The sequence below is a fragment of the Exiguobacterium sp. E4787 genome (genome assembly GCF_018618375.1).
GTDB classification, from domain to species: Bacteria; Bacillota; Bacilli; order Exiguobacteriales; family Exiguobacteriaceae; genus Exiguobacterium; species Exiguobacterium chiriqhucha.
On record NZ_JACSLY010000007.1, the window covers coordinates 1 to 112,570 of the forward strand.

At 53.2% G+C, this 112,570-nt stretch carries 120 protein-coding genes and 1 pseudogene (1 of these 121 cut by a window edge); 84 read left to right on the forward strand and 37 right to left on the reverse strand.

Annotation, left to right across the window (positions count from 1 at the left end; all coding sequences use genetic code 11):
• Positions 1–143 precede the first annotated feature (143 nt).
• Positions 144–896 carry a homing endonuclease associated repeat-containing protein gene (locus tag KNP80_RS09030; protein WP_214719271.1) on the reverse strand — a complete coding sequence of 251 codons (753 nt, stop codon included), beginning with the start codon at positions 894–896 and terminating at the stop codon, positions 144–146.
• A gap of 420 nt (positions 897–1,316) precedes the next feature.
• On the opposite strand from KNP80_RS09030, the gene KNP80_RS09035 reads away from it, so the two are divergent.
• Genes KNP80_RS09035 through KNP80_RS09060 form a run of 6 tightly spaced genes read left to right on the forward strand, consistent with a single transcriptional unit; the run spans position 1,317 to position 7,554 of the window.
• Positions 1,317–3,236: a polysaccharide biosynthesis protein gene (locus tag KNP80_RS09035; protein WP_214719276.1), complete on the forward strand. Its 1,920-nt coding sequence runs from the start codon at positions 1,317–1,319 to the stop codon at positions 3,234–3,236.
• A gap of 29 nt (positions 3,237–3,265) precedes the next feature.
• Positions 3,266–4,108, forward strand: a complete 843-nt coding sequence (locus tag KNP80_RS09040; protein ID WP_214834584.1) for an NAD-dependent epimerase/dehydratase family protein — start codon at positions 3,266–3,268, stop codon at positions 4,106–4,108.
• Entirely contained in the window at positions 4,105–5,247 is a 1,143-nt protein-coding gene (locus KNP80_RS09045; protein WP_214719282.1) for a DegT/DnrJ/EryC1/StrS family aminotransferase, read from the forward strand. Before KNP80_RS09040 ends, KNP80_RS09045 begins: the two co-directional genes overlap by 4 nt.
• Before the next feature lie 12 nt (positions 5,248–5,259).
• Positions 5,260–5,844 (forward strand): hypothetical protein, encoded by a 585-nt coding sequence (locus KNP80_RS09050; protein ID WP_021066075.1) that lies wholly within the window; start codon positions 5,260–5,262, stop codon positions 5,842–5,844.
• 19 nt (positions 5,845–5,863) lie between these two features.
• Positions 5,864–6,865, forward strand: a complete 1,002-nt coding sequence (locus KNP80_RS09055; protein ID WP_214719288.1) for a polysaccharide deacetylase family protein — start codon at positions 5,864–5,866, stop codon at positions 6,863–6,865.
• A gap of 35 nt (positions 6,866–6,900) precedes the next feature.
• Positions 6,901–7,554 carry a hypothetical protein gene (locus tag KNP80_RS09060; RefSeq protein ID WP_214719290.1) on the forward strand — a complete coding sequence of 218 codons (654 nt, stop codon included), beginning with the start codon at positions 6,901–6,903 and terminating at the stop codon, positions 7,552–7,554.
• A 26-nt stretch (positions 7,555–7,580) separates the two neighbouring features.
• Here the strand turns inward: KNP80_RS09060 and KNP80_RS09065 are convergent, their stop codons facing one another.
• Positions 7,581–8,345, reverse strand: a complete 765-nt coding sequence (locus KNP80_RS09065; protein ID WP_214719292.1) for a MerR family transcriptional regulator — start codon at positions 8,343–8,345, stop codon at positions 7,581–7,583.
• Positions 8,346–8,392: 47 nt separating this feature from the next.
• The gene (locus KNP80_RS09070; RefSeq protein ID WP_214719294.1) at positions 8,393–8,857 is read right to left on the reverse strand and encodes a GNAT family N-acetyltransferase; all 465 of its coding nucleotides are present in this window, start codon (positions 8,855–8,857) and stop codon (positions 8,393–8,395) included.
• Between the two features lie 213 nt (positions 8,858–9,070).
• Here KNP80_RS09070 and KNP80_RS09075 point away from each other — a divergent pair, with 213 nt between their 5' ends.
• From KNP80_RS09075 to KNP80_RS09105, 7 genes are all read left to right on the forward strand, one after another.
• Complete coding sequence (locus tag KNP80_RS09075) at positions 9,071–10,780, forward strand: glycoside hydrolase family 13 protein (RefSeq protein ID WP_285800917.1); 1,710 nt, start codon at positions 9,071–9,073, stop codon at positions 10,778–10,780.
• A 95-nt stretch (positions 10,781–10,875) separates the two neighbouring features.
• Positions 10,876–11,535, forward strand: a complete 660-nt coding sequence (locus KNP80_RS09080; protein WP_214834587.1) for a Type 1 glutamine amidotransferase-like domain-containing protein — start codon at positions 10,876–10,878, stop codon at positions 11,533–11,535.
• A gap of 186 nt (positions 11,536–11,721) precedes the next feature.
• The gene (locus KNP80_RS09085; protein ID WP_214719297.1) at positions 11,722–12,141 is read left to right on the forward strand and encodes a YwiB family protein; all 420 of its coding nucleotides are present in this window, start codon (positions 11,722–11,724) and stop codon (positions 12,139–12,141) included.
• Positions 12,138–12,566 (forward strand): hypothetical protein, encoded by a 429-nt coding sequence (locus tag KNP80_RS09090; RefSeq protein WP_214719299.1) that lies wholly within the window; start codon positions 12,138–12,140, stop codon positions 12,564–12,566. Before KNP80_RS09085 ends, KNP80_RS09090 begins: the two co-directional genes overlap by 4 nt.
• A 133-nt stretch (positions 12,567–12,699) precedes the next feature.
• Positions 12,700–13,215 (forward strand): GNAT family N-acetyltransferase, encoded by a 516-nt coding sequence (locus KNP80_RS09095; protein WP_214719301.1) that lies wholly within the window; start codon positions 12,700–12,702, stop codon positions 13,213–13,215.
• Positions 13,216–13,221: 6 nt separating this feature from the next.
• Positions 13,222–13,938, forward strand: coding sequence for a hypothetical protein (locus KNP80_RS09100; RefSeq protein WP_029594649.1), 717 nt, complete (start codon positions 13,222–13,224; stop codon positions 13,936–13,938).
• A 90-nt stretch (positions 13,939–14,028) separates the two neighbouring features.
• The gene (locus KNP80_RS09105) at positions 14,029–16,158 is read left to right on the forward strand and encodes a (Fe-S)-binding protein (RefSeq protein ID WP_021066085.1); all 2,130 of its coding nucleotides are present in this window, start codon (positions 14,029–14,031) and stop codon (positions 16,156–16,158) included.
• 38 nt (positions 16,159–16,196) lie between these two features.
• Here the strand turns inward: KNP80_RS09105 and KNP80_RS09110 are convergent, their stop codons facing one another.
• On the reverse strand, positions 16,197–17,495 hold the full coding sequence (locus KNP80_RS09110) for a methyl-accepting chemotaxis protein (protein ID WP_029594650.1): 1,299 nt from the start codon (positions 17,493–17,495) through the stop codon (positions 16,197–16,199).
• A 171-nt stretch (positions 17,496–17,666) separates the two neighbouring features.
• On the opposite strand from KNP80_RS09110, the gene KNP80_RS09115 reads away from it, so the two are divergent.
• From KNP80_RS09115 to KNP80_RS09135, 5 genes are all read left to right on the forward strand, one after another.
• Entirely contained in the window at positions 17,667–18,917 is a 1,251-nt protein-coding gene (locus tag KNP80_RS09115; RefSeq protein WP_214834589.1) for a hypothetical protein, read from the forward strand.
• 149 nt (positions 18,918–19,066) lie between these two features.
• Positions 19,067–19,546, forward strand: coding sequence for a DNA-directed RNA polymerase subunit delta (gene rpoE / locus KNP80_RS09120; protein WP_029594652.1), 480 nt, complete (start codon positions 19,067–19,069; stop codon positions 19,544–19,546).
• 236 nt (positions 19,547–19,782) lie between these two features.
• Entirely contained in the window at positions 19,783–21,378 is a 1,596-nt protein-coding gene (locus tag KNP80_RS09125) for a CTP synthase (RefSeq protein ID WP_021066089.1), read from the forward strand.
• A gap of 133 nt (positions 21,379–21,511) precedes the next feature.
• Positions 21,512–22,342: a TVP38/TMEM64 family protein gene (locus tag KNP80_RS09130; RefSeq protein ID WP_029594653.1), complete on the forward strand. Its 831-nt coding sequence runs from the start codon at positions 21,512–21,514 to the stop codon at positions 22,340–22,342.
• 43 nt (positions 22,343–22,385) lie between these two features.
• The gene (locus tag KNP80_RS09135) at positions 22,386–22,934 is read left to right on the forward strand and encodes a GNAT family N-acetyltransferase (protein ID WP_029594654.1); all 549 of its coding nucleotides are present in this window, start codon (positions 22,386–22,388) and stop codon (positions 22,932–22,934) included.
• A gap of 14 nt (positions 22,935–22,948) precedes the next feature.
• Here KNP80_RS09135 and KNP80_RS15980 read toward each other — a convergent pair whose 3' ends face one another.
• The 3 genes from KNP80_RS15980 to KNP80_RS09150 form a co-directional block, all read right to left on the reverse strand.
• Positions 22,949–23,692 (reverse strand): helix-turn-helix transcriptional regulator, encoded by a 744-nt coding sequence (locus KNP80_RS15980; RefSeq protein ID WP_029594655.1) that lies wholly within the window; start codon positions 23,690–23,692, stop codon positions 22,949–22,951.
• 39 nt (positions 23,693–23,731) lie between these two features.
• Complete coding sequence (locus tag KNP80_RS09145) at positions 23,732–23,944, reverse strand: hypothetical protein (RefSeq protein ID WP_029594656.1); 213 nt, start codon at positions 23,942–23,944, stop codon at positions 23,732–23,734.
• Between the two features lie 266 nt (positions 23,945–24,210).
• Complete coding sequence (locus tag KNP80_RS09150) at positions 24,211–25,326, reverse strand: NADH-dependent flavin oxidoreductase (protein ID WP_214719307.1); 1,116 nt, start codon at positions 25,324–25,326, stop codon at positions 24,211–24,213.
• A 262-nt stretch (positions 25,327–25,588) separates the two neighbouring features.
• On the opposite strand from KNP80_RS09150, the gene KNP80_RS09155 reads away from it, so the two are divergent.
• Positions 25,589–27,244, forward strand: a complete 1,656-nt coding sequence (locus tag KNP80_RS09155) for a glycerol-3-phosphate dehydrogenase/oxidase (protein ID WP_214719309.1) — start codon at positions 25,589–25,591, stop codon at positions 27,242–27,244.
• A 37-nt stretch (positions 27,245–27,281) separates the two neighbouring features.
• On the opposite strand, the gene KNP80_RS09160 is transcribed toward KNP80_RS09155, so the two are convergent.
• Positions 27,282–27,704 (reverse strand): hypothetical protein, encoded by a 423-nt coding sequence (locus tag KNP80_RS09160; RefSeq protein ID WP_214719311.1) that lies wholly within the window; start codon positions 27,702–27,704, stop codon positions 27,282–27,284.
• A 112-nt stretch (positions 27,705–27,816) separates the two neighbouring features.
• On the opposite strand from KNP80_RS09160, the gene KNP80_RS09165 reads away from it, so the two are divergent.
• The 9 genes from KNP80_RS09165 to KNP80_RS09205 all read left to right on the forward strand — a co-directional run bounded on the left by KNP80_RS09165 (position 27,817) and on the right by KNP80_RS09205 (position 35,334).
• Positions 27,817–28,167 (forward strand): YxeA family protein, encoded by a 351-nt coding sequence (locus tag KNP80_RS09165; RefSeq protein WP_029594660.1) that lies wholly within the window; start codon positions 27,817–27,819, stop codon positions 28,165–28,167.
• Positions 28,168–28,247: 80 nt separating this feature from the next.
• Positions 28,248–28,610, forward strand: a complete 363-nt coding sequence (locus tag KNP80_RS09170; protein ID WP_058764844.1) for a response regulator — start codon at positions 28,248–28,250, stop codon at positions 28,608–28,610.
• A 157-nt stretch (positions 28,611–28,767) separates the two neighbouring features.
• Positions 28,768–29,622, forward strand: coding sequence for a class II fructose-1,6-bisphosphate aldolase (gene fba, locus KNP80_RS09175; protein ID WP_214719312.1), 855 nt, complete (start codon positions 28,768–28,770; stop codon positions 29,620–29,622).
• A gap of 98 nt (positions 29,623–29,720) precedes the next feature.
• Positions 29,721–30,551 (forward strand): hypothetical protein, encoded by an 831-nt coding sequence (locus KNP80_RS09180; RefSeq protein WP_214719314.1) that lies wholly within the window; start codon positions 29,721–29,723, stop codon positions 30,549–30,551.
• 79 nt (positions 30,552–30,630) lie between these two features.
• Positions 30,631–31,281: a fructose-6-phosphate aldolase gene (fsa, locus tag KNP80_RS09185; protein ID WP_214719316.1), complete on the forward strand. Its 651-nt coding sequence runs from the start codon at positions 30,631–30,633 to the stop codon at positions 31,279–31,281.
• A 26-nt stretch (positions 31,282–31,307) separates the two neighbouring features.
• Positions 31,308–32,561 (forward strand): UDP-N-acetylglucosamine 1-carboxyvinyltransferase, encoded by a 1,254-nt coding sequence (murA, locus tag KNP80_RS09190; RefSeq protein ID WP_214719317.1) that lies wholly within the window; start codon positions 31,308–31,310, stop codon positions 32,559–32,561.
• Between the two features lie 16 nt (positions 32,562–32,577).
• Positions 32,578–33,546 carry a class II fructose-bisphosphatase gene (gene glpX, locus KNP80_RS09195; RefSeq protein WP_029594665.1) on the forward strand — a complete coding sequence of 323 codons (969 nt, stop codon included), beginning with the start codon at positions 32,578–32,580 and terminating at the stop codon, positions 33,544–33,546.
• A gap of 101 nt (positions 33,547–33,647) precedes the next feature.
• On the forward strand, positions 33,648–34,574 hold the full coding sequence (locus KNP80_RS09200; RefSeq protein ID WP_214719319.1) for an ATP-binding cassette domain-containing protein: 927 nt from the start codon (positions 33,648–33,650) through the stop codon (positions 34,572–34,574).
• Complete coding sequence (locus KNP80_RS09205) at positions 34,564–35,334, forward strand: ABC transporter permease (RefSeq protein WP_214719321.1); 771 nt, start codon at positions 34,564–34,566, stop codon at positions 35,332–35,334. The genes KNP80_RS09200 and KNP80_RS09205 overlap by 11 nt, the downstream gene beginning before the upstream one ends.
• A gap of 10 nt (positions 35,335–35,344) precedes the next feature.
• Here KNP80_RS09205 and KNP80_RS09210 read toward each other — a convergent pair whose 3' ends face one another.
• Both KNP80_RS09210 and KNP80_RS09215 read right to left on the reverse strand, forming a co-directional pair.
• Positions 35,345–35,743 carry a hypothetical protein gene (locus KNP80_RS09210; protein ID WP_131471447.1) on the reverse strand — a complete coding sequence of 133 codons (399 nt, stop codon included), beginning with the start codon at positions 35,741–35,743 and terminating at the stop codon, positions 35,345–35,347.
• A gap of 131 nt (positions 35,744–35,874) precedes the next feature.
• The gene (locus tag KNP80_RS09215) at positions 35,875–36,573 is read right to left on the reverse strand and encodes a C40 family peptidase (protein ID WP_214719323.1); all 699 of its coding nucleotides are present in this window, start codon (positions 36,571–36,573) and stop codon (positions 35,875–35,877) included.
• A gap of 378 nt (positions 36,574–36,951) precedes the next feature.
• Between KNP80_RS09215 and rho the strand changes: the two genes are divergently transcribed.
• From rho to KNP80_RS09260, 9 genes are all read left to right on the forward strand, one after another.
• The gene (gene rho, locus KNP80_RS09220; protein ID WP_021066108.1) at positions 36,952–38,292 is read left to right on the forward strand and encodes a transcription termination factor Rho; all 1,341 of its coding nucleotides are present in this window, start codon (positions 36,952–36,954) and stop codon (positions 38,290–38,292) included.
• 82 nt (positions 38,293–38,374) lie between these two features.
• Positions 38,375–38,617 carry a type B 50S ribosomal protein L31 gene (locus tag KNP80_RS09225; RefSeq protein ID WP_021066109.1) on the forward strand — a complete coding sequence of 81 codons (243 nt, stop codon included), beginning with the start codon at positions 38,375–38,377 and terminating at the stop codon, positions 38,615–38,617.
• 137 nt (positions 38,618–38,754) lie between these two features.
• Complete coding sequence (locus KNP80_RS09230) at positions 38,755–39,366, forward strand: thymidine kinase (RefSeq protein ID WP_214719325.1); 612 nt, start codon at positions 38,755–38,757, stop codon at positions 39,364–39,366.
• 79 nt (positions 39,367–39,445) lie between these two features.
• Complete coding sequence (prfA, locus tag KNP80_RS09235; RefSeq protein ID WP_214719327.1) at positions 39,446–40,516, forward strand: peptide chain release factor 1; 1,071 nt, start codon at positions 39,446–39,448, stop codon at positions 40,514–40,516.
• Positions 40,516–41,388 carry a peptide chain release factor N(5)-glutamine methyltransferase gene (gene prmC / locus KNP80_RS09240; RefSeq protein ID WP_214719386.1) on the forward strand — a complete coding sequence of 291 codons (873 nt, stop codon included), beginning with the start codon at positions 40,516–40,518 and terminating at the stop codon, positions 41,386–41,388. Before prfA ends, prmC begins: the two co-directional genes overlap by 1 nt.
• On the forward strand, positions 41,354–42,352 hold the full coding sequence (locus KNP80_RS09245) for an L-threonylcarbamoyladenylate synthase (protein ID WP_214719329.1): 999 nt from the start codon (positions 41,354–41,356) through the stop codon (positions 42,350–42,352). Before prmC ends, KNP80_RS09245 begins: the two co-directional genes overlap by 35 nt.
• Before the next feature lie 40 nt (positions 42,353–42,392).
• Positions 42,393–42,887: a low molecular weight protein arginine phosphatase gene (locus KNP80_RS09250; RefSeq protein WP_251128999.1), complete on the forward strand. Its 495-nt coding sequence runs from the start codon at positions 42,393–42,395 to the stop codon at positions 42,885–42,887.
• Between the two features lie 4 nt (positions 42,888–42,891).
• Positions 42,892–43,332, forward strand: a complete 441-nt coding sequence (rpiB, locus tag KNP80_RS09255) for a ribose 5-phosphate isomerase B (protein ID WP_021066115.1) — start codon at positions 42,892–42,894, stop codon at positions 43,330–43,332.
• Complete coding sequence (locus tag KNP80_RS09260; RefSeq protein WP_214719333.1) at positions 43,329–43,871, forward strand: TIGR01440 family protein; 543 nt, start codon at positions 43,329–43,331, stop codon at positions 43,869–43,871. Before rpiB ends, KNP80_RS09260 begins: the two co-directional genes overlap by 4 nt.
• Before the next feature lie 35 nt (positions 43,872–43,906).
• On the opposite strand, the gene KNP80_RS09265 is transcribed toward KNP80_RS09260, so the two are convergent.
• Positions 43,907–44,692: an alpha/beta hydrolase gene (locus tag KNP80_RS09265; RefSeq protein ID WP_214719335.1), complete on the reverse strand. Its 786-nt coding sequence runs from the start codon at positions 44,690–44,692 to the stop codon at positions 43,907–43,909.
• A 128-nt stretch (positions 44,693–44,820) separates the two neighbouring features.
• On the opposite strand from KNP80_RS09265, the gene glyA reads away from it, so the two are divergent.
• The 10 genes from glyA to KNP80_RS09315 all read left to right on the forward strand — a co-directional run bounded on the left by glyA (position 44,821) and on the right by KNP80_RS09315 (position 55,374).
• Positions 44,821–46,074, forward strand: coding sequence for a serine hydroxymethyltransferase (gene glyA, locus KNP80_RS09270; RefSeq protein WP_058764822.1), 1,254 nt, complete (start codon positions 44,821–44,823; stop codon positions 46,072–46,074).
• A 3-nt stretch (positions 46,075–46,077) separates the two neighbouring features.
• Entirely contained in the window at positions 46,078–47,004 is a 927-nt protein-coding gene (locus KNP80_RS09275) for a hypothetical protein (protein WP_214719337.1), read from the forward strand.
• A 108-nt stretch (positions 47,005–47,112) separates the two neighbouring features.
• Positions 47,113–47,382, forward strand: a complete 270-nt coding sequence (locus KNP80_RS09280; RefSeq protein WP_214719338.1) for a hypothetical protein — start codon at positions 47,113–47,115, stop codon at positions 47,380–47,382.
• Between the two features lie 72 nt (positions 47,383–47,454).
• Positions 47,455–48,132: a response regulator transcription factor gene (locus KNP80_RS09285; RefSeq protein ID WP_214719339.1), complete on the forward strand. Its 678-nt coding sequence runs from the start codon at positions 47,455–47,457 to the stop codon at positions 48,130–48,132.
• 1 nt (position 48,133) lies between these two features.
• Complete coding sequence (locus KNP80_RS09290; protein ID WP_214834591.1) at positions 48,134–49,372, forward strand: sensor histidine kinase; 1,239 nt, start codon at positions 48,134–48,136, stop codon at positions 49,370–49,372.
• A gap of 116 nt (positions 49,373–49,488) precedes the next feature.
• The gene (locus KNP80_RS09295; protein ID WP_251129001.1) at positions 49,489–50,217 is read left to right on the forward strand and encodes a hypothetical protein; all 729 of its coding nucleotides are present in this window, start codon (positions 49,489–49,491) and stop codon (positions 50,215–50,217) included.
• A gap of 128 nt (positions 50,218–50,345) precedes the next feature.
• Positions 50,346–51,575, forward strand: a complete 1,230-nt coding sequence (locus KNP80_RS09300) for a hypothetical protein (RefSeq protein WP_214833661.1) — start codon at positions 50,346–50,348, stop codon at positions 51,573–51,575.
• A 359-nt stretch (positions 51,576–51,934) separates the two neighbouring features.
• Positions 51,935–53,284, forward strand: coding sequence for a glycoside hydrolase family 191 protein (locus KNP80_RS09305; RefSeq protein WP_214834593.1), 1,350 nt, complete (start codon positions 51,935–51,937; stop codon positions 53,282–53,284).
• A gap of 143 nt (positions 53,285–53,427) precedes the next feature.
• Complete coding sequence (upp, locus tag KNP80_RS09310; RefSeq protein ID WP_021066126.1) at positions 53,428–54,057, forward strand: uracil phosphoribosyltransferase; 630 nt, start codon at positions 53,428–53,430, stop codon at positions 54,055–54,057.
• A gap of 156 nt (positions 54,058–54,213) precedes the next feature.
• The gene (locus KNP80_RS09315) at positions 54,214–55,374 is read left to right on the forward strand and encodes a GGDEF domain-containing protein (protein ID WP_251129002.1); all 1,161 of its coding nucleotides are present in this window, start codon (positions 54,214–54,216) and stop codon (positions 55,372–55,374) included.
• A gap of 63 nt (positions 55,375–55,437) precedes the next feature.
• Here the strand turns inward: KNP80_RS09315 and KNP80_RS09320 are convergent, their stop codons facing one another.
• The 4 genes from KNP80_RS09320 to KNP80_RS09335 form a co-directional block, all read right to left on the reverse strand.
• Complete coding sequence (locus tag KNP80_RS09320) at positions 55,438–57,024, reverse strand: ABC transporter permease/substrate-binding protein (RefSeq protein ID WP_214834595.1); 1,587 nt, start codon at positions 57,022–57,024, stop codon at positions 55,438–55,440.
• Complete coding sequence (locus KNP80_RS09325; protein ID WP_021066129.1) at positions 57,021–58,145, reverse strand: ABC transporter ATP-binding protein; 1,125 nt, start codon at positions 58,143–58,145, stop codon at positions 57,021–57,023. The genes KNP80_RS09320 and KNP80_RS09325 overlap by 4 nt, the downstream gene beginning before the upstream one ends.
• A 182-nt stretch (positions 58,146–58,327) precedes the next feature.
• On the reverse strand, positions 58,328–59,590 hold the full coding sequence (locus KNP80_RS09330; RefSeq protein ID WP_214719389.1) for a (Fe-S)-binding protein: 1,263 nt from the start codon (positions 59,588–59,590) through the stop codon (positions 58,328–58,330).
• A gap of 65 nt (positions 59,591–59,655) precedes the next feature.
• Complete coding sequence (locus KNP80_RS09335) at positions 59,656–61,056, reverse strand: FAD-binding oxidoreductase (protein WP_251132366.1); 1,401 nt, start codon at positions 61,054–61,056, stop codon at positions 59,656–59,658.
• 645 nt (positions 61,057–61,701) lie between these two features.
• On the opposite strand from KNP80_RS09335, the gene KNP80_RS09340 reads away from it, so the two are divergent.
• The 16 genes and pseudogenes from KNP80_RS09340 to KNP80_RS15790 all read left to right on the forward strand — a co-directional run bounded on the left by KNP80_RS09340 (position 61,702) and on the right by KNP80_RS15790 (position 74,523).
• Positions 61,702–61,929 (forward strand): hypothetical protein, encoded by a 228-nt coding sequence (locus KNP80_RS09340; RefSeq protein WP_021066132.1) that lies wholly within the window; start codon positions 61,702–61,704, stop codon positions 61,927–61,929.
• Positions 61,926–62,354 (forward strand): ATP synthase subunit I, encoded by a 429-nt coding sequence (locus KNP80_RS09345; RefSeq protein ID WP_214719346.1) that lies wholly within the window; start codon positions 61,926–61,928, stop codon positions 62,352–62,354. Before KNP80_RS09340 ends, KNP80_RS09345 begins: the two co-directional genes overlap by 4 nt.
• The gene (atpB, locus tag KNP80_RS09350) at positions 62,354–63,091 is read left to right on the forward strand and encodes a F0F1 ATP synthase subunit A (RefSeq protein WP_021066134.1); all 738 of its coding nucleotides are present in this window, start codon (positions 62,354–62,356) and stop codon (positions 63,089–63,091) included. Before KNP80_RS09345 ends, atpB begins: the two co-directional genes overlap by 1 nt.
• Positions 63,092–63,160: 69 nt before the next feature.
• A complete protein-coding gene (gene atpE / locus KNP80_RS09355; protein ID WP_012727360.1) occupies positions 63,161–63,382 on the forward strand; it encodes a F0F1 ATP synthase subunit C in 222 nt (73 codons plus the stop codon).
• Between the two features lie 71 nt (positions 63,383–63,453).
• Positions 63,454–63,981, forward strand: a complete 528-nt coding sequence (atpF, locus tag KNP80_RS09360) for a F0F1 ATP synthase subunit B (protein ID WP_021066136.1) — start codon at positions 63,454–63,456, stop codon at positions 63,979–63,981.
• Positions 63,981–64,514 carry a F0F1 ATP synthase subunit delta gene (locus tag KNP80_RS09365; RefSeq protein WP_214719347.1) on the forward strand — a complete coding sequence of 178 codons (534 nt, stop codon included), beginning with the start codon at positions 63,981–63,983 and terminating at the stop codon, positions 64,512–64,514. The genes atpF and KNP80_RS09365 overlap by 1 nt, the downstream gene beginning before the upstream one ends.
• A gap of 18 nt (positions 64,515–64,532) precedes the next feature.
• The gene (gene atpA / locus KNP80_RS09370; protein ID WP_114165153.1) at positions 64,533–66,041 is read left to right on the forward strand and encodes a F0F1 ATP synthase subunit alpha; all 1,509 of its coding nucleotides are present in this window, start codon (positions 64,533–64,535) and stop codon (positions 66,039–66,041) included.
• Positions 66,042–66,077: 36 nt separating this feature from the next.
• Complete coding sequence (gene atpG, locus KNP80_RS09375; RefSeq protein ID WP_214719348.1) at positions 66,078–66,935, forward strand: ATP synthase F1 subunit gamma; 858 nt, start codon at positions 66,078–66,080, stop codon at positions 66,933–66,935.
• 34 nt (positions 66,936–66,969) lie between these two features.
• Positions 66,970–68,388: a F0F1 ATP synthase subunit beta gene (gene atpD / locus KNP80_RS09380; protein WP_285222543.1), complete on the forward strand. Its 1,419-nt coding sequence runs from the start codon at positions 66,970–66,972 to the stop codon at positions 68,386–68,388.
• 28 nt (positions 68,389–68,416) lie between these two features.
• On the forward strand, positions 68,417–68,827 hold the full coding sequence (locus KNP80_RS09385; protein ID WP_128123479.1) for a F0F1 ATP synthase subunit epsilon: 411 nt from the start codon (positions 68,417–68,419) through the stop codon (positions 68,825–68,827).
• 172 nt (positions 68,828–68,999) lie between these two features.
• On the forward strand, positions 69,000–70,196 hold the full coding sequence (locus tag KNP80_RS09390; RefSeq protein ID WP_251129003.1) for an EAL and HDOD domain-containing protein: 1,197 nt from the start codon (positions 69,000–69,002) through the stop codon (positions 70,194–70,196).
• A 197-nt stretch (positions 70,197–70,393) separates the two neighbouring features.
• Positions 70,394–70,612: a DUF1146 family protein gene (locus tag KNP80_RS09395; RefSeq protein WP_214719349.1), complete on the forward strand. Its 219-nt coding sequence runs from the start codon at positions 70,394–70,396 to the stop codon at positions 70,610–70,612.
• 246 nt (positions 70,613–70,858) lie between these two features.
• Complete coding sequence (murA, locus tag KNP80_RS09400) at positions 70,859–72,160, forward strand: UDP-N-acetylglucosamine 1-carboxyvinyltransferase (protein ID WP_214719350.1); 1,302 nt, start codon at positions 70,859–70,861, stop codon at positions 72,158–72,160.
• Between the two features lie 77 nt (positions 72,161–72,237).
• Positions 72,238–73,224 carry a rod shape-determining protein gene (mreB, locus tag KNP80_RS09405; RefSeq protein WP_021066145.1) on the forward strand — a complete coding sequence of 329 codons (987 nt, stop codon included), beginning with the start codon at positions 72,238–72,240 and terminating at the stop codon, positions 73,222–73,224.
• A gap of 102 nt (positions 73,225–73,326) precedes the next feature.
• Positions 73,327–73,761 carry a DUF4275 family protein gene (locus tag KNP80_RS09410; protein WP_214719351.1) on the forward strand — a complete coding sequence of 145 codons (435 nt, stop codon included), beginning with the start codon at positions 73,327–73,329 and terminating at the stop codon, positions 73,759–73,761.
• Positions 73,762–74,523: pseudogene (locus KNP80_RS15790) on the forward strand (SDR family oxidoreductase).
• A 35-nt stretch (positions 74,524–74,558) separates the two neighbouring features.
• On the opposite strand, the gene KNP80_RS09425 reads toward KNP80_RS15790, so the two are convergent.
• From KNP80_RS09425 to KNP80_RS09435, 3 genes are read right to left on the reverse strand one after another with little or no spacing between them, the layout of a single operon-like run.
• The gene (locus KNP80_RS09425; protein WP_214833672.1) at positions 74,559–75,338 is read right to left on the reverse strand and encodes a response regulator; all 780 of its coding nucleotides are present in this window, start codon (positions 75,336–75,338) and stop codon (positions 74,559–74,561) included.
• Complete coding sequence (locus KNP80_RS09430; protein WP_214834599.1) at positions 75,319–76,416, reverse strand: sensor histidine kinase; 1,098 nt, start codon at positions 76,414–76,416, stop codon at positions 75,319–75,321. The genes KNP80_RS09425 and KNP80_RS09430 overlap by 20 nt, the downstream gene beginning before the upstream one ends.
• On the reverse strand, positions 76,394–77,128 hold the full coding sequence (locus KNP80_RS09435; RefSeq protein ID WP_214834601.1) for a hypothetical protein: 735 nt from the start codon (positions 77,126–77,128) through the stop codon (positions 76,394–76,396). The genes KNP80_RS09430 and KNP80_RS09435 overlap by 23 nt, the downstream gene beginning before the upstream one ends.
• Before the next feature lie 181 nt (positions 77,129–77,309).
• On the opposite strand from KNP80_RS09435, the gene KNP80_RS09440 reads away from it, so the two are divergent.
• The 4 genes from KNP80_RS09440 to KNP80_RS09455 all read left to right on the forward strand — a co-directional run bounded on the left by KNP80_RS09440 (position 77,310) and on the right by KNP80_RS09455 (position 82,088).
• Positions 77,310–79,241 carry a sensor histidine kinase gene (locus KNP80_RS09440; protein ID WP_214719360.1) on the forward strand — a complete coding sequence of 644 codons (1,932 nt, stop codon included), beginning with the start codon at positions 77,310–77,312 and terminating at the stop codon, positions 79,239–79,241.
• A 118-nt stretch (positions 79,242–79,359) separates the two neighbouring features.
• The gene (locus KNP80_RS09445) at positions 79,360–80,133 is read left to right on the forward strand and encodes a flagellar hook-basal body protein (RefSeq protein WP_021066151.1); all 774 of its coding nucleotides are present in this window, start codon (positions 79,360–79,362) and stop codon (positions 80,131–80,133) included.
• A gap of 11 nt (positions 80,134–80,144) precedes the next feature.
• Positions 80,145–80,924, forward strand: coding sequence for a flagellar hook-basal body protein (locus KNP80_RS09450; protein ID WP_214719361.1), 780 nt, complete (start codon positions 80,145–80,147; stop codon positions 80,922–80,924).
• A gap of 66 nt (positions 80,925–80,990) precedes the next feature.
• The gene (locus KNP80_RS09455; RefSeq protein ID WP_251130286.1) at positions 80,991–82,088 is read left to right on the forward strand and encodes a glycerate kinase family protein; all 1,098 of its coding nucleotides are present in this window, start codon (positions 80,991–80,993) and stop codon (positions 82,086–82,088) included.
• Positions 82,089–82,115: 27 nt separating this feature from the next.
• Here the strand turns inward: KNP80_RS09455 and mscL are convergent, their stop codons facing one another.
• Entirely contained in the window at positions 82,116–82,493 is a 378-nt protein-coding gene (mscL, locus tag KNP80_RS09460) for a large-conductance mechanosensitive channel protein MscL (protein WP_214719362.1), read from the reverse strand.
• A gap of 205 nt (positions 82,494–82,698) precedes the next feature.
• On the opposite strand from mscL, the gene KNP80_RS09465 reads away from it, so the two are divergent.
• The 5 genes from KNP80_RS09465 (at position 82,699) to KNP80_RS09485 (ending at position 86,798) form a co-directional block, all read left to right on the forward strand.
• Positions 82,699–82,950 (forward strand): DNA-directed RNA polymerase subunit beta, encoded by a 252-nt coding sequence (locus tag KNP80_RS09465; protein ID WP_029594701.1) that lies wholly within the window; start codon positions 82,699–82,701, stop codon positions 82,948–82,950.
• Positions 82,951–82,963: 13 nt separating this feature from the next.
• Positions 82,964–83,386, forward strand: a complete 423-nt coding sequence (fabZ, locus tag KNP80_RS09470; protein ID WP_214719363.1) for a 3-hydroxyacyl-ACP dehydratase FabZ — start codon at positions 82,964–82,966, stop codon at positions 83,384–83,386.
• 12 nt (positions 83,387–83,398) lie between these two features.
• On the forward strand, positions 83,399–83,848 hold the full coding sequence (locus KNP80_RS09475; protein WP_214719364.1) for a hypothetical protein: 450 nt from the start codon (positions 83,399–83,401) through the stop codon (positions 83,846–83,848).
• Positions 83,849–83,945: 97 nt separating this feature from the next.
• Positions 83,946–85,685 carry a methyl-accepting chemotaxis protein gene (locus KNP80_RS09480; RefSeq protein ID WP_214719365.1) on the forward strand — a complete coding sequence of 580 codons (1,740 nt, stop codon included), beginning with the start codon at positions 83,946–83,948 and terminating at the stop codon, positions 85,683–85,685.
• 63 nt (positions 85,686–85,748) lie between these two features.
• The gene (locus KNP80_RS09485) at positions 85,749–86,798 is read left to right on the forward strand and encodes a C45 family autoproteolytic acyltransferase/hydrolase (RefSeq protein WP_214719366.1); all 1,050 of its coding nucleotides are present in this window, start codon (positions 85,749–85,751) and stop codon (positions 86,796–86,798) included.
• Positions 86,799–86,815: 17 nt separating this feature from the next.
• On the opposite strand, the gene KNP80_RS09490 is transcribed toward KNP80_RS09485, so the two are convergent.
• Positions 86,816–87,286, reverse strand: a complete 471-nt coding sequence (locus tag KNP80_RS09490; protein ID WP_214719368.1) for a GNAT family N-acetyltransferase — start codon at positions 87,284–87,286, stop codon at positions 86,816–86,818.
• Between the two features lie 76 nt (positions 87,287–87,362).
• On the opposite strand from KNP80_RS09490, the gene KNP80_RS09495 reads away from it, so the two are divergent.
• A complete protein-coding gene (locus KNP80_RS09495) occupies positions 87,363–87,641 on the forward strand; it encodes a hypothetical protein (protein ID WP_214719369.1) in 279 nt (92 codons plus the stop codon).
• Positions 87,642–87,643: 2 nt separating this feature from the next.
• Here the strand turns inward: KNP80_RS09495 and KNP80_RS09500 are convergent, their stop codons facing one another.
• Entirely contained in the window at positions 87,644–88,270 is a 627-nt protein-coding gene (locus KNP80_RS09500) for a class I SAM-dependent methyltransferase (RefSeq protein ID WP_214719370.1), read from the reverse strand.
• Between the two features lie 74 nt (positions 88,271–88,344).
• Here KNP80_RS09500 and KNP80_RS09505 point away from each other — a divergent pair, with 74 nt between their 5' ends.
• From KNP80_RS09505 to KNP80_RS09535, 7 genes are all read left to right on the forward strand, one after another.
• Positions 88,345–89,832: a cryptochrome/photolyase family protein gene (locus KNP80_RS09505; protein WP_214719371.1), complete on the forward strand. Its 1,488-nt coding sequence runs from the start codon at positions 88,345–88,347 to the stop codon at positions 89,830–89,832.
• Between the two features lie 254 nt (positions 89,833–90,086).
• On the forward strand, positions 90,087–90,683 hold the full coding sequence (locus KNP80_RS09510) for a glycerol-3-phosphate responsive antiterminator (RefSeq protein WP_214719373.1): 597 nt from the start codon (positions 90,087–90,089) through the stop codon (positions 90,681–90,683).
• A complete protein-coding gene (locus KNP80_RS09515; protein WP_214719374.1) occupies positions 90,680–91,771 on the forward strand; it encodes an ABC transporter ATP-binding protein in 1,092 nt (363 codons plus the stop codon). The genes KNP80_RS09510 and KNP80_RS09515 overlap by 4 nt, the downstream gene beginning before the upstream one ends.
• Positions 91,768–92,673, forward strand: a complete 906-nt coding sequence (locus tag KNP80_RS09520) for a carbohydrate ABC transporter permease (protein WP_214719375.1) — start codon at positions 91,768–91,770, stop codon at positions 92,671–92,673. Before KNP80_RS09515 ends, KNP80_RS09520 begins: the two co-directional genes overlap by 4 nt.
• Positions 92,670–93,479: a carbohydrate ABC transporter permease gene (locus tag KNP80_RS09525; RefSeq protein ID WP_214719377.1), complete on the forward strand. Its 810-nt coding sequence runs from the start codon at positions 92,670–92,672 to the stop codon at positions 93,477–93,479. The genes KNP80_RS09520 and KNP80_RS09525 overlap by 4 nt, the downstream gene beginning before the upstream one ends.
• Before the next feature lie 15 nt (positions 93,480–93,494).
• The gene (locus tag KNP80_RS09530; RefSeq protein WP_214719378.1) at positions 93,495–94,805 is read left to right on the forward strand and encodes an ABC transporter substrate-binding protein; all 1,311 of its coding nucleotides are present in this window, start codon (positions 93,495–93,497) and stop codon (positions 94,803–94,805) included.
• A 1-nt stretch (position 94,806) separates the two neighbouring features.
• Positions 94,807–95,496 carry a glycerophosphodiester phosphodiesterase gene (locus KNP80_RS09535; RefSeq protein ID WP_214719380.1) on the forward strand — a complete coding sequence of 230 codons (690 nt, stop codon included), beginning with the start codon at positions 94,807–94,809 and terminating at the stop codon, positions 95,494–95,496.
• A gap of 98 nt (positions 95,497–95,594) precedes the next feature.
• Here KNP80_RS09535 and KNP80_RS09540 read toward each other — a convergent pair whose 3' ends face one another.
• The 7 genes from KNP80_RS09540 to KNP80_RS09570 form a co-directional block, all read right to left on the reverse strand.
• Positions 95,595–95,942: a hypothetical protein gene (locus tag KNP80_RS09540; RefSeq protein ID WP_214720344.1), complete on the reverse strand. Its 348-nt coding sequence runs from the start codon at positions 95,940–95,942 to the stop codon at positions 95,595–95,597.
• An 81-nt stretch (positions 95,943–96,023) separates the two neighbouring features.
• Positions 96,024–96,176 carry a hypothetical protein gene (locus tag KNP80_RS09545; protein ID WP_214720343.1) on the reverse strand — a complete coding sequence of 51 codons (153 nt, stop codon included), beginning with the start codon at positions 96,174–96,176 and terminating at the stop codon, positions 96,024–96,026.
• Positions 96,177–96,225: 49 nt separating this feature from the next.
• Positions 96,226–96,372, reverse strand: coding sequence for a hypothetical protein (locus tag KNP80_RS09550; RefSeq protein WP_021066172.1), 147 nt, complete (start codon positions 96,370–96,372; stop codon positions 96,226–96,228).
• 76 nt (positions 96,373–96,448) lie between these two features.
• Positions 96,449–97,615, reverse strand: a complete 1,167-nt coding sequence (locus KNP80_RS09555) for a sensor histidine kinase (RefSeq protein WP_251130363.1) — start codon at positions 97,613–97,615, stop codon at positions 96,449–96,451.
• Between the two features lie 203 nt (positions 97,616–97,818).
• Positions 97,819–98,520, reverse strand: coding sequence for a peptidoglycan DD-metalloendopeptidase family protein (locus KNP80_RS09560; protein ID WP_353047990.1), 702 nt, complete (start codon positions 98,518–98,520; stop codon positions 97,819–97,821).
• A gap of 452 nt (positions 98,521–98,972) precedes the next feature.
• On the reverse strand, positions 98,973–99,554 hold the full coding sequence (locus KNP80_RS09565; protein WP_214720342.1) for a YdhK family protein: 582 nt from the start codon (positions 99,552–99,554) through the stop codon (positions 98,973–98,975).
• A gap of 26 nt (positions 99,555–99,580) precedes the next feature.
• A complete protein-coding gene (locus KNP80_RS09570; RefSeq protein WP_251130362.1) occupies positions 99,581–101,080 on the reverse strand; it encodes a multicopper oxidase family protein in 1,500 nt (499 codons plus the stop codon).
• 282 nt (positions 101,081–101,362) lie between these two features.
• Here KNP80_RS09570 and KNP80_RS09575 point away from each other — a divergent pair, with 282 nt between their 5' ends.
• Together KNP80_RS09575 and KNP80_RS09580 are read left to right on the forward strand one after the other, a co-directional pair.
• On the forward strand, positions 101,363–103,219 hold the full coding sequence (locus KNP80_RS09575; protein WP_380081699.1) for a copper-translocating P-type ATPase: 1,857 nt from the start codon (positions 101,363–101,365) through the stop codon (positions 103,217–103,219).
• A gap of 59 nt (positions 103,220–103,278) precedes the next feature.
• Complete coding sequence (locus KNP80_RS09580) at positions 103,279–104,235, forward strand: F510_1955 family glycosylhydrolase (RefSeq protein WP_214720341.1); 957 nt, start codon at positions 103,279–103,281, stop codon at positions 104,233–104,235.
• A 37-nt stretch (positions 104,236–104,272) separates the two neighbouring features.
• Here the strand turns inward: KNP80_RS09580 and KNP80_RS09585 are convergent, their stop codons facing one another.
• The 3 genes from KNP80_RS09585 to KNP80_RS09595 all read right to left on the reverse strand — a co-directional run bounded on the left by KNP80_RS09585 (position 104,273) and on the right by KNP80_RS09595 (position 107,872).
• Positions 104,273–105,667, reverse strand: a complete 1,395-nt coding sequence (locus tag KNP80_RS09585; RefSeq protein WP_214720340.1) for a sensor histidine kinase — start codon at positions 105,665–105,667, stop codon at positions 104,273–104,275.
• A complete protein-coding gene (locus KNP80_RS09590) occupies positions 105,664–106,341 on the reverse strand; it encodes a response regulator transcription factor (protein ID WP_214720339.1) in 678 nt (225 codons plus the stop codon). The genes KNP80_RS09585 and KNP80_RS09590 overlap by 4 nt, the downstream gene beginning before the upstream one ends.
• 76 nt (positions 106,342–106,417) lie before the next feature.
• Complete coding sequence (locus KNP80_RS09595; RefSeq protein WP_214720338.1) at positions 106,418–107,872, reverse strand: UDP-N-acetylmuramoyl-L-alanyl-D-glutamate--2,6-diaminopimelate ligase; 1,455 nt, start codon at positions 107,870–107,872, stop codon at positions 106,418–106,420.
• Positions 107,873–108,044: 172 nt separating this feature from the next.
• On the opposite strand from KNP80_RS09595, the gene KNP80_RS09600 reads away from it, so the two are divergent.
• Positions 108,045–108,536 carry a DUF305 domain-containing protein gene (locus KNP80_RS09600; protein ID WP_214720337.1) on the forward strand — a complete coding sequence of 164 codons (492 nt, stop codon included), beginning with the start codon at positions 108,045–108,047 and terminating at the stop codon, positions 108,534–108,536.
• Between the two features lie 14 nt (positions 108,537–108,550).
• Here KNP80_RS09600 and KNP80_RS09605 read toward each other — a convergent pair whose 3' ends face one another.
• The 6 genes from KNP80_RS09605 to KNP80_RS09630 form a co-directional block, all read right to left on the reverse strand.
• The gene (locus KNP80_RS09605) at positions 108,551–108,754 is read right to left on the reverse strand and encodes a hypothetical protein (RefSeq protein WP_214720336.1); all 204 of its coding nucleotides are present in this window, start codon (positions 108,752–108,754) and stop codon (positions 108,551–108,553) included.
• Positions 108,755–108,815: 61 nt separating this feature from the next.
• Entirely contained in the window at positions 108,816–108,989 is a 174-nt protein-coding gene (locus KNP80_RS09610) for a hypothetical protein (protein ID WP_214720335.1), read from the reverse strand.
• Between the two features lie 90 nt (positions 108,990–109,079).
• The gene (locus tag KNP80_RS09615; RefSeq protein ID WP_214720334.1) at positions 109,080–109,997 is read right to left on the reverse strand and encodes a TerC family protein; all 918 of its coding nucleotides are present in this window, start codon (positions 109,995–109,997) and stop codon (positions 109,080–109,082) included.
• 129 nt (positions 109,998–110,126) lie between these two features.
• Entirely contained in the window at positions 110,127–110,750 is a 624-nt protein-coding gene (locus tag KNP80_RS09620; protein WP_214720333.1) for a DedA family protein, read from the reverse strand.
• Between the two features lie 89 nt (positions 110,751–110,839).
• Positions 110,840–111,820, reverse strand: a complete 981-nt coding sequence (locus tag KNP80_RS09625) for an aldo/keto reductase (protein WP_214720332.1) — start codon at positions 111,818–111,820, stop codon at positions 110,840–110,842.
• Between the two features lie 13 nt (positions 111,821–111,833).
• Positions 111,834–112,079, reverse strand: coding sequence for a hypothetical protein (locus KNP80_RS09630; protein ID WP_214714411.1), 246 nt, complete (start codon positions 112,077–112,079; stop codon positions 111,834–111,836).
• A 155-nt stretch (positions 112,080–112,234) separates the two neighbouring features.
• Between KNP80_RS09630 and KNP80_RS09635 the strand changes: the two genes are divergently transcribed.
• On the forward strand, positions 112,235–112,570 hold the start of the coding sequence (locus KNP80_RS09635) for an AraC family transcriptional regulator (RefSeq protein ID WP_021066189.1). It continues 546 nt past the right edge of the window; 336 of the gene's 882 nt are visible here — the first part of the coding sequence; the start codon lies at positions 112,235–112,237; its stop codon lies beyond the right edge, outside the window.

A 112,570-nucleotide genomic window follows, 5' to 3' on the forward strand; every position in this document is an offset into this window, starting at 1 on the left:
TATTTGACCTACTACAACGAAGAACGTATCCAAGAAAAATTAGGCTACCTTACACCGATAAAATACGGTGGGATGGCAGCCTAATCAAGGTGTTTTTATTAGTGTCTCATTTCGCTAGGTCAGTCTAGAGACCGGGCCTGTTTTTATTGATTCACTTTTTGTTCTTCCATACATTTTAACGCCGCCGTCCAACTGCCGAATAAGGCGTTGATGGTCGATGTGCTCGGCACGTTTCGTCCTTCGGCCCATTTCCGATAATGGAGGATGCTGAAGTGAGACAACTCTTGTCTAGCGACCCGAAGCGCCTCGATGACATCTTCTTCATCCCATTTCCGCTTCGGTGGGGCGATATCGAGGACGAACAAGGCGTAGCTCCATGACCCGTACTTCCGGGCGATGGTCGCGACCGTCGGATAGCCGCGCTCTTGGGCCCAGATGGCGTAATGCTGAGATGTGAGACGTTCGAGTTCCTCGGACGCTTCAATCAACGCTTGGATAATCCGTTCTTCATTGTTTTTCGCCGCGGTCGTCTGAAGTTTGGCTTCCCGGAGCGCGTTCGACCAAGAGCCGAACCGGCTGCTGATTAACGTCAGCGACGGGGAACGTGTCACTTTCGACCACTCCCGATACGTTTGGCTCGTGAAGAGCGAAAGTTCCTCAGCGGCTTGATTCAATGCCTGAAGGATATCCTCATCTGAATAGTAATGGAACGACATTTGAATTTGGGCGGCGACGAGTGCTTCGCGCCAAGACCCGAACTGGTGGATAACGGTGGAAAGGGACGGTACGTTTTTGGTTTGCGACCAAACGCTGTACCGTTTCGAATCGAGCTCGGCATGTTCTTGAGCAGCTAACTGCAACGCTTGTACGATTTGAGGGCGTGTCCATTTTTTCATCTTGGTGTCTCTCCTTTGGAGGGAGACGCAGCGAGCGTCTCGGAAGGTCTCTTGGTGTGAATGAACAGCTTGTATTGGTTGAAGAGTCAACGAGCTAGTCAAAAAGAATGCGTACGATCGATGTTTACCTCCTTACATGATGTTTTAGACGAAATTCAAGATAATGTAAACGATACCCAATTCGGGTTATGTATATTCCCATTTCCCGTTTGTCCGACAATTATTCATTATGTGAAAGAAATCATGATAATAATTTCGTGAACTCCTTTGTTGCCATCCGTGTCGTTCATGAGAAAAAGCTTGTTTTATCTTTAAATTTGTCGAGAAGAGTCGGGTAGTTTACTAGCATCGACGCATCTTTTGCGCATTCCAACCCACACCACGAACGAACAACTCAGACTCTTGGAGGTGCGAACTACCATGGCAACACTTGTGAACGTGTATCGGAAGAATCAACGGAATTTGCTGTTCTTATGTCTTGACATCTTGATCGTCTCATTTGTGCTCTATGCGACGTTTGAATTGCTGTTCTCGACGATTACGTCGTACGCGGCGCTCGAATCGAGCGAAATGTTGATGATGGTCGGTATCAAAATCATCAGCTTCAGTCTCGTCGGGACGGTGTTAAAAATCCATCGTATCGACTGGCGTTACGCCTCGGTCCATGAGATGAAACAAGTCGCTATCGCCTTACTGAGCAGTGACTTGGTGTTGTACGCCTACAACCAGTTCCACTTCGGGGCAGGGCTCGGCATGATCATCGCTGTCCAAGGGTTGCTCGCCTTCAACTTGATTTTGTTCACGCGATTCTTGGCCCGCAACCACGTATTCGATGTGTTCAAACCGCACTCCAATCATCCCGGACGAAAAGCGCTCATCATCGGGGCTGGTGATTCGGGCCAGTTGATCGTCCGTGAGTTGAAAGAACATCGGACGACCGTCCTCTGCGTCGTCGGTCTACTCGATGACAACCCGCACTTACAGTCGCTTTACGTGCACGGTGTTCCAGTGCTCGGGGTAACGGACGATTTAGAGCGCATCATCCAAGAGCACGGGATTGAAGTCGTGATTTTGGCCATCCCAAGCCTGTCCTATGCGCGACGACTTGCCTTGCTCAAGCGGATTGAGAAGACGGGTGCTGAGTCCCATGCGTTACCGATGATCTCGGAGCTCGCGACCGGGAAGGTCTCCATCAGTGAAATCCGCGAAGTGAAAATCGAAGACTTGCTAGGCCGAGAACCGGTCCAGTTGGACATATCTGGAATTTCTAGTCATGTGGAAGGAGCGACGGTACTCGTCACGGGTGCCGGCGGATCCATCGGTTCGGAACTGTGCCGTCAGCTCATCAAATTTGCCCCGGCTGAAATGATTCTCCTCGGTCACGGCGAGAACAGTATTTACTTGATTGAACGCGAGCTGCGCGAACTCGGGACGGACACGGTGCTTTATCCCGTCATCGGTGATGTGCAGGATGAGGCCCGGCTTGAAGAAGTGTTCCGGATGTATAAACCGGACATCGTCTATCACGCCGCCGCCCACAAACACGTTCCACTCATGGAAGACAATCCGCTCGAAGCCGTCAAAAACAACATTTACGGGACGAAACATATGGTCGACGTCGCGGCCCGGCACAAAGTGAATCGCTTCATCATGATCTCGACGGACAAGGCGGTCAATCCGACGAACGTGATGGGTTCGACAAAACGAATTGCCGAGATGGTCGTCCAAGAGAAAGCTCGTGTCAGTGATACGATTTTTGCGGTCGTCCGCTTCGGCAACGTCCTCGGCAGCCGTGGCTCGGTCGTCCCGCTGTTTAAAGAACAAATTTTACGCGGGGGTCCGGTCACCGTCACCGATCCCGAGATGACCCGTTACTTCATGACCATTCCGGAAGCGAGTCGCCTCGTCATTCAAGCGAGCGTCTTAGCGCGAGGTGGTGAAGTGTTCGTGCTCGATATGGGTGACCCGGTCAAAATCATCGATTTGGCGAAAAAGATGATCGAGTTGAGCGGATTCACGACCGATCAGATTGGAATCGAGGTCACTGGGATTCGTCCTGGTGAGAAGTTGTATGAAGAACTGTTGGCCGAAAGTGAGCTCGGTCCGGAAGCGAACGTCTTCCCAAAAATCTTCGTCGGTCGGACCCGGTCGTTCAAGACCGTCTCCTCTGTCTTGCATTTGATTGAAACGTTCCGCGATGACCGTGACGCGTTGATGTATCTGTTGCTGTTCATCGCCAACAGCGACGACCTCGATCGAGACGTCGAACGGCTGTTCACACACGGGGTGAAACGGATGCGTCCTCATATCGCCGCATCACGTCTCGCCGATGGGAACTGAACGCCACTACGAGCGAGGAGGGGAGAACGATGGTCGATCAAACAGTGATCATCGTCGGCGTCGCCAGCTTTCAAGGATTCCATCTGGCACGTCGACTGTTACAGGAAGGGTTTGACGTCGTCGGAATCGACGATGAAGGGCGGCACAAGACGAGAATTGCCAAACAACGTCTCTACGTCCTGACGCACCCGCAGTTTCAGTTGATTCGCACGACACTCGCGAACAAGACGGTCATGCGCAGCATCTTGAAGCGACATGAACCACGCCACATCATCCTATGTTCGACCCGTACCGTCGACGACCCGCTCGAACGATACGAGTTGATGAAGCGGTACATCGCGCTGCATACGACACGAGTCCCACTCGAGTCGTTCATCACGTTCGACCTCCCGGTAAAGGAAGTGAGCGAAGAAGATCCCGCCATCCACTTATTCACGGAAGACGTCTTCGGACCTTGGGATGACGCCTCGACACTCGTGTCCAAAGCGATTGTCGCCGTCGACCGCGGCGTCCGTCTTTCCGGTTATTATGCGACGGATATCATCAACGTCTCCTATATCGATGACGTCGTTGAGTCGGTCGTTCGACTATTGCGTTTGATTCAAACAGGGCTGTCGCCCGTCGGCTACTTTCAAATTCCAGCCTCGGACTACGTGATCGTTCAAACGTTACTGTCCGATATTGGGCACATCCTCAACAAATCGGCCAAGACGTCGTTGCCGATGCGCACATCCGTGCTCCGGCAGTCGGACATCCCGACGCTCGATACTTTGATTGGCTTTAGCCCGAGTACATCGCTGTTTGAAGGGCTCGAGCAAGTCGTCGACTGGTATATCTCGTATAAAAACATGATGAAGGAGGGCATCAAATGAACATCTTATTATCGAAGCCGCACATGTCCGGACGTGAGATGGCTTATATCGAAGAGGCGTTCGCGAGCAATTGGATCGCGCCGCTCGGCCCGAACGTCAATGCGTTTGAAGCGGAAGTGGCCGCATATGCGGATCATCCTCACGCCTTGGCGACAAGCTCAGGCACGGCCGCCCTCCATTTAGCGCTACTTACCCTCGGTGTCGGGACAAATGACACAGTCTTCTGTCAATCGCTCACGTTCGTGGCATCGGTCAACCCGATCCGTTATGTCGGGGCGATCCCGGTCTTTATCGATTCGGAAACGACGACGTGGAACATGTCGCCGGACGCGCTCCGGAAAGCGTTCGTCCAAGCGGCGACGAAAGGGAAACTTCCAAAAGCAGTCATCGTCGTGCATCTCTATGGCGTCGTCGCGAAAATAGGTGAGATTCGCCATATTTGCCGCGAGTATGGTGTCCCGTTGATTGAAGATGCGGCCGAATCACTAGGTTCGACATGGCACGGGCAGATGACGGGCACGATTGGCGACATCGGCTTCTATTCGTTCAACGGCAACAAAATCATCACGACCTCAGGCGGCGGCATGCTCATGGTGCCGAATGCGGAAACGAAACAGTTAGCGCTCAAGTTGGCCACGCAAGCCCGGGAAGATGCGCCGCATTATGAGCATGAACAAGTCGGTTACAACTATCGATTGAGCAATGTCTCGGCCGGCATTGGTCGGGGACAGCTCGAAGTGATTGAACAGCGCGTCCAAGCGAGACGTCGAGTCTTCGCCCGCTACGAGCGCATGTTCCGGCAACTTGGGACGACGTATCAACAAGAGGTCCCATATTCACGGGCCAACCGTTGGCTCACGGCCATGCAATTGGACCAAACCGAATTGCATCGTGACACATTGATGCAGCGGCTCGCCACGGCCGGGATTGAATCGCGTCCCGTCTGGAAGCCGATGCACTTACAGCCCGTTTACCGCGATGCAGAATACGTGTCGGTCGACGGAGAAGACGTCAGTCGCCGACTCTTCGAAAACGGCATCTGTCTTCCGTCGGGATCTGATTTGACGCTCGGAGAACAACAGCAAGTCATCCAGACGGTACTCGATACACGTACAATCGTGACCGAACAAAGTGTCTGAGGAGGACGAACGATGAACCGGGAAGCAGAGATTATCCAGTCGCTTCGAGCCGCTGCATCTCTGACTCCGACCCTCACTGTCAAACAATATCAGCTCTGGAGCCGAGACCGAGACGTCCCGACGTTCCTCGACGTTCTCAATTTTTATGGGTCATGGACCGGTGCGTTAAAAGCGGCCGGGCTCGTCGAATCCCGCAAACAGTATACCCAACAAGAACTCATCGCAGCGCTTCGGCTCGCACTTGAACAGGAAGGGAGATTGACGAGCACCCACTATCAACAATGGGCCAAAGGTCAAGTCGCCCCTTCCCTAGGTGATATTATTTCCCACTTCGGGTCTTGGAGTCTGGCCGTGAAAACGGTTGAGCGTTTAGAAGAACTCCATTTTACCGTCCAACCAGAACGTGAAAAAGCAGAAATCGTCCAATCGTTACTCGAAGCAAGCCGGGTCGTGGTCCCATTCAACGCCGTCACGTATCAGAAATGGGCCAAACAACATAAACGACCGAGTGTTGCCAAAATATCGCGGCGGTATGGCTCTTGGAAACGGGCACTCGCCGAGTTGGAGCTTCGTGAGTCGTGTGATGGAAAGAAGTGAACATGGAGGAGGAATCGCGATGAACGGAGCATTTGTCATCTCGTTAGATTTCGAATTGAACTGGGTCACGTTTGACGGCACGACGATCGAGGCGTATGGCGAGAATCTACTTGGAGTACGGCAAGTCGTTCCAAGCCTGCTCGAATTGTTCGCCGCGCATCAGATTCATGTGACGTGGGCGACCGTCGGCTTCCTGTTCTATGAGACGAAAGCGGAACTGTTGAAAGACTTGCCGACGATTCAGCCGGCGTACCGTCATCCCGAATATTCTTCGTACAACTGGATGCAGCACGTTGGGGCGGACGAGGCGACCGATCCGTATCACTTCGGGAAGTCACTCGTCGATCAAATCATCGCCACCCCTGGCCAAACGATTGGAACTCATACGTATTGCCATCTCTCTTGTCTCGAGGAAGGTGTGACCATCGAGGCGTTCAAGGCCGACCTTGAGGCGGCGAAGCGTGTGGCGGCACGGCGGGATGTCCCGATTCAAAGTATCGTCTATCCACGTAACCAATCGAGTCCGGCGCATTTCAAGGCAGCTCAAGAGGTCGGCATCGATGTCTATCGCGGCAATGAGACCCATTACATTTATCGGGCCGATGCGAGAGGGGATGAGGGGTTAGGCCGACGGGCCCTTCGACTGTTGGACGCCTACGTGAACTTGACCGGGCATCACACCGTCTCATGGGAATCCATTCGCCAGTCCTCTCCGTATAACGTACCTTCGAGCCGCTTCCTCCGTCCGTACGTGCCGCCGCTCCGCTTCCTCGACCGTCTCAAATTGCGTCGTATCAAGCGCAGCATGACGCATGCGGCCAAGACCGGACAAGTGTTCCATCTCTGGTGGCACCCGCATAACTTCGGGAAGCACTTATCGGAAAATATGGCGATGTTGAGCGAAATCGTCGCTCATTATGAGAAGCTCCACCAGACATACCAATTCGAAAGTTTATCGATGGAAGAAGTGGCTGACCGGTGCCGTCCGGTCGTCGTCTCGACGCAGGAGCGTCACGGATGAGCGTTGTGTTAGGAAAATGGAAGGAGGGAAACGCCATGGGTCGACCCATCGTGTTACTTATCGGGGAACATCGCACATCCGCCTACGTCTATCAGGCGATTCGCAACCTAGGGGTGACCCATGTGATTCGAGAAGATGGTCCGAGCGAGCATCGACCCGAATCGCTCAACCATTGGCTGACGCACGCCTATGTCCGGTCGATGTCGCCTCTCATGCGCGTATCCAGCCGGGCCCGGATTCGAGAATTGAAAGGTCGCTATCCGTTGAACGACGAGCCGATTCCGTTCCATCACATCCTGCGGGTCACTTCATTAAACGATGCGAAGACGACGATGTGGCTCGATCGTCTCGATCCACAACTGATCGTCACCCATGAAACGGGACCGATTGACCCGAGTGTCCTCGCCCGATTCGACTGTCCGGTGCTGACAGTCAAACCGACGATCGCCGAAGGGCAAATTGAGGCATACTGGGCGTTCCGGGCCAAACCGGACGTCTGTGAGGCACGAATCGAACAGTGGACCGAGCGGGGCTGGTCCGTGGTCGACCGGGCCGTGCTCTATATCGGCGGGACGGATAATTTTGCCACGTACCCGTATTTACAGCTCACGACCGTATTGCCCCTCCTGAGACGGCAAATCGAGTTGCTGTTAAAGGAAGATGTCTATGACCGCCGAACGGCGAAATAACGGCCAAAGCGTGATGCTTTGGCCGTTTAGCTTTGGGTGATGCAATAGTGTTGGATGGCGTCATTATAGTAGACGGCAAGTCCTGGGGCGTACTTGTCATAGAATGCGGTGAAACGCTCATCCATGACGTACATCTGTCCGAGTCCGCTGAACATGTCGAGCGAGCAGTCATAAAACTGGTCGTTGATGAACATGTGGTTCGCCTGGACGGCCGCTTGGACACGTGGGTCTTCGACCGGGACACCGGCCGTGAACAAGTCGACCAGCGGTTTGACGAGATCGACTTGCTGTTGACTGAGAGCTTCCCAGTCTTCTTTCGAGCGCTTGTCGGCGCGCGCACGTGACGTCTTGTACGCCTCGCTCTCGCCCCAACGTTCCACGACCTCGGGCTCGTGTTTCGCTTCGTGGGTTTTCAGTTCGTCAAACGACAGACCGTTGAACAACGATTTGTCTTCCATTGAAATTCCTCCTCTCAGTGAGGTGAGCGTCGATTCCGCCGTCTCGGCGAGTGTCGCGAAATAGGCGGCCTTTGCGCGCAGCGCGGTCACCTGCTCCTTGAGGGCACGGGTCCGATCGAACGGTTCGGCTTCGAGCAACGCCTGAATCGTCTCGAGTGGAAAGTCGAGCGAACGATACAGCAGAATCGACTGCAACCGCTCGGCGTCCTGTGACGAGTAACGGCGATACCCGTTGACGTCACGCTCGGCAACAAGCAGACCGACCGCATCATAGTGCCGTAGCGTCCGTGTGGTCGTGCCAGCGAGCGTGGCGAGCTGTTGAATCGTATACATGTCCTCACCTCCTTGGATTCAGCGTACACGTTGACGTCGCGTCAAGGTCAAGCCTCTTTTTCAAACAAAGAAAAACCATCCCGTTCGCCGATGTACCGGAAGCCGAAGCGGGGATAATAGGCGTTCAAAAAAGAGTTCGTGGCGACGCAGTCGAGGCGAATCCGGTCCGACGTTGCTGCGAGTGCATGACGCATCAGCTGTTCGCCGATTTGTTGGCCTTTCATTCGGTCGTCGACGACGAGCCGATGTAAATAGACGGCCCCCCGGGAATCGTCCCATAAATTCTCATCCCAAGCCGTCGGCGGAATCAAACTGACCGACCCGGTGATGGTTCCATTTGTTTCATATACATACACGGTCCCGTTCGTGACGTCATGAGTCACAAAATCGGTCCGGCTCGGTTCCAAATATTTCACCCATTGCGTTTTTCCGGCTGCCTGAAAAGCTTGGGCTTTCTTTAAAATTAGTTGATCGATTGCCGAAAGATCGGCCTGTGTGGCCAAACGAATCATATAAGTCGCCTCACTTTCATTTCATTTCAAATTCGTGTAGGGTACACGGTGAGTAAGCTGTTGAAACACTCTTTGTATTGATTTCGAATTTTTGTTAAGATAAACGTAGTGCATCGTGCAAACGATTGCGCTAATGCGATATAGAGAGAACAGCACTGATATTAGTATATAGGATGCGCAGTGAGTTTAGGGATAAGGGAGTATCATTGAGACATGCAACTTTTACAACGTGACCAACACACACAAACGAAAACACTGAAACGAAACTGGTGGAAAGAAGCCGTCGCTTATCAAATCTACCCGCGCAGCTTCTACGATGCGAACGGCGATGGAATCGGCGACATCCAAGGCATCATCGATAAGCTCGACTATTTGAAAGACCTCGGCGTCGACGTCATCTGGATTTGTCCGATGTATAAGTCGCCGAATGATGACAACGGCTATGACATTAGCGACTATCAGGACATCATGGACGAGTTCGGATCGATGGAAGATTTCGATCGACTGTTGACGGAAGTCCATGCACGCGGCATGAAGTTGTTGCTCGACCTCGTCGTCAACCATACGTCGGACGAGCACCCATGGTTCATCGAATCGAAGAGCTCGAAAGACAATCCGAAGCGTGACTGGTACATTTGGCGTGACGGCAAACCCGACGGCTCGAAACCGAACAACTGGGAGTCAATCTTTGGCGGGTCGGCCTGGGAGTTCGATGAGACGACGGAGCAATATTTCTTGCACGTCTTCTCGAAGAAACAACCGGACCTGAACTGGGAGAACGCCGAGATGCGCCAGACGATCTATAACATGATCAACTGGTGGCTCGACAAAGGCATCGACGGCTTCCGTGTCGATGCAATCAGCCACATCCGCAAACATCCATCGTTCGGCGATTTGCCGAACCCAGAAGGCCTCGACTTCGTGCCATCGTTCGAGATGCACATGAACGTCGATGGGATTCACGGTTATTTGGAAGAGCTTCGCGACGAGACGTTCAACAAGCACGACATCATGACGGTCGGGGAAGCGAACGGCGTGTCGCCTGACGACGCTCACCTTTGGGTCGGCGAGAAGGAAGGCAAGATGAACATGGTGTTCCAATTCGAACACATGGGTCTTTGGCGCGAAGACGCCGAGTCGAAGCTCGACGTCGTCCATTTGAAGAACGTCCTGACGAAATGGCAAAAAGGTCTCGAAGAAGACGGCTGGAACGCCCTCTATGTCGAGAACCACGATCAGACACGGACCGTGTCGTCATGGGGTGATGACGAGCGCTATTGGAAAGAGAGCGCGAAATCGATTGCGATGATGTATTTCCTCATGCAAGGGACGCCGTTCATCTATCAAGGCCAAGAGATCGGCATGACGAACGTGAAGTTCGACTCGATCGACCAGTACGATGATATCGCGACACGAAACCGCTATTACATCGGTCTCGAACATGGCAAGAGCCATGAGGAGATGATGGACATCACGTGGAACTCGTCACGTGATAACACGCGCACACCGATGCAGTGGAGCGATGCCCCGAACGCGGGCTTCACGTTCGCCGAGACGCCTTGGTTCGGCATCAACCCGAACTACACGGACATCAACGTCGACGCCCAGCTCGAAGACGACGACTCGATTCTCAATTTCTATAAAGAGATGATTCGTCTTCGCAAGCAAGACGAGACGTTTGTTTACGGGACGTATGACATCGTCTTGCCGGAACACCCGGAGATTTACGCGTACACGCGCACGCTCGGTGACTCGCAATACCTCGTCATGACGAACTTGACGGGCAAAGAAGCCATCTTTGCGACGGAGCTCACGCTTCGCTCGGAAGACGTCGTCTTGCAAAATATGCCGCTCGAGCCGCATGATGAGACGACACTCGTCCACTTGAAGCCGTTCGAGGGGCGCGTCTATAAAATGAGTTAATCGAAGACAGGGACATTCCCTGTCTTTTTTTTTGCGTACAGGGAAATGACGAGAGAGCACGAATTCATATATAGACAAGACGAGGAGGGGTTGGAATGAGACTGTTACTGACATCGGCCGGGATTAAAAATGACCGGATTAAACAAACGTTACTCGAGTTGTTAGGGAAACCGATTGAGGAGTGTACCGCCCTGTGCATCCCGACCGCGATTTACGCGTTGCCGGGTGGGACGAATCACGCGTGGAACTTTTTCAACGGTGATTTCTCGACGCCGATGTGTGAGGTAGGGTGGAAGTCGGTCGGGGTCCTCGAATTGAGTGCCCTCCCAAGTCTTGATGAAACGGTTTGGAGACCGGCGTTCGACGAGGCGGATGTGTTGTTGGTCAACGGAGGCGACCCACTGTTCTTGCATTATTGGATGAAGCAGTCCGGTGTCTCGCAGCTGTTACCGGATTGGAATGGCGTCTATGTCGGTTTGAGTGCCGGCAGCATGGTTATGACCCCGAGAATCGGGGAGGCGTTTGTCGGTTGGCAGGCGCCAGGCGTGCAAAGCGATGAGACGCTAGGCTACGTCGATTTTTCGATTTTCCCTCACCTCGATCATGAGATGTTGCCGGAGAACACGTCCGAGCATGCGACCGAATGGGCAGGCATGTTGGCTGGGCCGAGCTACGCCATCGATGACGAGACGGCGATTCGAGTCGTCGACGGGCGTGTAGACGTGATTTCGGAAGGGAATTGGCTGAAGTTTTAACGGAACGAACGGCCGCGGATGATCACATCCGCGGTCTTTTGCTTGAAGCGGACTTCTTGCACGCACATAATATAAAATTGATCGGGCCCGACGTGTGAAGCGCGTGCGAACCGGGAAAGAAAAAGTTACCGATTCCGGACCGTTCGCGAGATATGGTACGATGGGACAGCGGAAAGGGGAATCATCATGGCAATTGAACCGAAACGCGTACGTGTGCGCCAAAAGACGACGATCAGTGAGATCGCGGAACCGATCGAGCTGCAAGCCGAGGGGCTCTATTATGAATTGAAGACCGGCTTCATCTTGACGTTCGATCAAGAACGGGAAGACGGTGTCGTTCCGACGACAATCAAATATACGACAGGCCGGCTCGCGCTCATCTGTAAAGGACCGATCGAGATGAATCATTCCTTTATCGAAGGACGTTTGACGCAAAGCCTATATAAAAACCTATATATGTCGATGACGATGGCGACGACGACAGAGCGACTCGATGTCGCGGACGGCCGTTGCCGCTTCGTCTACGAGTTATCGATGAACGAAGACATGGCGGGAAATTATGACGTCGACGTCACATGGACGTTTGAAGGAGGAGAGTTCGCATGAATTTTGCAGAACGCGTGAAAAAGATTGAAGAGATGTTGAACGAGGATTGGTTCGAGATGCTCGAGACGAACGAGGACGAGTATGAAGAGTGGCGTGGCCGCCTCGAGGACCATGCTGAGCAGGTCGTCGGGCACTATGACAACGAGACCGGTGTCGATATGGACTCGGTCGACAAGTTGCTCCAGTTGAACGATGAGTTCCCGCTTCTTTATGGAGAAGATACGGTCCGGCTTTACGTCGCGTTGATCGAGGCGCGGCCGGAAGACAAGTCGGCGTACGAACGCTATATCGATTATTTGGCGGCCATCGGTGACGCGACACATGAGGAATTTTTACGGTTCCACACGCTCGTCGAGGCTGGCCGTTTAGACGAGGCCCGTACGCTCGCCCCACAGATGCCAAAACGACTAGGATTAGAAGACTGACCCGCAATCGATTGCGGGTTTTTTGCTAGATGATTCTATGAAAAAGGCGACATCTCGTCACAGGAACGTCTGTTTTCAACGTGAATCGGCTTCGTTATGATGAAGAGAGACCAATCAATTAGGGGGACGTCAGATGCTACAGCTCGTCAAAACAACGATGGCGCAACAAGCGCAAGTACTCGAATTTTTAAAGGAGTGGCGGGAGCGGGAAGAGACGATCGTCCCGAACGCGGTCGACCGCGACGCGTCTGACTTTGCGTCGTACGTCAAACAGATTCGTGATAAAGAGATACGGGTGAACAACCTCAGTTGGGTGCCGAGCACGACGTATTGGCTGACGGACGGGGACGAGTTGCTCGGGGCGGCGAATATCCGCCACGAATTGAATGACAACCTCCTCAACTTTGGGGGCCACATCGGTTACGGCATCAAGCCGAGCGCACGTGGACGCGGTCTGGCAACGAAACAGCTCGAGCTCGCGCTCGAGAAAGCGAAAGAACTCGGGATTGAGCGGGCGTTGATTACGTGTGACCGGACGAACGTGGCGTCACGCCAAGTCATCTTGAATAACGGAGGAATACCGGACACACCGTTCACAGCGGAAGGCGGGAAAATCGTCGAGCGGTTTTGGATTGAACTGAAAGGATGACGTGAGATGGCGAATTGGATCGTGGTCTATTTAGCACTGATCAATTTTTGGGGAATCTATCTGTTTCCACGAGACCGGGTACCGTCTCAAAAATGGTTCTCGTTTTCGAGCGGGATCGCCATCACGTACTTTTTCATGTATCTCTTGCCGTCTTTGAATAAGCGGCAAGACACGCTCCGGGTCGAATGGCTCGACCTGGCCTTGCCGTCGGAGATTTATGTCATCAGCCTGCTCGGCTTCACCGTCTTTTACGGGACGATGCGTGTCGTTCGAACGCCACACTTCAAAGACGAGACGATTGATCAGAACGTGTCGTATTGGCTCCAAGTGACGCTGTTGACGGCATATATGTCGTTCTCGGCTTACGTCGTTACGGCATCATCCGTCACGTTCGTCGCCCGCAGCTTCTACGCGACGGCGCTCGGCGTCCACTTCCTCGCCGTCGGTCACGACTTGTATCGCCATTACGGGGAACGCTACCTTCGGCAAGGACGTTATTTGTTGAGCGGCGGCATCCTCATCGGCGGTTTCTTCTCCCGTTTCATCGATCTCGCCTCGCACGTCGAGGCCATCTTGTTCGCGTTCGTCGCCGGGGCGATGATTCTGAATATCGTCAAGTTCGAACTTCCAGCCGACCGCAACCTTCACTTCCGGACGTTCGTCCTCGCGGTCGTCGGGTATGGCGGCATCCTCTTATTCTTGAAGCATGTGCTCAATTTTTGACCCCTTCGATAAAAATGAATGACTGTTCATTCATTGTTTGATATACTGAATTCAAGATTGAATCCGTTTTCATAAGGGGGAGTTTTGGGGATGTCTACATTTTTAATCGTCAACTGGATTCTATTCTTGCTCGTCCTCGGCTATGGACTGTATTTGTTCGCCTCGCTGGTCTATCAGCGCTATACGTTCATCAAGCTCGGGAAGCAGGCAGAGTGGAGCCAAACGAATAAGGAACGGCTCGAACAGGTCATGATCAATGTGTTCGGCCAAAAGAAATTGTTAAAAGACAAGAAGAGCGGCATCATTCACGTCATGATGTTCTATGGGTTCATCCTCGTCCAGTTCGGGGCCATCGACTTCATCTGGAAAGGGCTTGCTGTCGGGACGCGTTTCCCGCATATCCCGCTCGGTCCGCTCTATCCGATTTTCACGTTCATGCAAGAAATCGTCATGCTCATGATTCTTGTCGCGGTCGTTTGGGGATTCTACCGCCGTTACATCGAGAAGCTCGTGCGCTTGAAACGAAACTTCTTGGCCGGCCTCGCCCTCATCTTCATCGGTGGGCTGATGGTATCGGTCTTGTTCGGGAACGGGTTCTACCTCGTCTATAAGGAAGAACTTCCGATGTGGGGTGAACCGGTCGCGACGCTCATCGGTTCGGCGTTTGCTTGGGTACCGGGAGGGGTCGCCTTCGCCTTGTTCGTCGTCTTCTGGTGGCTTCATCTCTTGTTCTTGCTCAGCTTCATGATTTATATCCCGCAAGGCAAGCACGCCCACTTGATCGCCGGGACGCTCAACGTCTGGCTCGGACGGACGCACCAGGTCGGTCGTCTCGCTCCGGTCGATTTCTCGGCGATGGAAGAAGCCGAGGAGTCGGACGAAGAAGTCGTCTTCGGGGTCAATAAAATCGAAGACTTCAACCAAAAACAACTCGTCGATTTGTATGCCTGTGTCGAGTGCGGACGCTGTACGAACGTCTGCCCGGCGACCGGGACCGGTAAGATGCTGTCGCCGATGGACCTCATCGTCAAGCTGCGCGACCATATGAACATGAAAGGGGCCGCCGTCACACGGAAGTCACCGTGGGCACCGGCGCTCTTGTTCCAAAACACGCAAGGGGCCGAGATTGCCGCCGCGGCCCAAGACGGGCATATGCTCGTCGCCGACGAGTTGATCGGCAACGTCATCACCGAAGAAGAGATTTGGGCATGTACGACGTGCCGCAACTGTGAGGACCAATGTCCGGTCATGAACGAGCACGTCGACAAGATTATCGATTTGCGCCGTTACCTCGTCATGATGGAAGGCAAGATGGATCCAGAAGCGCAGCGTACGGTCGCCAATATCGAACGTCAAGGCAACCCGTGGGGGATGAACCGGAAAGAGCGCGAGAATTGGCGCAAAGACCGGGAAGAACTTGTCATCCCGACGGCAAAAGAGAAGAAAAAGGCCGGCGAAGAGTTCGAATTCCTCTTCTGGGTCGGAGCGATGGGCTCATACGACAGCCGTAGCCAAAAAGTCGCGCAAAGCTTTGCGAGCGTCTTGAACAAGGCCGGCGTCTCGTTCGCCATCCTTGGTAACGAAGAGAAGAACTCAGGGGATACGCCACGCCGCATCGGGAACGAGCTGTTGTTCCAAGAGCTCGCCGAAGCGAACATCAAACTGTTCGAGAAGTATGGGGTCACGAAAATCGTCACGGTCGACCCGCACGCGTATAACACGTTCAAAAACGAGTATCCGGACTTTGGACTCACGGGTGTGAAAGTGTATCACCATACCGAGCTCCTCGCCGAGCTGCTCGATACGGGCCGGGTCAAACCGGACTTCTCCGTGAACGAGCGTGTCGTCTATCACGACTCATGTTATCTCGGACGCTATAACGGTATTTACGACGCCCCACGTTTCGTCTTGGAACGCATCCCAGGTGTCGAACTCGTCGAGGCGGAGCGGAACCGTGAGAACGGCATGTGCTGCGGCGCCGGTGGCGGTCTCATGTGGCAAGAAGAGAAAGTCGGGACGCGCGTTAACGTGGCCCGGACCGAGCAGTTGCTCGAGACGAAACCGACGGTCATCGGGTCGGCATGTCCGTACTGTTTGACGATGCTCTCGGACGGGACGAAAGCGAAAGAAGTCGATGAGACGGTCGGTACGTTCGACGTCGTCGAATTGCTTGATCGCTCCCTCGCTCCAATCGAAGTACCAGAACCGATTGTCCAATAAAAACAAGGCACGGTCCGCGGACCGTGCCTTGTTTGTCGTTAGTGCATCTCGGAAGTGGCCAATAAGGAAGACGTCAGGTGTGATAGTCCTTGCGTCGTCTCATTGATGGCCGAAATCGTCTCGACCATTTGGCCGAGGTCTTGCTTGTTTCGTTCGAACGACATGACGTAATTGCCCATCTCGTCTTTGACGGTCGAGAAGCCAGCTTTGACGGCACCGAGTTGACGCATTGCCTCGTCGTTCGTTCGATGCATCTGTCCCATTTGATCGAGCAGGGCGGCGATGTTCGCTTCATTCTCATGGATGAGGACGTTGATTTGACTGCTCAGCTGTTTCGCATTCTCGGCGAGCGTCCGCACTTCGGTCGCGACGACGGCGAAGCCTTTGCCGTGCTCACCGGCTCGGGCCGCTTCGATTGATGCGTTCAAGGCGAGCAAGTTCGTCTGGTTGGCAATCTGTTCGATGCTCCGAGTCATGCTGACGATTTCTTGCGAGCCGTCCTTGAGCGCGGTGATGCGATCGAGCGAGGCGTCGACGTACGTCGCCGACTGTTTGAACTCGGATTCCATCTGTTCGATTTGCTCGCCGTTCGTATGCGTCAAGCTCATCAAGTGACGGCTCATCTTCTCCGTCTGCTCGGTCTCGGACAACACTTGATGGGCTCGCTTGCTCGTCTCGGACATGGCGTGACCGGTCTGCTCCATCGTCGTCGCGACTTCCGTGCTGACGCGACTGACATCGTTCAATAGCGTCGCTCGGGCGACGTTTGCCGATTCAATCTCATCGAGACGCGCATCGACGTACTGCTCAGTGACGATTTGGGCGTCCAAGTTCATCGCATGGGACAATGCGAGGAGCGATTCGGTCAATGTGGCCGGGTCGTGTTGGTACGTCTCGACGATTTTTGGGACGAGCAACGTGTTGAAGGCAGAATAGGTCGCGAGGAACCAGACGACCGGTACGGCATAGTGGTGATGCGTCTGGCCCATCCGTTTACGCATCGCAAGGAACTTTTCATCGATGTTTCCGGTCAACAAGCTCCGGAAGTAGTCAGCGAACACTTTTTTAAGCCGCTCACGTGTCGACGAGGCGTTGGCGATTTGGACCATCTCAGGCTGCAACATCAAGTGGTCGAGGACGTTTTCGAGGACATCGTCTAACACGGACTCGACGAGCGGGGCCATGTCTTGGAGTCGCTTCACTTGCGATGCCGTATAACCCATATAATGGGTGCGCCCGTTCAAATTTGGATCGGTCGGTCGTGCGGTCTTAGCCACATCAGGGAAGCCGATCGACGCGGTGTAAGCGGTAGGTTTTGATTTACGGAACAGTGCCATGTTTCATTCTCCTTTTTCTCGTACAGCTAAAATAGCGTTCTATTCTATATCGGCAAACATGTGAAAAAACTGAGGAGCTGATGTGTGATTCGAGAGGTTCTCGAATGGAAGGGGGCGGGAAAGAAGGAAAGGAGAGCGATTCAATCATTTTCTAGAAATGAGGTATCTTTAATGAAAAACACGGTCGTGTTATTGACGATTGTCAGTGCCCTCAGCAGTCAAATCTTGCCTCAAATTTTATTTTTGTCCATCATGGCGGTCGAAGACGGCGTTGGACGATTAATCCCGTTCATGATTTTTTACGTGGCGAGTATGTCGGGACTGCTTCTATGGGTGTACATCATTGGTCGCCTTGGCTCGAAACAGACATTCTTACTGGCGCTGACCGTCTTGGTGACCGGACTCATCTGCTTTTTGCTGCCGTTTGGCTGGGCGATCGAATTGAGCGCTTTTCTTGTCGGTGTCGGATCGATCGGTGTCGGGTCGATTATGACGACGATTTTGTCACAGCTGAAGGAACTGTCCACCACAGACGAGTCGGCGGATCAGAAAGGGAGTTCGCTCCCGCTCGTACTCGCACTCGTTGCCTGGATCGTCATTTTCTCTTATGTGCTGACTCGATCATATGACGAGGCTGTCATCCTCTTCCTCGTCAGTCTGATCCTGCCTTGGCTGTTCGTGAGAAAGTTGCCGCTCGAGAAAACGGCGACGTGGGCATGGGCGACAGGGAAGTTCGTGCTTGCCTTCATCACCGTCACCGTGTTCACGTTGGTGAGCCGTCTCCTCAGCCTGTTGGAAGAGGCGAGCGGGTACGTGGAAATCTTTTTATTGATGATTATTTTGCTCGGCTACGTCGGGTGGGTATTGTTCCAGGAGCGGACGAGAACGTACGTCAGTGCCACCAAAACACGGCAAGTCCAGTTGCTCTCGTTCGTCGTCGGGTTATTTGGCGGTTGGACGTTGATTGGCGCCGTATTCGTCAGTCTGGCCCTATACTCGTTTCAAGTGCTCTTATTCTACGTGTTCATGCCGTTCTTGGCGGGCGTCATCGGCTGGATATTATTGAACCGTGTGTTCGACGTGGCACGCCATCCGTACTACGTCCTGCTCGTCACGTCGCTGCTATTCTTCCTCGGTTTCTTGGAGCCGCTCGTGTTTATTCCGGTCCTGTTTGTGAGTGGGTACGTCCAGACGATGTACGCGAGTGCGGGTCACGTCTATCTATATGCATCGTATGGGGACAACAAAGAGTTCGCCTCGCTGCTCTTGCAACTATGGAAACGGATCGGGATGGTCGTCGCTTATTCCGCGCTCATGGTTGGATTGCTCGGCTACGGCCTATATACTGGCCAGTCCGTCAATGCAGAGTTGTCCTTCAAAGTCCCGCGCGGTTGGATGCTCGGGGTGCTCGGTTTGACGTGAATCTTCAACGTCGGATTGATTACGCTCTATTGGTTAAGCATCCAAAAAACCGTTGAAACTTCAAAATAATTTCCTCTAGCTTTTTCATATCGGTTTTGTTTATAATGAGGAGTGATGTTTAACTAGTGACGGAAAAGGAGTGTCCTTTAATGAATAAATCGTTGATCGATTTCGTTTACGAAATTCTTCAAAAGACTGGCGAGCAACCAGTGTCATTTGATGAGATTCGTGAGCTGATCAGACAAAACTATACGTTCGCAAGTGAAGAGGAGGAGCTCGAGAAAATCGCGCAACTCTACACGGACATGAACATCGACGGACTATTCGTCAACTTGGGAGCTAACCGTTGGGCGCTTCGTGTTTGGTATCCGTTCGATAAGTCAGACGAAGATCTCGTCATCGAAGCACGCCAGCGCGGTGAGCTCGATGAGTTCGAAGAAGAGATCGATGAGACGGATGAAGGCATCGTCGACATTGAAGACGACCTTGACGTCTTTGCAAAAGGTGAAGATTTTGACGCATCTGAGTTCGATGCCGAGGATGAAGCCGAAAAAGTGGAAGGCCTTGACGAGTTCGAGGACGAAGACTTGGACGACGACCTCGACCTTAAAGACGAGGATGATTTATAAGAGACCGCAAAAAGCCGGGCATTTGTCCCGGCTAGGCGTGTCTCTTTTTCTTTTTTGACAGTTGAAAAAAAAGAAAAAATAATGACTTGACGACTGCATCGTCTCTGACGTAAATTAGTCATGGGCTAGTTTAGCACGTAACGATGCAGCAAAAGTGTCCTCCATTTCAGTGGGGGCACTTTTGCTTTTTTTGTTTTTTCGTTTCCCGTTGTGGCATTTAAGAGAGGAGAATGATGATGACAAAGTATATTTTCGTAACAGGTGGGGTAGTATCTTCACTCGGTAAAGGGATCACAGCCGCTTCACTCGCACGTCTACTCAAAAACCGAGGTTTGAACGTGACGATTCAGAAGTTTGACCCGTATATCAATATCGACCCAGGAACGATGAGCCCGTACCAGCACGGAGAGGTGTTCGTCACAGATGACGGCGCTGAGACGGACCTTGACCTCGGTCACTACGAGCGCTTCATCGACATCAACTTGTCGCAAAACGCCAACGTGACGTCAGGTCGCATCTACTCGACGGTCTTGAAAAAAGAGCGTCGTGGCGATTATAACGGGGGAACGGTCCAAGTCATTCCACACATCACGAATGAGATTAAAGACCGCGTCTTCCGCGCCGGTCGCGAGACGAACGCAGATGTCGTCATCACAGAGATTGGTGGAACAGTCGGGGACATCGAGTCGCTTCCGTTCATCGAGGCCATTCGTCAAGTGAAAAACGATATCGGCAAAGAGAACGTCATGTACGTTCACTGTACGCTCGTCCCTTATCTCCGCGCTGCCGGTGAGATGAAGACAAAACCGACCCAACATAGCGTCAAAGAGCTCCGCAGTTACGGGATTCAGCCGGATATCATTGTCCTCCGTACCGAGCACGATATCCCAGAAGAGATGCGGGAAAAGATTGCCTTGTTCTGTGATACACGTAAAGAAGCGGTCATCGAGGCACAAGATGCGTCGACGCTTTACGAAGTGCCGCTCAACCTTCAAAAGCAAGGAATGGACCAACTCGTCAACGATTACTTCGGCTTCAACACGCCGGCCGCTGACATGACGGCTTGGAAAGAGCTCGTGCACACGGTCACGCACCTCGAGAAGAAAGTCAAAATCGCTCTCGTCGGAAAATACGTCGAACTTCGTGACGCGTACATCTCGGTAGCAGAATCGCTCAAGCACGCCGGTTACGCCTTCAACGCCGACATCGATATCGATTGGGTCAACGCTGAAGAGGTGACGGCAGAGAATGTCGAGACGCTTCTCGGAGACGCAGACGGGATTCTCGTCCCAGGCGGATTTGGAGAACGCGGCATCGAAGGGAAAATCGAAGCGACGCGTTATGCGCGTGAGAACAACGTCCCATTCTTCGGGATTTGCCTCGGCATGCAGCTCGCGACGGTCGAGTTCGCCCGTAACGTCTTGAAGCTCGACGGTGCCCACTCGGCCGAAATCGATCCGACGACGAACTATCCGATTATTGATTTGCTTCCAGAACAAAAAGATATCGAGGATCTCGGCGGCACGCTCCGTCTCGGCCTCTATCCATGCAAGCTCGAGCCAGGTACGAAAGCGCACGCCGCTTACAACCAAGAGCTCGTCTACGAGCGCCATCGTCACCGTTACGAGTTCAACAACGAGTACCGTGAAGCGTTCGAGGCAGAAGGGTTCAAGTTCTCAGGAACGAGCCCGGACGGCCGTCTCGTCGAAATCATTGAGATTCCAGAGCACAAGTGGTTCGTCGCGTCACAGTTCCACCCAGAACTCATTTCGCGTCCAGAGCGTCCGCAACGCTTGTTCCACGATTTCATCCAAGCCTCACTCGGCGAGTGAGTGGCAGGTCACAGTCTATGACTGTGGCCTTTTTTCTCGGGCAAAAGGCTGATGTGCGCAACAGCTTCAGGTGGATACATGTTGCCCGAAATCCGGGTACACTAATAGTAGAACAGGGAGAGGGCGATGCGACATGCGAGAACGAACTATGATTTATGCAGGATACGGGGGAGCGCTCGTCACGCTCAGCCTGTTGCCGTTCGTCGTCTTGCCGACGCTATTATTGCCGTATCAACTCGGGTGGACCGGGATTGTATTGCTCGCACTGTCGATTGGTCTATTGCGGTCGATTCGCGAGGGCTCGAACACATACTTGAAACAGATGCTCAAAGTCACGTTCACGTTATTTTTGTTGTTCGTCTTCGTATACTACGTTTCGTTTGGTCTCGTTTTATATGATTCTTACGGGCTCGAGCGGTTGCTCGAACAGTATGGCGACCAGGCGATGTGGGTGTTCGCCGCCTTCAGCTTCCTGCAACCGATCGCGCTTCCGGTACCGGAGGCGGTCAGTGTCCCGATCGGCAGTGTCGCCCTTGGCCCGCTCCGGGCGGCCTTAATCGGGAGCGTCGCGACGACGCTCGGCATCCTCGTCATGTACGGGCTCGCTCGGTTCGGGCGGGAACGGGTGATGCGGCTTATCGACGCCGACAAGCTCGCGACGTATGACCGATACGTGGACAAGTACGGGCTCGGTGTGTTGCTCGTCTTGTTCATCATCCCGATCTTGCCCGATGAGGTCATCTGTCTCGCGGCTGGGTTCAGCCGGGTGCCATTTCCTCGATTCGTTTTGATCGCCATCGGCGCGAAGCTCGTCACGTCGTTCGGTCTCGCCTATTCGGTCTCGCTCGGCGAACTGTTCATCACCGGTGCGAGTCCGTTCGCCGTCGTCTCGGTGACGGCGAGTCTGTTGCTCGTCATCTTGGCGCTCGTCTGGCGAAAGCGGAAAAAAGGGAATTCGAACTGATCCCTTGAAAGAGTATAGCAGCACAGATAGAGAGGACGAGGGTATGATTCGTGATGAAGCGTTAGTGATTCGACCGATTGAGGCACGGGACTTGGATCGGTTATGGGAATTGATGTATAAGAACGAGGCACCAGAATATAAGAAGTGGGACGCGCCGTATTTCGAACATCGGGCGCAGACGTACGAGGTGTACTGTCAGAATGCGGACGAACACGTCGGCCGTGACGACATGTGGGTCATCGAGGTCGATGGGACCGTCTACGGGACGGTTTCCTTCTATTATGAAGACGCCGGACAGAACTGGCTCGAGGTCGGCATCATCCTCCATCAAGCCGATCGCTGGAATCGGGGCATCGGTACGCGGGCGCTCAAGCTGTGGGTCGGCCATCTGTTTCAGACGTTGCCGACGGTCCGGGTCGGATTGACGACGTGGTCGGGCAATGAGCGGATGATGAAAGTGGCCGAGAAAATCGGCATGCGACTCGAAGGTCGGATTCGTCAGGTGCGCGTCGTCGACGACGTGCGTTACGACTCGATTCGCATGGGTTTGTTGCGAGAAGAATGGATGACAGAAAGCGCTAAGTCTCGGTAGAGGCTTAGCGCTTTTCACGTGTGGAACAATTGGCGGTATTGGAGTGGGGTCATTTGTTTGTACGTCTTGAACGTGTTGATATAGGCCGTGCACGAGGCGAAGCGATATTTCTCACCGATGGTACAAATCGGCAAATTCGTTCCGAGCAAATCGGCGATGGACGCATCGATGCGGCGGCGCCGGATTCGTTCGGGTACACTCTCGCCGACTTCCTGTTTGAACAGGGCCGACAAATAATTGTTTGATAACCCGATTTGTTGGGCGATCCACGGGAGCGATAATTCCGGCTCTTTCAAATGCTCTTCAATCAAATGGATGGTCGTCGTGACGTTCGGGTTCGTCGACACGGGAGGGGATAGGAACGCCATCATCTTCGTCAAATGGTCGACGATGACGGGAATGGCATAGATAAAGTCGAGTGTCGTCGTCAGTTCATCGATTAAGATGAGAAGAGCGCTCGTATAATTGAGCGCGGTCTGGACGTTTGGGTTATCGACTGGAATCAGACGGATGACGTGATAGACGAGGCCGCGGTAGTAAAAACGGACACTCATGTACTCATCGGAGACCGGAAGTTTCAATAGGTCGAGCGTCAGCGTCTCGAGCAGCTGTTCGGCCCGAATCGGATGGGCGCTGCGGAGCGCACTCACAATTTGTTGATCGAGCGTATAAAAGTTATCCACATGCTGAAAATCATCGAACAAATTTTTGTCACGATGCAGATGATTCAGAAATTGGCGTTTGATTTTGTTTTCCACCGGATGAGTCACTTCTTTCGTCGTACGATCGGGAACCGTTTATTTATTTCGCGGAACGTTCCGTTTAGTCACTTGCTTTAATTCGGCGATTTCGCGAGCGAGTGCTTCTTCACGGGAACGTGCGGATGATTCGAGGTGGTGTTCGAGTTCCTTACTTTTTTGTCGATACGTTTCAGCGACTTCTTTCGTACGCTGTTGATGCTGATTGAGTTGTTTGTTGTACGCATCGAGATCAATTGGCTTTTTCGTCATACATCATATGCCCCTTTCAAAAGACGGTCAAACAGACAGGCGCGGTGCAAGCGAGGCTTGGCCCGCAGTTTCATCGAGGAAACGGTTCCTGTCCTTAGCTTACGAAGGGGGTGAAAGCTTGGAAAGTTAGGTCAACACGAAAGAAGTGGTGAAAAAGATGAAAAATGTGACGAAATTGTGTCCGTAGCATATCCCATTTCTCACACTACTCGATGAATTGCACAAACCACAAAAAAACCGCAGACATGAAGTCTGCGGTTGAAGGCTTATTTGACGGCTTGGTCTTTGATTGGGAACCAGCCGGCACGTGTTGTGATGGCGTTCCAGAGCGGAGCCGGGACGGCGAGTTCGGCTTGTTTGTTCAAGTCGAGTTCGGTCTCGATTTCGTCTTCACGACCGTCTTTCACTTTTTCGAGCCAATCCGGGTCGATGATGAGTTCGCGGCCGAGCGCGGCGAGGTCGATGACGTTCAGTGCGTCTTCGACTTGACCTGGGCGCTGGAGCTGTCCGACTCCGATGAGCGGGACGGCACCGTTGATGCGTTTAGCGATGCGATCAATCGACCGCTCCGTCACGTTCTCGTTCCGCATTGAACCGATATTGAAGTTCCAGAGCGAGGCGTGGAGGTAGTCGAGATTTTCTTCGAGCAACATATCGATCAATACGTCCGTATCGTCGAGCGTGATGCCTGGCTCTTCGACTTCTTCAGGCGAGAAGCGGTAGCCGATTAAGAAATTGTCCGCGCCTTCAGCTGCACGTTTGACCGAGCGAATGACTTCACGCGGGAATGTGAGGCGTGCGTTTACGTCGCCACCGAAGCGATCGTCGCGTCGATTCGAGTGAGGTGAGAAGAACTGTTGAATCAAATACGTGTTCGCCCCGTGAATCTCGACGCCGTCAAAACCGGCCTCAATGGCACGACGTGTCGCTTCGCCGAACGCCTCGATGATGGCTTCGACTTCTTCAGTCTCAAGGGCGCGTGGTGTGGCGGCACCTTCACGGACCGGTGCGATGGCGCTGGCGCTTACTGGTTGTTCGTTCGGAACGAGTTCCGGAGGAGACATGCGTCCTGCATGGAAGATTTGAAGAATCGCTTTCGCGCCTTCCGCTCTCAAACTTTCAGCGAGCTGACGAAGCCCAGGGATGAACTTGTCGTCATTCACACCGAAGGCGTTCGGGAACCCTTTGCCGTCTTCGGTCACGTAAGCACACGCCGTGATGGCGAGGCCGACGTTCTTCGCTCGCTTGCGGTAATAGGCGAGTTCGTGTTCCGACACTTCACCCGTCGGTTCTGACGAATAATGGGTCATCGGCGCAAGTACGAGCCGATTGTGGATCTCGACGCCGTTTTTGAATTGGAAAGGTTGTAACATGCGTTTCATAAAAAAACTCCTCCTTGTTGGTGATACTTTGAAGTCTAGTCTTCTCATTTTGAAATTGCGAGCGGGACGCTTTCTGAGGAGCAGGTTGCACACTCCGTGAGCGGGTCGATGGTTGAATGCTAGAAAATGGGGTATAATACAGGAGAAAAGTTGATAACCGGTTGGAGACTACAGAGAGACCACGACATGGGGGGCGAAGCCTTGTTTTGTTGTGGTCTCTTTTCGCATACATCGAACCGGATTCATTATAGGAGGGGACAAGATGGAAATCAGAAATTTCTCAGCAAAAGAACGTGCCAAACGATATGAACAGTTAACGGGTGAACGTCACGACGTGCTCGTCGTCGGCGGAGGAATCACCGGTGCCGGAATCGCGCTCGATGCCGCGTCTCGCGGAATGAAGACGGCCGTGCTCGAAATGCAAGACTTCGCAGCCGGAACATCGAGCCGTTCGACGAAACTCGTCCACGGAGGGTTGCGCTACTTGAAACAGTTCGAAGTCGCGCTCGTCGCCGAAGTCGGAAAAGAACGCGCCATCGTCTATGAGAACGGGCCGCACGTCACGACGCCAGAACGCATGCTGTTGCCGATGCATAAAGGCGGCACGTTCGGACCGCTCTCCACAGCGGTCGGCTTGATGGTGTACGATTTCTTAGCGGGCGTCAAACGCGGCGAGCGACGTTTGATGTTGAAGCCGGATGAAGTCATTCAAAAAGCGCCGCTCGTCAAAAAAGACGGTCTTGTCGGTGGCGGTTATTACGTCGAATATCGGACAGATGATGCCCGTATGACGATTGAAGTCGCGAAAGAGGCGGCCAACCACGGCGCCCTCCTCTTGAACTATTCGAAAGTGACTGGTCTAATCTATGAGCAAGGCAAAGTCGTCGGCGTCCACGTTGAAGACCAAATCGACGGCAAGACGTACGATGTCTATGCGAAGAAAGTCATCAACGCGACCGGACCTTGGGTCGACGTGCTCCGCGAACAAGACGGCTCGAACAAAGGGAAGATGCTCCGTTTGACGAAAGGAATTCACCTCGTCATTGACCAGTCGAAATTCCCGCTCAAACAAGCCATCTATTTCGATACACCGGACGGCCGGATGGTGTTCGCGATTCCGCGTGACGGCAAAGCGTATGTCGGGACGACGGACACGTTCTTCGATAAGGATAAAGCTCATCCACGCATGACGACCGAGGACCGCGACTATATTTTAGAGGCGATCCACTATATGTTCCCAGACGTGAACGTGACGGCAGACGACGTCGAGTCGAGCTGGGCCGGGATTCGTCCGCTCATCTATGAAGAAGGCAAAGACCCGTCTGAGATTTCACGGAAAGATGAGGTCTGGCAGTCGGAGAGCGGCTTAATCACGATCGCCGGTGGGAAGTTGACCGGTTATCGCAAGATGTCAGAGACGGTCGTCGATTTGGTGGCGAAACTGCTCAAGCAAGAAGAAGGCATCGTCTTTCTCGCTTCGCGCACGAAACATATGCCGATGTCGGGCGGTCATGTCGGCGGTTCGAAAGGGTTCGATGACTTCTTGACGAAGAAGAAGGCTGAACTGAAAAACCTTGGTCTCGATGACGTCAAAGCCGAGCAACTCGTCCGTCTCTACGGATCGAACATCGATCGTGTCATCGAACGGATGGACTCGAACGCGTACGACCTTCCAGAGTACGTCTATGCACAACTCATGTACGGCATCGAAGAAGAGTCGGTCGTTCGGGCCATCGACTTCCTCGTCCGCCGCACCGGAGCGATGTTCTTCGACATCGACTTCGTCCGCAACTATAAAGACGGTGTGCTCCGTTGCATGGCCGATGTCTTCAAATGGTCGGATGCTCGTCTCGCTGAAGAGCGGGCCGAGATCGAGAAAGAGATTGATCTCGCGGTCGTCCCTGTCACGGTCGACTAACGAAATAAAAGGAACTTCGCCGCGGCGAGGTTCCTTTTCATATGCCTAATTCTTCATAATACGCCATGATGCGTTCGTCGAGCGCCTCGACGACGTCCGGTTCGCCGAATAAATAGAGATAAAGATACGTGCCGTCCTCGCGATATATGTCCGTTTCGAGTGTCAGCGTGGTCGGGCGTCCCTCGAAGATGACCTCGATTGTACCGAGTGCGTGCTGGTTCATTTCGTCGAGTTCCGGATTAGAAGCCAGCTTTTTAATGCGGGCGACGTCATTGTCTGCGATGGGCTCATCGAACGTCTCGGACAAGACGGCGAACGTCTCCGGCAAATCCTCGAGATCGGTTTCGACGGCAGCGGCGAGCGGTGTCTCTTCTATTTCTTCCCCGAAGACGTTCACGACGAGTCCGACCATACTTCCAAGTGCCAAGACGAACAATATGTATAACAAATATGGTTTCATGATTTCGCTCCTGTTCGTTTCATGTTTTCAGTATATCAGCGTACCGGGTGTTTAGAAATAGGGAGACAATGGTATTGAAACAGATGGAAAAGAGAAAGGCGGGGGAGTTACGATGAAACGAGCATGGGCAATCGGTGGCGTCGTCCTCATCTTATTTCTCGGTTGGCAGTTCGTCGATACGAATCGGCTGTTTGCCGACGTCTACTATACGAAAGTGCCGAGCACAAACGTCACCGACCAAGGAAAGAGACATACGTATGAAACGATTGGCTATGATGAAGACGGCAAGAAACGACCAATCACGTTCGAGGCACCGATTCGGCTGGCCGAAGGCGATTTTTTGAAACTGTATGTGAAAGACGAGCAGACGGTGACGGCCTACGAGCCGGTACCTGAGTCGGAAGTACCGGCCCAGTTAAAGGACGAACAGACCGAAGAACCGGTATCGATACCGTTGCCTTGATTTCAAAATAGGTCCGTCGCCAAACGAAATCGGATTTGGTATGGTTAGACTAGTGCAAACTATGGAGAGAAGGTAGATGGATGTCACGGATGTTGATCGCAGACGACCAAGACGGGATTCGGTTGATGTTGGCGCAAGTGTTCCAAAGCCTCGGCATCGAGGTCGACACGGCGAACGACGGACAGAACGCTTGGGAAAAGCTCGAACAGAACGGATACGATTTAGTATTGCTCGATATGAACATGCCGCGCATGTTCGGTCATGAAGTACTACGCAACATGCGCCAACGGAACATCGACACCCCGGTCATGATTATGACCGCGTTCGGGGAAAAATCGACGCTCGAAGAAGTGCAACGACTTGGCATTACCGCGCAATTTGAAAAGCCGTTCGATATTTATCGGATGATTGAAAAAGTGAAGGAAGTCCTCAAAATCACGTAATTCGTCACGAAGATGACATATGTAAACGCTTGCGCAGAGCCATTTCTATGCCCGAATAGCATAGGCACAAGTTTCGACGTGTGTTATAATGGGAACGAATTGCACGGGGGCATTTTTCCCAAAGTGCACAATAGCGAACAGACAGGAGGATGTCATTATGCCATTAGTATCAATGACAGAAATGCTTAACAAAGCATTCGAAGGCAAGTATGCAGTAGGCCAATTCAACATCAACAACCTCGAGTGGACGCAAGCGATTCTTCGCGCTGCGGAAGACGAGAAATCACCAGTTATCCTCGGTGTATCAGAAGGTGCAGCGAAGTACATGGGTGGCTTCACAACAGTTGTTAAAATGACTGAAGGTCTCATGCACGACTACAACATCACTGTTCCAGTTGCAATCCACCTCGACCACGGTTCATCTTTCGACAAGTGTAAAGCAGCGATTGACGCTGGTTTCACGTCTGTTATGATCGACGGTTCACACCACCCGATCGAAGAGAACATCGAAATGACGAAACAAGTCGTTGAATACGCACACGCTAAAGGTGCTTCAGTTGAAGCGGAAGTCGGCACAGTCGGCGGCGAAGAAGATGGCGTTGTTGGCGGCGTACAATACGCTGACCTCGACGAGTGCGTACGCCTCGTGAAAGAAGCGAAAGTTGACGCTCTTGCGGCAGCACTCGGTTCTGTACACGGAGAATACCAAGGCGAGCCTAAACTCGGCTTCAAAGAGATGGAAGAAATCGCAGAAGCGACTAAAACTCCACTCGTTCTTCACGGCGGTTCAGGTATTCCTGAGCACCAAATCAAAAAAGCAATCGAGCTCGGTCACAGCAAAATCAACGTTAACACAGAGTGCCAACAAGAATGGACTCGTGCCGTACGTGAGAAGCTCAACACTGACTCGAAAGTATATGACCCACGTAAAGTCATCGGCCCTGGTATCGAAGCGATCTACAACGTCGTTACTGGCAAAATGCGTGAGTTCGGTTCAAGCAACAAAGCATAATCCTGTCACATCAGTCGGTTCTCCCTGTGAGAACCGGCTTTTTTTATTGAAACGTAAGCGGTTAGGGTACCGTATATAGATGAAAAAGGAGGGGTTGCATGAAGTATCAAGAACGTTCGACAGAATCATTTTGGCGCATTTTCTATATCGTCGGTCCCATCATTATAATTGGTGTGACGTTGGCCTTTGCTGCGCTGCCGGTCATTCTCATCCTCATGAATCCGAAACCGTGGTTGATTCCGCTGGTGTCACTCACCGTCCTCGGCGGTTACGGCGTGTATCGGTTCTTGCAACTGTTTCGCCAGCTGTTCTGGAAAGAGCGGCACCAGTCGCACTATGAAGTGACCGCGACATATATTGAGGGGACGACGTATCGGCACGAGCCGGGTGAGTCAGTCGAGCAATCGTTCCCGCTCGACGCAATCAAGCAAGTCGTCTTCTTCCCGGCCATCGTCCGAAAGACAGAAGCGGCCATGCCGCATCCCTATAGACGACGGACGATCGAGTTGTGCCCGATGCTCGCCATCATGACTGACGAGGATTCAATGGAAATCTTGTTCGACCAACGCGATCTCGCCGCGTTCGAACAGTGGATTCAGTATTTTATCGGAGATAGCGTGCCAGTTTTCTATACACCGAAACGGCTCTACTGGATTGGGGCGAACATCGCGACACGGCGGGAGCGGTTCGACATTCTCCGTCGACCCGAAGAAATCATCCCGTTCACGTATACAGGCAATCTCGTGACCGACGAAGAGACCGCGGTCGGACTTTGGATCGAGACGCATGGGTCGGAGCGCTTAAAGGAAGGGCCGTATCAAGCGTATGAGACAAAACAAAAAAACGTGAAACGATGGACGGCAGTGGGGACGCTTGTTGGCGTTGGTTTACTCATCGGATCGATGTTCGCCATCGCTGGCTTGACGTAAAGGGTGTAGCAATTCCATGACAATTTCCTCATAATAAGAAGTGTAAGCGATCACAACACCATTCGAGGAGGAATTGTACATGCGTTTTTTCATTGATACGGCAAACGTGGAAGACATCAAGAAAGCTCATCAGATGGGCGTCATCGGGGGAGTGACGACGAATCCATCGCTCGTCGCCAAAGAAGGCGTCGATTTCCATACACGGCTACGCGAAATCTGTGAGATCGTCGGGGATCTCTCAGTCAGCGCGGAAGTTATTGCGCTTGACGCAGCGGGTATGGTGGAAGAAGGAAAGGAACTTGCGGCCATCGCGCCGAATATTACTGTCAAGGTACCGATGACGCCAGCAGGGATGGAAGCGGTCAATACGTTTTCACAGCTCGGCATCAAGACGAACGTGACGCTCATCTTTAACGCCAACCAAGCGCTACTCGCGGCTCGGGCCGGCGCGTCATACGTCTCACCATTCATCGGTCGTTTGGATGATATCGGTCAAGATGGTCTCGACCTCGTCGAGACGATTGCCGATATCTTTGCCATCCATGGCATCGATACAGAAATCATCGCAGCTTCCGTTCGCCATCCGGTCCACGCGACGAAGGCGGCTCTCCTTGGAGCCGACATCGCCACGGTACCATACAAAGTCATCGAACAGATGATGAAACATCCGCTCACTGACAAAGGGATCGAGCAATTCTTAGCGGATTGGAACAACGCTCAATCCAAATAAGTTTGTCGCAGAAAGGTTTGATCTTCGTGGAAATTCTCCATATCGTAGGACAGCAAAAACTTGAAGGAACAGTTGACATTAGCGGTGCCAAACAGAGCGCCTTGCCTTGTCTCGTCGCAGCACTTTTGACGGAAGAACCGGTGACGATTGAGAACGTCCCCGTCATTGAGGACGTCGAAGTGATGCTCAGTCTATTACAAGAACTCGGCGTCGCGATTGAACGGGACGGGGAGCGGATGACGCTTCATGCGAAAGATGCCGTCGCCATGCCGCTGCTCGGCTCAGAGACGCGTAAAGTCCGAGCCGCTGTCTATTTGCTCGGGGTGTTTGCGGCTCGTTTTGGGAAAGGAGCCGTCGGGCTTCCCGGTGGATATGCGATTGGTCCACGACCGATCGATTTACATTTGAAAGCACTCGAACGTCTCGGCATTAAAGTCGAGAACGAGTCGGGACTTTATCATGTGAACGCCGAAAAGCTGGAAGGAAATCGAATTTATCTCGATCTCCGTTCGTTCGGGGCGACAGTGAGCGCCATGCTCGCGGCCGTGCTCGCTTATGGGACGACCGTCATCGAGAACGCGGCCATCGACCCGGAAATCGTCGACGTCGCGACGATGCTCACTTCGATGGGGGCCCACGTCATCGGGGCGGGCACCGACGAGATTCGCATCAAAGGGGTCGACAAGCTCCACGGCTGTACACACACGCTCATTCCCGATCGGTTAGAGGCTGGGACGTTCATGATTTATGGCGCGGTCGCAGGCGAAGTGACGGTACGCAACGTCATTCCGACGCACTTAGAAGGTGTCATTCAAAAACTACTGGATTACGGGGCTGATGTCGAAGTCGGGGAAGAGACGATCACGGTGCGGGCGAACGCCTTTAAACCGATTGATATCCGTGTCTTTCACTATTCGGGGTATCCGACCGACCTGCAGCCGATCATGTCGGCCGCACTGTTGAAAGCGGATGGGACGAGTATCGTCACCGACAAGCTGTACGCCCAACGGTTCCGCCATATCGCGGAAATGCGGCGCATGAACGCACAGATCACGCTCGAGGATGCTTCGGCCGTCATTCGCGGCGGGACAACGCTCGCCAATGCGGAAATGGAATGTGCAGACGCACGGAGTGGGGCAGCCCTCACCTTAGCTGGGCTTCAAGCGAACGGCGAATCCACGGTGATCCATGCGGAAAAATTGAACGATTCATATGTCGATTTCGTCGGCAAACTAAAACAACTCGGCGCGCTCGTCTGGGTCGATGAGGTGTCCGAGTAAAAAGGGGAGAATTCGGGTGGAACGTAGTTTATCAATGGAATTGGTCCGAGTCACAGAAGCGGCAGCGCTATCTTCGGCTCGTTGGATGGGTAAAGGCTTGAAAGAAGAGGCGGACGATGCGGCGACGACCGCGATGCGTGAAGTGTTTGATACGATTCCGATGAAAGGGGTCGTTGTCATCGGGGAAGGCGAGATGGATGAGGCACCGATGCTCTATATCGGTGAAAAAGTCGGGAACGGCTATGGCTCACGCCTCGACGTCGCTGTCGATCCACTCGAAGGGACGAGCATCGTCGCGACGGGAACGTGGGGAGCGCTTGCCGTTCTCGCTGTCGCTGACGCCGGTGACCTTCTTCACGCGCCGGACATGTATATGGACAAGATTGCCGTCGGTCCGGAAGCGGCCGGATTGATTAGTCTCGACAACTCGATTGAAGAGAATATCGCCATCGTCGCCAAGGCGAAGAACAAGAACGTCGAAGACGTCGTCGTCACGATTTTACATCGTGATCGTCACGAAGAGATGATTCAACGTGTCCGAGCGACAGGTGCCCGCATCAAGTTGATTCCCGACGGAGACGTGGCCGCAGCCATCAATACGGCGTTCCCGAAAACGGGCGTCGATTTATTGCTCGGCTCTGGCGGTGCGCCGGAAGGCGTCATCGCGGCCGTCGCGATGAAGTGTCTCGGCGGTGACTTCCAAGGTCGCCTGCTTCCTGAAGACGAGGCCCAAGAGAAACGTTGCCAAGACATGGGCATCGCCGATACGGGCCGGATTTTGCTGTTAGACGACCTCGTCAAAGGTGAAGATTGCATCTTCGCAGCGACGGGTGTGACGGACGGGGAACTCCTCCGCGGCGTCCAGTTCACCGGACAAGGTGGTCAGACGCACTCGGTCGTCATGCGAGCTAAGTCAGGAACGGTCCGCTTCGTCGAAGGCATCCACTCATTGAAGAAAAAACCGAAAATGGTCATGAAACCTTAATTCTCTCGAGCTGTGGACATTGCGTCCACAGCTTTTTTGATGTGTTCCTACATATTTATTATGCGTTAGAACGGGAATAGAGAGTCAGGAGGTGTATACAAATGATCGAAGTGGAATCGCTCGTCAAAACGTTCGGGGACGTGGCGGCCGTCGATGGGATTTCGTTCTCGGTCCAGAAAGGAGAGATTTTCGCTTTCCTTGGACCAAACGGGGCTGGCAAGTCGACGACCGTGCAAATGTTGACGACGCTTGTCCGGCCGACCGAGGGAAAAGCACGGGTGAACGGATTTGATGTCGTCAAACAAGAGAAAGACGTCCGCCTGTCGATTGGCGTCGCCCTGCAAGAGACCGGCATCGACAAAGTGTTGACCGGCCGGGAACTGCTCGTCTTGCAAGGCCGGTTGTTCAAGATGACGAAACAAGAGGCGGAGAAGCGCGCCGAGGAACTGCTCCGTGTCGTCTCGCTCACAGAAGCGGCCGACCGGAGAAGCGGCACATATTCGGGCGGGATGCGGCGTCGGCTCGATTTGGCACTCACGCTCGTCCATCGACCGACCGTCTTGTTTTTAGATGAACCGACGACCGGGCTCGACCCGGCGAGCCGCATCGAGATTTGGAACGAGGTAAGACGGCTCAACGAGGAGTTCGGCACGACGATTTTTTTGACGACCCAGTACTTAGAAGAGGCGGACGAACTGGCCGACCGGATTGCCATCATTAATCATGGAAAAATCGTCAGCGAAGGGACAGCGGAAGCGTTGAAACGACTCGTCGGCGGCGAGACGATTGCGATGACGTTCCGCAGCGATCAAGAAGCATCTGCAGCCGCTGCGTTGTTCGGTCATACGGCGACCGGGCAACACGTGGCGTTCGAGCTCGTCAATCATACGCTGATGGAAGTCGTGCGCCAGCTCGATGAACGGTCGCTTCAACCGGAACGTCTGACCGTGAAGCAACCGTCGCTCGATGACGTCTTTTTGAAAGTGACCGGTGAGTCATATGAAGGAAGTGTGCCCGATGTGGACTGAGACATGGCTCTTCACGAAACGAAGCCTCATTACGACGATTCGGAATCCATTTTCGTTCATCCCGAACTTGATTATTTCCGTCTTCTTCTTACTCGTTTACACGAGCGGATTGTCGAGCGTCGCGTCGCTTCCTCAGTTTGATGGGAGCGCCTATTTGAACTTCATCTTGCCAGTCTCCATCGTGTCCGGGGCGGTCGGTGGGGCCGGGGGGACGGGACAAGCACTCGTCCGGGATATCGAGAGAGGTTACTTCGCCCGCTTGCTTCTGACTCCCGCGACGCGGACGGCGATCGTGCTCGGCCCGATGATTGCCGGGATGTTGCAACTGCTCGTCCAGACGCTCCTCATTTTCGGGGTGGCGTTCTTGCTCGGTTTGTCGATTCCGGTCGGTCTGCCTGGCTTCTTGTTCACGGTGCTGCTTGCCATCGGATTCGGCCTTGGTTTTGCTGGTTACTCGGTCGGTGTAGCGTTAAAGACACGGAACGCTCAAGCTGCACAAGCCGGGACCCTTTTATTCTTCCCGCTCATCTTCTTGTCGACGACGTTCGTCCCGAAAGAGTTGATTGAGGCAGAATGGCTCAAAGTAGCGGCGACGTTCAATCCGACGACGTACATCTTTGAAGGGATGCGTGCCGTATTGACGCAACCGACGATCGACTGGAGCGCGTTATCGGCCGGACTTGCCGTCGCCGGGGCGATGAGCGTCATCATGGTCGTGTTCGCGGCGACGAACGCACGCGGTGCCTTGAAACAAAAATGACGAACGGGGTTCAGCCCCGCTCGTCCTGGTCGATCATAAACGTCACAATCAAAAAGAGAATAAAACTGATTAACGAGACTGTGCCCCCGACGATGAAATACACAAGGGTGACGGTCTCATTCCATTGGAACGGGTTCATCGTGTAGAACCACATCCCGCTCGTCAATCCGATTGATCCGATGACGGCCGTCCACCCGTGAATCGTGACGAGCAGTTGGTTACGGACCGCATATAAGCGATAGAAGACTCCCCAGGCGAAAACCGATAACCAACCGGCGAGCAGAATATGGGCGTGGATCGGACGAAAGGCATAACTGCCGGCGCCCGACATATGCGACCCGAGCGCAGTCCCGATGACACCGAACAGCGCGGCGAGGCGAATTAAGCGAAGACTCCAAATCTTTTCCATGGCATAGAACAACTCCTTCAACGTGATGGCTTTATCGTAACGAAGCCATATGAACGGAAGATGAACGGAAGATGAACGAACGCAAAAAAAACGACCCAGTTCCTATGAACCGGGTCGTTTGGTCGTTTAAATTAGAGGTATGATCCTGCACCGACATAACGTGGTGCCCAGTAACCTGATGTGAAGCTCGCGTATTTCACGCCGCCTGTTTCAGAGTTGATCATTTGTGTTTTGCTGAGTGCCATTCCAACGTGTTGGATCGTGCGTCCATTGTGTGAGAAAAAGACGAGGTCGCCGGCTTGAATAGCTGACTTCGATACTTTTTTCGAGTTTGCGTATTGCGAACGAGAATCACGCGGAATCGATTTGTTGATGGCTTTCTTGTAAACGTGACCTGTGTAACCTGAGCAGTCAAAACCAGAAGTTGTCGTTCCGCCGTAACGGTACGGTGTTCCAAGATACTTCTTCGACTCAGCGACGAGCTTTGTACGAGCGTTTGAAGCCGAAGGTGCTGATGCTTTTTTAGTAGCCGTTGCTGTATTTGCTTTCAAATACGTGTAAGCCGAAGAAGCAGAGATATAACGGTGAGTCCCTTTATAGTTGATTTTGTAGAACGAACCAACTTTACCGAGGTATGTATAGCGTTGGCCTTTATTCATAGATGCCGATACTTTCGATTTAAGCGATGGTGCTGTACGGATGTTCAAGCCATTCACTTTTGAATAAACAGATTTTCCAGAAGCGGCTTCTGCTTGTTCACCTGTTGTGAAAGCAAGACCCGAGAAAGCGAGAGTGGCAGCGACGATGATAGATGCGAAACGCTTTAACATAGTATATTTCCCTCCGTTTTTTAAAATAAAACCCTAAGTGGCTGTATATGATCGATGTGTGTTAACAAGATTAGAGCACAAGTTGCGGATATTACCCGGTTTCCTGTGCAAATAAACTATATCATGCGCAAGACCGATGGCATTTTTCAATCACAAGACAAAAACAGTTTTCTTGTAACATATTTGAAACAATATGCGAGAATAGAGACTTATTTGTTACATACATAGTAAAAAGGTTGTTATGTTTTCAACAACAGGGGAATAGACTGACATGAAGCCGTTTTTCAAACAGTGACGGTTTGACTGAAGTGTGATTAGATGAATGAGGAATGAACGTTTACTTTTGAAATATAGAATCATGAAAGACAGGTGACTTGAATGAGTCAAACGACTGAACCGGCTAAAAACTACACGCTTCGGGAACTCGAGACGAAGACGTTGAAAGAGTTATATGAGATTGCGAAAGAAGTGAACGTGCCTCAATATCGAGAGGCTCGTAAACGTGAGCTCATGTTCCGGATATTGAAATCACAGGCAGAATCAAAAGATCTTTATTTCCTCGAAGGAATCCTAGAGATTATTCCGCCTAACCCACAGTCGCAAAACGATGGCGGTTTTGGCTTCCTACGCCCCATCAATTACTCGCAATCGTCTGAAGACATTTATATCGCGGCGTCGCAAATCCGCCGCTTCAATCTCCGCAACGGCGACCTCGTGACGGGGAAAGTCCGGAAGCCGAAAGAGAATGAACGGTTCCAAGGGCTTCTCAGCGTCGAGGCGGTCAACGGCGAGACGACGGACTCGACGCGCAACCGAGACTACTTCCCGGCGCTCACTCCGATTTATCCGGAACAACAGATGGTTCTCGAGACGGAGCCGAACCATTTGTCGGTCCGCGTCATGGACATGATTGCTCCCGTCGGCTTCGGGCAGCGAGGATTGATTGTCGCGCCGCCGAAGGCAGGGAAGACGTCCCTCTTAAAAGAGATTGCCAATTCGATCACGACGAACCATCCGAACGTCGAGTTGATTATTCTGTTGATTGATGAGCGGCCGGAAGAAGTGACGGATATCCAACGTTCGGTGCCTGGCGCAGACGTCGCCTACTCGACGTTTGACGAGACACCGGAGAACCATGCTCGCATCTCGGAGCTCGTTCTCGAACGGGCGATGCGCCTCGTCGAACATAAGAAAGACGTGGTCATCTTGCTCGACTCGATCACGCGTCTGACGCGGGCGTACAACTTGTCCGTCCCGCCGAGCGGACGGACGCTCTCCGGCGGGATTGACCCGGCCGCGTTCCATAAACCGAAGAAGTTCTTCGGGGCGGCCCGTAATATCGAGGACGGTGGCAGTTTGACGATTCTCGGCACGGCACTCGTCGATACGGGTTCGCGCATGGATGACGTCATCTATGAAGAATTCAAAGGAACGGGCAACATGGAGCTGCACCTCGACCGCAAACTGGCGGAACGTCGGATTTTCCCGGCCATCGACATTCGTCGTTCGGGAACGCGCAAGGAAGAATTGCTGCTCGGCAAAGGCGAACTCGACTCGCTTTGGACGATTCGTCGCACGATGAACGAGTCGCCAGACTTCGTCGATCAGTTCTTGCGCCGGGTCCGCGAAACGAAAACGAACCTCGACTTTTTTGCGGCGCTTGAAGCCGATAAGAAAAAGAGTCGACGCCCGGTGAAAAAAACGAAAACGGACTTGTAAATCCTTGAACCGGGTGCTATTATATTCTAGTGAACTTTCTCTAGGTTGAAAGAATACTTAGGGCAGAAGGAGTTGAAAAGCAATGAAACAAGGAATCCACCCAGAATACCGTAAAGTCGTATTCATGGACTCGACGACTGAGTTCAAATTCATCTCTGGTTCGACTCGTTACTCTAACGAGACAATCACGATGGAAGATGGTAACGAATACCCACTCATCCGTGTCGATGTATCTTCTGATTCGCACCCGTTCTACACAGGTCGCCAGAAATTCGCATCTGCGGACGGTCGTATCGAGCGCTTCAACAAGAAGTACCAACGTTAATCGTCAACTTGTATGCACACCGCCTAGGGATTGCCCTTGGCGGTTTTTATTTTTTCTAGATAGAAGTCAACCCTTTTTCTTCAAGAAAAAGATGGGTATAATCGGGAAGCGATTAACCAAGGAGAGGGCGAAGTAGAATGATGCATGTGACGAACCGTTACGGTTGGATAGAAGTGATTTGTGGGAGTATGTTTTCTGGGAAATCGGAGGAACTGATCCGCCGTGTCCGTCGGGCGCACTACGGGAAAATCCCTGTCCAAGTGTTCAAACCGGCAATCGACGACCGGTATCATGAAGAGAACGTCGTCTCCCACAGCGGCAACTCAGTCGTGGCTGTGCCGATTCAATCGAGTCAAGATTTATACGATGCGGTGCGTGAAGAGACGCAAGTCATCGCCATCGACGAGGTTCAGTTTTTCGACGAAGGGATCGTCGACGTCATCGAGCAATTGGCGTCAGAAGACAAACGTGTCATCTGCGCCGGCCTCGATATGGACTTCCGAGGTGAGCCGTTCACGATGATGCCAGAGCTGTTGTCGCGTGCAGAGTTCGTCACGAAGCTGCAGGCCATCTGTCTATCATGCGGAGCGCCAGCTTCTCGGACGCAACGATTGATTGACGGAGAGCCTGCCCGTTTCGAGGACCCGATCATCTTGGTCGGCGCTTCCGAGTCGTACGAACCGCGTTGCCGTCATTGCCATGACGTCCCGAATAAACCACGGCCAGTCCGCCATACAGTGGCCGACTGACGTCAACGGACCGCCCTTGGCGGTTCGTTTTTTGCTATAATGAAGACAGTTCGATTTGACGGAGAAAGGACGGATCATCATGTTTGACCGTTTGAGCGTATTAGAAGAACGCTATATGCAATTAAATGAGATGCTCGCTGACCCTGAAGTGCTCAGCGATGCGAATAAATTACGACAATATTCAAAAGAGCAGTCGCAGCTCGAAGAAACGGTGCAGGCGTACCGTCACTATAAAGAGACGAGCACGGCGTATAAAGAAGCAAAAGCGATGCTCGAGGACCGCACGCTTGATCCTGACATGCGCGAGCTCGCCAAAGAAGAGATGTCACTCCTTGAGCCGGAAGTGAAGGCGCTCGAGGCGAAATTACGTGTCTTGCTGTTACCGAAAGACCCGAACGACGACAAGAACGTCATCGTCGAGATTCGCGGGGCAGCCGGAGGTGACGAGGCGGCACTGTTCGCAGTCGACCTATACAAAATGTACACGCGCTTCGCCGAGCGCCAGAACTGGAAGGCAGAGTTGATTGACGCCAACTATACGGAACTCGGCGGTTTCAAAGAAGTGACGTTCCTCATCAACGGGACGGGTGCTTATTCGAAACTAAAGTTTGAGAACGGGGCGCATCGGGTCCAACGTGTCCCATCGACCGAGTCGGGTGGACGCATCCATACATCGACGGCGACCGTCGCCGTGTTGCCGGAAGCAGAGGACGTCGAAGTGCACATCGATATGAAAGACGTCCGTGTCGACACGTTCACATCATCGGGACCGGGCGGCCAGTCGGTCAACACGACCCAATCGGCCGTGCGCTTGACGCACATCCCATCGGGGCTCGTCGTCTCGTGTCAAGACGAGAAGTCACAACATAAAAACAAAGATAAGGCACTTAAAGTGCTCCGGGCCCGCCTGTATGACAAGATGCAGAGTGAACACCTTCAAGAACTGTCGGCACAACGCAAGTCGGCCGTCGGGACGGGAGACCGCTCGGAGCGGATTCGGACATATAACTTTCCGCAGAGCCGTGTGACCGATCACCGCATCGGGCTGACGCTCCAAAAGCTTGACCGCGTCCTCGCGGGGGAACTTGAAGATATCATCGACGCCCTCGTCATGGACGAACAGGCCCGTCTGATGGAGGATGTCGATTGATGCGAATCGCGGCGAAGCTGAAACAAGCGGAACGGGAGCTCGAGGCCGCTAATCGTGATGCCTCGATGGCGGAGTGGTGGCTCATGCACGTCCTTGACGTCGATCGGACGGGACTGCTCATCCGTTTGTCTGATGAATTGACGACGGACGAGGCGAAGTCGTTTGACGCCGGGTTTGAGCGTCTCTTGGCAGGTGAGCCGGTCCAACACTTGATTGGTCATGCCCCGTTTTATGGACGGATGTTCGAGGTCAATCGTGACGTCTTGATTCCGCGTCCGGAAACGGAAGAATTGATTGAATGGGTCGTCGAGCATGTGCATAATGTCTCCGACGATGACATCGTCGATATTGGAACGGGCAGCGGCGCAATCGCCATCACACTCAGTCTCGAGCTCGGTGTCCGTGTCAAAACGGTCGATATTTCCCGGGAAGCAATCGCTGTCGCCGAGCGTAATGCAGCCGCGCTCGGGGCGGATGTGTCTTTCTATGAAGGAGATTGCCTCGCGCCGATTGCCGACGACTCGATTCGTATTCTCGTCTCGAATCCACCTTATATCGAGGCGGACGAACTGCTCGATGAGACGGTTGCGGGCTATGAGCCACACCTCGCCTTGTTCGGCGGAGCGGACGGGCTCGACTTTTATCGAACGATTATTGCCGACTCGATGCGCGTCCTGTGTGCCGATTGGCAATTGATTGCATTTGAAATCGGGTATAATCAAGGACAAGTTGTGAAATCGTACCTGTCCGAACGTTATCCTGAAGCAGAAACGGGTATTTTAAAAGATATAAACGGCAAAGACCGAATCGTCTACGCCGTAAGGGAAGGGATTGCGCATGGAAACGAAATGGATCAAGCCGACAGAAGTTGAGGAAGGGGTACGTCTCTTGAAGGCTGGCGAGGTGATTGCCATCCCGACGGAGACTGTCTACGGACTCGCCGGAGATGCGACGAACGATGTCGCCATCAAAAAGATTTTTGAGGCGAAAGGAAGACCGTCGGATAACCCGCTCATCGTCCACGTCGCTACGGTCGAACAGGCCGAACATTTCGCGCAAACCATCCCGCCGGTCGCGAGACGCTTGATGGAAGCGTTTTGGCCCGGTGCCTTGACCATCATCTTACCGTCGAACGGTCGGGCATCGTCACTCGTGACGGCTGGTCTGGATTCGATTGGATTGCGGATGCCGGACCATCCGGCCGCACTTGACTTGATCCGCACGTCCGGTCTTGGACTGGCAGCACCAAGTGCGAACCGTTCGGGACGTCCATCACCGACGTCGGCCCGGCACGTTGCAGATGATTTGACCGGTCGGATCGCGGGTATTATGGATGGGGGACCGACAGGCATCGGCGTCGAGTCGACCGTAATCGATTGCACGGCAGAACCGGCGACGATTTTACGTCCGGGCGGCGTGACGAAAGAAGCGATTGAAACGGTTATTGGCCCGGTCATTCTCGATGCCAACTTGAGCGATGAAACAGCTGCGCCACGATCACCAGGAATGAAGTACACCCATTACGCCCCGAGCGCACCCCTGTATTTAGTCGAAGGGGGACGTGAAGACCTCGTCCGTGTCGTCATGGCGCGGCAGGAAGCGGGCAAGCGAGTTGGCGCACTCGTGTTCGATGAAGCGACGACCCCGGCTGACGTCACCCTCTCTCTCGGCACTTCGATGGAGACGGCGGCCCAGCGTCTATACGAGGCGTTGCGTAAATTTGATGAGACGGATGTAGAAGAGATTTACGTGAATCGGATTGAACCGACGGGAGTCGCTCTTGCCGTTTATAACCGCCTCTACAAGGCGGCTGGCGGTAAAGTCATCCGTCCATAGGAAGAGGCTTAAGGACATAGAGGAGGATCACGCGATGTCGATGAAACGCGTATTATTCATATGTAGTGGGAACACATGCCGAAGCCCGATGGCGATGGCCCTGCTCCGTTCGAAAGTGACGGGGGACGAGTTCGATATTCGTTCAGCCGGGCTTCGGACGATGCAAGGGTTTGACGCATCAGAAAATGCACTCCAAGTGTTGCGTGAACGAGGAATTGAGCTCGAGCACGTGACGCAAACGTTTGACGACGTCCTCGGACGCTGGTCGGACGTCATCTTGACGATGACACGGGCGCATCGTGAACAGATTCGGGACACGTATCCGGATTTGACCGATCGCACATTCACATTATATGAGTTCGTCACGGGACTCGAGCGCGATATTAACGACCCGTTCGGAGGGTCGATGAACGTCTACCGCCAAGTCCGAAACGAACTCGAACCACTCGTGAATCGACTTGTGCTAAAATTGACGAATGACGGGTCAAAGGTGACGAAACCACCGAGACGCCTACCAAAGAAGACGGGGGAATGACGGAATGAAAATCGCAATCGGCGCCGATCATGGCGGATTCAATTTGAAGAAAGACATCATCGGATTATTGGAAGAGCTTGGACACGAGTATAAGGACTTCGGGACACACTCGGCCGAGTCAATCGATTATCCGGACGTAGCTATTCCAGTCGCCGAAGCAGTCGCGGCCGGCGAGTTCGACCGTGGCATTTTGATTTGCGGGACTGGAATCGGCATCGGCATTGCCGCCAACAAAGTGAAAGGCATTCGGGCGGCACTCGTGCACGACTCGTTCAGCGCGAAAGCGACGCGTCAACATAACGATTCGAACATCATGACGATGGGCGAGCGCGTCATCGGACCGGGTCTTGCACTCGACTTAGTGGCGACATGGCTCGATACGGACTTCGAAGGCGGACGCCACTCGAACCGTGTCGACAAGATGAGCGCTTACGAAACGAAGTGACGACGATGAAGGCGGAGCTTTTGAACTTATTGACGGAGTTGCATGAACGGTTTCCGTTAGATGAGGAAAAGATGCTCGTCATCGGTTGTTCGACGAGCGAGGTCGTCGGCAAGACGATCGGGAAAGCGGGTTCGATTGATGTGGCGTCGGATTTGATCGAGGCGTTCCTTGCGTTTCGGGACAAGACCGGCGTCCATCTCGCCTTTCAAGGGTGCGAACATATCAATCGCGCCCTTACGATCGAGCGACGGACCTTGAAACAGTTCGGGTTGACGGAAGTGACGGTCGTCCCGGTCCGCGCGGCGGGCGGGGCGATGGCCGAGAAGGCGTACGAGCGTTTCGACGCCCCGTGCGTCGTCGAAGCGATTCAAGCGGACGCCGGCATCGATATCGGATCGACGCTGATCGGCATGCATTTGAAGCCGGTCGCAATCCCGGTCCGGTTGTCGGCGAAGCAGCTCGGTGAGGCGTACGTTACGTTCGCCATCACGCGACCGAAATTGATTGGCGGCCCACGGGCCCACTATCCAGCAAAATAAAGAAAGCCGGTCTGCGCGACCGGCTTTCTTTTGCGTTATAACTCTTCACTGAACAAATATGAGATGACCATCGGGAACCGATTGCGCCAAGCGAGCTCGTTATGGACACCTTCCTCGATGACCTCGAAGCGGATATGTTCGACCTTGTCGCGCAGCAGGGCGTAGACACGCTCGCTCGACTCGAGATACATCTCGTTCGTCGGACCGTCCGCTGACGGCTGTTCGACTTCTTTGCGGCCGACGTCCATATACAGACGTTCGACGCCGTTCAAATCACTCGCGTCAATCAATTGCTCGAGCTCGGTCTGGTTGAACCAGAACGCCGAGGACAATGAAGCCACGCGCTTGAAGACGTCGGGATAGACGCAAGCGGCGTAAATCGAAATCAAGCCGCCCATTGAGCTGCCCATCATCGCCGTCTCGTCCGGCTTCGTCCGATAGTTCGCGTCAATCATCGGCTTCAACTCTTGTGAGATGTATTCAATGTAGGCTGATCCTTGTCCGCCGAGCGTCACGTCTTGACCGAGCAAGCTCTCGCCGATGTACGGGTTCTCCCACGGACCGTACTCGTCGAGCCGCATCTCGCCGGGGGCGCTGTCGATGCCGACGATGATGATGTCGCGCTTCGAAGCGTCCATATACTCACCGGCGCGCCAGCTCATCTTATAGCTCGCGTCCTCGTCGGCGAACACGTTCTGTCCGTCATGCATATAGAGCACGGGATAACGTTTGTCCGTCGAGTCGTAATCGGCCGGCGTATAAATCCGAATCGTCCGCTCGCGCTCGAACGGGGTGATGGTAATTTGTTTTGTCTCAATCATAAGTAGCCTCCTCTGATCGTCTTCTTTCATATGATACCCGACTTGCCCGTGGATTAGACGATACCCAAAAAAAGAAGCATATGTTACGATGGGGGTGTTGATTTTAGACATTCAGAGGGGGTTTCAACATGGTAAACACGACGAAGTTGAAAGTACAGGATGCGGAATTGTTTGAAGCGATGCAACACGAGCTCGGTCGCCAACGCGAGAACATCGAACTCATTGCCTCGGAGAATTTTGTCTCAGAAGCAGTCATGGAAGCGCAAGGCGGCGTGCTCACGAACAAGTACGCGGAAGGTTATCCAGGCCGTCGTTACTACGGTGGTTGTGAGTTTGTCGACGTGGCCGAGAACTTGGCCCGCGACCGCGCCAAGGAGCTGTTCGGTGCAGAACACGCCAACGTTCAGCCGCACTCGGGTGCCCAAGCGAACATGGCCGTTTATTTCACAGTCCTTGAAGCCGGTGACACGGTGCTCGGCATGAACTTGTCGCACGGTGGCCATTTGACGCACGGAAGTCCGGTCAACTTCTCAGGCGTTCAGTACAATTTCGTCGAATACGGTGTGGACAAAGAGACAGAACACATCGATTATGACGTTGTCGCAGCCCTCGCGAAAGAACATAAACCAAAACTCATCGTCGCTGGTGCCTCGGCGTACCCGCGGACGATCGACTTCGCTAAGTTCCGTGAAATCGCCGATAGCGTCGATGCCTACCTCATGGTCGACATGGCCCACATCGCCGGTCTCGTCGCGGCCGGTCTTCATCCGAACCCAGTCGAGCACGCGCATTTCGTGACGACGACGACGCACAAGACGCTTCGCGGTCCACGCGGCGGCATGATTCTCTGTAAAGAAGAGTTCGCCAAGGCGATCGACAAGTCGATTTTCCCAGGGATTCAAGGTGGTCCGCTCATGCACGTCATCGCGGCGAAGGCCGTGGCGTTCGGGGAAGCGCTCCAACCTGAGTTCAAAGAGTATCAGGCACAAGTCATCAAGAATGCACAGGTGCTCGCGCAAGGGCTAGAAGAGGAAGGGCTCCGCATCGTATCGGGCGGTACGGATAACCACCTTCTCCTCGTCGACCTCCGCGGCATCGACATCACCGGGAAAGCGGCCGAGCATGCGCTCGACGCAGCCGGCATCACGGTCAACAAGAACACGATTCCATTCGATCCGGCATCACCGTTCGTCACGAGCGGGATTCGTCTCGGGACGGCCGCGATGACGACGCGCGGATTGAAAGAAGACGATATGCGTGAAGTCGCTCGCTTGATCGGACGCGTCTTGACGAACCATGAAGATGAAGCAGTGCTCGCGGAAGCGCACGAAGCAGTCCGCGCGTTGACGTCGAAGTTCTCGCTCTATCCTGAACGAGGCTGACGAATGGACGTACGGACACTCGCAGATCGGGAACTTGCGGAACTGCCGCTCATCGATATGACGGAATGGCTCGTCCGAAAAGGCGAGCATGACCCGACGTTTCGCCTCGTCGCGAACGAGTTCGGGGTCGTGACGACGTTACTCGACCACGGGTATTATATCGAGGCAAGTGAACGGATTGTACCGCTTCTCGGAATGAAAGTGCCGGCGGCGTTTCATCGGCTCGGGCTTGCGCTCGAAGTGAAGGCGAACGGAAAGAAGGCGGCCAAGCGCCGCTTTCGTTCGTTCTCGCCGGCTGTCACCGGTCATGCGGACTTGTCGGCTTGGCGTAACGCCTTCAAATGGAACAAATCGTGGCTCGGTCTACCGCTCGTCGTTGGTCTCGGTCTGGTCGCACTCATCTTTTGGCCGGATTCGGAGCCGCCGCCCGTGACGCCGACCGCATCAAACGAACGGGTCGAAACGGTGACGGAGGACGAGGCGCTCGCGAAACGGTTAGAAGAGCTCGAGCAAGAAGTTGCTCGACTCGAGGAAGCGAACAAGGCGCTCCAAACCGAGGACGAGACGACCGAAGCTCCTGAGGCACCGGAAGTCATCCCGCTCGGCGAAGTCGAAACGCTCGTCTCGGACAAACAGTACGAGGAAGCCGATGCGCTCCTCATCGGCAAGGCGAAAGCCGGTCAGGAACAGGCCGTCGGGTTTTATCGGTTGCTCGTCGACAACAAGCTTGGCGAAGCAGAGATCGCCGATTATGCCGCCTATGTCGACACGTATCCAGAGTCGGGATATAAGGCGGACGTCTTATGGATGAAAGGCATCGCCGAGAAGAAGGCCGGGGACGACACATACCGGACGACGCTCGCCGAAGTCGCCGCCATGGACGGGACGTATTGGGCCCCGATTGCCAAATCGGTGCTCGAGGAAGAATGAGGTCGCAGCCGTGCTGTGACCTTTTTCTCATCAAATTCTAATCAATTTCACCGCTCTTTCTCAGCTCGCTCCCGTACAGTAAAGAAAAAGGATAAGGGAGAGGGACATATGCGCTCAACTAGCAGAGGAAAGATTGGAAGATTGATTCGAGGAGTGGCCGTCGGTGCGCTCGCATTGACACTCATGTCGGCAGGTGTCGCCGGGTTCTTATTATTCACCTTGACCGGTAACGCCTGGCTCGACCAAATCGCTCAAGTCGGGACTGATTTGGCGTTTCAGGCGGAAGGGATTGAAACGACGTTTGACCGGATGGGCGATTCACTCGAATTGCGCATCGAACAAGCGATTCCAGAGGCAGTTCGTCCGTTTTTTGACTGAGGAATCCGGGAACACTTAGAATGATGCGTCGGGCGGACTGCTCGGCGTTTTTTTTAAGAAAGGATGAATGGAATGCCTACGATTCTCGTCGTTGAAGACGATGCTAAAATTGCCAGATTACTTGAACTTGAACTCATGCATGCCGGTTACGAAGTCGAGGTCGCCCATGACGGGCAGGCTGGGCTCGACCGGGCGCTCACCGGTGGGATTGACCTGATGTTGCTCGATGTCATGCTGCCACAGATGAGCGGACTTGAAGTCGTGCGCCGCGTCAAAGAAGAGCAACCGCTCCTCCCGGTATTGATGGTGACGGCACGCGGGGACCGCTACGACAAAGTGAGCGGTCTCGACCTCGGGGCCGACGATTACATCACGAAACCGTTCGAGATGGAAGAGTTGCTCGCGCGGATTCGGGCGTTCTTACGGATGCGGCAACACGTCCAAATCGATACGAGCGAACGGGTCTTATCTTATGAAGGGCTGACCGTCGACGTCAATCGCCATGAAGTGATCTGCGAGGGGCAAAAAGTCGACTTGACCCGACGTGAGTTCGACTTGCTCGTCTATCTGCTCGAACATCCCGAACGCGTGCTCACACGCGACCAACTCGTCGAGCACGTCTGGGGCTTCGATTATTACGGGGACACGAACGTCGTCGATGTGTACGTCCGCTATGTCCGGAAGAAACTCGGGGGTTCTTGGATTCAGACGGTCCGAGGCGTCGGCTATATGTTGAAGCGTGGTGAATAAGATGAAGCTACGGACGAAGATTGCCTTGGCGATGGCGGGGTTCATGTTGTTCCTCCTGATCACCTCGTTCGGTGTAGCCTGGCTCGTCTCGCGTCAACAGATCGTCGACGCCCGCTATGATGTCTTGCGCCAGGCACTCAGCTTGCTCGAGGAAGACGAGCGGAACCAACAAGCCGTCTTGTCGTTGCACGAGGACAGTGTCGTGCTCGAACGGCAAGCGAACGGCGATTGGGGCATCATCGGCGGACAGGCCGAAGAGAGTTTGCGTTTTCCCGTCAACTTTGGAGAACCGGCGCTCGTCGATGATTGGTTCGTCATCGCGACGTCGGACGGGCTCGGCTACGCGTTTCAAGACGCGGCCGTGAGCGAGACGCTCCAGACGCTCGCCACGATTTTTCTCGTCATCTTCTTGATTGCGGTGGCGATGACGTTCCTCGGTAGCCTATGGATCGTCAGGCAAGGGCTCGATCCACTCCGCCGTCTCGAGTCGACGATGGAACGGATCACCGAGTCGGGTACGCTCGAAACAATCGATGTCGGGACGAACCGAGACGAGGTCTCGACGCTCGCGACCGGCTTCAACCAGATGATTGCCCGGGTCGAAGGATCGATGGAGCAACAGCGACGCTTCGTCGCCGATGTTTCACATGAACTGAAGACGCCGCTCACCGTCATCGAAGGGTACGCCAAACTGCTCCGGCGCTGGGGACAGAGCGACCCGGCCGTTCGTGACGAGGCCATCGACCACATTTTGACCGAATCGCGGCAAATGCGCGAGGACTTGATTGAACCGATGCTCGAACTGAGCCGATTCTCTTCGCTCAAAGAAGTGGAGACCGAGGCGATCGGATTGACTGAGCTGGCCGAACAATTGACCGAACGGTTCGAACGATCGCACGGTATCCATGTTCCGATCGAGGCGATGGGGGAGTGGCACGGTCATCGCGATTCGTTGCAACGGCTCGTCGTCATCTTCATCGATAACAGCTTGAAGTATGCGACTGACACACGCGTGACGATGACGCCGGACCGCATCGAAGTACGCGACCATGGGACGGCGCTCAAGGAGGAGGACCGGGCACGGTTATTTGACCGGTTCTATCGACTCGATGAGGCACGGGACCGGAGCGGCAGCGGACTTGGTCTCGCCATCGCCAAGGAAGTGGCGGACTTGAACGGGTGGACGGTCGGCAGTTATGTGAACGCGCCGGACGGCAGCGTCTTCTACGTCACAAAATGACAAAACTTTCGCAGATTCTCATCATTTTCTAATGGAATCCTCGTGGTGCTCTAAGGTCACCGTTCTATGATGAAGATGTAGAACAAGTTCACCACATGAAACGAGGAGGAAGCATCATGAAATTAATCGGATGGATTTTAGGAGTCGGGTTGGCGGTACTAGCCGTCGCCGGAATCGGGTTGTATGTCGCGAACGACAAGACGGACACGGTCATCGTTCCACGCGCGGTCGATAGCGTGAACAGCGGAACCGATGATGCCGCAGACGATGCGCAAGATGATGCGAGTCAAGAAGCAGCCACTTCGTCAGAAGGATCAGCATCGAACGATACGCCGGTCCGTTCGGTCGATGACGATGATTATAAATTGTATGGTACCCTCGTCAGCTTATCGGATCGTGATGTGACGATCAGCTTCAGCGGTAAAGAATCGACGTATCCGCTCGCGGCCCGTCATGAGATTGACGACGACACACCGAAAGCAGGGGACCGTGTCAAATTGGAATTCAATCAAAACGAGGAAGTGAAGGAAGTCGACCGTGAAAGTGACGACTTCGACATCTATGGCACGTTCGTCAGCCTGTCGGACCGTGACGTGACAATCGAACGTGACGGCGAGTCAGAGACGTTTAAACTCGCGAGCCGCTACGAGCTTGACGACGAGGCGCCAAAAGCCGGTGACCGTGTCAAACTCGAGTTGAACCTTCAACAGCAAGTGAAAGAGATTGAACGTGACGATGACCGGGATGACCAAGACAATCAAGATGATCAAAACGACAATCAAAATGATGACGACCAAGATGACGACCGTGACGATGATCAAGATGATGAGCGCGACGACGACTAAAAAAATGCCACGAAAGTGGCATTTTTTGTTTAATCTTCTAACTAGGTCAATAATTATTATTGTATGATAAGGTGAAAAAGAAAAATTTAGGCGATTCAATCCAAATAAATGTGAAAGGAGGGGGCGGGATGAAAAACGCAATTGGTCTGATAAGTTTGGCTGCCGTACTATTAAGTGGCTGCGGAGCGAATGAAATCAATGCGCTCAATTTACGACCGCTGTCGACGTATGCAATTCAACAAGACCGAGACATTCCGTTGACGTCTGCGTTGAAGACGCGATTGTTGAATTACTGTGAGCGGCAACCGACAGACGTGTTGCCGACGCGTCGGGCCGAATTGGCGGCTATCACATTCCGCCACCCCTTCTATGACGAATTAGGTAGTAAGACCGTCAAATATTGGCGGAGCGGGGACGAGCGTTACGTCTCTTGTTTGAACAGCAACGAACAAAATGAGCGCGTCTTCCGTACCGATGCCATTGAGGCGTTCGAGTCCGCGGCGGGGTCAGAACCGAGGGAGGTCGATGTCGGCAACACGCTATCGTTCATTCCTGAACCAGACGTCACGACCGTGGCGCGCGCCTTCGCGGTCAACGAGACGCATGAGACGATTGTTCCCGGTTCGGTATTCCGGTACCACACACCGGACCGTGGCGCGCTTCATGTCACCTATCACGTCTATAAAGACGGTGCCGAGACGGGACAGTTTATTGAGCCGGGACTGTTCGTCTTCGAGAGCGGTAAGAATGAAGGCGTGGCGTTCTTGACCCAGTTGGCCGATCAACGGATTACGCTCCAGATGGGTACAGAACAGGCGCGGGACCGAACCGTGTTACCTAGTTCGCTTTCGGGTGAGTACGTGCAAATCGACTCGATGGAAGCCGTCTTTAATTTAGATGCCGAAGGACGGCGGCTCTTGAAGCGAATCGTGCTCGCAGATGAGCCGATCGAAGACGTCTCGGAGCAGGACTCTGCCGTCTTATCGACTCGTTATGATACCGTGATTGAGGTATGGGTGGCCGTCCAACGGCCAGGCGCCGGTGAATTGACGATCACATCGGAGCAAAAAGATGCGATGCGTTTGGCGACATACGAGACGGAGACGAAGACGGCTCATCTTGGTGGCCCGAATACGCGTGAACTGTTCGAACTGTTGTCCCGCGTGAAGACGACGACTGCCGCACCGACGGGCGAACGCCGGGGAACGCTCGCGTTATATGAGCAGTTGACCGAGCAACGGTTCGACGTTTGGATCGAGGAAGAGAAAGATACCCTTCAACTGATGGACGTCGAGACGAAGCGGGTTTATTTGATTGATCAACTGGAATTAGAGGAATTACTGGACACTTACATATAAGCTAAAAACTATTTTTTTCCCGTTTCATGACACTTTCATGTCGTGAGACGGGTTTTTGTTTTCAAATTGACACTATGTTTTCGTAAAAAACTATCCTATAATTTTTTTTGCGAAGGTTCAACATTACATACACGAATCCGATACATCCATAAAACACACAGCACTAACCTTCTCGTCATTTGAATATAAGAAAAGGGGGAGCCACGAGACACAACTCCATTCAACCATCATCGTCCGTCACCACGTTTTGTCAGTCATCAGGAGAGGAATGGGTAGTGAAATTGAAAAAGTTAATTATGTCTCTAATGGTAGTGTTGTTGATTGTTAGTCTGAACATGTCTAAAACGGGGGCACAAACCATGAACCCACTCGACGGTGTGAAGAACTATCAAGTGTATTATGGCCATCCAACGGCAGCGATTTTGAAAGATATGCAAAACTATGACCTCGTCATTATTGAACCGCTTCATTACACGAAAGCGCAAGTGGAGCAAATCAAAGCACGCGGGACAAAAGTACTCGGATATATTAGCGTCATGGAAGTCGCGACATGGAACACAGGTCTCATGTCAAAACTTCAGTCAGGTGACTTCTTTACGCGTAACGGACAACGTGTCCATTACTCGGAATGGGATTCATACTTGACGAACATCGCCTCACCGCACTTCCAAGGGTTGCTCCTCACGGAAATCCAGAACCAAGTCGTCGCCAAAGGCATCGATGGCGTGTTCATGGATACGGTCGGTGATATCGATAACGAACATTTGAACAATCCTACCGTGCTCAAACAGCAACGTGACGGACTCGTCAACTTCTTGAAGCAAGCACGGGCCCGCTATGGTGAGATCGCCATGGTCCAAAACTGGGGCTTTGACACGTTAGAAACGTCAACGGCACCTTACGTTGACGGCATCATGTGGGAGAGTTTCAACGCCGACACGATCAAGAGCGACGCTTGGTCACAAAACATGATTAAGAAATTACAAGCAGTCGACGCGAAGCATTCGGTCAAGACGCTCACGATTTCGACACGTCTTAGCGCGGACAGCCACAAGCTCGCCAAAGATTCTGGGTTCATCCATTTCCACGAAGCGGATGCTTACGTGAACTGGAACGCAGGTCTCGTGACGCGTACACAGGATACGACGCCGGCACCGGTCGCAGTAGCACCGACGACGAAGCCAGCTGAAACGACAACGACGAAGCCAGCTGCGACGACAACGACGAAGCCAGCTACAACGACTGCAACGAAGCCAGCTACAACGACTGCAACGAAGCCAACTACAACGACAGCAACGAAACCGGCTACAACGACAACGACGAAGCCAGCTGAAACGACAACGACGAAGCCAGCTACAACGACTGCAACGAAGCCAACTACAACGACAGCAACGAAACCGGCTGCGACGACAACGACGAAGCCTGTAACAGAAACGGCGACAAAGCCTGTCACAAAGCCAGTCTCAGCTCCGAAAGCAGATGCCTCGACGGACAAACCGACCGAGTCGAAAGAAAAAGAAAAAGCTGACTGGAAGCAAGAGAAGAAAGACAAAAAAGAGAAGAAGAAGGCGAAAAAGCATGCCAAAAAACATGCTAAAAAGCATGCCGGCAAGCACAGCTCGTCTAACGACCATCACGCCGCCAAAGGAAACATGTGCGGAAAAGTGAAACACAAGACGGCCGGTTTCTTAAATTTCTTCAAATTCTAAACCATGTGTCACCTGAACTCCGAGGGATCGATTTCGTTTCTTCGGGTTTCGTCTGACCTCTTAAAAAACAGAAGTTGACCCTACCTTTCTCAGAAAAGTTAGGGTACAATGCTCAAGAGAGATTGAGAGAGGAGTGAAGCATGATGGGCAAAGTACACGTTTATGACCACCCATTGATTCAGCACAAGATGACGATTATGCGTAAAGTAGAGACGGGGACGAAGCAGTTCCGTGAACTCGTAGACGAGGTTTCGTCACTCATGGCATATGAAATTACACGCGACCTTCCGCTTACTGATGTGGAAATCGAGACACCGGTCTCTGTATCGACACAGAAGATGATTGCCGGCAAAAAATTGGGAATCGTCCCAATTTTACGGGCAGGCCTCGGCATGGTGGATGGCTTCCTCAAAATGATGCCGAACGTCAAAGTCGGTCACATCGGTTTATACCGTGACCCAGAGACGCTCGAGCCGCACGAATACTATCTCAAGTTGCCGACGGACGTCACAGAACGTGACTTCATCGTCGTCGACCCGATGCTCGCGACAGGCGGTTCAGCAGCCGACGCGATTGCCGCGCTTAAAAAGCACGGTGCCAAGTCGATTAAGCTCGCTTGCCTCTGTGCAGCCCCTGAAGGTGTGGAACGTGTTCAAGCCGAACACCCGGACGTCGAAATCTATCTCGCCGCACTTGACGAGAAGTTGAACGACCACGGCTACATCGTACCAGGACTCGGTGACGCAGGTGACCGTCTGTTCGGAACGAAATAAGCATGAACCCGATGAGAGGATCCTGGTGATCCTCTCTTTTTTGTGGGGATGTGCACCAATCGATTCAAATTAGTTGAGACGATCGAAGAGACGGCCGATAGTAGAAGAGGAAGAGACCGTAAGTCGGTCCGACGTCGGGATAAGGGAAGAGACACGATGAAGACTAAATTCTCGCTACTGCAAAGATACTTACTCATCTCCTTGATGGCGTTGTTTTTGACGAGCGTCTGGAGCTATAGCGCGTTTCAGGACATCGAGCAGGAAAATCGACGGATTGTCGAGGAAGCCATCCCGATTTCGAACGCTGTCTCGGAGCTGTTTCGGCTATTGCTCGACCAAGAGCTATCGGTTCGGGGCTATACATATAACCAAGACGCGCAGTCGCTCGAACAGTATGAGGCGACGAAACAATCATTGGAGGAGACGATTCGTATTATTCGTGAACTCGACGAGCGTCATCCGATTATGCAGGAATTGATTCAAGACGAGGCGTTGCCGCTCATTCAAAAAATGGAGGCGTTTCATGCGTCGCAAATCGAACTCATCGAGGCGGGGGATGTCATCCCCGCGAACGCGCGTCGCTATAGTGGCATCGATTATATCAACCAGTTCCGAGACGTCGATGCGGCCCTTCGTGAAGACATCGACAACATCATCCAACAAGCCACGCTTCGGAGTGAAACTGCCTCGAATTCAGCGAAATGGGTCATCTTCATCGTCGTCGGCATCGCATTGTTGCTGTTGATGACGTTCATGCATACGTTCCGGCTCGAGCGCAGCAAACAAGCGCTCATCCATCGCTCGCTCCATGACGCCTTGACCGGGATTTGGAATCGTCGAGCTTTTGACGAGAAGTTAGAACGGATGTGGGACGAAGCGACCGATACCGAAGACGTGCTTGCGCTCCTTTTGCTTGATATTGATGCGTTCAAGACGTATAACGACACATACGGCCATTTGGCCGGAGACGCTTGCCTCGAACGGGTGGCGAACGCGATCGACAAGGCGGTCGGGGAAGACGGCATGACGGCACGTTATGGAGGCGAAGAGTTCGCGGTGCTCCTGCGGCCACGTCACGCGCGCCAACCGAAAGAAATCGCGGAACGGATTCGGCAGGCGGTGCTCAAACTGAACATCGTGCACGAAATGTACACCCCGTTGCGAAAAGTGAGTGTCAGCATCGGCGTCGCCGAACATGCGCCAACGCCAAGTGGCGATAAGACCGACTTGATTGAGGCGGCCGACCAAGCCCTCTATCAGGCGAAGCAGAGTGGGCGCAACCGCGTCTCGGTCGGCCAGGCGACGAACGTAGGTTAAAAGCGGACACAGAAAAAAGACGACCTTCCCGATTCAAACGGGAGGGTCGTCTTTCGTATAGGTTTATTGTTCAATCAATCCTTCTTGGATGAGGAAGTCGCGGGCGACTTTCTCCGGACGTTGTTTCTCGACGTCAGCAAGATAATTGAGCTCTTGCATCGTCTCGTCCGTGATTTTCCCGCTCAGCAAGTTCAATACGTCCGCGAGCTCAGGATGCTCGGCGAGCGTCTCTTCACTGACGATTGGGACCGCGTAATACGGCGGGAAGAACTGTTTGTCGTCCTCGAGGACGGTCAAATCGAAGCGTTTAAGCAAGCCGTCGGTCGAGAAGCTGTCGATGGCGTTACTCTCATTGTTCATGAGTGCCGTATAGCGGAGTCCGCCGTCGACCGGTTTCACGTCCTGGAAGTTGAACGGATACGCTTCTTTCAAGCCAAGGTATCCGTCTTCACGGTTCGAGAACTCGATTGTCGGACCGAAGACGAGCTCGTCACTCACCGCAGCGAGATCTGAGATGGTCTTTAAACCGTATTTATCGACGTCTTCTTGTTTGACGGCGATGGCGTAGGTGTTATTGAAGCCGATTGGATCGAGCGTGCGGATATCGAAACGTTCGTTCACTTGTGTCACGACTTTGTCGTAGACGACGTCCGGGTCGTTCTCGACTTCTTGCTTCAATACATCTACGAACAACGTGCCCGTATATTCGACGTACGTATCAATCTCACCGGTCCGTAGGGCGCTGAAAGCGACCTGGGTCCCGCCGAGGTTCAATTGACGTTTCACATCGAGGTCTGTCTTGTCTTCAATCAAGTCGGCGACCATGTTCCCGAGAATCAATTGCTCGGTAAAGTTTTTCGATCCGACGACAATCGTGTCATCTTCACGGGTGAAGGCAAAAATCGAACCGGCGAGGAGTAGGACGAACGCCGTCGCGATGACGATGAGTGGTTTCGTGACTTTCTTCGCCGAACGACGCGTCTTTTTCTTCATCCGGCCATCCGCGAGGACGATGCCGTTCGGTGCGACCTTGTACTCGATGCGGCTGACGATGAAATCAATCAACAGTGCGAGCAGACCGGCCGGGATGGCACCGGCAAGGATTTGGTTGTTGTCAACGGTCTGAATCCCGGCGAAGACGAGATAGCCGAGACCACCGGCTCCGACGAACGCGGAGATGGTCATGAGTCCGACGGCCGTGACCGCCGAGATGCGAATCCCGGCCATGATGATCGGGAGCGCGAGCGGGAGCTGAATCTTACTCAAAATCTGACGGTCGGTTAGGCCGATCCCTTTAGCTGACTCGAGCGTATCACCCGGGATGCTCGAGAGGCCCGTGTACGTGTTCTTCACGATCGGGAGGAGCGAGTATAAGACGACCATGATGATGGCCGGCGTCGACCCGATTCCGATGAACGGGATGAGGAAACCGAGGAGAGCCAAACTTGGTACGGCTTGGACAACGCTCGTCAGCCCGAGAATCGGTTTCGCGAGGCGCGGAATCCGTAAGATGAGAATCCCGAGCGGTACCCCTAACAGGACCGCAAGTGAGACGGCGAACACCGTTAGTTGTAAGTGTTCGAGCAAGAGCGTCCCGATTTGATCGGTATTGTTCGTGAAGTAATCGAAAAATGATTGAATGGCGTTCATAGCGTTTCCTCCTCTTGCATGAATTGCTCACTGAGGACGGAAAGCAAACTGCTGCGTGTAATCAAGCCGTGAAGTATTGAACCGTCGACGACGGGGAGGTACCCTTGGTCGCTCGTGTTCATGACGTCTAAAATGTCGAGAAGCGAGTCCTCGATTGAGACGAAGGCGTAATTCGTATTCATGACTTCCTCGAGTCGCTTCGTCTTGTCTTGAATGCTGTGGACGTCCTTCAATTTGATGAGTCCTTGGAGGACGCGATCACGGTCGGTGATCAACAGGCTGTCGACTTTACGTGAACGCATGATTTCAATCGCTTGAAGCACCGTCCGTTTCCCGCTGATTGATACCGGATCGGTGATCATGATATCTTTCGCTTTAATGAATTCAGGGCTGTTCCAAATCCGATTCTTCCCGATGAACGACTCGACGTATTCGTCTTTCGGGTTCCGGAGAATTTGTTCCGGAGTATCGAATTGGACGATTTCCCCGTCGCGCATGATACAAATGCGATCGGCCAGCTTGATCGCCTCATCCATATCATGGGTGACGAACACAATCGTCTTTTTCACTTCTTCTTGAAGATTGAACAGCTCTTCTTGGAGATCGTTTCGAGTGACAGGGTCAAGGGCGCTGAACGGTTCATCCATCAAAATGACTTCCGGGTCGTTCATGAGGGCACGGGCGAAACCGATACGCTGCTGCTGACCGCCGCTCAATTCGCTCGGATAGCGATCGATGAATTGGTCCGGGTCGAGGCCGACCATACGGAGAAGGTGTTCGGTGCGTGCGTCCATGTCTTGTTCGGCATGTCCTTCGAGGCTCGCAATCAATTGAATGTTTTCGCGAATCGTCATATGCGGAAAGAGGCCGGTCTGTTGAATGACATAGCCCATCTGGCGCCGCAATTCGATCGGATCCATTTTGCGTGTGTCTTGGCCGTTGACGATAATCGTGCCTTCCGTCGGCTCGATCAAGCGGTTAATCATTTTCAACGAGGTCGTCTTCCCACAGCCGGACGGGCCGATAAAGACGACGAGCTCACCTTTGTTGATTGTGAGATTCATCTCTTTCAAGACGGTCGTTTGTTTGAACGTTTTCTTGACTTGTTTAAACTCAATCATGCAGTCACCCTTTTCAATAATTATTTTCACATAATCTTATATGCCCGTTGTTAGATGATTGTAAACATTTTTTTCGAAAAAAGAGTTTGAACCTCTGATAAAGCGGGGATTATTATTGTCATTTTTATTCGAAATGAAAAAGAGAGGAGGACACGTGTAGCCAGTGTCTTCCTCTCAATACGTTAGTTTACATGAATATCCATCGCCTCGACGAGTAAATCTGCCAAATGGACAGCGCGCATCGAGTCGGTCCCGTGTTCTTGAATGCCGAGCTGCATCTGCATGTGGCAGCCCGGATTCGATGTCACAATCGTTTGTGCCGCCGTGGCGTTCACGTGACCCATCTTCATCTCGAGGATGTCGTTCGCAATCACCGGTTGCAATAGATTGTAGACGCCGGCCGAGCCACAGCAGTGGTCGGCATGCTTCTGTTCGATATAGACGGCGCCTTCGATTGCCTGAAGCAACACCCGTGGGGCGAGTGCCCCTTTTTGCACGTTGCGGAGGTGGCACGAGTCTTGGTACGTGATGAGCTGCTCCGGTAGGGAGAGCGGTACGCGGTCGAGGAAGCCGACCTCAATCAAAGTCGAGGCGAAGTCTTTAATCTTGGCCGTGAACCGTTCCGCGCGTTCGGCCCATTCCGGGTCGTGCTTTAACAGATGGTCATAGCCGACGAGGAACGCACCGCAACCGCCGGCGTTCGTGATGATGTAATCGACGTCCTCGGCCTCGAACGCTGCGATATTCTGCTTGGCGAGCGTGACGGCGCCCGTCTGTTCACCGGCATGACCATGTAAGGCCCCGCAACACTGTTGCGTTTTCGGGATGACGATGTCGCAGCCCGCCGCTTGGAGCAGTTTAATCGTGTTGGCATTCGTCTCATAGAACATCGTGTCCATCAAACAGCCGCTGAAGAAGGCGACTCGGGCCGTTGTCGCTCCCGTCGCCGGGATTCGCTCTGGACGTCGACGTCGCTCCGTCTTCGGCGGGACCGTCGGTAAAATCGTCTCCATCTTCTGGAGCTGGTCCGGGAACCAATCGAGGATGCGGAGCTTGTGAGTGAGCGTCTGGACGCCAGACTGTTGATAGAAGCGGAGAAAGCCCGTCGCCGTCTCCATCTTCGCCTTATTCAAGAACAGCCCGTCAAAGACGACTTTGCGGACGAGACGTTCGCGGACCGGCATCTGCCCGGTCGCACGTTTATGTTCGGTGATGGCGGCGCGTGCGTCCTCGAGCAGAACGCTATAGCGTACCCCGGCCGGGCATGCCGGCTCACAGGCGAGACAACCGAGACATTCGTTGAGCGTCTTTTCGACGCCCTCGTCCGGTTCAATCAATCCGTCGACGACACCTTTCATGATGGCGATGCGGCCGCGCGGGGAGGCCGACTCGTCTTTCGAGCGGATATATGTCGGGCAAGTCGGCAGGCAAAAACCGCAGCGCATGCAGCCGAGCATCTCTTCATAGTCGAGCTTCTCGGTCATGCGGCTGGCGAGTTCGGGCGTCTGCTTCATGATTTACCTCCTTGGACGATGCGTTTTTTCGCCGCTTTGGCGAACATCTTCTGCGGGTTCATGATGCCGTGCGGATCGAAGGCGAGCTTGATGCCTTTCATGACGTCTATCCCGGCCGTACCGAGCTTCCATTCGAGATACGGGGCTTTCATCGCCCCGACCCCATGCTCGCCGGTAATCGTCCCGCCGAGGTCGAGCGCGGCGGCGAAAATATCAGCGAACGCCGCCTCGACACGTTCCATCTCCTCATGATTCCGGGCATCGGTCGCGACCGTCGGGTGCAGGTTGCCGTCCCCGGCATGACCGAACGTGGCGATTTGAATATCATACGCTTGTCCGATTGCTTCGATGCGCCGGACCATCTCGGCAATCTCGCTCCGTGGCACGGTCGCATCCTCTAAAATCGTCGTCGGGCTGAGTCGGGCGAGGGCGGACAAGGCGATGCGCCGGGCGTAGCGGAGCGTCTCAGCATGCGCCTCGTCTCGGGCCACTTCGACCGACAAGGCCCCTTCTTCTAGACAGACGGCATGCATCGCCTCGATGTCTTGTCGGACGACGTCACGCGGGCCGTCCTGTTCTAATAGAAGGAGAGCGCCGACGTCCGTCGGCAATCCGATGTTCGCATACGCCTCGACGACCTCGATCGTCTTCTTGTCCATGAACTCAAGCGTCGCCGGGATGACGCGATTCTCGATGATGCGGCTCACTGTTCGGGCCGCGCTGTCCAAGTCCTCGAAATAAGCGAGCATCGTCTGTTTTGTCTCGGGGAGCGGGATGAGCTTGAGTGTCGCTTGCGTAATGACGGCGAGTGTCCCTTCCGAGCCGACGAGGAGACGCGTCAAATCGTACCCGGCCACGTCCTTGGCGAGCTTGCCGCCCGTATGGAGGACATCCCCGTTCGGGAGCACCGCCTCGAGCGCGAGCACGTAATCGGCCGTCACACCGTATTTCAATCCGCGTAACCCACCTGAGTTCTCGCTGATGTTGCCGCCAATCGTCGAGATTTTCATCGAGCTCGGATCCGGCGGGTAGAACAGTCCTTTCGCCTCGACGGCTTGCGCTAGATGGACAGTGATGCAGCCCGGCTCGACCGTCACCGTCAAGTTCTTCTCATCAATCTCGAGGATGCGGTCCATATGGCGGAAATCTATGACGACACCACCAGAAAGCGGCGTCGTCCCGCCAGCAAGGTTCGTCGCCGACCCACGGGGGACGACTGGGATGCGGTATGTATGGCACAGCCGTAGTACAGTCTGTACATGTTCGGTCGAGCGGGGGGCGACGATGGCGTCGGGCATCGCTTGATAGTTAGGTGTCGCGTCAAACGAATAGGCGAGTCGGGTCGTCGGGTCCGTGAAGACGACGTCGGCACCGATTTCCTCACGTAATTGATTCATCCAGTCCATGGTAGTTCCTCCTCACATGCATCAAAATTTTCATGATGCGGGCGTCGGTTTCGAAAGTCACAAAATCGACACATTTTTAGATAGCGCTTACATCGTAATCGTAGCCATTCGAACTGGTATTGTCCACCCATTTCGGCTTGATGGGAAGGGATTTCCAGACGTGTGGACGATAAAAATCGCCCTGTGAGATTCATCACTACAAATTCGTCAGAACCCCTCGACATGACAAAAAGATAATCGGTATACTGATACAGGAAGATGAAAACGATTTCAAAATCGGGTCAACGTCCGTTTCAAAACCTTTTGTGAACGTAAGCCGTTTGTCATTGTGTTTTCCAAAACGTGGAGGTATAACTGAACTATTCTTCATCTGATTCGCAATGTGAAATGTTATAAAGTCAACATTTTTATTTCACCGTTTCTTCATACTTTTTTAAAATTTAGCGATTTTAATTTAGTTTGTGAACTGCGTAAAAGCCTTGATACACCTTGATTTAAAGCGCTTTTATAATTGTGAAATTCATTGACTTCTTATGCCATTTCCAGTACTCTGAACTTGTGTGACTTTTGATGGTCACGCGAGTGTGAATTCGATGGAGAAGACGGAAAGCTCGGCAGCTCGAAAGGAGGATCAGGATGACGAAAAAAGACAATCGTTACCTATCCTACGCCTCGCTCGCCTCTCAAATTTCGACCGCGCTCGCTGGACCGATCGTCATCGGTTATCTCGTTGGCCAATACGGGGCGAGACGTGAGTTTTGGGGCACGTTTGGTTGGAATGTGTCGGTGTTTCTGGGGATGGCTCTCGGAATCACGGCGCTTGTTCTCACCCTTCGAAGTTTACTGACAGGAGAGGACGAATGAAGCTAGAACAAAAGGAACTACAACAAGTGCAAGCAGACAGAAAAGCACAAAAGCAGTTGATGAAACGCTATACGAAGTGGTTTATCGGATGGTTCGCCATTCTCCTCATCGGAGCGCTCATCGTCCCTATGTACAAACCGGTATTTCTCGGCTTGTTCCTAGGTGGGGTCGCCAGTCTCATTATTCTACATATGCAGAATCGAAGCGTCATTCGGATGTTTGACGTCATCGAACATGGACGACGCCCAAAGTCGCACGGGACTGTTTCAAGAATGGCAGTCGGTGCACTAGCCGTGATAGTCGGTCTCTTTTATGAGGATCGAGTATCGCTGATTGCGGTGGTAACTGGTCTAATCGCCGGCCACATCATACAATTTGGCGAGTTCACACTTGCCCAGCTCAGCAGGAAAAGAGGTGAATACTAATGGGTCATGAGTTTCCCACATATTCTCTACAACTCGGAGATTATACGTTATATGGGAGCTGGACGAACGTCATTACGGTGCTGATCGCATCACTACTCGTATTTACGTTTGCCGTTTGGGGAACGCGACGCTTGGCTATGAAGCCGACTGGTAAGCAGAACTTAATGGAATTCTTCGCAGAATTCACACGCGGGATTATCTCAAGTGCGATGGACTGGAAGACTGGGGGCCGTTTCATCGGGTTTGGAATGACGTTGATTTTGTTCATTCTCTTCTCGAACTTGATGGGTCTACCGTTTAACGTCATTTCTGGTCACTATCTATGGTTCAACTCACCGACGGCCGATCCTTACGTCACGTTGGCATTGTCGACACTCGTCGTTGCAATGTCGCACTATTACGGCGTGAAGCTACACGGTTTGAAGCACTACTCGGCGGAATTCGTGAAGCCGGTCTGGTTCTTATTGCCGATCAAGCTCATCGAGGAGTTCGCGAACACCTTGACGCTCGGTCTGCGTCTTTACGGTAACATCTTTGCCGGTGAAATCATGATTACCATCATCTTGGGACTCGCAATTACCGCAGAAGGGGCACTTAACCCACTCGGTGCTGTGTTCGCAATTCTCCCAATGATTTTATGGCAAGGCTTCTCAATCTTTATCGGGGTTATCCAATCCTACATTTTCCTGACGCTTGCAATGGTGTACATCGGGCATAAAGCTTCTGCCGAGCATTAATTCGGGCAGGTCTCGCCAAAGCGTTGAACAAAAAAACTATTTACTTAACTTTTAGGAGGAATATACACAATGGAACAACTCAATCTTCTTGCAACAGCACTCGTTATCGGTCTTGGAGCACTCGCGGCGGGTATCGGTAACGGTCTCATCGTATACGGAACAGTACAAGGACAAGCACGTCAGCCAGAACTCAAAAACGAACTTCGTCAAACAATGTTCATCGGTATCGGTTTGGTTGAAGCCCTCCCGATCATCGGTGTGGCTGTCGGTTTCCTTCTCCTCAACTCTTGATTACGAGTTAACGAGAACAACGTAAGAGGGAGCGTGTCTCCCTCACTTATTTAGTCAAGAGGAGGGTATGCATGGATACGATGATGATTGCAGCTGGTGCTGGTGGCGAAGGCCTCCGCATCCTGGATATGATCTTTACACTTTTCACATTCCTCGTACTCTTGGCCCTGTTGAAGAAATTTGCTTGGGGACCACTCCTTGGAATGATGAGACAGCGTGAAGAGTATGTAGCGAACGAAATTGAACTCGCTGAAAAGAGCCGCAAAGATGCGGAAACATATGTAGTCGAACAACGTGACGCGCTCAGCGCAGCACGGACAGAATCGAAAGAAATGCTTGATTCAAGCCGTCGTCAAGCAGAAGCGGAACAAGCACGTTTGGTGGAGCAGGCGCGTTTGGAAGCCGAACAAATCAAAATCGAGGCGGGTAAAGCGATCGAACGTGAGCGTGAGCTCGCGAAACAATCGCTCCAGACCGAAGTCGTCACACAGGCGCTCTCGGCCGCACGCCACGTCCTTCAGTCAGACCTTAAAGGCGACGAAGTGAAACAACGTGCCCTCGTTACAGACTTCCTGTCTAAAGCGAAAGGTGCTAACTGATGAACACATCGTTAGCAAAACGCTATGCCAAAGCGCTCTTCGACTTAGCGCGGGAACAAGGCGCGCTCGACCAAGTCGAAGCGGAAGTGCGTCTGCTCGATGAAGTGCTCCACGCGACTCCTGAACTTGCGAATCTCTTAGAGAATCCGGCAATCAGTGACAGCGAGCTTGCACAGCTTTTAACACATAGCTTTGGTGACATGACAGATATCGTGCTCAACACACTTCTCGTCATGGTCGAAAACGACCGTGCGAGCGAAGTTCGCGGCTTGTCGCGCTACGTCCTTGATTACATCAATGACTACCGTGGCATCGCCGAAGGGTTCGTCACGAGTGCTTACCCGTTGTCGGCAACAGAGTTGAAAGAAGTCGAACTCGTCTTCGGACAGAAGATGAACAAGACACTTCAATTGAAGAACGTCGTCGATGAAGACGTCATCGGTGGACTCCGTGTCCAAATCGGCTACACGACGTATGATGACACAATCGAAAACAAACTAACACGCCTCGAGCGTGAATTGTTGAATGCGTAAGAAATAGGGGTGAATTCAATGACGATCAAAGCTGAAGAAATCAGCGCCCTGCTAAAAGAGCGGATCGCTTCGTACGGTTCTGAAATCGAAGTCAGTGAGACAGGTACAGTCATTCAAGTAGGTGACGGTATCGCTCGTGCATACGGACTCGATAACGTTATGGCGGGGGAACTCGTAGAGTTCTCTAACGGCGTAATGGGCTTGGCGCAAAACTTAGAAGAAGGTAACGTCGGGATTATCATCCTTGGCGACTACAAAGGCATCAAAGAAGGCGACTCGGTAAAACGTACGGGCCGCATCATGGAAGTTCCAGTCGGTGAAGCGCTCCTCGGACGCGTCGTCAACCCACTCGGACAACCAATCGACGGTCTCGGACCGATCGTGACGGACACATACAACCCGATCGAGCGTAAAGCTTACGGCGTTATGGCCCGTAAGTCAGTTCACGAACCGCTCCAAACTGGGATTAAGGCGATTGACGCCCTCGTACCAATCGGTCGCGGTCAGCGTGAGCTCATCATCGGTGACCGTCAAACTGGTAAGACTTCGGTCGCAATCGATGCGATCATCAACCAAAAAGAAGAAAACATGATCTGTATCTACGTCGCAATCGGTCAGAAAGAATCGACTGTCCGTGGCGTAGTTGAGACGCTCCGTCAAAACGGCGCTCTCGATTACACGATCGTTGTTTCGGCATCGGCTTCACAGCCAGCCCCACTTCTTTACCTCGCACCATTCGCTGGGGTATCGATGGGTGAGTACTTCATGGACCGCGGACAACACGTCCTCGTCGTGTATGATGACCTCTCGAAACAAGCGGCAGCTTATCGTGAGCTCTCGCTTCTTCTCCGTCGTCCTCCAGGCCGCGAAGCCTACCCAGGGGATGTCTTCTACCTCCACTCACGCCTTCTTGAGCGTGCGGCGAAGTTGAACGACGAACTCGGCGGCGGCTCATTGACAGCTCTTCCGTTCATCGAGACACAAGCGTCGGATATCTCGGCGTACATCCCGACGAACGTTATCTCGATCACAGACGGTCAAATCTTCCTTCAGTCGGACCTCTTCTTCTCAGGGGTACGTCCAGCGATTAACGCCGGTCTCTCGGTATCGCGTGTTGGTGGTTCGGCTCAAGTGAAAGCGATGAAGAAAGTTGCTGGTACGCTCCGTCTTGACCTCGCGTCATACCGTGAGCTCGAAGCGTTCGCCCAGTTCGGGTCGGACCTCGACAAAGCGACACAAGCGAAGCTCAACCGTGGACAACGTACCGTTGAAGTCTTGAAACAAGACTTGAACGCACCGCTCTCGGTCGACAAGCAAGTTATCATCATCTACGCACTCACGAAAGGTCATCTCGATGATGTCCCAGTCGAAGACATCCGTCGTTTCGAAAAAGAAATGAACGCATGGCTCGACCAAAACCGTGCGGACCTCTGCCGTGAAATCCGTCAAACAGGAAACCTTCCTGCTGACGAGGCGATGGTCGATGCGCTTACGGAATTCAAAAAGACGTTCTCGCCATCGGTTTAATCCGGTGACGAGCGTCTATTAAGGTGGTGAATCGAAATGGCATCATTACGTGAGATCCAGATGCGGATCACCTCGACCCAAAGCACGAAGCAAATCACGAAAGCGATGAACATGGTGTCGGCTTCGAAATTGAACCGCGCTCAAGGGAGCAACGCCAACTTCAAGCCGTACATGACCAAGTTGCAGGAAGTCATCTCGTCGATTGCCGGCGGTACTTCAGGCGCAACACACCCGATGCTTCAAGTCCGTCCCGTTAAACGGACCGGCTATATCGTCATCACGTCAGACCGCGGACTTGCTGGTGGATACAACGCCAGCGTCCTTCGTGACGTGTATCGCGAGTTGAAAGCCAAACACGATTCAACAGACGAGTACCGTCTGTACGTGATCGGGAAGGTCGGCGTTCAGTTCTTCAAGGCCCGTAACATTCCGGTGTACAGTGCCATGACAGGACTCAACGACCAGCCATCATTCGTTGAAGTCGCAGAGATCGTCAAACAGACGGTCGGCGCGTTCAGTGAAGGCGAGATTGATGAATTGAAGCTCTGCTACAACTCATTCATCTCTGTCATCAGCCAAGAAGTGAAGATTGATCGATTGCTTCCGCTTGGGAATATCGAACAGACCGCATCCAATGTGATGTATGAATACGAACCAGAAGAAGAAACGATCTTAGCAGCGCTTCTCCCGCGTTACGCGGAAGGACTCATCTACGGCGCGCTCCTCGATGCAAAAGTATCGGAGCACGCGGCTCGGATGACGGCGATGTCGAACGCGACAGACAACGCGGATGAACTCATCCGTGGACTCAAGCTCAAGTTCAACCGCGCGCGTCAAGCGGCGATCACACAAGAAATCACAGAGATTGTCGGAGGTGCGGCTGCGCTTGAATAAGCGCACGCCCTCTAGATTGTAGGAGGCTAACACGATGAACGAATACGGCATGAAAGGCCGCGTAGTCGCAGTCATGGGCCCAGTTATCGACGTTAAGTTTGACAACCACTTACCGAACATCTATAACGCCCTTAAAGTCACACACGTGGCTGCATCGGCACAAGATGTCAGCGTCGACTTGACGCTCGAAGTGGCGATCCACCTTGGCGATGACACGGTCCGTACGATTGCGATGGACTCAACAGACGGCGTTCGCCGCGGCATGGAAGTACTTGACTTAGGTTCACCGATTTCAGTACCAGTCGGAGAAGAGACGCTCGGTCGTGTCTTCAACGTACTCGGTAACCCGATTGACGATAAAGAAGTGTCACCGACTGTTCGTCGGTCACCGATTCACCGTCAAGCACCGACGTTCGATGAGTTGTCGACAAAAGTTGAAATCTTGGAAACGGGAATCAAAGTCGTCGACCTTCTCGCACCATACATCAAAGGTGGTAAAATCGGCCTCTTCGGTGGTGCCGGTGTAGGTAAAACCGTTCTCATCCAGGAACTCATCAACAACATCGCGCAAGAGCACAGCGGTATTTCTGTATTCGCAGGAGTCGGTGAGCGTACGCGTGAAGGAAATGACTTGTTCCACGAGATGACGGACTCAGGCGTTATCAAGCAAACGGCGATGGTCTTCGGTCAGATGAACGAGCCGCCGGGCGCGCGTCTTCGCGTAGCCTTGACGGGTCTTACAATGGCAGAATACTTCCGCGATGAGCAAGGACAAGACGTTCTTCTCTTCGTCGATAACATCTTCCGTTTCACACAAGCAGGTTCGGAAGTTTCAGCCCTCCTCGGTCGGATGCCATCTGCTGTAGGTTACCAGCCAACACTCGCAACGGAAATGGGTATGCTTCAAGAGCGGATCACGTCAACAGCTAAAGGATCGGTCACATCGATTCAAGCGGTTTACGTACCAGCCGATGACTATACTGACCCGGCTCCAGCGACAACGTTCGCTCACCTTGATGCAACGACTAACTTAGAGCGTCGTCTTTCGGAGATGGGTATTTACCCAGCCGTTGACCCGCTCGCATCGACTTCACGTGCCCTCTCGCCTGACATCGTCGGACCAGAGCACTACGAAGTAGCCCGTAACGTCCAGCAGACGCTTCAACGTTACAAAGAGCTTCAAGATATCATCGCAATCCTCGGTATGGACGAGTTGTCTGAAGACGATAAGCTCACGGTTCACCGTGCCCGTCGTATTCAGTTCTTCTTGTCACAAAACTTCCACGTGGCTGAGCAGTTCACAGGCCAAAAAGGTTCGTACGTACCAGTTAAAGAGACAGTTCGCGGCTTCAAAGAGATCCTCGATGGTAAACACGATGATCTTCCAGAAGATGCATTCCGTCTCGTTGGTCCAATCGAAGACGTCATCGAAAAAGCGAAGACGTTGGTCTAAGACCTACACGGAAGGGGGAAACTAGACGATGAATACTCTTCACGTCAACGTCGTCACCCCGGATGGTGCAGCCTATGAGGGCGAGGCACGGATGGTGATTGCCAAATCGGTGACCGGTGAACTCGGTATCTTACCGAAACACATCCCGATGGTGACACCGCTCGATATCTCAGTTCTCAAACTGCGCCACGAAGATGGTGGACGCACGCTGATCGCACTCAGTGGCGGTTTCATGGAAGTTCGTCCCGATACGGTGACGATCTTAGCTGAAACAGCCGAAATGGCGGATAAAATCGACTACGACCGCGCTTCTGCGGCGAAAGTTCGTGCCGAGCGTCGTCTACAAGACACGAAGCTCTCGGACCTCGAATTCCGTCGTGCGGAGCTCGCGCTCAAAAAAGCGATTAACCGTTTGAGCATTCGCGATATCAAAGAATAACCGACATCTCTCCTGCAGCCGCAGGGGAGATTTTTTGTGGATGGACCGAATCAATCACGTTCCTTCATTATATATGGGTCTAAAGCATCAAAAGTTTTACGCCCAAATAGTGGAAGATAGGCGCACCTTATCCGATAATATAGATGGGAACTACGGTAAAGGAGACAATGGGATGAAAGTTTATGTTGCGCGCCAACCGATCTTTGATCAAAAATTACGCGTCTGTGGCTATGAACTGTTATATCGCCGCAGCGAGAAAAATATATTTGAACATGTCGATGACGCACTTGCGACCGCCGATGTGATTCATAACGCCTATCTCGTTTTCAACTTCCGGGAGTTGACGGAAGGGACGAGAGCGTTCATCAACTTTCCGCAAAACTTGATTGAGAGTGAGGTCCCGGCTTTACTGCCAAGGCAGACGCTCGTCGTCGAGGTGCTCGAGCATGTCGAACCGACGGAGAAAGTCTTGGCGGCGTTACGTTCGTTACGTCGGAAAGGCTATACGATCGCCCTCGACGACTTTGTGTTCGAAGAGAAGTATCGGCCGCTCATCGGACTCGCCGATATCATCAAAATCGACTACCAGGCGACACCGATCGACCAACAGAAGCGGCTCATCGACGCCCTCGGCCATCGCGTCGAATTTCTGGCGGAGAAAATCGAGACACCGTTTGAATATGAGATTGCCAAGAAGCTCGGCTATCACATGTTCCAAGGCTACTTCTTCAGTCGTCCGACGGTCGTCCACGGTGCGGAGGTCCATCCGCTCCGGCATACGCTCGTCGAAGTGCTGAAGGAACTCGATAAGCCGGAACCGGACTTCCGACGCATCGCCAGCCAAATCGAACGAAGCGTCGACTTGTCGTATAAAATGTTACGCTCGGTCAACACGGTGTATCAAAAGGGACGTCACACGATTCAATCAATCGAACAGGCCGTCGCGCGTATCGGGCTCGATGAGATGCGGCGTTGGTCGTATTTGATGCTGTTGCGTGAGCTACAGACGTCCGAATCGAAAGAATTGATTAAACAGAGTGTCATCCGCGGCAAGATGATGGAATTGATTGCGGCCGAGACGTTACCGCACGTGGCGGCGTTCGACGCGTTCATCACGGGTATCTTCTCGTCGCTTGACGTCATCTTGGATGAGACGATGCAGACGCTCGTGTCGGAGCTTCCGGTCGAACCAATCGTCAAGGCGGCTCTCCTCGGGGACGACAACGAATTACGCGGGTTACTTGAGACCGTTCTCGCCTACGAGCAATTGACGGTCGACGTCGATGAGACGATGCCGGATTTGTCTCGACACTATGTCGAAGCCATCCGTTGGAGCCAAACTTATGATGCTGAAGTGAATAATGTTTGAAATATTGAAGGGACGTCAATTACTGTACTAAGGCCATGCGCCGATTGACGTTCCTTTTGTATGCGGTTTTTGGAGAGAAAGCGAGTTGATCGGATGAACCCATTCAACCACTCACTTGAACGCTAAGTCTTTTTTTCTCTAACGTGACATGCTATGATTAAAAACGGTACGAATTTTTGAAAAGAGGGGAATCGTCGATGCTAAACACCGTATTATCGCTCTTCATCTACGTCGTAGCGATCTACGTCGCTTGGTGGGCGCTCATGCCGGTCAAATGGGACCGCTTGCTCAATCAAGTGAGGAGTCCGCAAGCAGCTGTCTTGCGCGTCCTCGTGGCCGTCGTCTTCGGTTCACTGATCGCCCAGTTCTTTTTGGAGTATATCCGATTGGCTCAGGCACTCGCACCATTGCAGTAGGCAGGGAAATGATTACTAAACTGTAATCCTGCTGTAACGTATCGTATATGTTTATCGTGATAGGATAAATTCGTCTGACATGACGAAATTTTTCATCAGAATTTTATGGTTGCTTTTATTATTATTTTTCTCTCTGATGAAGCGTCACGTAATACAAACCATCATAGTAATCGACACAACCACATCCGGTAACGGATATCGACGTATAAAACAAAAAATTAACGAAGTTGGAGGACAAAGAGAGATATGAAGGATTTGATTGTAGTCCGTGGAGGACGTAAATTGTCAGGTACTGTGCGTGTTGAAGGAGCTAAAAACGCCGTACTCAAAACATTGGTTGCCACTCTTTTAGCAGGTGAAGGAAAGTCGGTACTTCAAAACGTGCCGCGCCTCGCTGATGTGTACACGATTAACAAAGTGCTTCGCCACCTCGGTGCAGAGGTTGCATTTGACGAAGCGAGCAATGAAGTCACTGTCGATGCGTCGGGCACAATCAAAGACGAGGCGCCACTTGAGTACGTCCGTAAGATGCGTGCTTCAATCCTCGTCATGGGTCCTCTTCTCGCTCGCCTTGGGCACGCACGTGTTGCGATGCCGGGCGGTTGCTCAATCGGCTCACGTCCGATTGACCTCCACTTAAAAGGGTTCGAAGCAATGGGTGCAAAGACGGTCATCGGCAACGGTTTCGTTGAAGCTTCGGTTGACGGTCGCTTGAAAGGTGCGAAAATCTACTTGGACTTCCCATCTGTCGGCGCGACAGAGAACATCATGATGGCTGCTGTCCTCGCGGAAGGCACGACGATCATCGAGAACGTCGCCAAAGAGCCTGAAATTGTTGACCTTGCCAACTTCTTGAACGGTATGGGCGCACACGTGCGCGGTGCCGGTACAGAAACGATTCGCATCGAAGGTGTCGATAAGCTTCACGGCGCTGAGCATTCAATCATTCCTGACCGCATTGAAGCAGGTACGTTCCTCGTCGCTGGAGCCATCACAGGCGGCGACATCGAAGTCATCGGTGCTGAGCGCGAGCACCTTCGTCCGCTCATCTCGAAGATGGAAGAAATGGGCGTCAAGTTTGAGGATACAGCAGAAGGCATGCGTGTCATGGCACCGGATGAGTTGAAGCCGGTCGACGTGAAGACAATGCCACACCCTGGTTTCCCGACTGACATCCAAGCTCAAATGATGGCACTCGTCTTGAAAGCAGGCGGTACATCGGTCATCACAGAAACAGTGTTTGAGAATCGCTTCATGCACGTGGAAGAGTTCCGCCGCATGAACGCAGACATTAAAATCGAAGGCCGTTCGGCCATCATCAAAGGTGGCGTTCGCCTCCAAGGTGCTGAAGTCGTCTCGACTGACCTTCGTGCTGGTGCTGCCCTTGTCCTCGCTGGACTCATTGCGGACGAAGAGACACGCGTTGGCGATCTCTACCACATCGACCGTGGATACGTCGACTTCCACAAGAAATTGCAAGCTCTCGGTGCTGACATCGAGCGCATCCAAGGGAACGTCGAAGTTGCCGAAGAAATGGTTAAGAACTAATTAATAGACTCATAGGAGCGAGGAGAGACTCTTCTCGCTCTTTTCAATGAAGTAATGAACGGAGGAACCTACACACCATGTTTTCAAAAGATATCGGGATTGATTTAGGAACAGCAAACGTCGTCATCCACGTCAAAGGTCGAGGCATCGTCCTCGACGAGCCATCGGTCGTTGCCATTAAACGTTCGACAGGGAAAGTACTCGCTGTCGGGACAGAAGCGTATCAGATGGTCGGACGTACACCTGGTGACATCGTCGCCATCCGTCCACTCCGTGACGGCGTCATCGCCGACTTCGCGACAACCGAAGAGATGCTTCGTCACTTCGTCGAGAAGATTCAAGTCCGCGGTTTCTTTGGCGGCATCCGCATGCTCATCTGTACGCCGGCGAACGTGACACCGGTCGAAGCGAAAGCCATCCGTGAGGCGGCCGAGAAGGCCGGCGCAAAAGAGGTCTTCCTCGCCGTAGAACCGAAAGCGGCAGCCGTCGGTTCGGGCATGGACATCTGGAAGCCGGTCGGTCATATGATCGTCGACATCGGTGGCGGAACGACAGACGTTGCCATCCTCTCGATGGGCGATATCGTCTGCGGCGAAACGATTAAAATCGCCGGGGACCGGTTCGATACGGACATCCTCCGCGCCATCAAAGACAAGCATAAGCTCGTCATCGGTGAGCGGACGGCCGAGCAAATCAAGAAAGAGATTGCGACGGTCTTCCCAGGCGGCCGTAACGAGACGATGGATATCCGAGGTCGTGACATGGTGCGTGGGCTTCCGCGTACGGTAACCATCACGTCGGAAGAACTCCGTGAAGCGATGGCCGAATCGGCAAATGAGATCGTCGAAGCAACGAAGCGCGTGCTCGAACAGACGCCTCCGGAACTTGCGGCCGATATCATCGACCGCGGCATCATCATGACAGGTGGCGGCTCGCTCCTCCACGGGATCGACCAGCTCGTCGCCGAGCGTGTCGGGTTGCCGGTCATGATCGCCGAAGAGCCGACGCTCAGCGTCGCGCACGGCACGGGCATCATGCTCGAGCACTTGGATCGTTTGAAGTAAGATCATCTAAAGGTACGACGTCAATAGGCGTCGTACCTTTTTTGCGTTCAACACTGTCCGATTTTCCTGTAAATGGATAAAATAAGGGAGGGAGGGTTGTAGATGAATCCATTGATTGAGCGATTGACGGCAAAAGGAGTCGAGGTCACAGAGATTGAAGACCGAGGCCAAGAAGCGCGTCAAAAATGGTTGACGCACTTCATACGACCTGAACAGCCGACACGACTTTCTCCTCATCTATGGGAGGATATCGTGGCAGGGACTGACGGCTGTCTCGTCAGAACAGCCGCTGATCGCGCGTTCGAACGGGTCAGGAAGTGGAAAGCGATACTCTTTTTTCAACACTCGAACGATGTGCTCGAGCTCGATTTGACGCAAGCAAAACCACTCACTAGGAGAGACTTGATTGTTGAAACAATGGACTATGCGGATGTCTATATCGTAGACCCAGCTTACACGTGGACGTATGTCATCCCGCACGAAGCGGACTGGGGACCATATTTTCTCACCAAATTTGGGACTAAAGGGGATCATTAAATGACACGACCACTCACACTCATTACCGGCGTCAGCCGGACGCAAGGCATTGGGGCGGCCATCGCGCGAAAACTCGCTACGTCAGGTCATGACTTGTATATCACGCACTGGAGCCCGTTTGACGGCACGGAAGGTGTCGGAGCGGAACCGGACTTCATCGACGGCTTCGTCGACGAATTACGGGCATTGGGGGCTCGCGTGGCCCATGAGTCGTACGACTTATCGTCTGGAGACGTAGAAGGGTTGCTCAACCGCGTCGAAGCGGCGCTCGGTACTCCAAGCCGCCTCATCAACAACGCGACGTATGAGCGGCACGTGGGCGTCGATACGTTCACGACCGAGACACTCCGCCGGCATTATCTCGTCAATAACGAAGGGACGCTCGGTCTGACGTTTGCATTCATCGAGCGATACAAATAGGCTGGGCATACGGACGGACGAATTCTGTTCATGGTATCCGGTGGGGCGGATGCGTCCAATTTGGCCTATATCGCCACGAAAGGCATGTTGATCGCGATCACGCCGGCGCTCGCTAACGGGGCAGGTCAGTATGGAATCTCCGTGAACGCGCTTGACCCGGGCCCGACCGATTCGGGTTGGATTGATGACGTGCTCCGCGAACAACTCGTACCGCTGTTCCCGTATGGACGCGTCGGGACACCTGAGGACACGGCCCGCTATATCGCTTTTCTCATGGGGCCGGACGGGGCGTGGGTCAACGGCCAACATCTTCACGTCGACGGTGGCTTCGTCGGACGCTGAAAAGAGCTTCTCCCTTGAATTGGGAGAAGCTCTTTTTAATGCCATGTATAATCTTTGTCGACAAAGAGTCGAGTGGACAAATCTGTTTGCGGGAACGGCTTTTCTTTTGCATCTAACCAGTCATGGTAATCGCAAAGACAGGCGTCATCCAAATGGAGCGAGTAACCGTTGTTAATCGTCTGAACCGTGATGCTCAAATCATACTCGGCGAGCGTCTTTTTCAACCGATAGACAAGGTTATAGACGTTATGGAGCGCCCGCTGCGGCTCGTCGATATCTGGATAAAGCGTCTCGGCAATGAGCCATTTGTTGACGACTTTATCGCGGTGGAAAATCAAGTAGGCGAACAGTTCCTCGGTTTTTTGCGTCGGCCATTTGACGAGGTCGCTGTCTTGTGTCTTGACTGAGAAGTGGTCAAGACATTGAATCGTACACGTCCGGTGATGATCGGTCGATAGTGTCTCCGCGTATCGCTTCGAGACGCGCGGGATCAGGTCGTGAATCATCTGTTCGGTGATTGGTTTAAGCAGGTAGTGTGTCGCTTGTAAGTTGAACGCTTCGACCGCATATTGGCTGTGTGCCGTCGTAAAGACGACTTGCGTTGTTTCGGGTAAACGTTTGGCGAAATCAAGGCCGCTCATCTGTGGCATCTCGATATCGAGAAACACGAGGTCGACTTCCTGGTTTGCTAAAAAATCAAGCGCTTGGAACGGATCGTGGAACGAGCCCATCCATTTTAAGTTCGGTTCGGCTTGGATGAGGCGTTCCATCATCCTCAAAATATGGTGTTCATCTTCAATCAAAATCGTGCGCATGTTGCGAATTCATCCTTTCTCGTTTTGGAAGTCGAATATGCACATGCGTACCGACCCCAGGCTCAGAATTTAATTTAAACGTGGCACCTGGCAAGAAACCGATCCGATTTCTGACATTCGGGATACCGATTCCATTTGATTGTTTCAAATGCGGTGTTGGATCGAAACCGATGCCGTTGTCGGCAATCCGGATATCGATTGAATCATCCGATTCCTGGACCGATAACATGAGCCGTTTCACACCTTCTTGCTTCATCAACCCGTGTTGAACCGCGTTCTCGACGAGCGGTTGCAATAACAGCGGTGGGATTGAAGCGTTGAGCACAGATTCATCGATATCCTTCGTGATGGTGAAGGCGTCATTGAAACGAGTTTGCTCGATCATTAAGTACGAATCGATAACCTCAAGTTCTTGACCAAGTGAGATGTCATTCTCAGTGCGGCCGTTCTCAAAGATGAAGCGGACGTATGTGCTCAAGTGACTGAGTAACCGTGCTGCTTCAATCGGTGCTGTATAACAGAGCGCAATGACGTTCCCGAACGTGTTATATAAGAAGTGTGGTTTGATTTGGGCGTTGAAAAATGAGATTTCACTTTGATTGGCGAATGTTTGAACTTCCCGTTTTTGTCGCTTATCGGTCGACAAGTGAATCGGAAGTAACGTGAACATGAGCAAGAAATAAATGAGTGACATGACACTCGTATACAGTTCCTGATTCGGGTGATCAATCAAGGCGTTTAACAACTGCCCGATGTACCCGATAATGAGTGCCACCGTGAACACTAAAAATTCAAACGGATAGCCGTTATCTTTCCGCTCGAACAACCAGTTGATATTCAGACCGGTCCAAAAGAACGTGATGAACAGAACGTAAAACCATGCAAATTGATCAAACATAGTATGTGCAGTGTAAGGTAGCACCAAGGCAATCAGGCTAAGTGCATAAAATGGATACGCCACATACTTCAAAAAGTGACGGAATGGAACGCGTTCGAGCTGAAGCGCAAAGTTAATGAGCATGGCAACACTTAAGAGCGCTGTAATCAAATTCAATTTATGGGCCAAGACATAAGTCATCAGTGGGATAAGTTCGAAGACAATCATTTGATCGCTCATCAACAGTGAAATACTGACAAGGAAAAAGAAAGCGGCTCCATACAAATAAAGCGCTTCTTTGCGATGAAATAGCCAAACGATCGCATAGAACGAGAAAAAGTAGCGAGATGAGGACGATGACAAACTCATAACTGAAATATTTATTATGGTACGTCATCATATTGCTCGTCGGTCCGATGAGCAAACTGTCGGAAACGCCAGTTGCGAGCTCCTCCGTCTCGGCTGTTTGAATCGTCAAACGAAACGTCGGGGTATGCGTATCCAGGAGAACGAGGTAAGCATGCCGAGGGTCTTCAACTGTCGATGCGTAGACGGGCGAGACGTTTTTTCCATCAATGAGGAGATTGACATGTGGGTGGTTGCGCGGGACGCGTAGTGCATATTGTCCCGGAGGTAGGCTAATGTCAGCCTCATAGGTCGCCGTTTTGTGTGGCGTCATATGCGGAACGCTTCGATAGGATTCACGGTCTACTTGATCGAGAAAGCTCGATTGGAAGCGCCATGTCCCATCCAGACGCATGATGTGTTCGGTCACGCGGGAATCGGTCAAATCGGCCGTTCCTTGTGTGACGGTGACTGCGTCGTCGATGGTTTGTCCTCGTGTCAAGGCGAGCCCGCCTGCGAGTGCAAAGACAATCATCAATACGACCAGCCCAATCGATTTAGGGGTCATCTGCATATTCCCTTCGTGATTTGTGAGTTTCTTGTGAGAAACGGACGATATACTGACACTAGTCGTTCACTTTTAGAAGTGACCAATGTTTTCTTATCGTACACGAAACTGACTTTTTTGAATAGCCGAACATACGAAACTACCCAATCCGATTAATCATCAATATGAAAGAAGGCTATATATGAAACGCTGGATTGAACAACGAATTAGCCGCCAAGTCCTCACCGTGTTTTATGTATTAATCGCCTTAATCACGTTGACGTCACTCGGCACATATTTTTATACCCAGCAGGCAATCCGAGACACGACGGTCGAACTTGAACGTATCAGTGAACAACGATCACGGGCGACCGACTTGTTCGAGACATGGCAGTCGATGCAATATGAGATGCGCGGTCACGTGTTGCTCGGGGAGGACGCCTTGCTTGCGGAAGTGAGACGAGCGCAAGAACGGATTGACGACCAGACGAGCTGGTTTGAAGAAAACGCTGCGAGCAAGGAAGAGACGACGTTCGCAGAAGATGCGCGCCTTCTGTTCAGCATTTATACGTCACGCGTCATGCCGGGTCTTGAACGGTACGTCATCGCCAAGGCGAACGGAGAAATCGATGAGCCATTCTTACAGATGGCGACCGTCGGACAACTTATGCCGAAAAATGCGGGCTCGACCCAGACCCGCTTCAAACTGAATACGAAGAGTGCGGCCGATATGAGTGCGAGCATCGTCGATATGGAATCGGTATTCACCGACTACCGGGCCGACCTTGACTTCCAAGAGACGGGTCTTCGGGAGGAACTGTCGGAACAGCTCGCCAAAGCTCAATGGATGTGGTTGCTCATCTTGCTCGGTGCATTGTTCATCCTCTTCGTCAGCCTGCAGCCGTACATCGTGCGTTTGACGAATCAACTTCAATCGCTCATCACGAACAGTGAACGACTGGCGGTCGACCCGCATGCGACGCTCATCCCGATTCAACCGTTGAAAAACGAGGTCGGACAATTGTCCAAGTCTTTTTCCGAAATGTCGACGTCATTGATTCGACAACACGATGAACTCGAGCGTGAGCGCGAAAAAACCGCGCAGATGGTACACACTATGCGGGACGCCATCGTCTTTGTCGAGCTCGAGACGAACCAACGCTTCGGGAACGAGGCGCTGTTCGAACTGTATGACCAACCATTCCCGTTCGGCGACCGTCAGAGCCTCTATCCGATTGATGCCTTCTATGCACCGTTCATGGAGCAAATCGACAATCAAGAAGGATTGAACCGCTTCACCGACCGGGCCAAACGGCTCGGAATCTTCGACGAAACGTTTACGTACTCGATGCAAGGGGGAACACGTACCGTACGGATGTACGCCGAACCGATTGAAATGCAGGACGAACGTTTCGGTGTGATGTTTGTGTCGCGGGATATTACGAAAGAAATCGAGATCGACCGCTTGAAGACGGAACTCGTCGCGACGGTCTCTCACGAACTTCGGACCCCGCTCACATCCATTCTTGGATTTACTGAATTGCTTGAACATCGGCATGTCGATGAAGAGAAGCGAAAACGCTACTTGAGCATGATTCACAGTGAGACGACCCGGCTCGAGCGGCTCGTCAGTAACTTACTGGATGTTCAGAAGATGGAAGCCGGTAAAACGGAACAAGACTTCAAAGTCGAGAATTTGTTTGAACTATTGTCTGATGTTCTTGAAATTCATGCCGGCTCAACTGAATTGCATGCGTTCCATTTCGATTGTGATGAAACGATTCGCATTTCCGGAGACCCGGCGCAACTACGTCAAGTGTTCTCGAACATCTTGAATAACGCCATTAAATATTCACCCGACGGCGGTAATATCGCCGTTAACGTCTCGTGTGATGACGATGTCATCCGGATCGCCATCGAAGACGAAGGCATGGGTGTAGCACCCGCAGATGCCGAACAGCTGTTTGAGAAGTTCTACCGTGTGCAGAACGAGCAGAGTCGCAATATTGGAGGCACCGGCCTTGGGCTTGCAATCTGTAAGGAAATCATCGAATCGCACGGCGGTACAATCAGCGTCAGTTCGGAACTGGGGAATGGGACGACCATGACGGTCGAACTCCCGATTGTCGATTGACGAAAACCACTTCATTGCGAAGTGGTTTTTTTAGTTTTTTTCAAAAAACGGTGAATGAAACGTTCCTTTGGTACGATATAGAAAGTGAAGACTTTGAACGACGAAAGGAAGACGAAGCATGCTACGCGGATTATATACGGCGGCGGGCGCGATGAACGCGCTCCAGCGTCAACAAGAGATTTTGAGCAATAACCTCGGTAACGTCCGGACCCCTGGATTCAAAGCATCAAACGGCGTCGTCCGCTCGTTCCCAGAAATGTTGCTTGCCCAAGTGAGCCACCCTGGGAATGCGCGCTCACGCGTGCAAGGCGAAGTCGGCACGTTGTCGACGGGCGTATATCTACAAGAGACGATGCCGCGTTTCTCGACGGGAAGCATCTCCGAGACGGGCAGCCCGACCGACGTATATATGAAGGTACCGGCTGACGCGACGGGTGCGGCCATGTTCGCAGTCGAACAGAACGGTGAGACGCTCTATACGACGAACGGGCGCTTCGCGGTCGATGAAGAACGCTTCTTGCGTTCAGCAGATGGCGGGTATATCCTCTCGGACGCCGGCGAACGGATTCAATTGCCGTCAAGTGAGTTCACGTTGTCAGGTGACGGACAAATCACGTCACTCGGGCAGAATGTGGCGACGCTCGGTGCCGTCCAAATCGATGACTTGGCTACACTCGAGCAAGTCGGGAACGACTATCGGGTCAACGGAGACGCCCCGCCTGCTGCGAATGTTCAGTTCCAACAAGGATTCATTGAAGAGGCGAACGTCGATCTCGATCGGACGATGGCCGACTTGATGACGACGTACCGTCAGTTCGAGGCGAACCAAAAAGTTGTCCAAGCGTATGACAAGAGTGCCGAGCGGGCCATTGAAATCGCTCGGATTCGTTAAGGAGGAAGCTTATGCAATCGATTTATAACTCGGTCTCGTCGCTCACGCAGCTTCAACGCCAGCTCGATGTGACCGGTCACAATATAGCCAACGTCGACACGGCTGGCTATAAGCGGGAACAAACCCACTTCGCCTCGCTCTTGTCGCAGGCGTATGACAATCAACCGCGCGCCGAGCTCGAAATCGGACGCGATACGCCGAACGGGATTCGCATCGGTGTCGGCGGCCACGTCGCCGATATTAGCCAACAGTTCAATATCGGCCAAATCCGAAAGACCGACCGGGCCCTTGACGTGTTCTTGAAAGCGAGCCGTCAGTTCTTCGCCATCGAGACGGAAAACGGTGTCGGATTGACCCGGAGTGGGAACATGCAGCTCTCGGTCGGCGACACGACGACGCTCGTCGACGTGAACGGTAACGCCCTTCTTGGTGCGGACGGGAACCCGATCGTCATGCCGAACGAAGCGACGGCGCACCGTGTCCGTCAAGATGGGATGGTCGTCGCCAGCGTGAACGGCGTCGAGCAAGAGTTTGGTCGTCTCGACATCGTTGAGGTACGTAACACATCGGCGCTACGACCTCTCGGTGACAACGTCTATGCGGCCGACTTGGCGGCGGACATCGATCGCCCGCTCGGCAATCTGTTGATTGAAGGGACGCTCGAGTCATCGAACGTCGATTTGACGAAAGAGATGACCGACATGACGATCACGCAACGCGCGTATCAGATGAATTCACGAGCGTTGTCGATGAGTGACCAGATGATGGGACTCGTCACGTCACTTCGGTAATCACTTACCGTTCTTCTTCGGAAGGGCGGTTTTTGCGTTACACTAAAAATAGGAGGAGGGATGGACATGCGGATTGTCGTGGCAATGGATTCGTTCAAAGGGTCACTCACGAGCGTGGAAGCCAATCGGGCGGTGCGTGCAGCGCTCGCTGGGCATGACGTCGTCGAGGTACCAATCTCAGACGGCGGGGAAGGTTTTTTGAATGCATGGTTCTTGACGCACCCGCATGCCGAGGTGGTCACGCAAGACGTGATGTCGCTTGACGGGACGGTGCGGCAAGCCCGGTATGGCTGGTCGGAACGAACGCGCGAGGCAGTGATTGAAGTCGCTGAGGCGTCCGGTCTTACTCTCATCGACGTGCTCGACCCGTGGCGCTACAGTTCTTATGGGACTGGACTGCAGATTAAAGATGCACTCGGGCACGGGGCGACACGCATCACGGTCGGTCTCGGCGGGAGCGCGACCGTCGATGGAGGGAAAGGCTTGCTCGAGGCGCTCGGCGTCCGCTTTCTTGATGAGACAGGGCATGTCATTGATTCGTTCCCGCATCAACTCGAGCGCGTCGCGCAAGTCGATTGGACCGGACTCCTACCGGAAGCGCGTCATGTCGAGTGGCGGATGGCCTCGGATGTGACGAATCCGTTACTCGGTCTATCTGGGGCGGCCGCCGTATTCGGTCCGCAGAAAGGATTGGCGCTAACGGACGTCGACCGTTATGACGAACAGCTCGCCGCGTATGCCCGTTGCTTCGAGCGTGATGTGACGGGACAACCGGGGGCGGGCGCGGCCGGCGGGATCGGCTTCGCGCTCTATCAGCTCGGAGCCGTATATGGGAGCGGGATTGACGAGGTAGTACGGTGGTCGAAACTAGAGGAAACGTTGCAAATGGCCGACTGGTTGATCACCGGGGAAGGCCGGTTCGATGAGCAATCGCTCCACGGAAAAGCACCTTATGGATTGGCCCGAATCGCATATGCACACGGGGTCCCGACGCTCGTCTTCGCGGGACAATCGGAACTGATTGCCGTTCCGGACGTCGGCATCGAAGCCGTGTTCCCAATCGTTTGCCGGGTGATGACGCTCGAAGAGTCGATGCAGCAAGCGGCGCCGCTCTTGACGGACGCCGTCAGCCGAGCGTTCCGGTTAATCGACAAAGACGCCTGAACCAACTTCGGTTCAGGCGTCTTTTGGTCACGAACGTTCTTTTAATAGGTCACGAATCTCCGAAAGGAGCTGTTCTTCACGCGACAATTCCGGCTCCGGTGTCTCTTCGACCGCTTTTTCTCGCTTCAGACGGTTCAATACTTTGACCATCATGAACAACGCGAAGGCGATGAGGAAGAACTTGACGATTTCTTGCAGGAAGTTGCCGTACGTCACGTTCACGCCGAGCACCGATACCGCGAGCGTCGAGAAGTCGATGCCGCCGATGAGGATGCCGAGGAACGGCATGAAGATGTCATTGACAAGCGACGTGACGATGGCCGTGAAGGCAGCCCCGAGGATGAAGGCGACGGCCAGGTCAATCACATTGCCTTTAATCGCAAACTCTTTGAATTCTTTCCACATAGAAATAATACCTCCTAAACGATGAATACTCTTATGGTAGCACAGCATAGGTGGGAGTGGGCAGTATTTTCACAGAAGCGTCGTTCGTGTCCTAGGCCGGGCGCTTGTTCGACCGATAGTAGATACGTTACACTTATATAGAACTCATGCAATTGTTTTATTACCAGGTACTAATATGTTATGATTAATTCAGCTGAAAGGATGTATGGACGTGGCGAACGAAGAACAGAACGGCTCGGAACAGACCGAGTCCAAAGAGCGGACGGAGCGGAAGCGATTATCGAACCATCGACGTTTCCCGATCTTGTTACGCGTCATCGTTGTCCTGCTGTTGGCTTTCGTGATGCTTGCGATTGGGGCCATCATCGGGTACAGCGTGATTGGCGGAGGCGAGTGGAAGGACGTGTTCAACATCGACACGTGGCGCCATATCACCGATTTTTGGCTAACATCATAAGGGTGGTGGAACCATGTACACGATTGAACAGATTAAAGAAGTGATCCCGCATCGGTACCCGTTCTTGCTCATCGACCGAATTCTCGAGGTCAATGAAGGCAAGCGGGCCGTTGGGTTAAAGAATGTGACGGCGAATGAGGAATTCTTCAACGGACATTTCCCGGACTATAACGTCATGCCTGGCGTCTTGATCGTCGAAGCGCTCGCGCAAGTCGGCGCGTTCGCGATGCTCAAGCAAGAGTCGAACCGCGGCAAGCTCGCGTTCTTCGCAGGCATCGACGGATGTCGCTTCAAACGTCAAGTCGTCCCAGGCGATCAATTGCGCCTCGAGGTCGAAATCTTGAAAGTGCGCGGACCAATCGGTAAAGGACGCGCCGTGGCGACAGTCGATGGAGAAGTTGCTTGTGAAGCGGAACTCACTTTCGCCTTGAAGTGAGGAGAGAACGAGATGCGCGTATTGGTGATTGCCTTGATTCTCGGATTGGCGACCATCGTCGGTTGCCAACAAGTGCAAGATGATCCGGTCGAGGAGAACGTCGTGTTCGAACAGGACGTCGATGATGCGATGATCGACAAGCGAGCCGGTCAATCAGAATCGATTGCAGTCTCGCTCGAGCGGACGAACAGCTCAACGATGTTGTTCACGATTCGGATGCTCGAAGACCGTCGCCTCGATCCGACGACGATCATTAGTTATGAAGTCGACGGCACGCGTGTCCCGATTCCGTTCGGTGAACTCGTCGCGGAACGCGAAGGGGATGTGCGCACGTACGTCTATCAAGCGGATTTGAACCCCGACCTATTCGTCACCGAGACGCTGCCTCTCTTCCATGTCGGAGAAGAGGGCGAGGCTGAGGTGTCGATGCCGCTCGAGGTTGTAGATTCGACAAATGAATGAACGAACGGATGATTTTTGTCGAAAATCATCCGTTTTTTTGTGCAGTTTTTTCGGGAATCGTCCGATACACACAGTAAGGACGAATGGAGGGAATCACATGAAACGAAATAAACCACAGTTACTGCAGACGCGAATTTTGGCGATGATGTTGGCGTTCATCACGCTGCTCATCGTCACGTTCGGCGTGTTGCAATATGTTAGCACAAAGCACACGGTACAGAGTTCGATGCAAGCCGTTCTATTGGAGGACGGGGCCCGCATCAGCGAGGCGATTGATGCGGAGGCGTATGCGGCCTTTATGCAAAATCCGACCAAAGATGAACGGTTCGAGCAGTTTCGGGAACAGCTCGACACATATCGGACGCAAATCGGGGCGATGTACGTCTATACGCTCGCAGCTGACGGCGAAGAGCTTCAAATCATCGTCGATGGCATGAGCGCGGCCGATGCGGTTGAGATTGGCACGCCGACGACGGCGACGTCGTTCGAAGATGCGAAAGCGGCGTTCGACGGTGGGGCCGTCACGACACCGATTGTCGAGGACCAAGAGTACGGGGACTATATGACGGTACTCGTTCCAATCAAACAAGGCGGGGACGTCATCGGTGTCCTCGGCATCGATAAAGGGGCGAGTGACGTCGCCGCGGTGACGGAAGACGTGTTGCAAGAGAGTTTGCCGCCGATTCTTATCGGACTCGTCGTCTTGCTCGGGGTCGCCTCAGTCATCATCTGGCGCTACCTTGGCTGGAAACTTCGTCCGCTCCGGGAGCTCGAGCGTGTCGCGACCCATATCGCGAGCGGGGACTTGGCGACGGCGGCTCGTGAGATGGACAACATCCAGTTGAAGGCGAATGACGAAATCAAGCGGCTCACCGCCTCGATGGATCAGATGACGAAAATGCTCCGCGACTTGATCTCCGGATTACAAACGTCCGCCCAGACGGTGCGTGACGAGAGCGGCAACGTGGCGAGCATCTCGGAAGAAGTGAACGATGCCTCGCGTCAAATCGCGTTCACGATGGAAGAAATCGCGGGCGGTGTCGAGAATCAGAGCGTGCTCACGATGAAACTGTACGGACATATGAATGAGTTCTCGGGACTCGTCGACCAGACGGCGCACGACGGGAACGGCGTGAGCGAACAAGCGGAAGTCGTCAGTCGTGTGACGGCAGAAGGGCTCGAACTGATGGAGGATGCCGTCGGCAAGATGACGAACATCCATCTGCAAGTGCGCGAGTCGCAAGGCCAGGTGAAGGACTTCGAGCAACAGGCGGACGAAGTGACGGCGCTCGTCACGATGATCCGTCAAATCTCTGAGCAGACGAACTTGCTCGCCTTGAACGCGGCCATCGAGGCGGCTCGTGCCGGGGAGCATGGAAAAGGCTTCGCCGTCGTCGCTTCTGAGATTCGCAAGTTATCCGACAGCGTTGCGCGGTCGGTCAGTGAGATTTCGGAAATCGTTGGCAGCGTCAAACGAAACTCGATCGCGCTCGGCGAGACGTTCACGGACAGCATGCACGCTGCCGAGGACGGCAAGCGGACGCTCGAGGAGACGAAGCGCGCCTTCAATGAGATTGAACAGAGTGTGCGGGAGATGCAGCGCCTGACGAACTCGATGCAAGGGCAGCTCGGACGCGTCAAGACGAACCAAGACGACATCAAACGTGGTCTTTCTGACATCGCGTCGATTTCTGAAGAGAGTACGGCTGGTAACGAGGAAGTGGCCGCCTCGACCGAACAGATGTCGGCGACGAGCGAGACGATGAACCGGCTCGTTAAAGATTTGTCGCACACGGCCGAGGACATGCAACGCATGAGCCGACAGTTCAAGTTGTAAACAGTCTCAAGTCAGACATACCTCCGTTGCGTCCGTTATACTAGGCGCAAGGGAGGTTTTTTCATGCAACGCGTCTCAAGTGAACTCACACAATTCCGCGGCAGTCACTATGACTTTGGCCGCTTTCAAGGACAATACATCAAGCGCAGCAAACTGCTCGAGAACCGGACCGACCAGTGGAAGCTCCGCGTCCCGCGCTTTGAGATTGACGAGCGCGAGGCGAAGCAGGCGTTCGACCGGTTCGCTCCGAAGATTTGGGAAGAACTGCTCGGCCTGCAGGATGAGCTCGAATTGACGCTCGCCGACACGCTCCTTCACTTCGGTCATTTCCGGGTCAATAACCCGGTCAGCGGCTGTTCGATTTTGACGGGGGACAACTTCCTCGTCCGCAACTATGACTATCACCCGATGACGTACGATGGGCGCTACAACGTGTTCCAGCCGGACGAGGGTTACGCCGTCATCGGTCCCGTCTCACGAGTCACGGGCCGAATGGACGGAATGAACGAGAAAGGGCTCGCCATGGGCTATAACTTTATCAACCGTCGTCGTCCCGGGGATGGTTTCGTCTGCCAGATGATCGGGCGGATGATCCTCGAGACGTGCGCGACGGTCGAAGAGGCGGTCGATTTATTAAGAGAGATTCCACATCGGGGCTCGTTCACGTATGTCGTCCACGACAAGTCGTCGAAGACGCGCGTCATCGAAGCGACACCGCGCGACATCCGTGTCCGTGAATCCAACATCTGCACGAACCACTTCGAGCTCCTGCAGCACGAGAACCGCTACCATCTCGACGACTCGACACGTCGGATGATGGAGATTAAAATGTATCAACATATCGTCCAAGACGCCGAGAGCGCGTTCCGACTCATGAACGACTCGGACAAGGGTGTCTTCTCCGAGCTGTATAAGAGCTGGGCCGGCACGATTCACACGGCCGCCTATTTCCCGGAGACGCTCGAGACGTGGTTCGCCCTCGGTGGCGACCGCGACCCGGTCATCTTCGATTTTCAGGAGTGGCTCGACGGTAAGGATTTCGATTTGCATGCCCTCGATGGGGAAATCGCGACCGATATCGAGTTTGCGAACACGGTTCAACTATGGCGATAACACAAACAGGCAGCGGCTCATGACGAGTCGCTGCTTGTTTCGTTGAAGCGGATTATGTGACTTGTAGTCGAGGTATCGTATGGGGTGAAGCCAAGCGATTCATAGAACTGTGCCCCTTGTATCGTATAGGTCCGGAGAACGACGGTGAGGAAGGTTCGCTTCGCTTCGAGCAACAATGCGTTCGCGAGACGTCTCCCGATACCTTGTCTGCGACAAGCCGGCAAAATATAAAATCGTCTCAATCGACCGAGCGGAAGTCCCAGAGAATATGGATCTTGATTCAATCCTCCGATGCCGACTAGATTACCAGAGGTGTCAAACACACCAAGTAGACACTCGCCGGGGTGATTGAACCCGTTGTGTCCATTTCGAAAGTCATCGATCAACCGGTCGAGCATGCGAAAGCCTTCCTGACGACTAGCTAAAAGCAATTGAGTCAAGTCAAGTTCCTCTAAATCGTGAATTCGTTGAATCCTATAAATCGTCATGTCCTCAGCTCCTTCAGCGTGTTGAACGGCACTGTTTTCCGTAAAAGCGGGAATACTCATAGCAGGAGGGATTCAGATGAAACGAATCGGATTATTAGCCATCATGTTCAGTTTGATTGTCGTCCTCGGCGGCTGTGTGCCGGGCGACGGGACGTACACGACCGACCCGGCCGGATTCTTTTGGGGCGTCTGGCACGGCTGGATTGCCCCGGTGTCACTCATTTTAGGATTGTTCAATGACACGTATCGCGTCTATGAGGTGAACAACACTGGCTGGTTCTATGATTTAGGGTTCTATATCGCCATCATCAGCGGATTTGGCGGGGTAGCCGTGACACGGAAGAGCCGGGGATGACGTTAGACTGGCTTTTGTCCCGTCACGGCGACCGTATGATAATCTCGCGAGTCAGGTCCTCGGCGTTCATGGACATCAATGAACCCGAGCACAGAAGCAGCAGGAATCAACTGTTCACGCACGATTGCCGTGATACCGTCCCAGTTCACGCCACCTTTCCCATCACAGTACGTGATGACGAATGACCCGCCTGGTTTGAGGATACGGTCGATGGCGGCAAGCACCGCGGGTACGTCTTCCCAAAAGTAAATCGTATGGATGCTGAAGACGCGGTCGAATTGTGCGTCCGGAAACGGGAGCGTCCCGAGATCGCCCTCGACGACTTCGGCTCGTCCGGAATGTACGTCTGCTCGATTTCGTTTCAACGCCGAGCGGACGATCGTCGGGGAACGGTCGAGTCCGGTCACATGCACATGAGCATAGCGACGTAGCATTTGTGCCAACGCGTCGCCGGCCCCACAACCGAGGTCGAGCACGCGATTGTCAGGTTGAATCAGAAGTTGCTCAATCGTCCAATCGACTTCGACCCGGTGTTGACGCACCATCTTCTCGCCGATGTATGTCCCGACGATACCGCGTGGGTTCTCGTATTGACTGTCAATCCATGTTTGAAGACGTGTGAAGCGCATCAAACCATTCCTTTCTGAATGAAGCAGTTGTAAATTGAGTGTAGCATAACCATTTTAAGAGGGGAGTTGAATCGATGCGTTCCTTTTGGATTTTCGGCAATCAGTTGTCACACGAGCTTGAGCTAGTCAGACACATCGAGGAGGATGATGTCATCGTGATGATCGAGGCGACATCCCGGGCGATGTGGCGGCCGTACCATAAACAGAAGCTCGTCCTCATCTTCTCGGCGATGCGTCATTTCGCCGAGGAGTTGCGCGACAAAGGCTATACGGTCGACTATCACGAGGCTGACTCGTTCCAGGGCTCATGGGACGACCACTTCACACGATATGAACCGGAAGAAATCCATTACACGGCCGTCACCGACGCCGCGATGGAGAAAAAACTGAAACAGTTCGGTCAAAAACACAAGCTCGTCGAACATTCGGACGTACCACTCTTCTATTTAACGAAACAGGAAGCGGTCGACACGCTCGGCAGCGGGCCATGGCGGATGAACAGGTTCTATCGCCAAATGCGGAAGCGGTTTGAGATATTGCTCGAGGATGGGAAACCGCGCGGTGGAAAATGGTCGTTCGATGCGGACAACCGCCAGCCACCGAAAGACGGGCTGACATTCCCAGCACCAATTCATTTCCGACCAGACGCGATCACAAAAGACGTCATCGAAAAAGTGAATCGTGATTTCGCTGACCATCCGGGGGACATCACGCCGTTCGTTTGGCCGGTGACGCGCAGTGAGGCACGACGGGCATTGAAACGGTTCGTTGAGGAGCGACTCGAGACGTTCGGTCCGTATCAAGACGCGATGTTGTCGGACAATCAAGAGATGTCACACAGCCTGTTGTCCGCAGCCATCAACGTCGGACTGCTGACTCCGGATGAGGTCGTCCAAGCGGCGGTGGAGTCGGACGCACCGCTCGCCTCGGTCGAAGGGTTCGTCCGTCAAATCCTCGGTTGGCGAGAGTATATGCGCGCCGTCTATGTGGCATCGATGCCGGGGTACGAGTCGGTCAACACGTTCAAGCATAAGCGCGACTTGCCGCATTACTTCTGGGACGCCGAGACAGACATGCACTGCGTCCATCAGAGCGTAAAGCCGGTCATCGAGCGTTCACACAACCATCATATCCAGCGGCTCATGGTGCTCGGGAACTTCGCGACGCTGTTCGAGGTGTCACCGCAGCAGACGAGCGACTGGTTCAACGAGATGTATATCGACGCCTACGATTGGGTCGTGTTGCCGAACGTGCTCGGGATGGCGCTCCATGCCGACGGCGGGAAGTTGGCGACGAAGCCGTATATCGCCTCGGGCAAGTATATCGACAAGATGAGCGACTACTGCAAAGGCTGCATGTACAACCCAAAACACACGACGGAAGAATATGCCTGTCCGTTCAACGCGCTCTATTGGAACTTCATCGACAAGCACGAGGAGCGGTTCGCGAAGAACCAGCGCATGAAGATGATGGTTCGCAACTGGCAAGGCCGCGATGATGCCGTCAAAGCCGACATTTTGGCGAAGGCGAGACAGACGCTCGCCCAGACTGACTCTTTATAAACGGAGGCGCCTGAAGGATGAGCTTGTATCGTCGAATGAATTTACAAAACCGACTCATGATGAGTCGTTTTTTTTACGTCGTCTTCACAAACTTTTGCACGTCCTTCACGACCGCTTTACATTCATCCGGTACGATATGACTTGTGAGACCCCACATGCCAAGTGAATAGCAACTGGTAGAACATTCGAGAGACCAACAGAAGCCCATACGTCCGTGACGTCATGTTTCTGTTGGTCCTTTTTTCTAGGGAAGGATGATTCAAGTGAATGAAGCGCTGCGCACGATCGGACAAGAGAAGATGATCGCATCCATCAAATCACCGAAACAACTCGAGAAGTTCCTGCAATCGGACGTGACGACGACGTTCCTCATGATGGGGACGCTCAGCACACTCGACCGCTACGTCGCCCATTTGAAACAGGAGAATCGGACCGTGTTCCTGCACGCCGAACGCATCAACGGCATCAGCCTCGACCGGGACGGCATCGACTATTTGGCAAAACGGGTCGGGGCCGATGGGATTGTGACGACGAAGGCATCTGTCATCCAACATGCCAAACGGGCCGGACTGATGACGGTGCAGCGTCTGTTTCTCGTCGACTCGGACGCCATCTCGTCAGGCATCAAGATGGCGAAAGACCAACAGCCGGACGCGCTCGAATTGATGCCGGGCCTGATCCCGAGCGTCATCGAACATGTCGCCGAACACGTCTCGCTGCCGATCGTGACGGGCGGGATGATCCGGAAGCCGATTCACGTGCATGAAGCACTGTCTCATGGGGCGTTCGCCGTCTCGACCGGGGACGAGCGGCTCTGGGCGTCGCAAGGAATGAAGGAGGAAATCATATGAAATCGATTCAACTGCAGAACATCAAAAAAGCATATGACGAGACAGAAGTCATCCGCGGTATCGACGTCACCATCGAGGCCGGTGAATTCTTCGCCCTCGTCGGACCGTCGGGCTGCGGCAAGAGCACGATGTTGCGAATGATCGCCGGGCTTGAGTCCATCACAAGCGGGACGCTCCGCATCGACGGCGTCGCCGCGAACGACTTGAAACCGAGCGAACGACAGCTGTCGATGGTGTTCCAAAACTATGCGCTCTATCCGCATATGACCGTCGAGAAGAACATCACGTTCGGCTTACATACGAAAGGACTGACGAAGCTCGAGCAACGCGAACGATGCCTAGCGGCGGCCGAGGCGCTCGGACTGACCGACTATTTGATGCGGAAGCCGCGCGAGCTCTCAGGCGGACAGCGCCAGCGTGTCGCCTTGGCCCGAGCCATCGTGACCGAGTCACCGATCTGCCTCATGGACGAGCCGCTCTCGAACTTGGACGCGAAACTTCGGGCCAAAATGCGCTCGGAGATCCGACAGCTGCAACGGAAGCTCAAGCTGACGATGATTTACGTCACCCATGACCAAGTCGAGGCGATGACGATGGCCGACCGGATGATGCTGTTGAACGATGGTGAAGTCCAACAAGTCGGTCAACCGCTCGATTTGTACAATAAGCCGGCGAATACGTTCGTCGCCTCGTTCATCGGGTCACCGCCGATGAATCTCACACCGGTACAACGGACGGACAACGGTTGGGCCGCCTCGGACGGACGCCTGTTCCATCCGAACACGCTGACGCGAGAAGACACGGCGACGCTCGGTATCCGCCCGGAACAAATCACGCCTGCGCAAGAGGATGTCACGTTCTATGCCGAGCTGAAGAACGTCGAGGTGCTCGGCACGGAGACGATTCTCGCCTTCGATATGGGCGGCGTCGAATGGCTCGCCAAATGGCCGGGACAATGGCCGCTGTCGATCGGGGAGAAAATCGCCTGTCACGTCGACCCGAAACAGATATCTTTGTTTGATACGAACGGCAATCGTATTGAACCGCGGCAACCGAAACTGTTCGAGGCGTTGGAGGTGTTCCAATGACGGTTGCCCTTCCGAGACAACGCGTCCGGACTCGATTATCGGACGCGACGAGCGGGCTACTCTACTTATCCCCGTCGATCGCGCTATTCGGGATTTTCCTCGTCTATCCGCTGTTCCGGACGATTTACTTGAGTTTCTTTCAAACGGATACACAAGGAACGCCGCTCAGTTATGTCGGGGGCGAGCATTACGCCAAACTGTTCACGAGCGCCTCGTTTTGGCAGAGCATTCAGGCGACGGTCGGCTTCGTCCTGTTGACCGTGCCGCTCACAATCGTCATCGCGCTCGGACTCGCGCTGCTCGCCAATGAGAAGTTACGCGGCATCGGCATCTTCCGGACGGCGTTCTCGGCGACGATGGGGATGAGCGTCGCTGCCTCGTCGGTCATCTGGATGTTTATGTACAACCCGTCGATCGGCATCTTCAATCGTTTCTTGGAAGCGGTCGGGGCAAGCGGGGTGCAGTGGCTCCTCGACCCGCAGTACGCGCTCCTGTCGGTGTCGCTCGCAACCGTCTGGATGAACATCGGATTCACGTTCTTGATTCTCCTCGGCGGCCTACAAAACATCGACCGGACGCTTTACGAGAGTGCGGACATCGCCGGGACAGGATATTGGACCCAGCTTCGGGCCATCACGATTCCGATGCTGTCTCCGACGCTCTTCTTCGTCGGCATCATCTCGCTCATCAACGCGTTCCAGACGTTCGGGCAGATTGATTTACTCACGAAAGGCGGGCCGACGAACTCGACGAACGTCATCGTCTACGCCATTTACAAAGATGCGTTCATCAACTATAACGTCGGCGGGGCGAGTGCGCAGGCCGTGCTCTTGTTCCTCGCGGTCCTGACATTGACGTGGCTCCAGTTCAAGCTCGTCGAAAGGAAGGTGCATTACCAATGACACTCCGGAAAGTAGTCACGTATACGCTCCTCGTCTTGAGCGCCGTCGTCATGCTGTTCCCGATCGCCTACGCGTTCTCAATCAGTCTGATGGACGGGAGTGAGGTGTTAAAAGGAAACCTCATCCCGCGTGACGTCACGTTCGACAACTATGTCGCTGCGTTCGAGCGCATCCCGCTCATAACGTATTTATGGAACAGTCTCGTCGTCGCACTCATCGTCATGGTTGGCCAAGTCGTCTTATCGAGTCTTGCCGCCTTCGCGTTCGTCTTCATCGATTTCAAAGGGAAAGGGCTCATCTTCATGCTCTTCCTCGCGACGATGATGGTGCCTTGGGAAGCGACGATGGTACCGAACTTCTTGACAATCCAGTCGCTCGGTTGGCTCAACTCGGTTTGGGGGCTGTCGGTGCCGTTCTTCGCGCTCGCGTTCGGGACGTTTTTGCTCCGGCAACAGTTCAAGACGATTCCATACGAGATGTATGAGGCGTCACAAATCGCCGGCATCAGCCGCTTCCGCTTCTTTTGGAACGTCGTCTTGCCGGTGTCGAAGACGCCGCTCGTCACCCTGTCGGTATACAGCTTTTTGACGACATGGAACATGTACTTATGGCCGCTCCTCGTGACAAACACGGAGCAGGCCCGCACGGTGCAAATCGGGATTAAGCAGATGCAGTCGAACGAGGTCGCCTCGGATTGGGGTGTCGTCATGGCGGCGGTCATCTTGATCATCATCCCGACGCTGATGCTGTTATTCGCAGGACAAAAGCAGTTACAGGAAGGCTTGACGCAAGGTGCGATCAAATAATAGGGGGAAACGTTCATGAAAAAGAAAGCATTATTCGCAGGGTTGGCCAGTTCGGTGTTATTGCTCGGGGCATGTGGCAGTCAAGAAGCGGAAGAGGCAGCGGCGACCACGACGACGGATGGGAAGACAGAAGTCGTGTTTTGGCACGCGATGAGCGGGGACTTAGAGACCGCACTCAACAACCAAGTCGACGCTTTCAACGAGTCACAGGACGACTATGAAGTGAAACCGGTGTTCCAAGGCACGTATGAAGAGGCGCTCACGAAGTTCAACGCCGTCGCAGGGTCACCGGACGCACCGGCCATCATGCAGACGTTCGAGGTCGGCACGAAATATATGATTGACTCGAACAAAATCACGCCGGTTCAGGAGTTCATCGACAAAGAGGACTTCGATACGGGCGTCTGGGAAGAGAACATCTTGAGCTATTACCAAGTCGACGGCAAGCAGTATTCGATGCCGTTCAACTCTTCGACACCGGTGCTCATCTACAACAAAGACGCGTTTGAAAAAGCGGGTCTCGACCCAGAGAAAGCGCCGCGCACGTATGACGAACTGAAGCAAGCTGCGAAGGCACTGACGACCGACGGGCAGACCGGCTTCACGATGCTCAACTACGGTTGGTTCTTCGAGCAACTCGTCGCCGCGCAAGGCGGGCTCTATGTCGACAATGACAATGGCCGTAGCGGGGCACCGACGAAAGCTGTCTTCGATGGGGAAGAGGGGCAGAACGCCTTCAACTTGATTAAAGAGATGTATGACGAGAAGACGTTTATGAACGTCGGTCAAAACTGGGACGACATGCGTGCCGCTTTCCAATCAGGGAAAGTTGCCATGTATCTCGACTCGTCGGCCGGCATTCGCACCGTCGCGGACAACGCCGACTTCGAGGTCGGGGCGTCATACTTACCGGTCCCGAACGAAGCTGATCGGGAAGGTGTCATCATTGGCGGAGCCTCACTCTGGATGGGTGACGGCATCGCTGATGAGACGAAACAGGGTGCATGGGAGTTCATGAAGTTTGCGGCATCGAAAGAAGCACAGGCCAAGTGGCACGTCGAGACGGGCTACTTCGCCATCAACCCGGAAGCATATGACGAGCCGGTCGTCAAAGAGATGTGGGCTGAGTATCCGCAATTGAAAGTGACAGTCGATCAATTGAGCGAGACGAAAGCTTCACCGGCGACACAAGGCGCACTCATCTCGACGTTCCCGCAGTCCCGCCAAAGCGTCGTCAATGCCATGGAGAGCCTGTATCAAGGTGTTTCGGTCAAGGACGCGTTGAAGCGTGCGGCCGATGAGACGACTTCCACCTTGGGGCAATGATATGTTGATTTACGCACATCGCGGCTATAGCGCCAAGTATCCGGAGAACACGATCAGTGCGTTCAAGGCGGCGTTACCTCACGTCGACGGCATTGAGCTCGATGTCCAATTGACGCGCGACGGACGCCTCGTCGTTATCCATGACGAGACAGTCGACCGGACAACGAACGGCAGCGGCTTCGTCAAAGATATGACGCTTCGACAGCTTCGCTTGCTCCGGACGGAGAGCGGGGAACGGATCCCGACGCTCGAGGAAGTACTCGTCTTGATTGAACCGTCCGACGTCACGCTCAATATCGAGCTGAAGACAGATCAATTTGATTATGAAGGAATCGAGTATTTGACGTGGCTCGCCGTCACCGAGTTCAAGCTCGAGCAGCGTGTCGTCTTCTCCTCGTTCAACCCGGACACGCTCGTCCGGTTGCGGGACGTCGCCCGCGAGGCGCGAATCGCCGTCTTAACTGGGGACGGTCATCCGCACTTGATTGAGCTCGTCGAACGGGTCGGAGCCGAGGCGGTCCATGCCCAACCGAAGTTTATCGGGACGAGGGACGCGGCGACGATTCGCGAACAGAATCGGTTGCTTCGCCTCTACACAATCAACAATCCGAGCGAGTTGCCGGACATGACTGGTGTCGACGCCATCATGACGGACGAGGTCGAGCGGTTCCAATCGAGGTTGCGTCATTGAAGTGAGGCTGGATATAACTCAATCGATATGTAAGAAAGAGGCCAGCTGGCGCGACGTGTTCGCATCAGCTGGCCTCTTCTCATGGCAATTCTCTAAATTTAGTATTCTTTGTTCAACGTGGTAAATTCATCTTCTTTCAAAGGTGAATCGCCTTTTGAATTATGTCCATAATAGGTGACGACGTACTCTTTCTCTTGATTGGTTTTGACGAAAAATTCATACTCGACTCTGTTTTCGTCCTCGAAATTCAAGCGATATAAGTACCCAAATTGATTCATGCTGAACTCGACATCATAGGCGCTCTGATCGATTGAAAAATGCTCAGTTAACGTTTCGTTCAAAAAAGTTTCTCGCTGATCTACCTCATGAAGAAGGAAAAAGATACCTCCTAACAGGAGTAACGCAAAAGCGAGTTGAGACTTGGGTGTAGGTTTGTTAGATGCCATCTACATCAGCCTTCCTTAAATGAGATTAATCAACTGCTACCGAGTAAATATGACAAAGACCGCTCAATGAAGCGGTCTTTGTCATGTCTTCTTCGGCGAAGCACTAAAAGCAAAATACAACCCGACGCCAATTGCGAGTCCAATCAAGTAGTGATCGAGCGCGATGGCAGTCGAGACACCGACGCCGAGGGCGATCGGAAAGGCGTAGCTGCCGGTCGTTTGTTTATTGGACATGGAGCATGCCTCCTTTGTCCAGTTACTACGGGCGCCGCCTCAAAAAGTTTCAAGCCTTCTTCTTCGTCCCTTGGAACGCGAAGAACATCGCGATGCCAATCCCGAGTCCGAGCCACCAGTTGTCGAACAACAGCCCGAAAATGAGAATAAAGGCGACGGCGACCGGGAGTGCCAAAAAGCCACGTTGACGTTTCATGCGAATCATCCTTTCTACGTCTCTCTTCTCGTCTGTTCCCGCTTTAAAGGTGATTCATTCAAAAAAGACGGTCCTGTCAGTCGGACGTCTCTCGTTCGGTGAGTGATGTCGCATGCGTTGAGCTATTGGGATATAAGTAGATGGAGAACATCGTGCCTTCCCCGTACACGGAGTCGGCATGGATGCCCCAGCCGTGCGCTTCGGCGATCCGTTTACAGATGCGAAGGCCGAGACCGGTCCCTTTGATCGGGCGGTGTGCATCCGAGTCGACCCGGTAATACTCATCGAACACATACGGGATGGCGTCACTCGGGATGCCGATTCCGGTGTCACGGACCGACAGGACATACGTGTCGTCTTCGTTCGTCAGCTCGACGTAGACCGTGCCGCCGTTCGGCGAATACTTGATCGCGTTGCCGATCAAGTTATGGAGCAGTTGCAACAGCTTCTCCTGATCGGCCTCGAGGGTCATGTCATCCGCGGACAAGATGACGTCATGCTGGGGGGCCGTCGCTTGATAGTGCACGACGATGTCCTCGAGCAATGGTCGCAAGTCGAACGTCGACAACGACAATAACTCCACGGAATAGTTCACACGCTGGTAGTCGAGGAAATTATCGACGAGCCGCTCGAGCCGCTCGGCCTCCCGTTTGACGAGCGTCAACATCCCATGCGTCTTCTCGTCATCGCCATGTTGGTACATGAGCAACTCCGCGTAACCGTTGATGGCCGTGAGCGGGGAACGGAACTCGTGGGACAGTTCGGCCAAGAAGGCGTCTTTCTGCTCCTCGAAGCGGATCGAGTCGGTGATGTCTCGCCACATGAGGAATGCGCCGCGCGGCGTATGTGTGAAGTTCACAATGACTTGCATCGTGCGCTCGCCGATGCGGAGCGACTTCGCATCCATGCTCGGGCAACAGCCGAACCGGTTCGTCATGAGTTCTTCCCAAATCAGCGTTACATCGTTCATATCTGCGCCGTTCCGCTCGAACGCTTCGTGGAAGAACCGGGTCATGTCTTCTGGGCGCGAGAAACGCTGGTTGACCATCGAAGGACAGATGGCGCGAAGCTGTTCGTTCGAATACAGATGGTTCCGTGTGAAGTCGATATAACAGACCGCATCTTGAACTTCTTCGACAAGTGAATGAATCGGTAACGACTGGGGTGCGTGAATCTGGTTCATTCGTTTAGCCGTCGAGCGCCCATGGTACCGGCGAGCCGGATAGAATGACTTTCGAGTCATCGCGCGAACCTCCCTTCGATATAAAGCTATATATATACGTAAAGTAATATCGACATACTCCTTTATTATACGATATTCGCCGATGATTCCCTATACCCCCCATAGACCTAGCTAGAAATGGGTCACAACCGGGATAGTCGGACGGAATGCGCACGATTCTAGGAAAAAACACCTTCCTCGTATGTTAGAGGAAGGTGGTAGGATTAGAACAACGTATACGGGTTGACACTATTGGCAGCCGTCGAGCTGCTGTAGACGTATTTATTTTTATGGATTTCGAAATGAAGGTGGCTTCCGAACGAGTTGCCGGTGTTGCCGACCGTTCCAATTTTCGCGCCTTTGGCGACTTTTTGTCCTTTGACGACGTTCAAACGATCCATATGGGCGTAGACGCTCGTGTACGCTTGACCGTTGATCGTGTGCGAAATCATGACGTGGTTACCGTACGCTCCATAGTTACGGGCGACGATGACTTCACCGTATGCTCCAGCTTGGACTGTCGTGCCTTTCGCGGCCGCCAAGTCGATGCCGTTATGGAACGTGTAGCCGTATTTGCCGCTCGCCGGGCCATACCCTTGCGTCAACGTGCCTTTCGCAGGAATCAAGAACTTGCCCGCTGTCGCTGTTTGGAGTGACGTGCTGCTATATTTTTTAACATATGTACTCGAGACGTATTTTGTACTGCCGTTATAATTGATTTTTGTCCATGAACCGGTCGCGCCGAGATAGGTGAACGTTTGGCCGAGTTTGGCACTGCCGACTTTTTGATAAGACGTCGATGGGCCGCTCCGCACGTTCAAAACATTCGTCGTGACTTTGACTTTATACGATGTAGCTGCCTCTACCGGTGTCGAAGCGGGAAGTGTCAAGCCGGAAACAAGAAGGGCGCCTAATGTGATCGTCATCAGTTGTTTTTTCATAGTATGGTAAATCCTTTCAATTATGGAACAATGCGACAGAACAATGATAATTACCTTATAAAAAATTTTACCATCAAAAAATAGATTCTAATATGTCATTTATATTTCAAAAAAGTATAATCGTTATGAAAACGATTGTGTATTAGAGAAAGTCCAGTCATATCAACGAAAATGAGACATGCAACGTTTTGTTGGTAAAAGAATATATGCCTAAAATTCAAAAAAACTCCGATTTCTCGTAGTTTAGCTTTTGAAAAACAGGGTAATTTTAATTAGTTTAGCCTAAATAAAAAAGGGCCGATGAGAATCAATCCCTTTTGTCAGTTGCTTCCTTGAAATGCTTCGTCCCATACATAAGAAAAACCGAGGCATGTGCCCCGGTTTCACTTGCCTGCTCTTACTGAGAAGGTGTGACCACGTTCCGACAAACGTTTTGATTAAAGTGCCGACAGTTCTTCCTCGGTGACCCATTTATGGTTGGTCACTTCTTCGCCGGATTCTAACGTGAAGTCGACCATATAGACCGTCGTCTCTTCGACAGAATCGATGGTAGCAGTCGTGCCGCCCATACCGCTCATATGCTCGGCATTGACTTCAACCTCATCGCCGACCTCGTACGGGTCGTCCTGTGCACCTTCAATCTCTTCATGAATGATCCATTTATGGTCTTTGACGCGCTCGCCTCCGTGCATCGGGTCGTACGAGATACTGTAGGCGACCGTATCGTAGGCGCCGACGATGGTCGCTTCCGCGCCTTCCATGCCAGGCATATGGGCCTCTGTGATGACGGCCGTGTCGCCGACCGCGAACGTCGGGTTCTCTGCTGACTTCAAGCCTTCGGGGACGTCACCAGACCCGGACATGTCCATTCCTGAATGGTCGTTCCCGTCCATCGTCTCTTCCATTTGATCATTCATGTTCGTATCATTATTCGTCGTGTCGTCTTCACCACAAGCAACGAGTAAACCGCTCAGTGAGAGTGCCATCGTCATCATTCCGAGTTTCTTATTCCATTTCATTCATATTCCCTCCAAGTAAAGTGTGATTAGTCTACTTTCAATTGTCCCATCATCCCGTTTTCTTCATGCTCCAGGATGTGGCAGTGATACATAAACGTCCCTGTCTCTTGAAACGTCATTTCAATGTTCACTTTCTCGCCCGGTGCGACGGCGACCGTATCTTTCCAGCCACGTTCGTTGTCAGGCGGAGGCTTGCCGTCCCGTTCAAGTATCCGGAATTGGACGCCATGGACGTGGAACGGGTGGGTCATCCCGCCCATCATGTCTTCTCTGTTATAAATTTCCCACACCTCGGTCGAGCCTTGCCGGACGTTAATGTCAATCCGGTCAGGGTCGAACTGTTTGCCGTCAATCGTCACCATATTGCCCATCCCGAACAACGTGAGCCGGCGATCGGCCGCGCTCGCCTCGTTAGCGACAGGGGCTTCCGTGAAAGCATCCGTCCAGTCGCCATCTTGCTCGATGTGGTCACGCACCGTGAACGTCGTGAACGGGATTCCGTCCGCTTGAAGAGCGAGGTCGTCCTCGAGCGACAAGTCGGAAAAGTCGATTAAAATCTCGGCCCGTTCACTAGGTGTGAGCGTCAACGTCTCAAGCGAAACCGGTTGGTCGAGCAACCCGCCGTCAGTCGCGATTTGAGTGAACGCCTCCCCGTTCGATAGGGAGAAGTCGAGATTCCGGGCGTTAGAGCCGTTGACGAGACGGACGCGTAACGTGTTCGTCGTCACGTCGAACGTTGTATTGATTGCTCCGTTCGCAATCAACGTATCACCGACCGTCCCATCGACGTTCATCTGGCGGTCGTAATCGAGTTGTCCGTCGGCTGTGAAGAGACGGTCTTGAACGATGAGCGGGATGTCATCAACACCGTATTCATTCGGCAACCCGGTCTCCGCTTGGTTCGTCACGTACAAGAGTCCGGCCAAACCAAGGTATACTTGTTCGGCCGTCGCGCCCATCGGATGCGGGTGAAACCAGAGTGTGCCCGGTTCTTGGTCGATATCGAGACGAACTTGTCTTTGTTCACCCGGGGCAATCGATTGATGGGGTCCGCCGTCTTCGGCTCCCGGGATGACGAGACCGTGCCAATGGAACGAGGTCGGTTCATCGAGCTGATTGATTGTATTGATATAGACGGTCTTTCCAGCTGGTAATTCAATCATCGGTCCGAGCAAATTCCCGTTATAGCCGAGCGTCTCGGTACTGACACCTTGATTGAAAAATCGGTGCTCGCCACGTTCGGTACGAACCGTATAATAGAGCGCCTCGTCCGTGACACGGTCAGGTCGTAGCCGTTCCGGGATGGGGAGTCGTTGATTCGGTTCGTTCGACGCGACGAGCTCGACGGTACCCCCACGTCCCATCCCGCCGTTGCCATGCATCATGCCACCATCGTTTCGATCTCCCATGAATGAACCGTTGCCCATCATCCAGTTTCCAGGAGCAAACGTGAACAAAAGCAAGAACAATCCAATCACGATACTGACTATACCCATCCCAATGACCCATTTCGTTACGCGGTTCATAAGGCATCATCCTTTCGGTTAAAAGCGAGAGCCTATTTAGTTATACCAACAAGTTATGAAATATTTGTTAAACGGAAAATAAGTTTTTATATACTATATAGGGGTATATGGTATACATAGGAGGTGGTCAACGTGGAACATTCACACCACGCGTCATCTCATCATGAACACGGGGAAGCGCATGACTCGCATACCGGCGGACATGAAGGGATGATTGAAGAGTATAAGCGTCGATTTTTCGTCTCGTTAGGGCTGACGATCCCGATTCTCATATTGTCAGATATGATTCAAGAGTGGGCCGGTTTCGAACTCACGTTTCCTTATGAAAAGGAGACGCTGTTCGTGTTGGCGACGATTGTGTACGTCTACGGAGGGTGGCCGTTTTTGAAAGGGAGCATCGATGAATTGCGTCAACGAAATCCGGGGATGATGATGCTGATTGGACTTGCCATCAGCGTCGCGTACTTCTATAGTGTTGCCATCGTGTTCGGATACGGGCATGGGCATGACTTCTTTTGGGAGTTGGCGACGTTAATCGTCATCATGTTGCTCGGGCACTGGATTGAGATGCGCTCGATCATGGGTGCTTCGAACGCGTTGCAACAGCTCGTTCGTCTATTACCGAGCGTGGCACACCGCATCAACGGGAGTGACATCGAGGACGTTCCCGTCTCGGCGCTCGCTGCTGGGGATTTGATTCTCGTCAAACCGGGCGAGCAGATTCCTGTTGACGGGGAACTGCTGAAAGGGCGGACGACGGTCGATGAGTCGATGTTGACCGGTGAATCGATGCCTGTCGAAAAAGAGACCGGGGATGTCGTCATCGCAGGATCAATCAACCAAGAAGGTAGCATGACGATTTCGACGACAAGCACGGGAGAGAGCACATACTTGGCGAAAGTCATCGACTTGGTCAAAGAAGCGCAGGAATCCAAATCGAAAACGCAAAACCTAGCCAATCGGGCCGCCAAGCTCTTGTTTTATGTCGCCGTCGGATCGGGAGTGCTGACGTTCGCCATTTGGGTCGCCCTCGGATATCCGGTCAGTATGGCTGTCGAACGAATGGTCACCGTCATGGTCATCTCATGTCCGCACGCGCTCGGTCTCGCGTCTCCGCTCGTCGTGGCGGTCTCGACAGCCCTGTCGGCGAAACGCGGACTGTTGATTCGGAATCGGACTCAATTCGAAGAGGCGCGTCATCTCGATGCGGTCATTTTCGATAAGACGGGAACGTTGACGAAAGGCGATTTCGGGGTGACGGACATTGAAGCCGCATCTGCTCATACAGAAGAGGAAGTGTTACGTCTGGCCGCCGCGGTCGAGACGGCCTCGCAGCATCCGCTCGCACGAGGTATTCTTCGGGAAGCGGAAGCACGCAAGTTGACGTTGCCTGAAGTCGTCGATTTCGCTTCGATCACGGGGGTTGGATTAGAAGGACAGGTAGAGGGAGGTCACGTTCAAGTCGTCAGCCCCCGCTATATTCGGGAGCATGAGCTCTCAATTGACGAAATGGCGTTCGACCGATTATCGGCCGCCGGGAAGACCGTCGTCTTCACGGTTCGAGACGGGGACTTGGTCGGTATGATCGCCTTGGCGGACATGGTTCGCGATGAAGCGAAAGAGACGGTCCGAGCGTTGAAAGACCGGGGCGTCCGTTCGATCATGCTCACTGGTGACAACCGAAAAGTGGCCGACTGGGTGGCGTCGCAACTTCATATCGAGGAAGTGTACGCCGAAGTGTTGCCGGATGATAAATCACGGCAAGTGCAAACCGTCCAAGCCGACGGCAGCAAAGTGGCGATGGTCGGGGACGGCATTAATGATGCACCGGCTTTGGCCCAAGCGGACGTCGGCATTGCCATCGGGAGCGGCACCGACGTCGCCGTCGAAACGGCCGATATCGTTCTCGTCCGGAGCAACCCGAAAGACGTGCTGTCGATTCTCGACTTGTCTCGCAACACATACAACAAGATGATTCAGAATCTGTGGTGGGCCGCCGGCTATAACATCGTCGCCATCCCGCTCGCGGCCGGTGTGTTGGCCCCAATCGGCATCATCTTGTCACCGGCCGTCGGTGCCGTGCTCATGAGTCTCAGTACCGTCATCGTCGCGCTCAATGCCCGGACGCTCAAGCTTTAACAATTCTTTCATCTTTGGTCTCTATAATGAGGAGGATGCTAAAGATGGAGGGAACTATTATGAAACGAAAGCTACTCGTACCGATGTTTTTGACGACTGTATTTCTTGCCTCGTGTGGGGGTGCGACACCAGCGAGCGAGTCGAAGGAACCGGTCACGGAAGAAAAAGAGACGTCGACGGAACAGGTGCCGGACCGCTGGACAGCGACAAAAACAGGCATCGTGGTCTCGCATATCCACGGTGCCGGCTTTTGGCCAGACGGGCGTCCGGTCATCGCGACGCATACGGGACTGATGGAATTCAGAGAAGACGGCTGGTACGAATTGTCCTCGAACCGTCACGACTATATGGGCTTCGAGCTCGTCAAAGACGGATTCTATGCGAGCGGTCACCCGGCACAGGATTCACCGTATAAAAATCCGCTTGGTGTCGTCCGCGGGACCGATAAAGGGGAGACGCTCGAGATTCGTTCGCTAGAGGGCGAGGCCGATTTTCACTATATGAGTGCGGGTTTCGAATCCGAGAGCCTCTACGTGTATTTAGAAACGGCGACCAGTGAACTCGAACCAGGTTTTTATCGATCGCTCGACGGCGGTACGTCGTTTGAGCCGATGGAGATGGATGGCATCGAAGGTCGAGGCATCGCCGGCATCACGGCCGATGCAAGCGAACCGAAACGCGTCTTCGTCTATGGTCCGGACGGCATCCTCGTCTCAGACGACGGGGGAGACACGTTCGAGCCGTTCCTGGAACAGAAGAATATCGTCACGATGGCATCGACGAAAGGGAAATTGGCGTCAATCACGAAAGACGGTGCCTCGTTCGATCTGGTGGTCTCGGATTTGACCGACGAGACGGAGACGACCGTTGAGCTGCCCTCGCTGAACGCGGACAGCGTCCCGATCGAACTGGTCAGCCAAAACGGGCGATTGTTGCTAGCGACATCGGATAACAGTGTGTACGTCTTTGAAGACGAGGAATGGACGCAACTGTTGCAAGCAGGGAAAGTGAAATGAAAAAAATCCGGCGCCTGAGCTCAGGTGCCGGATTTTTTTAGTGGGGCGGAAGCGTGATGGTGAACATCGTCCCAGATGAATCAGAGGCGACGGTCAACGTACCATCATGCAACCGGATGATTTGATGGGCGATGGCAAGCCCGAGTCCACTGCCACCCGTACGACGGGAACGTGATTTTTCGACCCGGTACAGGCGATCGAAGATGTAAGGCAGATCGTCTTGAGGGATACCTTTCCCGTCGTCTTGAATCGTGAAGCGGAGTGCTTCATCCGTAAGTTGCATATCGAATTGGATATGGCGTGCCTCGCTATGTTGAATCGCGTTGTGGGCGATGGAGCGGAACACTTGTAAGATGCGATGTCGATCTAACTGTAAGACGACGTCTTTGGAGGAGCAGTCGGTGCTGCTAGCAAACGCGATCGAAGTCACTCGGAACATTGTGGCTAGCACGCGTTGCAAATCGTCGCAGAGCGCATCGACGGCCACGGGTTCGCGATGCAACGTGAACGTGTTCTCGTCCAACTGGGCGAGCTGGAACGCGTTCTCGACGAGCTCGGTCAACGCTTGGCTCTCCTCGAGAATCGTCTGAATCGACTGTTCTTTTAACGACTCTGGCGTCTGTGGTTTGGATGCGATTTCGGCATATCCTTGCAGATACGTGAGCGGCGTTTTAATCTCGTGGGCGAGGTCCGACAAGAACTGATTCCGTTCTTTCCGGAGACGAGCCAGTTCAAGCGACATCGCTTCAATTGAGCGGGCCAATTCGCCGATTTCATCCTCTCGGGACGTCGGAAGGGTCAACGTTTCGGGATTCGTCAACACATCCTCGGTCGCTCGGCGCAACAGCTGAATCGGATTTGAAATCAACCGGCTCAGCAAGACGAACGTCATGATGGTGATGACGAGGGCGATGCCGGTGATATAAAGAAACCGGAGTTGGAGCCGATGGCTGATGCCATGGATAATCTCGGTCGGTAGAAACATATACACATACCCGTAGCGGTTGTCATTTTCCATCGCATCAATCGGGGTCCGTACCGCGAGATACGGTTCGTTCTCCCAATCGTCTTCGAGGATGGTCGTCATATTGTCATCGCCTCGGTTCGCTTCCGTTTGGATGAGCACCGAGAGCGGGTCGGGGAAGCGGTTGGATGTCTGTAGAATCGAGTGGTCGGGAGCGGTGATGGCAACTTTCGTATCGGTCTCGCTCTCCATCGTCGCGACGTGGTCAATCGTCTCCTCATCAAAACTCATCGCTAGTACGCTCGCATGGCTTTCCGCTCTCGATTCGAGCCGGTCGATTTCTTCGACAACACGTTCACCGAGGAGCGTATGGTAGAGCAATAAGAACAAGACGCCTTCAATCAATAACGTCGTCAATAAAAAGATCAGGCTGATTCGGAATGGGAGGCTATTACGTCGGAATGTCATGAGTCCGACCGCTCTTCGGTCCAGCGATAGCCGCGACCCCATACCGTTTTCAAATAATCGTCAATCGGGAAGCCGGCCTCGCCGAGTTTGTCGCGAATCATGCGGATATGGGCATCGACCGTGCGCGGGTCCGACTCGGACGAGTAGGGCCACACCAAGTCGTATAAATCCATCCGGTTGTATAGCCGGTTCGGATGTTGCAAGAACAGTTTCAAGATGGCTGTCGCTTTCGGCGTCATGACGACTTCTTGTTCTTGATAGAGGATTCGTCCGCTCGCTTCCTCATAGCGCAGCTGTCCGTAGTTCACATTGGTGACACGGCTCCGTCGCAACACCGCACGAATCCGGGCCAGGAGCACATTTCCTTCGAACGGCTTCGTGACATAATCGTCGGCACCCGCGTCCAACCCGCGGATCGTTGTCTCACTGTCCGAGCGGGCCGTCAACAACACGACGGGCAGTTCGGCATCGAGCGCCTTGATTTGGCGGCACAACGTGATCCCATCGACGCCGGGCATCATGATGTCGAGCATCACTAAGTCCGGACGTTCGGAAATCCGTTCCATCGCTTCTCGTCCGTCAGCGGCCTCGATACAGGTGTAGCCGTCGCCTTCGAGGAATAGGCGGAGCAACCGTCTCATTTTCATTTCGTCATCGACAATCAAAACTTTCATATGTGGTCCTCCTATGATTCTGAGCCGTCTCGTCTACATAACGGTTTCGAGAGAAGGGGAACGTTCTCCTTGTCCCTCAGGGCAGTTTGGGCAATTGAAGAAACCGTCGGACGAGTTCGGGTTCGTCGAATGGTACGGCTTCGTCTCCGATGCGCTCGACGCGGTCATGCCCCTTTCCGAATATGACCCCACAGTCATAGTCCGCCATCTGGTCACAGAAGAACCGGATGGCTGGTTCGCGTTCAGCGAATTGGACCAGTTCGACAGATGACCCGGCCGCCAAATCGTCGAGGATGTGTCGGGGGTGTTCGTGACGTGGGTCATGGACGGTCAAGATGACATCTGCTCCTGAAGCAACGACCACCTCCATCATGTTGCTGCGCTTCATGCGGTCGCGTTCGCCAGCAGCACTGAGTAACACGAGTACACGCGGATAGCGGGCCGTCAATGACGTCACGACTTGTTTGATGGCGTCCGGGGTATGCCCATAGTCGATATAGACCGATTGATTGATTCCGGTCACTCGTTCGAGGCGTCCGCTCGGTAACGTCAACTTCTTCAGATGAGGAAGAATCTCTGCCAACGGAATACCGGTGTGCAGGACGATGCTGATAGCGCATAACGTGTTATCGAGATTATAGTCCTCATAAAACGGGAGGGGCGATTGCGCCTCCTCGTCGCCTAACTGGAGCATGAACTGCTCGTCTTTCTGATACCCGATCAAGTTTGCGGTAGTCGAGTGACGACTGAATAAAAAGGAGTCGGCGACGGATGGTGCCATCGACAGCATGAGCGCATGATGCGAATCGTCGGCATTGACGATGCCACACCCTGAATCCCTCAACTGGGCAAACAACTTGGCTTTCGTGTAGGCGTACGTCACCATCGTCCCATGATAGTCCAAGTGGTCGTGGGACAGATTGAGAAACGAAGTCGTCTCGAACTGTAACTCGGCAATCCGAGACTCCGCAATGGCCTGAGATGAGACTTCCATCAGACAATCAGTGACACCATCCTCGACCATGGCGTGAAGGTGGCGATTGATCGTCAACGGGTCAGGCGTCGTGTTCGGTGTCCCAAACTTCTGTCCGCAGTACGTGATGCCGAGTGTGCCGATGAGACCGGCTGACATCCCGATGTGCCCAAACAATTGATGAGCAAGTGCCGTCGTCGTTGTTTTTCCGTTCGTCCCAGTTACGCCATGCAGGCGTAGCCTCGTTGAAGGGTAATCGTAAAACGCGTGGGCAAGTTCCGCCAACGCTTGTTTCGTGTCCTTACAATAGATGACAGGTACCCGAGCCTCAATCGGACGTTCGGCGACGATGGCGACCGCTCCGTTATGGATTGCCTCGTTCACGTAGTCATGGCCATCATGACGGTAGCCTGAGATACAGACGAATAAAAAATTTTGTTTAATTTCTTTGGAAGAGAAGGAAATGCCCTCAATCATCGTTTTGGCAGGATTGTCTAAATACGTCCATGTCACGAGCTGTTTCAGCTTTGTCAACAGGTCTTGCAAGGTTTTCAACACTTCTAATTTCTCCTTTATTGGCAAAGTCCATTTTGACAGTATAACCGTCGTTTGTGAAAAAGAAGTGAAATGAGAGCGAGGCCTATGTCTCGAGCGAATCCTCAATGTTTTAACGAAATTGGATTAGGCAATCGATTATTAAAACAGACCATCAGAAAAGGAGGAGTAGACGATGAAACCTTACGCAAAATTTGGAGTGATGATTCTCATATCGACATTCCTCATGTATTGGCTCATGTATTTGAACGTGTTCCAACTCGACCACGTCTTCTTCAGTCAGACGCGTCTGTACATGGCGCTCATCATGGGATCGGTCATGGCGTTCGTCATGTTGCTGTTCATGTGGGGCATGTATAAAAACAAGAAGTTGAACGCCGTCATTTTAGGCGTGAGCGCGCTCGTGTTCGGACTATCGCTATGGCTCGTCCGGAGCCAGACGACGGTCGATGACGTCAGTTGGATGAAGGCGATGATTCCGCACCACTCGATCGCCATCTTGACGAGCGAGCGGGCCGAGATCGAGGACCCGCGCGTGAAGCAGCTGTCAGAAGACATCATCGAGACACAACGACGTGAAATCGAAGAGATGAAGCGGTTGATTGAAGAGTTAGAGCGAGAAGAAGCGGCAAAAGAAGAGGAAGCAAAAACAACAGCGACCGAGTGATGCGGTCGCTGTTGTCATGTGTGAGGGTGCAGTTGGGCCTCGATCAATTCGACGGCAATCGTCAGTGCTTGAATGCGCCGTTTGGCGAGTGTCAGTTGTGACTTGTAACGTTCGGGGTGATCTTTCGCCTCGAGCGTTTTCACGGTTTCCTGCAGTTTGTGGAGAATCGAATCGATTTGTCGCTTTGCCTCCGTCAGTTCTGTTGTTGAATAATCCATGTGACCTCCTAGATGGTTTTCCTCCAGTATACATAAGAAAAACCGAGGCGATGGCCCCGGCTTAGCGTATTTGCGGTATATATTTTCTAGTACGGCGGTTTGTCGAGCGCGGTGCGACGAGGAAGAAGATTCCTAACATCACGCCGACTCCAAGTCCCCAAAGACTGTTGAACAACAACATCAACACGATCCCGAAGACGAGTCCAATACTCACATCACCCATACGGTCAAACATTTGTAACCACCTTTTCTGTGTTTGCTAGACTAAAGGTTTACCCACAATTGAGAAGTGATACACCTGGGAGGCTAGCACGTCTCCCTTTTGTTATACGTGATTTTTCTGACCAGGTTTCGTTTTATAGAAACTATAGACGACACTGATCAAGATGACGAGGACGATTGCGCCAAGTGACATCCAAATCGGCATTTTGTATACGTCGCCCAATACCATCTTCGCTCCGATGAAGACGAGCATGAAGCTGAGCCCGTGCTTCAAGTAGTAGAAGCGGTCAATCAAGTTGGCGAGGACGAAGTAGAGGCTACGGAGTCCAAGAATCGCCATGATGTTTGCATAGAAGATGATATACGGATCACGCGAGTAGGCGAAGCTGGCCGCGACCGAGTCGACGGCGAAGACGATATCCGACAGCTCGATGAAGATGAGCGCGATGAACAGCGGCGTGAAGAACAATTTGCCGTTGATACGTTTCGTGAACTTACCAGACGAGATGTCTTGCGTGATCGGCAAGCGGCGCTCGAGCCAACGGATTGTCTTGTTCTCTTCGAGCGATTCGTCCTTGCCGATGTTTTTGAACATCATCCATCCGGTATAGATGAGGAAGGCACCGAACACGTAATAGACCCAACCGAAGTTCTCTAACAACGACACCCCGGCGACGATGAAGACGGCCCGGAAGAAGATTGCCCCGAGAATGCCCCAGAACAATACCTTATGCTGATACTTGAGCGGAATCGCGAAGTAGGCGAATACGAGCGAGAAGACGAACACGTTATCGATGGCGAGTGCTTTCTCGATGAAGTAGACGCTCGCATATTCTGTCGCGACCGTGCTGCCTTGCGAGTAGAACAACCAACCGCCGAACGCGATGGCGATCCCGATCCAGACGAACGTCCATGTCCATGCCTCACGGAGCGAGACTTCGTGTGCCTTGCGGTGGAACACCCCGAGGTCAAGCGCGAGCATGAAGACGACGAGTGCCAAAAAGGCGATGAGTAGGGTCAACAATAATTCCTCCTTTTAAGTTCATGTGAACTCTATATAATAAATTTAAGGTCATAAGAACTCAAAGTCAAGAGAATAAACTGCGATTCCGCAAAAAAACACTCCGAATCGATTTCGGAGTGTGCAAACTTAATGCTTTTCAGAGCGACGTGACCAAATGACCCGGACGATGAAAGCGCCTAGTCCGAGCAGGATGACGGCGAGGACGCCATACATGACATGCGAATACGTCTCGATATGGCCAAGCCACACTTGCCAATTCTCCCCGACGTACACGCCGACAAAGATGAGCACCGTGTTCCAAATTAGCGTTCCGAGTGTCGTCAGCATCAAAAATTTGACGAACGGCATGTTCGACATGCCGGCCGGAATCGAGATGAGGCTGCGGACGACGGGAACGAAGCGACCAAAGAAGACGAGTTTTGGTCCGAAGCGGTCGAACCAGCGATCGGCCATACGGACGTCGTCGACTTTCAAATAAAGACGTTTGCCATAACGCGCGACCCATGACTCCAGACGTTCCTCGTCGAAGAATAGACCGACGCTATACAAGACGATGGCCCCGATGACGGCACCGACCGTCGCCGCGAGAATCATCCCGATTGGGGACAGTCCCGTCGTCGTCGTGAAGAAACCGCCGAATATTAAAATGAGCTCGGACGGGATAGGCGGGAAGACGTTCTCGATAAAGATTAGGAAGAGCACGCCCCAATAACCGAACTGCTCAATCATTTGTTGAATCCATTGTTCCATGAATCGGTTCTCCTTGCGTATATGACATCTCTGTCTACTTTACCCGACGGCAAGGAGCACGCCTATACGACTTGAGGTTGAATTTCGACTCAAATCGCGCCGATGACCGCGTGCGGGATGTACGGTTCTTCGAGCGAAGCCATCTCTTCTTTTGTCAACGTGACGGCCAACGCACCGACCGCCTCGTCTAAATGACGCGCTTTCGTCGCCCCAATGATTGCCGAGGTGACCGTGTCTTGTTGCAAGAGCCAGGCGAGGGCGACCTGTGTCCGGGTAATTCCCCGTGTCTCAGCGATTGCGGCGACCCGCTCGATGATGAGCCGGTCGGCGTCCATCGTCGCGTCATACTTCGAACGTTGAATCACGTCCGTCTCAGAGCGGTGGGTCACGGTCGACACGTCGCGTGTCAGGCGTCCCGAGGCGAGCGGACTGTACGGTGTGACCCCAATTTTCTCTTCCCGGCAGAGCGGCATCATTTCACGCTCTTCTTCCCGATAAATCAAGTTCAAATGGTTTTGCATCGACACGAACCGGGTCCAGTTGTTTCGTTCCGCCACGTGGAGCGCTTTTTGGAACTGCCAGGCGTACATTGCCGATGCACCGATATAGCGGGCCTTCCCGGATTTGACGACGTCATGGAGCGCCTCCATCGTCTCTTCGATCGGTGTGTCATAGTCCCAGCGGTGGATGATATACAGGTCGACGTAATCGGTGCCGAGCCGTTTCAAACTATGATCGATTTCCGACAGAATCGCCTTCCGTGACAAGCCGCCGCCGTTCGGACCGTCGTGCATTCGACCGTGAACTTTTGTCGCGAGAACGATTTCGTCTCGGTTCGCATAATCCCGAAGCGCACGTCCGACGTATTCCTCGCTCGTGCCTTTCGAGTAGATGTTTGCCGTGTCAAAGAAGTTGATACCGAGGTCGAGTGCTTGTTTGATGATCGGACGGGTCGCCGCCTCATCGAGTACCCAGTCATGAATCCATCGGTTCGCGTCGCCAAAGCCCATACAGCCGAGACAGAGCCTTGAGACATCGAGTCCCGTATTGCCAAGTTTTACGTATTCCATGAAAATGCCTCCTTCAAAGTTGATACGTGGAGAGGAACCGTTCGAACTCATCCACGGTGCTGTCGTCGTTGACGGTCAATCGTAATTCGGTATGGGTGTCGATCGGAAGCGCTAGCGCCTCGACAAGTGCCTCTGGCGTCGGTTCGAGTCGGAATGAATCGAGCCGAATCACCACGTTATGGGCAAGTGCGAAATGCGCACAACGGGTGAGCAATGTCGCGAAGCCACGTTCGACCGTCACGTGATACGTCTTTTCCATGTCGATTCCCCTCCTTTGCCACCAGTATGACGCGAGATGTGGGGCGAGCGTTAGCGCGTTCATGTCGTGTTTTTGCCTAATCCTCTCAACAGGTTGGACAGGGCTCGTCCAAGAAAACAATCTGCCGTATACTGAAGGGGAGAAAACCGAGGAGGGTGAACGACATCGAGACACGACTGCAACTGATTGACGTCATCACACGACACATACCGGGGGACGGGGTGCATCCGACAATCGTCCCGGCGATGACGTTCATTCATGAATCGATGGTGACCGAACCGATCACACGCGTCAATGAACCGTCATTTTGCCTAATCCTGCAGGGGGGGAAAGAGATGTTGTTCGGTGACGAACGGCTCGTCTACGAGGGCGGGCATTACCTCGTCGCCTCGGTCGACTTGCCTGTGACGGGCCAAGTGACGAAAGCGAGCGCAGACGTCCCATACGTGGCGTTGAAACTCGAGTTGACGATTGACGACTTGATCGATGCC

Excerpts from the sequence above, each read along its gene's own strand:
- KNP80_RS09605 (WP_214720336.1), bottom strand. The coding sequence starts at position 108,754 with ATGGATTATTCAACAACAGAACTGACGGAGGCAAAGCGACAAATCGAT.
- fabZ (WP_214719363.1), top strand. The coding sequence starts at position 82,964 with ATGTACACGATTGAACAGATTAAAGAAGTGATCCCGCATCGGTACCCG.
- KNP80_RS09290 (WP_214834591.1), top strand. The coding sequence starts at position 48,134 with ATGAAGCTACGGACGAAGATTGCCTTGGCGATGGCGGGGTTCATGTTG.
- atpA (WP_114165153.1), top strand. The coding sequence starts at position 64,533 with ATGACGATCAAAGCTGAAGAAATCAGCGCCCTGCTAAAAGAGCGGATC.
- KNP80_RS09520 (WP_214719375.1), top strand. The coding sequence starts at position 91,768 with ATGACGGTTGCCCTTCCGAGACAACGCGTCCGGACTCGATTATCGGAC.
- KNP80_RS09155 (WP_214719309.1), top strand. The coding sequence starts at position 25,589 with ATGGAAATCAGAAATTTCTCAGCAAAAGAACGTGCCAAACGATATGAA.
- KNP80_RS09100 (WP_029594649.1), top strand. The coding sequence starts at position 13,222 with ATGGCGAATTGGATCGTGGTCTATTTAGCACTGATCAATTTTTGGGGA.
- KNP80_RS09145 (WP_029594656.1), bottom strand. The coding sequence starts at position 23,944 with ATGACGAAAAAGCCAATTGATCTCGATGCGTACAACAAACAACTCAAT.
- KNP80_RS09065 (WP_214719292.1), bottom strand. The coding sequence starts at position 8,345 with ATGTATACGATTCAACAGCTCGCCACGCTCGCTGGCACGACCACACGG.
- KNP80_RS09585 (WP_214720340.1), bottom strand. The coding sequence starts at position 105,667 with ATGACATTCCGACGTAATAGCCTCCCATTCCGAATCAGCCTGATCTTT.
- KNP80_RS09040 (WP_214834584.1), top strand. The coding sequence starts at position 3,266 with ATGGTCGATCAAACAGTGATCATCGTCGGCGTCGCCAGCTTTCAAGGA.
- KNP80_RS09430 (WP_214834599.1), bottom strand. The coding sequence starts at position 76,416 with ATGACTTATGTCTTGGCCCATAAATTGAATTTGATTACAGCGCTCTTA.
- KNP80_RS09445 (WP_021066151.1), top strand. The coding sequence starts at position 79,360 with ATGCTACGCGGATTATATACGGCGGCGGGCGCGATGAACGCGCTCCAG.
- KNP80_RS09285 (WP_214719339.1), top strand. The coding sequence starts at position 47,455 with ATGCCTACGATTCTCGTCGTTGAAGACGATGCTAAAATTGCCAGATTA.
- KNP80_RS09625 (WP_214720332.1), bottom strand. The coding sequence starts at position 111,820 with ATGGAATACGTAAAACTTGGCAATACGGGACTCGATGTCTCAAGGCTC.
- fsa (WP_214719316.1), top strand. The coding sequence starts at position 30,631 with ATGCGTTTTTTCATTGATACGGCAAACGTGGAAGACATCAAGAAAGCT.
- KNP80_RS09620 (WP_214720333.1), bottom strand. The coding sequence starts at position 110,750 with ATGGAACAATGGATTCAACAAATGATTGAGCAGTTCGGTTATTGGGGC.
- KNP80_RS09035 (WP_214719276.1), top strand. The coding sequence starts at position 1,317 with ATGGCAACACTTGTGAACGTGTATCGGAAGAATCAACGGAATTTGCTG.
- KNP80_RS09300 (WP_214833661.1), top strand. The coding sequence starts at position 50,346 with ATGAAAAACGCAATTGGTCTGATAAGTTTGGCTGCCGTACTATTAAGT.
- KNP80_RS09080 (WP_214834587.1), top strand. The coding sequence starts at position 10,876 with ATGAGACTGTTACTGACATCGGCCGGGATTAAAAATGACCGGATTAAA.
- KNP80_RS09165 (WP_029594660.1), top strand. The coding sequence starts at position 27,817 with ATGAAACGAGCATGGGCAATCGGTGGCGTCGTCCTCATCTTATTTCTC.
- KNP80_RS09500 (WP_214719370.1), bottom strand. The coding sequence starts at position 88,270 with ATGCGCTTCACACGTCTTCAAACATGGATTGACAGTCAATACGAGAAC.
- KNP80_RS09130 (WP_029594653.1), top strand. The coding sequence starts at position 21,512 with ATGCGAGAACGAACTATGATTTATGCAGGATACGGGGGAGCGCTCGTC.
- KNP80_RS09610 (WP_214720335.1), bottom strand. The coding sequence starts at position 108,989 with ATGTTTGACCGTATGGGTGATGTGAGTATTGGACTCGTCTTCGGGATC.
- KNP80_RS09365 (WP_214719347.1), top strand. The coding sequence starts at position 63,981 with ATGAACACATCGTTAGCAAAACGCTATGCCAAAGCGCTCTTCGACTTA.
- KNP80_RS09295 (WP_251129001.1), top strand. The coding sequence starts at position 49,489 with ATGAAATTAATCGGATGGATTTTAGGAGTCGGGTTGGCGGTACTAGCC.
- KNP80_RS09325 (WP_021066129.1), bottom strand. The coding sequence starts at position 58,145 with ATGATTGAGTTTAAACAAGTCAAGAAAACGTTCAAACAAACGACCGTC.
- KNP80_RS09105 (WP_021066085.1), top strand. The coding sequence starts at position 14,029 with ATGTCTACATTTTTAATCGTCAACTGGATTCTATTCTTGCTCGTCCTC.
- atpE (WP_012727360.1), top strand. The coding sequence starts at position 63,161 with ATGGAACAACTCAATCTTCTTGCAACAGCACTCGTTATCGGTCTTGGA.
- KNP80_RS09465 (WP_029594701.1), top strand. The coding sequence starts at position 82,699 with ATGGACGTGGCGAACGAAGAACAGAACGGCTCGGAACAGACCGAGTCC.
- rho (WP_021066108.1), top strand. The coding sequence starts at position 36,952 with ATGAGTCAAACGACTGAACCGGCTAAAAACTACACGCTTCGGGAACTC.
- KNP80_RS09565 (WP_214720342.1), bottom strand. The coding sequence starts at position 99,554 with ATGAAATGGAATAAGAAACTCGGAATGATGACGATGGCACTCTCACTG.
- glyA (WP_058764822.1), top strand. The coding sequence starts at position 44,821 with ATGGTAAACACGACGAAGTTGAAAGTACAGGATGCGGAATTGTTTGAA.
- KNP80_RS09115 (WP_214834589.1), top strand. The coding sequence starts at position 17,667 with ATGAAAAACACGGTCGTGTTATTGACGATTGTCAGTGCCCTCAGCAGT.
- KNP80_RS09550 (WP_021066172.1), bottom strand. The coding sequence starts at position 96,372 with ATGAAACGTCAACGTGGCTTTTTGGCACTCCCGGTCGCCGTCGCCTTT.
- KNP80_RS09030 (WP_214719271.1), bottom strand. The coding sequence starts at position 896 with ATGAAAAAATGGACACGCCCTCAAATCGTACAAGCGTTGCAGTTAGCT.
- KNP80_RS09060 (WP_214719290.1), top strand. The coding sequence starts at position 6,901 with ATGGGTCGACCCATCGTGTTACTTATCGGGGAACATCGCACATCCGCC.
- KNP80_RS09210 (WP_131471447.1), bottom strand. The coding sequence starts at position 35,743 with ATGGAAAAGATTTGGAGTCTTCGCTTAATTCGCCTCGCCGCGCTGTTC.
- KNP80_RS09055 (WP_214719288.1), top strand. The coding sequence starts at position 5,864 with ATGAACGGAGCATTTGTCATCTCGTTAGATTTCGAATTGAACTGGGTC.
- KNP80_RS09480 (WP_214719365.1), top strand. The coding sequence starts at position 83,946 with ATGAAACGAAATAAACCACAGTTACTGCAGACGCGAATTTTGGCGATG.
- KNP80_RS09305 (WP_214834593.1), top strand. The coding sequence starts at position 51,935 with ATGAACCCACTCGACGGTGTGAAGAACTATCAAGTGTATTATGGCCAT.
- KNP80_RS09410 (WP_214719351.1), top strand. The coding sequence starts at position 73,327 with ATGAATCCATTGATTGAGCGATTGACGGCAAAAGGAGTCGAGGTCACA.
- KNP80_RS09215 (WP_214719323.1), bottom strand. The coding sequence starts at position 36,573 with ATGTTAAAGCGTTTCGCATCTATCATCGTCGCTGCCACTCTCGCTTTC.
- KNP80_RS09250 (WP_251128999.1), top strand. The coding sequence starts at position 42,393 with ATGAAACGCGTATTATTCATATGTAGTGGGAACACATGCCGAAGCCCG.
- KNP80_RS09110 (WP_029594650.1), bottom strand. The coding sequence starts at position 17,495 with ATGGCACTGTTCCGTAAATCAAAACCTACCGCTTACACCGCGTCGATC.
- KNP80_RS09515 (WP_214719374.1), top strand. The coding sequence starts at position 90,680 with ATGAAATCGATTCAACTGCAGAACATCAAAAAAGCATATGACGAGACA.
- mscL (WP_214719362.1), bottom strand. The coding sequence starts at position 82,493 with ATGTGGAAAGAATTCAAAGAGTTTGCGATTAAAGGCAATGTGATTGAC.
- KNP80_RS09395 (WP_214719349.1), top strand. The coding sequence starts at position 70,394 with ATGCTAAACACCGTATTATCGCTCTTCATCTACGTCGTAGCGATCTAC.
- mreB (WP_021066145.1), top strand. The coding sequence starts at position 72,238 with ATGTTTTCAAAAGATATCGGGATTGATTTAGGAACAGCAAACGTCGTC.
- KNP80_RS09330 (WP_214719389.1), bottom strand. The coding sequence starts at position 59,590 with ATGCGCTGCGGTTTTTGCCTGCCGACTTGCCCGACATATATCCGCTCG.
- KNP80_RS09590 (WP_214720339.1), bottom strand. The coding sequence starts at position 106,341 with ATGAAAGTTTTGATTGTCGATGACGAAATGAAAATGAGACGGTTGCTC.
- KNP80_RS09510 (WP_214719373.1), top strand. The coding sequence starts at position 90,087 with ATGATTCAAGTGAATGAAGCGCTGCGCACGATCGGACAAGAGAAGATG.
- KNP80_RS09095 (WP_214719301.1), top strand. The coding sequence starts at position 12,700 with ATGCTACAGCTCGTCAAAACAACGATGGCGCAACAAGCGCAAGTACTC.
- atpF (WP_021066136.1), top strand. The coding sequence starts at position 63,454 with ATGGATACGATGATGATTGCAGCTGGTGCTGGTGGCGAAGGCCTCCGC.
- KNP80_RS09150 (WP_214719307.1), bottom strand. The coding sequence starts at position 25,326 with ATGAAACGCATGTTACAACCTTTCCAATTCAAAAACGGCGTCGAGATC.
- KNP80_RS09495 (WP_214719369.1), top strand. The coding sequence starts at position 87,363 with ATGAAACGAATCGGATTATTAGCCATCATGTTCAGTTTGATTGTCGTC.
- KNP80_RS09475 (WP_214719364.1), top strand. The coding sequence starts at position 83,399 with ATGCGCGTATTGGTGATTGCCTTGATTCTCGGATTGGCGACCATCGTC.
- KNP80_RS09205 (WP_214719321.1), top strand. The coding sequence starts at position 34,564 with ATGTGGACTGAGACATGGCTCTTCACGAAACGAAGCCTCATTACGACG.
- KNP80_RS09540 (WP_214720344.1), bottom strand. The coding sequence starts at position 95,942 with ATGGCATCTAACAAACCTACACCCAAGTCTCAACTCGCTTTTGCGTTA.
- KNP80_RS09555 (WP_251130363.1), bottom strand. The coding sequence starts at position 97,615 with ATGACTCGAAAGTCATTCTATCCGGCTCGCCGGTACCATGGGCGCTCG.
- prfA (WP_214719327.1), top strand. The coding sequence starts at position 39,446 with ATGTTTGACCGTTTGAGCGTATTAGAAGAACGCTATATGCAATTAAAT.
- KNP80_RS09570 (WP_251130362.1), bottom strand. The coding sequence starts at position 101,080 with ATGAACCGCGTAACGAAATGGGTCATTGGGATGGGTATAGTCAGTATC.
- KNP80_RS09135 (WP_029594654.1), top strand. The coding sequence starts at position 22,386 with ATGATTCGTGATGAAGCGTTAGTGATTCGACCGATTGAGGCACGGGAC.
- KNP80_RS09490 (WP_214719368.1), bottom strand. The coding sequence starts at position 87,286 with ATGACGATTTATAGGATTCAACGAATTCACGATTTAGAGGAACTTGAC.
- KNP80_RS09340 (WP_021066132.1), top strand. The coding sequence starts at position 61,702 with ATGACGAAAAAAGACAATCGTTACCTATCCTACGCCTCGCTCGCCTCT.
- fba (WP_214719312.1), top strand. The coding sequence starts at position 28,768 with ATGCCATTAGTATCAATGACAGAAATGCTTAACAAAGCATTCGAAGGC.
- KNP80_RS09450 (WP_214719361.1), top strand. The coding sequence starts at position 80,145 with ATGCAATCGATTTATAACTCGGTCTCGTCGCTCACGCAGCTTCAACGC.
- atpB (WP_021066134.1), top strand. The coding sequence starts at position 62,354 with ATGGGTCATGAGTTTCCCACATATTCTCTACAACTCGGAGATTATACG.
- upp (WP_021066126.1), top strand. The coding sequence starts at position 53,428 with ATGGGCAAAGTACACGTTTATGACCACCCATTGATTCAGCACAAGATG.
- KNP80_RS09505 (WP_214719371.1), top strand. The coding sequence starts at position 88,345 with ATGCGTTCCTTTTGGATTTTCGGCAATCAGTTGTCACACGAGCTTGAG.
- KNP80_RS09525 (WP_214719377.1), top strand. The coding sequence starts at position 92,670 with ATGACACTCCGGAAAGTAGTCACGTATACGCTCCTCGTCTTGAGCGCC.
- KNP80_RS09315 (WP_251129002.1), top strand. The coding sequence starts at position 54,214 with ATGAAGACTAAATTCTCGCTACTGCAAAGATACTTACTCATCTCCTTG.
- KNP80_RS09435 (WP_214834601.1), bottom strand. The coding sequence starts at position 77,128 with ATGACCCCTAAATCGATTGGGCTGGTCGTATTGATGATTGTCTTTGCA.
- KNP80_RS09070 (WP_214719294.1), bottom strand. The coding sequence starts at position 8,857 with ATGATTCGTTTGGCCACACAGGCCGATCTTTCGGCAATCGATCAACTA.
- KNP80_RS09580 (WP_214720341.1), top strand. The coding sequence starts at position 103,279 with ATGAAACGAAAGCTACTCGTACCGATGTTTTTGACGACTGTATTTCTT.
- KNP80_RS09275 (WP_214719337.1), top strand. The coding sequence starts at position 46,078 with ATGGACGTACGGACACTCGCAGATCGGGAACTTGCGGAACTGCCGCTC.
- KNP80_RS09485 (WP_214719366.1), top strand. The coding sequence starts at position 85,749 with ATGCAACGCGTCTCAAGTGAACTCACACAATTCCGCGGCAGTCACTAT.
- rpoE (WP_029594652.1), top strand. The coding sequence starts at position 19,067 with ATGAATAAATCGTTGATCGATTTCGTTTACGAAATTCTTCAAAAGACT.
- KNP80_RS09160 (WP_214719311.1), bottom strand. The coding sequence starts at position 27,704 with ATGAAACCATATTTGTTATACATATTGTTCGTCTTGGCACTTGGAAGT.
- atpG (WP_214719348.1), top strand. The coding sequence starts at position 66,078 with ATGGCATCATTACGTGAGATCCAGATGCGGATCACCTCGACCCAAAGC.
- KNP80_RS09535 (WP_214719380.1), top strand. The coding sequence starts at position 94,807 with ATGTTGATTTACGCACATCGCGGCTATAGCGCCAAGTATCCGGAGAAC.
- KNP80_RS09575 (WP_380081699.1), top strand. The coding sequence starts at position 101,363 with ATGATTCAAGAGTGGGCCGGTTTCGAACTCACGTTTCCTTATGAAAAG.
- KNP80_RS09630 (WP_214714411.1), bottom strand. The coding sequence starts at position 112,079 with ATGGAAAAGACGTATCACGTGACGGTCGAACGTGGCTTCGCGACATTG.
- KNP80_RS09075 (WP_285800917.1), top strand. The coding sequence starts at position 9,071 with ATGCAACTTTTACAACGTGACCAACACACACAAACGAAAACACTGAAA.
- KNP80_RS09050 (WP_021066075.1), top strand. The coding sequence starts at position 5,260 with ATGAACCGGGAAGCAGAGATTATCCAGTCGCTTCGAGCCGCTGCATCT.
- murA (WP_214719350.1), top strand. The coding sequence starts at position 70,859 with ATGAAGGATTTGATTGTAGTCCGTGGAGGACGTAAATTGTCAGGTACT.
- KNP80_RS09560 (WP_353047990.1), bottom strand. The coding sequence starts at position 98,520 with ATGACGATCACATTAGGCGCCCTTCTTGTTTCCGGCTTGACACTTCCC.
- KNP80_RS09085 (WP_214719297.1), top strand. The coding sequence starts at position 11,722 with ATGGCAATTGAACCGAAACGCGTACGTGTGCGCCAAAAGACGACGATC.
- KNP80_RS09320 (WP_214834595.1), bottom strand. The coding sequence starts at position 57,024 with ATGAACGCCATTCAATCATTTTTCGATTACTTCACGAACAATACCGAT.
- KNP80_RS09200 (WP_214719319.1), top strand. The coding sequence starts at position 33,648 with ATGATCGAAGTGGAATCGCTCGTCAAAACGTTCGGGGACGTGGCGGCC.
- KNP80_RS09280 (WP_214719338.1), top strand. The coding sequence starts at position 47,113 with ATGCGCTCAACTAGCAGAGGAAAGATTGGAAGATTGATTCGAGGAGTG.
- rpiB (WP_021066115.1), top strand. The coding sequence starts at position 42,892 with ATGAAAATCGCAATCGGCGCCGATCATGGCGGATTCAATTTGAAGAAA.
- KNP80_RS09530 (WP_214719378.1), top strand. The coding sequence starts at position 93,495 with ATGAAAAAGAAAGCATTATTCGCAGGGTTGGCCAGTTCGGTGTTATTG.
- KNP80_RS09385 (WP_128123479.1), top strand. The coding sequence starts at position 68,417 with ATGAATACTCTTCACGTCAACGTCGTCACCCCGGATGGTGCAGCCTAT.
- KNP80_RS09425 (WP_214833672.1), bottom strand. The coding sequence starts at position 75,338 with ATGCGCACGATTTTGATTGAAGATGAACACCATATTTTGAGGATGATG.
- KNP80_RS09045 (WP_214719282.1), top strand. The coding sequence starts at position 4,105 with ATGAACATCTTATTATCGAAGCCGCACATGTCCGGACGTGAGATGGCT.
- KNP80_RS09230 (WP_214719325.1), top strand. The coding sequence starts at position 38,755 with ATGATGCATGTGACGAACCGTTACGGTTGGATAGAAGTGATTTGTGGG.
- KNP80_RS09170 (WP_058764844.1), top strand. The coding sequence starts at position 28,248 with ATGTCACGGATGTTGATCGCAGACGACCAAGACGGGATTCGGTTGATG.
- KNP80_RS09335 (WP_251132366.1), bottom strand. The coding sequence starts at position 61,056 with ATGAATCAATTACGTGAGGAAATCGGTGCCGACGTCGTCTTCACGGAC.
- KNP80_RS09390 (WP_251129003.1), top strand. The coding sequence starts at position 69,000 with ATGAAAGTTTATGTTGCGCGCCAACCGATCTTTGATCAAAAATTACGC.
- KNP80_RS09455 (WP_251130286.1), top strand. The coding sequence starts at position 80,991 with ATGCGGATTGTCGTGGCAATGGATTCGTTCAAAGGGTCACTCACGAGC.
- KNP80_RS09600 (WP_214720337.1), top strand. The coding sequence starts at position 108,045 with ATGAAACCTTACGCAAAATTTGGAGTGATGATTCTCATATCGACATTC.
- KNP80_RS09245 (WP_214719329.1), top strand. The coding sequence starts at position 41,354 with ATGGAAACGAAATGGATCAAGCCGACAGAAGTTGAGGAAGGGGTACGT.
- KNP80_RS09545 (WP_214720343.1), bottom strand. The coding sequence starts at position 96,176 with ATGTCCAATAAACAAACGACCGGCAGCTACGCCTTTCCGATCGCCCTC.
- KNP80_RS09090 (WP_214719299.1), top strand. The coding sequence starts at position 12,138 with ATGAATTTTGCAGAACGCGTGAAAAAGATTGAAGAGATGTTGAACGAG.
- KNP80_RS09125 (WP_021066089.1), top strand. The coding sequence starts at position 19,783 with ATGACAAAGTATATTTTCGTAACAGGTGGGGTAGTATCTTCACTCGGT.
- KNP80_RS09265 (WP_214719335.1), bottom strand. The coding sequence starts at position 44,692 with ATGATTGAGACAAAACAAATTACCATCACCCCGTTCGAGCGCGAGCGG.
- atpD (WP_285222543.1), top strand. The coding sequence starts at position 66,970 with ATGAACGAATACGGCATGAAAGGCCGCGTAGTCGCAGTCATGGGCCCA.
- KNP80_RS09180 (WP_214719314.1), top strand. The coding sequence starts at position 29,721 with ATGAAGTATCAAGAACGTTCGACAGAATCATTTTGGCGCATTTTCTAT.
- KNP80_RS09345 (WP_214719346.1), top strand. The coding sequence starts at position 61,926 with ATGAAGCTAGAACAAAAGGAACTACAACAAGTGCAAGCAGACAGAAAA.
- prmC (WP_214719386.1), top strand. The coding sequence starts at position 40,516 with ATGCGAATCGCGGCGAAGCTGAAACAAGCGGAACGGGAGCTCGAGGCC.
- KNP80_RS09225 (WP_021066109.1), top strand. The coding sequence starts at position 38,375 with ATGAAACAAGGAATCCACCCAGAATACCGTAAAGTCGTATTCATGGAC.
- KNP80_RS09440 (WP_214719360.1), top strand. The coding sequence starts at position 77,310 with ATGAAACGCTGGATTGAACAACGAATTAGCCGCCAAGTCCTCACCGTG.